Source organism: Salinimicrobium gaetbulicola (genome assembly GCF_042676025.1).
GTDB classification, from domain to species: Bacteria; Bacteroidota; Bacteroidia; order Flavobacteriales; family Flavobacteriaceae; genus Salinimicrobium; species Salinimicrobium gaetbulicola.
Window position 1 is genome coordinate 460,369 of record NZ_JBHTJP010000032.1, and the last position, 115,343, is coordinate 575,711.

The 115,343-nt window shown below is 40.2% G+C and carries 103 protein-coding genes, 2 tRNA genes and 1 other RNA gene (2 of these 106 only partly in view); 50 read left to right on the forward strand and 56 right to left on the reverse strand.

The window, feature by feature from the left end:
• The 4 genes in view from ACFQ1G_RS03505 to ribB are tightly spaced (at most 31 nt apart) and all read left to right on the forward strand, a layout consistent with a single transcriptional unit that may run on beyond the window.
• Positions 1-2,245, forward strand: partial view of an FtsK/SpoIIIE family DNA translocase gene (locus ACFQ1G_RS03505; RefSeq protein WP_380736887.1) — the 3' portion only. 137 nt of this gene lie to the left of the window's left edge; the window shows 2,245 of its 2,382 coding nt (coding positions 138-2,382); the start codon falls outside the window, past its left edge; the stop codon is at positions 2,243-2,245.
• An 18-nt stretch (positions 2,246-2,263) separates the two neighbouring features.
• Positions 2,264-2,908 (forward strand): LolA family protein, encoded by a 645-nt coding sequence (locus ACFQ1G_RS03510; RefSeq protein ID WP_380736888.1) that lies wholly within the window; start codon positions 2,264-2,266, stop codon positions 2,906-2,908.
• Positions 2,909-4,357: an LptF/LptG family permease gene (locus ACFQ1G_RS03515; protein WP_380736889.1), complete on the forward strand. Its 1,449-nt coding sequence runs from the start codon at positions 2,909-2,911 to the stop codon at positions 4,355-4,357. It begins immediately after the preceding gene.
• Positions 4,358-4,388: 31 nt separating this feature from the next.
• A complete protein-coding gene (gene ribB, locus ACFQ1G_RS03520; protein WP_380736890.1) occupies positions 4,389-5,525 on the forward strand; it encodes a 3,4-dihydroxy-2-butanone-4-phosphate synthase in 1,137 nt (378 codons plus the stop codon).
• Here ribB and ACFQ1G_RS03525 read toward each other — a convergent pair.
• Positions 5,522-6,151 (reverse strand): NAD(P)H-dependent oxidoreductase, encoded by a 630-nt coding sequence (locus ACFQ1G_RS03525; protein ID WP_380736891.1) that lies wholly within the window; start codon positions 6,149-6,151, stop codon positions 5,522-5,524. The two genes, ribB and ACFQ1G_RS03525, sit on opposite strands and share 4 nt — an antisense overlap.
• 495 nt (positions 6,152-6,646) lie before the next feature.
• Here ACFQ1G_RS03525 and ACFQ1G_RS03530 point away from each other — a divergent pair, with 495 nt between their 5' ends.
• Entirely contained in the window at positions 6,647-7,666 is a 1,020-nt protein-coding gene (locus ACFQ1G_RS03530) for a helix-turn-helix domain-containing protein (protein ID WP_380736892.1), read from the forward strand.
• 11 nt (positions 7,667-7,677) lie between these two features.
• On the opposite strand, the gene ACFQ1G_RS03535 is transcribed toward ACFQ1G_RS03530, so the two are convergent.
• The 3 genes from ACFQ1G_RS03535 to ku form a co-directional block, all read right to left on the reverse strand.
• Complete coding sequence (locus ACFQ1G_RS03535; RefSeq protein WP_380736893.1) at positions 7,678-8,877, reverse strand: GAF domain-containing sensor histidine kinase; 1,200 nt, start codon at positions 8,875-8,877, stop codon at positions 7,678-7,680.
• A gap of 108 nt (positions 8,878-8,985) precedes the next feature.
• Entirely contained in the window at positions 8,986-11,409 is a 2,424-nt protein-coding gene (gene ligD / locus ACFQ1G_RS03540) for a DNA ligase D (RefSeq protein ID WP_380736894.1), read from the reverse strand.
• A complete protein-coding gene (ku, locus tag ACFQ1G_RS03545; RefSeq protein ID WP_380736895.1) occupies positions 11,410-12,189 on the reverse strand; it encodes a non-homologous end joining protein Ku in 780 nt (259 codons plus the stop codon).
• A 234-nt stretch (positions 12,190-12,423) separates the two neighbouring features.
• On the opposite strand from ku, the gene ACFQ1G_RS03550 reads away from it, so the two are divergent.
• Together ACFQ1G_RS03550 and ACFQ1G_RS03555 are read left to right on the forward strand one after the other, a co-directional pair.
• A complete protein-coding gene (locus ACFQ1G_RS03550) occupies positions 12,424-13,083 on the forward strand; it encodes a flavodoxin family protein (protein WP_380736896.1) in 660 nt (219 codons plus the stop codon).
• Between the two features lie 18 nt (positions 13,084-13,101).
• Positions 13,102-13,458, forward strand: a complete 357-nt coding sequence (locus ACFQ1G_RS03555) for a phage holin family protein (RefSeq protein WP_380736897.1) — start codon at positions 13,102-13,104, stop codon at positions 13,456-13,458.
• Between the two features lie 8 nt (positions 13,459-13,466).
• On the opposite strand, the gene namA is transcribed toward ACFQ1G_RS03555, so the two are convergent.
• A complete protein-coding gene (gene namA, locus ACFQ1G_RS03560; RefSeq protein ID WP_380736898.1) occupies positions 13,467-14,534 on the reverse strand; it encodes an NADPH dehydrogenase NamA in 1,068 nt (355 codons plus the stop codon).
• A 114-nt stretch (positions 14,535-14,648) separates the two neighbouring features.
• Between namA and ACFQ1G_RS03565 the strand changes: the two genes are divergently transcribed.
• The gene (locus ACFQ1G_RS03565) at positions 14,649-16,019 is read left to right on the forward strand and encodes a short-chain fatty acid transporter (protein WP_380736899.1); all 1,371 of its coding nucleotides are present in this window, start codon (positions 14,649-14,651) and stop codon (positions 16,017-16,019) included.
• Between the two features lie 131 nt (positions 16,020-16,150).
• Positions 16,151-16,417 (forward strand): hypothetical protein, encoded by a 267-nt coding sequence (locus ACFQ1G_RS03570; protein WP_380736900.1) that lies wholly within the window; start codon positions 16,151-16,153, stop codon positions 16,415-16,417.
• A gap of 9 nt (positions 16,418-16,426) precedes the next feature.
• On the opposite strand, the gene ACFQ1G_RS03575 is transcribed toward ACFQ1G_RS03570, so the two are convergent.
• The 5 genes from ACFQ1G_RS03575 to ACFQ1G_RS03595 all read right to left on the reverse strand — a co-directional run bounded on the left by ACFQ1G_RS03575 (position 16,427) and on the right by ACFQ1G_RS03595 (position 20,773).
• Positions 16,427-17,530 carry a sensor histidine kinase gene (locus ACFQ1G_RS03575; protein ID WP_380736901.1) on the reverse strand — a complete coding sequence of 368 codons (1,104 nt, stop codon included), beginning with the start codon at positions 17,528-17,530 and terminating at the stop codon, positions 16,427-16,429.
• A gap of 3 nt (positions 17,531-17,533) precedes the next feature.
• Positions 17,534-18,298: a LytR/AlgR family response regulator transcription factor gene (locus ACFQ1G_RS03580; RefSeq protein WP_380736902.1), complete on the reverse strand. Its 765-nt coding sequence runs from the start codon at positions 18,296-18,298 to the stop codon at positions 17,534-17,536.
• 166 nt (positions 18,299-18,464) lie between these two features.
• A complete protein-coding gene (locus ACFQ1G_RS03585; RefSeq protein ID WP_380736903.1) occupies positions 18,465-19,019 on the reverse strand; it encodes a hypothetical protein in 555 nt (184 codons plus the stop codon).
• 351 nt (positions 19,020-19,370) lie between these two features.
• Positions 19,371-20,036 (reverse strand): DNA-binding response regulator, encoded by a 666-nt coding sequence (locus ACFQ1G_RS03590; RefSeq protein ID WP_380736904.1) that lies wholly within the window; start codon positions 20,034-20,036, stop codon positions 19,371-19,373.
• A gap of 107 nt (positions 20,037-20,143) precedes the next feature.
• Positions 20,144-20,773, reverse strand: coding sequence for a CatA-like O-acetyltransferase (locus tag ACFQ1G_RS03595; protein ID WP_380736905.1), 630 nt, complete (start codon positions 20,771-20,773; stop codon positions 20,144-20,146).
• Positions 20,774-21,005: 232 nt separating this feature from the next.
• Between ACFQ1G_RS03595 and ACFQ1G_RS03600 the strand changes: the two genes are divergently transcribed.
• Both ACFQ1G_RS03600 and ACFQ1G_RS03605 read left to right on the forward strand, forming a co-directional pair.
• Complete coding sequence (locus ACFQ1G_RS03600) at positions 21,006-21,758, forward strand: LytR/AlgR family response regulator transcription factor (RefSeq protein ID WP_380736906.1); 753 nt, start codon at positions 21,006-21,008, stop codon at positions 21,756-21,758.
• On the forward strand, positions 21,736-24,720 hold the full coding sequence (locus ACFQ1G_RS03605; protein ID WP_380736907.1) for a sensor histidine kinase: 2,985 nt from the start codon (positions 21,736-21,738) through the stop codon (positions 24,718-24,720). Before ACFQ1G_RS03600 ends, ACFQ1G_RS03605 begins: the two co-directional genes overlap by 23 nt.
• A gap of 363 nt (positions 24,721-25,083) precedes the next feature.
• Here the strand turns inward: ACFQ1G_RS03605 and ACFQ1G_RS03610 are convergent.
• Positions 25,084-25,168, reverse strand: a tRNA-Ser gene (locus ACFQ1G_RS03610).
• A 397-nt stretch (positions 25,169-25,565) separates the two neighbouring features.
• On the reverse strand, positions 25,566-25,982 hold the full coding sequence (locus ACFQ1G_RS03615; protein ID WP_380736908.1) for a CBS domain-containing protein: 417 nt from the start codon (positions 25,980-25,982) through the stop codon (positions 25,566-25,568).
• A 163-nt stretch (positions 25,983-26,145) separates the two neighbouring features.
• On the opposite strand from ACFQ1G_RS03615, the gene ACFQ1G_RS03620 reads away from it, so the two are divergent.
• Complete coding sequence (locus tag ACFQ1G_RS03620; protein WP_380736909.1) at positions 26,146-27,177, forward strand: M28 family metallopeptidase; 1,032 nt, start codon at positions 26,146-26,148, stop codon at positions 27,175-27,177.
• Between the two features lie 126 nt (positions 27,178-27,303).
• Here ACFQ1G_RS03620 and ACFQ1G_RS03625 read toward each other — a convergent pair.
• From ACFQ1G_RS03625 to ACFQ1G_RS03635, 3 genes are all read right to left on the reverse strand, one after another.
• Positions 27,304-27,379 (reverse strand) — tRNA-His (locus ACFQ1G_RS03625).
• A 63-nt stretch (positions 27,380-27,442) separates the two neighbouring features.
• Complete coding sequence (gene bshB1 / locus ACFQ1G_RS03630) at positions 27,443-28,159, reverse strand: bacillithiol biosynthesis deacetylase BshB1 (protein ID WP_380736910.1); 717 nt, start codon at positions 28,157-28,159, stop codon at positions 27,443-27,445.
• A gap of 34 nt (positions 28,160-28,193) precedes the next feature.
• Entirely contained in the window at positions 28,194-29,366 is a 1,173-nt protein-coding gene (locus ACFQ1G_RS03635; protein WP_380736911.1) for a trans-sulfuration enzyme family protein, read from the reverse strand.
• A 152-nt stretch (positions 29,367-29,518) separates the two neighbouring features.
• Here ACFQ1G_RS03635 and hutI point away from each other — a divergent pair, with 152 nt between their 5' ends.
• From hutI to ACFQ1G_RS03665, 6 genes are all read left to right on the forward strand, one after another.
• Positions 29,519-30,754: an imidazolonepropionase gene (hutI, locus tag ACFQ1G_RS03640; RefSeq protein WP_380736912.1), complete on the forward strand. Its 1,236-nt coding sequence runs from the start codon at positions 29,519-29,521 to the stop codon at positions 30,752-30,754.
• Positions 30,755-31,750: a formimidoylglutamase gene (locus ACFQ1G_RS03645; RefSeq protein ID WP_380736913.1), complete on the forward strand. Its 996-nt coding sequence runs from the start codon at positions 30,755-30,757 to the stop codon at positions 31,748-31,750. It abuts the gene before it with no gap.
• The gene (locus ACFQ1G_RS03650; protein WP_380736914.1) at positions 31,743-32,093 is read left to right on the forward strand and encodes a DUF1622 domain-containing protein; all 351 of its coding nucleotides are present in this window, start codon (positions 31,743-31,745) and stop codon (positions 32,091-32,093) included. Before ACFQ1G_RS03645 ends, ACFQ1G_RS03650 begins: the two co-directional genes overlap by 8 nt.
• A 1-nt stretch (position 32,094) precedes the next feature.
• Positions 32,095-32,553 (forward strand): GNAT family N-acetyltransferase, encoded by a 459-nt coding sequence (locus ACFQ1G_RS03655; protein WP_380736915.1) that lies wholly within the window; start codon positions 32,095-32,097, stop codon positions 32,551-32,553.
• A gap of 64 nt (positions 32,554-32,617) precedes the next feature.
• Entirely contained in the window at positions 32,618-33,421 is an 804-nt protein-coding gene (locus ACFQ1G_RS03660) for an MBL fold metallo-hydrolase (RefSeq protein ID WP_380736916.1), read from the forward strand.
• Positions 33,422-33,562: 141 nt separating this feature from the next.
• Entirely contained in the window at positions 33,563-34,849 is a 1,287-nt protein-coding gene (locus tag ACFQ1G_RS03665) for a DUF2254 domain-containing protein (RefSeq protein ID WP_380736917.1), read from the forward strand.
• A 252-nt stretch (positions 34,850-35,101) separates the two neighbouring features.
• Here the strand turns inward: ACFQ1G_RS03665 and ettA are convergent, their stop codons facing one another.
• The 3 genes from ettA to ACFQ1G_RS03680 form a co-directional block, all read right to left on the reverse strand.
• A complete protein-coding gene (ettA, locus tag ACFQ1G_RS03670; RefSeq protein ID WP_380736918.1) occupies positions 35,102-36,793 on the reverse strand; it encodes an energy-dependent translational throttle protein EttA in 1,692 nt (563 codons plus the stop codon).
• 124 nt (positions 36,794-36,917) lie between these two features.
• Complete coding sequence (locus tag ACFQ1G_RS03675; RefSeq protein ID WP_380736919.1) at positions 36,918-37,397, reverse strand: DinB family protein; 480 nt, start codon at positions 37,395-37,397, stop codon at positions 36,918-36,920.
• Positions 37,398-37,542: 145 nt separating this feature from the next.
• Positions 37,543-37,716, reverse strand: coding sequence for a CAL67264 family membrane protein (locus ACFQ1G_RS03680; protein WP_380736920.1), 174 nt, complete (start codon positions 37,714-37,716; stop codon positions 37,543-37,545).
• 252 nt (positions 37,717-37,968) lie between these two features.
• Between ACFQ1G_RS03680 and ACFQ1G_RS03685 the strand changes: the two genes are divergently transcribed.
• From ACFQ1G_RS03685 to ACFQ1G_RS03695, 3 genes are all read left to right on the forward strand, one after another.
• Positions 37,969-39,597, forward strand: a complete 1,629-nt coding sequence (locus ACFQ1G_RS03685) for an acyl-CoA carboxylase subunit beta (protein WP_380736921.1) — start codon at positions 37,969-37,971, stop codon at positions 39,595-39,597.
• Between the two features lie 37 nt (positions 39,598-39,634).
• Positions 39,635-41,266: a M1 family metallopeptidase gene (locus tag ACFQ1G_RS03690; RefSeq protein WP_380736922.1), complete on the forward strand. Its 1,632-nt coding sequence runs from the start codon at positions 39,635-39,637 to the stop codon at positions 41,264-41,266.
• A gap of 95 nt (positions 41,267-41,361) precedes the next feature.
• Positions 41,362-41,784: a DoxX family protein gene (locus ACFQ1G_RS03695; protein WP_380736923.1), complete on the forward strand. Its 423-nt coding sequence runs from the start codon at positions 41,362-41,364 to the stop codon at positions 41,782-41,784.
• Between the two features lie 8 nt (positions 41,785-41,792).
• Here ACFQ1G_RS03695 and ACFQ1G_RS03700 read toward each other — a convergent pair whose 3' ends face one another.
• Genes ACFQ1G_RS03700 through holA form a run of 6 tightly spaced genes read right to left on the reverse strand, consistent with a single transcriptional unit; the run spans position 41,793 to position 47,595 of the window.
• Positions 41,793-42,890 carry an AMP-binding protein gene (locus ACFQ1G_RS03700; protein WP_380736924.1) on the reverse strand — a complete coding sequence of 366 codons (1,098 nt, stop codon included), beginning with the start codon at positions 42,888-42,890 and terminating at the stop codon, positions 41,793-41,795.
• Positions 42,891-42,946: 56 nt separating this feature from the next.
• The gene (locus tag ACFQ1G_RS03705; RefSeq protein ID WP_380736925.1) at positions 42,947-43,927 is read right to left on the reverse strand and encodes a CPBP family intramembrane glutamic endopeptidase; all 981 of its coding nucleotides are present in this window, start codon (positions 43,925-43,927) and stop codon (positions 42,947-42,949) included.
• Complete coding sequence (locus ACFQ1G_RS03710) at positions 43,893-44,927, reverse strand: o-succinylbenzoate synthase (RefSeq protein ID WP_380738447.1); 1,035 nt, start codon at positions 44,925-44,927, stop codon at positions 43,893-43,895. The genes ACFQ1G_RS03705 and ACFQ1G_RS03710 overlap by 35 nt, the downstream gene beginning before the upstream one ends.
• 27 nt (positions 44,928-44,954) lie before the next feature.
• Positions 44,955-45,635, reverse strand: coding sequence for a metal-dependent hydrolase (locus ACFQ1G_RS03715; protein WP_380736926.1), 681 nt, complete (start codon positions 45,633-45,635; stop codon positions 44,955-44,957).
• A 50-nt stretch (positions 45,636-45,685) separates the two neighbouring features.
• A complete protein-coding gene (locus tag ACFQ1G_RS03720) occupies positions 45,686-46,588 on the reverse strand; it encodes a 1,4-dihydroxy-2-naphthoate polyprenyltransferase (protein WP_380736927.1) in 903 nt (300 codons plus the stop codon).
• Positions 46,589-46,590: 2 nt separating this feature from the next.
• Positions 46,591-47,595 carry a DNA polymerase III subunit delta gene (gene holA / locus ACFQ1G_RS03725; RefSeq protein ID WP_380736928.1) on the reverse strand — a complete coding sequence of 335 codons (1,005 nt, stop codon included), beginning with the start codon at positions 47,593-47,595 and terminating at the stop codon, positions 46,591-46,593.
• Between the two features lie 69 nt (positions 47,596-47,664).
• Here holA and ACFQ1G_RS03730 point away from each other — a divergent pair, with 69 nt between their 5' ends.
• The 4 genes from ACFQ1G_RS03730 (at position 47,665) to ACFQ1G_RS03745 (ending at position 51,397) form a co-directional block, all read left to right on the forward strand.
• Positions 47,665-48,108 carry a type I restriction enzyme HsdR N-terminal domain-containing protein gene (locus tag ACFQ1G_RS03730; protein ID WP_380736929.1) on the forward strand — a complete coding sequence of 148 codons (444 nt, stop codon included), beginning with the start codon at positions 47,665-47,667 and terminating at the stop codon, positions 48,106-48,108.
• 71 nt (positions 48,109-48,179) lie between these two features.
• On the forward strand, positions 48,180-49,172 hold the full coding sequence (locus ACFQ1G_RS03735) for a glycosyltransferase family 2 protein (RefSeq protein WP_380736930.1): 993 nt from the start codon (positions 48,180-48,182) through the stop codon (positions 49,170-49,172).
• 93 nt (positions 49,173-49,265) lie between these two features.
• Positions 49,266-50,099: an OmpA/MotB family protein gene (locus ACFQ1G_RS03740; RefSeq protein ID WP_380736931.1), complete on the forward strand. Its 834-nt coding sequence runs from the start codon at positions 49,266-49,268 to the stop codon at positions 50,097-50,099.
• Positions 50,100-50,245: 146 nt separating this feature from the next.
• Complete coding sequence (locus ACFQ1G_RS03745) at positions 50,246-51,397, forward strand: hypothetical protein (RefSeq protein WP_380736932.1); 1,152 nt, start codon at positions 50,246-50,248, stop codon at positions 51,395-51,397.
• Here the strand turns inward: ACFQ1G_RS03745 and ACFQ1G_RS03750 are convergent.
• The 3 genes from ACFQ1G_RS03750 to ACFQ1G_RS03760 form a co-directional block, all read right to left on the reverse strand.
• Complete coding sequence (locus tag ACFQ1G_RS03750) at positions 51,392-52,012, reverse strand: L-threonylcarbamoyladenylate synthase (protein ID WP_380736933.1); 621 nt, start codon at positions 52,010-52,012, stop codon at positions 51,392-51,394. The genes ACFQ1G_RS03745 and ACFQ1G_RS03750 overlap by 6 nt on opposite strands.
• A 66-nt stretch (positions 52,013-52,078) precedes the next feature.
• Positions 52,079-52,291 (reverse strand): hypervirulence associated TUDOR domain-containing protein, encoded by a 213-nt coding sequence (locus ACFQ1G_RS03755; protein WP_380736934.1) that lies wholly within the window; start codon positions 52,289-52,291, stop codon positions 52,079-52,081.
• An 80-nt stretch (positions 52,292-52,371) separates the two neighbouring features.
• Complete coding sequence (locus ACFQ1G_RS03760) at positions 52,372-54,696, reverse strand: ATP-dependent helicase (protein WP_380736935.1); 2,325 nt, start codon at positions 54,694-54,696, stop codon at positions 52,372-52,374.
• A gap of 165 nt (positions 54,697-54,861) precedes the next feature.
• On the opposite strand from ACFQ1G_RS03760, the gene ACFQ1G_RS03765 reads away from it, so the two are divergent.
• Positions 54,862-56,484, forward strand: coding sequence for an FMN-binding glutamate synthase family protein (locus tag ACFQ1G_RS03765; protein WP_380736936.1), 1,623 nt, complete (start codon positions 54,862-54,864; stop codon positions 56,482-56,484).
• Between the two features lie 7 nt (positions 56,485-56,491).
• On the forward strand, positions 56,492-57,013 hold the full coding sequence (locus ACFQ1G_RS03770; protein ID WP_380736937.1) for a DUF7935 family protein: 522 nt from the start codon (positions 56,492-56,494) through the stop codon (positions 57,011-57,013).
• A 1-nt stretch (position 57,014) separates the two neighbouring features.
• Here the strand turns inward: ACFQ1G_RS03770 and ACFQ1G_RS03775 are convergent, their stop codons facing one another.
• A complete protein-coding gene (locus ACFQ1G_RS03775; RefSeq protein WP_380736938.1) occupies positions 57,015-59,087 on the reverse strand; it encodes a M1 family metallopeptidase in 2,073 nt (690 codons plus the stop codon).
• A 106-nt stretch (positions 59,088-59,193) separates the two neighbouring features.
• Here ACFQ1G_RS03775 and recG point away from each other — a divergent pair, with 106 nt between their 5' ends.
• From recG to pheT, 3 genes are all read left to right on the forward strand, one after another.
• Positions 59,194-61,299, forward strand: coding sequence for an ATP-dependent DNA helicase RecG (gene recG, locus ACFQ1G_RS03780; protein ID WP_380736939.1), 2,106 nt, complete (start codon positions 59,194-59,196; stop codon positions 61,297-61,299).
• 189 nt (positions 61,300-61,488) lie between these two features.
• Complete coding sequence (locus tag ACFQ1G_RS03785; protein ID WP_380736940.1) at positions 61,489-62,406, forward strand: tetratricopeptide repeat protein; 918 nt, start codon at positions 61,489-61,491, stop codon at positions 62,404-62,406.
• A 134-nt stretch (positions 62,407-62,540) separates the two neighbouring features.
• Positions 62,541-64,967, forward strand: coding sequence for a phenylalanine--tRNA ligase subunit beta (pheT, locus tag ACFQ1G_RS03790; protein ID WP_380736941.1), 2,427 nt, complete (start codon positions 62,541-62,543; stop codon positions 64,965-64,967).
• A 74-nt stretch (positions 64,968-65,041) separates the two neighbouring features.
• Here pheT and ACFQ1G_RS03795 read toward each other — a convergent pair whose 3' ends face one another.
• Positions 65,042-65,632: a DUF4136 domain-containing protein gene (locus tag ACFQ1G_RS03795; RefSeq protein WP_380736942.1), complete on the reverse strand. Its 591-nt coding sequence runs from the start codon at positions 65,630-65,632 to the stop codon at positions 65,042-65,044.
• Positions 65,633-65,846: 214 nt separating this feature from the next.
• Here ACFQ1G_RS03795 and ACFQ1G_RS03800 point away from each other — a divergent pair, with 214 nt between their 5' ends.
• The 3 genes from ACFQ1G_RS03800 to ACFQ1G_RS03810 all read left to right on the forward strand — a co-directional run bounded on the left by ACFQ1G_RS03800 (position 65,847) and on the right by ACFQ1G_RS03810 (position 67,083).
• Positions 65,847-66,572: a hypothetical protein gene (locus ACFQ1G_RS03800; protein WP_380736943.1), complete on the forward strand. Its 726-nt coding sequence runs from the start codon at positions 65,847-65,849 to the stop codon at positions 66,570-66,572.
• A gap of 69 nt (positions 66,573-66,641) precedes the next feature.
• On the forward strand, positions 66,642-66,878 hold the full coding sequence (locus ACFQ1G_RS03805) for a putative signal transducing protein (protein WP_380736944.1): 237 nt from the start codon (positions 66,642-66,644) through the stop codon (positions 66,876-66,878).
• Between the two features lies 1 nt (position 66,879).
• The gene (locus ACFQ1G_RS03810) at positions 66,880-67,083 is read left to right on the forward strand and encodes a hypothetical protein (protein ID WP_380736945.1); all 204 of its coding nucleotides are present in this window, start codon (positions 66,880-66,882) and stop codon (positions 67,081-67,083) included.
• 40 nt (positions 67,084-67,123) lie between these two features.
• Here ACFQ1G_RS03810 and ACFQ1G_RS03815 read toward each other — a convergent pair whose 3' ends face one another.
• Complete coding sequence (locus ACFQ1G_RS03815; RefSeq protein WP_380736946.1) at positions 67,124-68,755, reverse strand: ABC-F family ATP-binding cassette domain-containing protein; 1,632 nt, start codon at positions 68,753-68,755, stop codon at positions 67,124-67,126.
• Between the two features lie 150 nt (positions 68,756-68,905).
• Here ACFQ1G_RS03815 and ACFQ1G_RS03820 point away from each other — a divergent pair, with 150 nt between their 5' ends.
• Entirely contained in the window at positions 68,906-70,357 is a 1,452-nt protein-coding gene (locus tag ACFQ1G_RS03820; protein ID WP_380736947.1) for a TlpA family protein disulfide reductase, read from the forward strand.
• 75 nt (positions 70,358-70,432) lie between these two features.
• Here the strand turns inward: ACFQ1G_RS03820 and fsa are convergent, their stop codons facing one another.
• The 3 genes from fsa to ffs all read right to left on the reverse strand — a co-directional run bounded on the left by fsa (position 70,433) and on the right by ffs (position 72,100).
• Positions 70,433-71,086, reverse strand: a complete 654-nt coding sequence (fsa, locus tag ACFQ1G_RS03825) for a fructose-6-phosphate aldolase (protein ID WP_380736948.1) — start codon at positions 71,084-71,086, stop codon at positions 70,433-70,435.
• 60 nt (positions 71,087-71,146) lie between these two features.
• Positions 71,147-71,962 (reverse strand): SDR family oxidoreductase, encoded by an 816-nt coding sequence (locus ACFQ1G_RS03830; RefSeq protein ID WP_380736949.1) that lies wholly within the window; start codon positions 71,960-71,962, stop codon positions 71,147-71,149.
• 39 nt (positions 71,963-72,001) lie between these two features.
• Positions 72,002-72,100: signal recognition particle sRNA small type (ffs, locus tag ACFQ1G_RS03835), an RNA gene on the reverse strand.
• Between the two features lie 87 nt (positions 72,101-72,187).
• Between ffs and ACFQ1G_RS03840 the strand changes: the two genes are divergently transcribed.
• The 3 genes from ACFQ1G_RS03840 to ACFQ1G_RS03850 are packed head-to-tail and all read left to right on the forward strand — an operon-like array spanning position 72,188 to position 75,198.
• Positions 72,188-73,255, forward strand: coding sequence for a glutaminyl-peptide cyclotransferase (locus tag ACFQ1G_RS03840; RefSeq protein WP_380736950.1), 1,068 nt, complete (start codon positions 72,188-72,190; stop codon positions 73,253-73,255).
• A complete protein-coding gene (locus tag ACFQ1G_RS03845) occupies positions 73,256-73,663 on the forward strand; it encodes an acyl-CoA thioesterase (RefSeq protein WP_380736951.1) in 408 nt (135 codons plus the stop codon). It abuts the gene before it with no gap.
• Positions 73,660-75,198, forward strand: a complete 1,539-nt coding sequence (locus ACFQ1G_RS03850; RefSeq protein ID WP_380736952.1) for a hypothetical protein — start codon at positions 73,660-73,662, stop codon at positions 75,196-75,198. Before ACFQ1G_RS03845 ends, ACFQ1G_RS03850 begins: the two co-directional genes overlap by 4 nt.
• A gap of 58 nt (positions 75,199-75,256) precedes the next feature.
• On the opposite strand, the gene glyA is transcribed toward ACFQ1G_RS03850, so the two are convergent.
• Positions 75,257-76,531 carry a serine hydroxymethyltransferase gene (gene glyA, locus ACFQ1G_RS03855; protein WP_380736953.1) on the reverse strand — a complete coding sequence of 425 codons (1,275 nt, stop codon included), beginning with the start codon at positions 76,529-76,531 and terminating at the stop codon, positions 75,257-75,259.
• 110 nt (positions 76,532-76,641) lie between these two features.
• On the opposite strand from glyA, the gene fahA reads away from it, so the two are divergent.
• Positions 76,642-77,931 (forward strand): fumarylacetoacetase, encoded by a 1,290-nt coding sequence (fahA, locus tag ACFQ1G_RS03860; protein WP_380736954.1) that lies wholly within the window; start codon positions 76,642-76,644, stop codon positions 77,929-77,931.
• Between the two features lie 56 nt (positions 77,932-77,987).
• Here fahA and ACFQ1G_RS03865 read toward each other — a convergent pair whose 3' ends face one another.
• The gene (locus ACFQ1G_RS03865; protein WP_380736955.1) at positions 77,988-78,161 is read right to left on the reverse strand and encodes a hypothetical protein; all 174 of its coding nucleotides are present in this window, start codon (positions 78,159-78,161) and stop codon (positions 77,988-77,990) included.
• A gap of 118 nt (positions 78,162-78,279) precedes the next feature.
• A complete protein-coding gene (gene ytxJ, locus ACFQ1G_RS03870) occupies positions 78,280-78,678 on the reverse strand; it encodes a bacillithiol system redox-active protein YtxJ (RefSeq protein ID WP_380736956.1) in 399 nt (132 codons plus the stop codon).
• Between the two features lie 205 nt (positions 78,679-78,883).
• Between ytxJ and clpB the strand changes: the two genes are divergently transcribed.
• Positions 78,884-81,487, forward strand: a complete 2,604-nt coding sequence (clpB, locus tag ACFQ1G_RS03875) for an ATP-dependent chaperone ClpB (protein WP_380736957.1) — start codon at positions 78,884-78,886, stop codon at positions 81,485-81,487.
• Positions 81,488-81,560: 73 nt separating this feature from the next.
• Here the strand turns inward: clpB and ACFQ1G_RS03880 are convergent, their stop codons facing one another.
• Positions 81,561-81,746: a CsbD family protein gene (locus tag ACFQ1G_RS03880; RefSeq protein ID WP_380736958.1), complete on the reverse strand. Its 186-nt coding sequence runs from the start codon at positions 81,744-81,746 to the stop codon at positions 81,561-81,563.
• Between the two features lie 104 nt (positions 81,747-81,850).
• Here ACFQ1G_RS03880 and ACFQ1G_RS03885 point away from each other — a divergent pair, with 104 nt between their 5' ends.
• Both ACFQ1G_RS03885 and ACFQ1G_RS03890 read left to right on the forward strand, forming a co-directional pair.
• Entirely contained in the window at positions 81,851-82,951 is a 1,101-nt protein-coding gene (locus ACFQ1G_RS03885; protein ID WP_380736959.1) for an esterase-like activity of phytase family protein, read from the forward strand.
• Between the two features lie 4 nt (positions 82,952-82,955).
• Positions 82,956-83,471 (forward strand): SixA phosphatase family protein, encoded by a 516-nt coding sequence (locus ACFQ1G_RS03890; protein ID WP_380736960.1) that lies wholly within the window; start codon positions 82,956-82,958, stop codon positions 83,469-83,471.
• Here ACFQ1G_RS03890 and ACFQ1G_RS03895 read toward each other — a convergent pair.
• Positions 83,468-84,211, reverse strand: coding sequence for a DUF6503 family protein (locus ACFQ1G_RS03895; protein ID WP_380736961.1), 744 nt, complete (start codon positions 84,209-84,211; stop codon positions 83,468-83,470). The genes ACFQ1G_RS03890 and ACFQ1G_RS03895 overlap by 4 nt on opposite strands.
• Before the next feature lie 116 nt (positions 84,212-84,327).
• On the opposite strand from ACFQ1G_RS03895, the gene smpB reads away from it, so the two are divergent.
• Positions 84,328-84,783 carry an SsrA-binding protein SmpB gene (smpB, locus tag ACFQ1G_RS03900; protein WP_380736962.1) on the forward strand — a complete coding sequence of 152 codons (456 nt, stop codon included), beginning with the start codon at positions 84,328-84,330 and terminating at the stop codon, positions 84,781-84,783.
• 7 nt (positions 84,784-84,790) lie between these two features.
• Here smpB and ACFQ1G_RS03905 read toward each other — a convergent pair whose 3' ends face one another.
• Positions 84,791-85,435 carry a protein-L-isoaspartate(D-aspartate) O-methyltransferase gene (locus ACFQ1G_RS03905; RefSeq protein ID WP_380736963.1) on the reverse strand — a complete coding sequence of 215 codons (645 nt, stop codon included), beginning with the start codon at positions 85,433-85,435 and terminating at the stop codon, positions 84,791-84,793.
• A gap of 138 nt (positions 85,436-85,573) precedes the next feature.
• Between ACFQ1G_RS03905 and ACFQ1G_RS03910 the strand changes: the two genes are divergently transcribed.
• The 7 genes from ACFQ1G_RS03910 to miaA all read left to right on the forward strand — a co-directional run bounded on the left by ACFQ1G_RS03910 (position 85,574) and on the right by miaA (position 92,577).
• Positions 85,574-86,536, forward strand: coding sequence for a Gfo/Idh/MocA family protein (locus tag ACFQ1G_RS03910; RefSeq protein ID WP_380736964.1), 963 nt, complete (start codon positions 85,574-85,576; stop codon positions 86,534-86,536).
• 9 nt (positions 86,537-86,545) lie between these two features.
• Complete coding sequence (locus ACFQ1G_RS03915; RefSeq protein ID WP_380736965.1) at positions 86,546-87,436, forward strand: 3-hydroxyacyl-CoA dehydrogenase family protein; 891 nt, start codon at positions 86,546-86,548, stop codon at positions 87,434-87,436.
• A gap of 21 nt (positions 87,437-87,457) precedes the next feature.
• Positions 87,458-88,693, forward strand: a complete 1,236-nt coding sequence (locus tag ACFQ1G_RS03920; protein WP_380736966.1) for a DUF1015 domain-containing protein — start codon at positions 87,458-87,460, stop codon at positions 88,691-88,693.
• Between the two features lie 30 nt (positions 88,694-88,723).
• Positions 88,724-89,383 (forward strand): YggS family pyridoxal phosphate-dependent enzyme, encoded by a 660-nt coding sequence (locus ACFQ1G_RS03925; RefSeq protein WP_380736967.1) that lies wholly within the window; start codon positions 88,724-88,726, stop codon positions 89,381-89,383.
• Positions 89,384-89,399: 16 nt separating this feature from the next.
• Entirely contained in the window at positions 89,400-90,773 is a 1,374-nt protein-coding gene (locus ACFQ1G_RS03930) for an exonuclease domain-containing protein (protein ID WP_380736968.1), read from the forward strand.
• A gap of 63 nt (positions 90,774-90,836) precedes the next feature.
• Positions 90,837-91,673, forward strand: coding sequence for an ion transporter (locus tag ACFQ1G_RS03935; protein ID WP_380736969.1), 837 nt, complete (start codon positions 90,837-90,839; stop codon positions 91,671-91,673).
• Positions 91,627-92,577 carry a tRNA (adenosine(37)-N6)-dimethylallyltransferase MiaA gene (miaA, locus tag ACFQ1G_RS03940; RefSeq protein ID WP_380736970.1) on the forward strand — a complete coding sequence of 317 codons (951 nt, stop codon included), beginning with the start codon at positions 91,627-91,629 and terminating at the stop codon, positions 92,575-92,577. The genes ACFQ1G_RS03935 and miaA overlap by 47 nt, the downstream gene beginning before the upstream one ends.
• Here the strand turns inward: miaA and ACFQ1G_RS03945 are convergent.
• The 16 genes from ACFQ1G_RS03945 to ACFQ1G_RS04020 form a co-directional block, all read right to left on the reverse strand.
• Entirely contained in the window at positions 92,574-98,819 is a 6,246-nt protein-coding gene (locus ACFQ1G_RS03945) for an HYR domain-containing protein (protein WP_380736971.1), read from the reverse strand. The genes miaA and ACFQ1G_RS03945 overlap by 4 nt on opposite strands.
• Before the next feature lie 136 nt (positions 98,820-98,955).
• Positions 98,956-99,678 (reverse strand): response regulator transcription factor, encoded by a 723-nt coding sequence (locus ACFQ1G_RS03950; RefSeq protein WP_380736972.1) that lies wholly within the window; start codon positions 99,676-99,678, stop codon positions 98,956-98,958.
• A 3-nt stretch (positions 99,679-99,681) separates the two neighbouring features.
• A complete protein-coding gene (locus ACFQ1G_RS03955) occupies positions 99,682-101,253 on the reverse strand; it encodes a sensor histidine kinase (protein ID WP_380736973.1) in 1,572 nt (523 codons plus the stop codon).
• Between the two features lie 71 nt (positions 101,254-101,324).
• A complete protein-coding gene (gene coaE / locus ACFQ1G_RS03960; protein WP_380736974.1) occupies positions 101,325-101,909 on the reverse strand; it encodes a dephospho-CoA kinase in 585 nt (194 codons plus the stop codon).
• A complete protein-coding gene (locus ACFQ1G_RS03965) occupies positions 101,906-102,865 on the reverse strand; it encodes a YbbR-like domain-containing protein (RefSeq protein ID WP_380736975.1) in 960 nt (319 codons plus the stop codon). Before ACFQ1G_RS03965 ends, coaE begins: the two co-directional genes overlap by 4 nt.
• The gene (locus ACFQ1G_RS03970) at positions 102,825-103,865 is read right to left on the reverse strand and encodes a glycosyltransferase (RefSeq protein ID WP_380736976.1); all 1,041 of its coding nucleotides are present in this window, start codon (positions 103,863-103,865) and stop codon (positions 102,825-102,827) included. The genes ACFQ1G_RS03965 and ACFQ1G_RS03970 overlap by 41 nt, the downstream gene beginning before the upstream one ends.
• 101 nt (positions 103,866-103,966) lie before the next feature.
• Positions 103,967-104,791 (reverse strand): enoyl-ACP reductase FabI, encoded by an 825-nt coding sequence (locus ACFQ1G_RS03975; RefSeq protein WP_380736977.1) that lies wholly within the window; start codon positions 104,789-104,791, stop codon positions 103,967-103,969.
• Between the two features lie 49 nt (positions 104,792-104,840).
• A complete protein-coding gene (gene recN / locus ACFQ1G_RS03980) occupies positions 104,841-106,493 on the reverse strand; it encodes a DNA repair protein RecN (RefSeq protein ID WP_380736978.1) in 1,653 nt (550 codons plus the stop codon).
• A gap of 58 nt (positions 106,494-106,551) precedes the next feature.
• Positions 106,552-107,442 carry a type IX secretion system protein PorD gene (porD, locus tag ACFQ1G_RS03985; protein ID WP_380736979.1) on the reverse strand — a complete coding sequence of 297 codons (891 nt, stop codon included), beginning with the start codon at positions 107,440-107,442 and terminating at the stop codon, positions 106,552-106,554.
• Entirely contained in the window at positions 107,435-108,646 is a 1,212-nt protein-coding gene (coaBC, locus tag ACFQ1G_RS03990) for a bifunctional phosphopantothenoylcysteine decarboxylase/phosphopantothenate--cysteine ligase CoaBC (protein WP_380736980.1), read from the reverse strand. The genes porD and coaBC overlap by 8 nt, the downstream gene beginning before the upstream one ends.
• A gap of 3 nt (positions 108,647-108,649) precedes the next feature.
• Complete coding sequence (locus tag ACFQ1G_RS03995; protein WP_380736981.1) at positions 108,650-108,976, reverse strand: DNA-directed RNA polymerase subunit omega; 327 nt, start codon at positions 108,974-108,976, stop codon at positions 108,650-108,652.
• A 15-nt stretch (positions 108,977-108,991) separates the two neighbouring features.
• Positions 108,992-109,807, reverse strand: a complete 816-nt coding sequence (locus ACFQ1G_RS04000; RefSeq protein ID WP_380736982.1) for an outer membrane protein assembly factor BamD — start codon at positions 109,805-109,807, stop codon at positions 108,992-108,994.
• Positions 109,808-109,925: 118 nt separating this feature from the next.
• Positions 109,926-110,801 (reverse strand): 4-hydroxy-tetrahydrodipicolinate synthase, encoded by an 876-nt coding sequence (gene dapA / locus ACFQ1G_RS04005; protein WP_380736983.1) that lies wholly within the window; start codon positions 110,799-110,801, stop codon positions 109,926-109,928.
• On the reverse strand, positions 110,794-111,282 hold the full coding sequence (locus tag ACFQ1G_RS04010; protein ID WP_380736984.1) for a DUF6913 domain-containing protein: 489 nt from the start codon (positions 111,280-111,282) through the stop codon (positions 110,794-110,796). Before ACFQ1G_RS04010 ends, dapA begins: the two co-directional genes overlap by 8 nt.
• A 97-nt stretch (positions 111,283-111,379) precedes the next feature.
• Entirely contained in the window at positions 111,380-112,078 is a 699-nt protein-coding gene (locus ACFQ1G_RS04015) for a hypothetical protein (protein ID WP_380736985.1), read from the reverse strand.
• A gap of 100 nt (positions 112,079-112,178) precedes the next feature.
• Positions 112,179-112,865: a hypothetical protein gene (locus ACFQ1G_RS04020; RefSeq protein ID WP_380736986.1), complete on the reverse strand. Its 687-nt coding sequence runs from the start codon at positions 112,863-112,865 to the stop codon at positions 112,179-112,181.
• Positions 112,866-113,236: 371 nt separating this feature from the next.
• Between ACFQ1G_RS04020 and ACFQ1G_RS04025 the strand changes: the two genes are divergently transcribed.
• Positions 113,237-115,225 carry a hybrid sensor histidine kinase/response regulator gene (locus ACFQ1G_RS04025; protein WP_380736987.1) on the forward strand — a complete coding sequence of 663 codons (1,989 nt, stop codon included), beginning with the start codon at positions 113,237-113,239 and terminating at the stop codon, positions 115,223-115,225.
• 21 nt (positions 115,226-115,246) lie between these two features.
• Here the strand turns inward: ACFQ1G_RS04025 and ACFQ1G_RS04030 are convergent, their stop codons facing one another.
• Positions 115,247-115,343, reverse strand: the end of a protein-coding gene (locus ACFQ1G_RS04030) for a response regulator (protein ID WP_380736988.1). 284 nt of this gene lie beyond the right edge of the window; only the last 97 of its 381 coding nucleotides appear in the window; its start codon lies off the right edge, out of view — the gene reads right to left on this strand; it ends in the stop codon at positions 115,247-115,249.

Below are 115,343 nucleotides of genomic sequence, written 5' to 3' on the forward strand. Positions count from 1 at the left end.
ATCATTTCTTTTTAACTGGCAGGCAGATCAAAGTGTCCTTGGACAATTAGGAGATCGTGAGGTAAAAACTCAAAATCTGCTGAGCAAATTTGGAGCCGGCATCAGTAACTTTTTCATCTACGAAGGCTTTGGGATCGCAGCCTTCGCACTTGCCATTTTAACCATCACCTCGGGCATTTATTTCTTCTTTAACTTAAATAAACAAGCTCTGAAAAACTTTTGGTTCTGGGGAGTTCTGGTGATGATATGGCTTTCTGTTTTCTTCGGATTTTTTGCCCCTTCCAACTCGTTGCTGGGCGGAACCGTAGGATATGAAATGAACGATTATTTACAGGATTATCTTGGGTTTACCGGGACGGTCCTACTCCTCACCTTTCTCCTCGTGGTCTATATGGTTGCCAGGCTGAAGCTCACTCCTGAAAAGATCCTGATATATTTCAGGAATACTAAAAAAGATATTAAAGAAGACTTTAAAAACTATTCCGATACTACAGAAAGTACTTCAGGAGAAACCGCATACACAGAGCCACTAGAGGAAGATCTGGATCATGCTTCAGCAGAGCCATCCGAAGAAATTTCAGAAGAACCTGAAGACGAATCTCAACCGCAACCGCAACCGGCACCAGAGAAGATCGTGATCAAATCTCAGGAAAACCCTGACGATGTGGAAATGGAAGTAGAAACGGCGGTCGAAGAAGCCGTTGAAGACAAACTGAGCAAAAAACTTGTTGAAGATTACGGCGAATTTGACCCGACCTTAGAACTTAAGAACTACCAGTTCCCAACGGTAGAACTTTTAAAAGACTACAATGCCAATGGTGGCGGGATCACCATCAATCAAGAGGAGCTCGAGGAAAATAAGAACCGCATTGTTGATACGCTTAAGAATTATAAGATCGATATCGCCCAAATCAAGGCGACAGTAGGCCCAACCGTTACTTTATATGAAATAATTCCAGAGGCCGGAATTCGTATTTCAAAGATCAAAAGCCTGGAAGATGATATCGCACTTTCACTTTCTGCACTTGGAATTCGAATTATCGCTCCTATTCCCGGCAAGGGAACAATTGGTATCGAGGTGCCTAACAAGAACGCGACCATGGTTTCCATGCGCAGTGTGATCGCATCACCTAAATTCCAGCATGCCGAGATGGAATTGCCTATGGCACTTGGAAAGACCATTTCAAATGAGACTTTCGTGGTAGACCTTGCAAAAATGCCCCACTTGCTTATGGCAGGTGCTACAGGTCAGGGAAAATCAGTTGGATTGAACGCCATTTTAACTTCACTGCTCTACAGCAAGCATCCCGCAGAAGTGAAGTTCATTTTAGTGGATCCTAAGAAAGTGGAATTAACGCTTTTCAACAAGATAGAACGTCATTACCTGGCGAAACTTCCAGATACTGAAGAAGCCATTATTACCGATAATACGAAAGTGATCAATACCCTTAATTCACTTTGTATTGAAATGGACGACCGCTATGAGCTTCTGAAAGATGCTATGGTAAGGAACATTAAGGAATACAACACCAAGTTCAAGGCCCGTAAATTAAATCCTGAGAACGGTCACCGCTTTCTGCCATATATTGTATTGGTTGTTGATGAGTTTGCCGATCTTATCATGACAGCAGGGAAAGAAGTGGAAGCGCCTATCGCAAGACTTGCCCAGTTGGCAAGGGCCATTGGAATCCACCTTATCATTGCTACTCAAAGACCATCGGTTAACGTTATTACCGGTATCATCAAAGCCAACTTTCCGGCACGTATAGCCTTCAGGGTAACTTCTAAAATTGACTCAAGAACCATTTTAGACAGCCAGGGAGCCGATCAATTAATTGGGAAAGGAGATATGCTTTTCACCCAGGGTAACACCTTATTACGTCTACAATGTGCATTTGTAGACACTCCGGAAGTGGAAAAGATAACCGAATACATTGGATCTCAAAAAGCCTATGCAGACGCATACCAGCTTCCTGAGTATAGCGGAGAGGAAAGTGGCACAGGTCTTGATATTGATGTAAGCGAACGAGATAAACTCTTTCGCGAAGCCGCTGAAGTCATAGTATTAGCCCAACAAGGTTCGGCCTCATTACTTCAGAGAAAATTGAAATTAGGATATAATCGCGCAGGGAGAATCATCGATCAGCTGGAAGCTGCCGGAATCGTAGGACCATTTGAAGGCAGTAAGGCCAGACAAGTTATGGTACAGGATTTGGAAAGCCTCAACCGGTTGCTAGATGAGTAAAAAACTTAAAAAAATAAAATGAAAAAGTTAGGATTATTAGTATTAGCGTTTGTGGTTACCTTTTTTGCCCATGCACAATCTCCAAACAACACCGATGCATTATTGAATGAGGTTTCTTCTAAAGTTAAAGGATATGACAACATCGTAATTAACTTTAAATATTCTCTTGAAAATACTGCGGAAAATGTAAAGCATGAAACCCGAGGAGACGTGAGTCTTGAAGGTGAAAAGTACTTACTGAATATTATGGGTACGACCCGTATTTTTGATGGTAAGAAATTATACACTATTATACCTGAAGATGAAGAGATCAATATCTCCTCTCACAATCCTGAGGAAGAACAGAATATCACTCCTTCAAAAATGCTGACTTTCTATAACGACGGTTATAAGTCTCAAATTGATAAAACAGTGGACCTTAAAGGAAGAAAGATACAGTATGTAAGGCTTACCCCTATTGATACGAATGCAGAGATCAAGAATATCCTGCTTGGTATCGATAAACAAACCAAGCATATATACAATCTTATTCAAACTCAGTCAAACGGAACTAAGATCACGATAACTGTGACCAGTTTCAAGACGAATCAGCCTATTCCGGAATCATTGTTCCAGTTCAAGGAAGATAGATATAAAGATTACTACATTAACAGGCTTGACTAATTGAAGACCCTAGACAGGTACATACTTACCAGTTACCTTAAAACGTTTTTTTCGGTTTTTGTAATACTCATGTTCATCTTTGTATTGCAAACCATCTGGCTATACATCGGGGAACTTGCCGGCAAGGACCTCGATTTTGTCATTATACTAAAATTCCTTTTATATTTTAGCCCTAAGCTGGTACCCCTGGTCTTACCGCTTACCATCCTGCTTACTTCAATTATGACCTTCGGAAATTTCGCCGAAAATTATGAATTTGCAGCCATGAAATCTGCAGGGATCTCTTTACAGAGAGCCATGAGATCGCTTACGGTCTTTATCCTGTTTGTGAGTTTGACTGCATTCTTTTTCGCCAATAATGTCATCCCGGCTGCCGAATATAAATCAATCAACCTCCGGAAGAACATCGCCCAGTTAAAACCGGCCATGGTGATTTCTGAAGGGGTATTCAATGACCTGGGAGAGATCAATATTAAAGTTGACGAAAAGAGTGGTAATAATGATCAATATCTGGAAAATGTCATCATTCATAAGAAATCCCCTCGCCGATCGGGAAATTTCACAGTGATAAAAGCTTCCGAAGGAGAATTGGTGGGAAGTACAGATTCCAATATCCTTAGCTTAATTCTCAAGGATGGGAACTATTATGATGAAATTCAGGCCAGCTCCCCGAAAGACCGGTCTAAAAAACCATTTGCGAAAAGCTATTTTAAAGAGTATGTGATCAACATGGATCTATCGGGGTTCAATGAAGTTGATCTCAATGAAGAACGCTACAGCAATTCGCATAATATGCTTAAGATCTCTGAATTAACTCAGACGATAGATTCATTTTCCACAGCATACAATTCCGGAGTTGAGAGCTTATCAAACAACCTTTATCTTCGAACGGGCCTTAAAAATATACCGGAAAAGTCGAAACCTGCTGACTCTGTTCCTGACATTGAAAAAGGCATCCTTCCTCTTTACGAACCATATAAGGCTTCACAAATAATTAACCTGGCCCTGGGCAACATAAATGGTGCACTGACTACGGTTGAGGCCAAAGCGAGTGAACTCACAATGGCTTCCAAACGTCTTAACAAATTCGAGATCGCCTTGCATGAAAAATATGTTTTAGGTTTTGCCTGTATCGTATTATTCTTTGTAGGTGCGCCTTTGGGAGCGATCATTAGGAAAGGTGGAATGGGATTACCAATGGTTATAGCCATACTCCTTTTCCTCACCTATCACTTTATAGGAATATTTGCCAAGAACAGCGCCGAAGAAGGAACTATAAGTCCGTTTTTAGCCACCTGGCTATCTACTTTGATCATGTTACCACTAGGGATCATTCTTACTTACAGAGCTACAACAGACCAGGGATTATTCGGCTTCAGCGCCCTTTTTGAACCTATTAAAAAATTGCTGAAAAAAGCACATATCATGGGCCGAAACGAAAAGGTTTAAATATCTTTGCCCACACACAGAAAACACGGTTATGGCTAAGGAAACTTCCTTTAAATTAGACAGTATTAAAGAAGCTATTGACGACATCAGGGCCGGAAAGGTCATTATTGTCGTCGATGATGAAGATCGCGAAAATGAAGGTGATTTTCTTGCAGCGGCCGAAAAGGTTACTCCAGAAATGATCAACTTTATGGCCACCCATGGCCGGGGATTGATCTGCGCGCCGCTTACTGAAAATAGGTGTAAGGACCTAAACCTGGAAATGATGGTTGGCAATAACACTGACCCGATGGAAACTGCCTTTACCATTTCAGTAGACCTTAAAGGTAATGGTGTCACCACAGGAATTTCAGCAGTCGACAGGGCAAAAACAGTGAAATCACTGATTGACCCTGAAACCAAACCACAAGACCTGGGACGACCAGGACACATATTTCCGTTAAAGGCAAAAGCAGGAGGTGTACTTAGAAGAACCGGTCATACCGAAGCTGCAATTGATTTTGCTCGATTAGCAGGATTTCAACCGGCCGGCGTGATCGTTGAGATAATGAACGAAGACGGTACTATGGCACGCCTACCACAATTGGTAGAAGTAGCTAAACGTTTTGATCTTAAACTCGTTTCTATCGAAGATCTTGTTGCATACAGAATGCAGCATGACTCCCTTATTCATAAAAAAGAGGACTTTGATATCCAGACCCGTTTTGGAACATTTAGATTAAGGGCATATGAGCAAACTACCAATAAGCAAATACATATAGCTCTTACAAAAGGTTCCTGGAAATCTGATGAGCCCGTTTTGGTAAGGGTGAATTCTACCCTTGTCAATAATGACATTTTGGGAACCCTCACCAATAATGCAGAAAAGAAACTGGATTATATGTTCAAGGCCGTTAATGAAGAAGGCAGAGGAGCCATTGTTTTCATTAACCAGGAAAGCCAAAGCCTAAACCTGCTAAACAGGTTGAAAGAACTAAAGGAAATTCAGAAAAAAGGAGAAATGAAAGCCCCTCCCATTGTCATGGATACTAAAGATTTTGGTATCGGGGCACAGATCCTTCACGACCTTGAGATCCATAAATTAAGATTGCTGTCTAATTCCCAACAAACCAAACGTGTGGGAATGATAGGTTACGGACTGGAAATAACCGAATACGTGAGATATTAGATCTCAATAACGGTTTCTTCGAGCGGTCTTCTCACCTTTTTCAGGTCGGCAAAAAAGTCATCTTCGGCTCTGTATCCCACTGGCAATGCCAGCACCGACTGCAGGTTGAATTTGTCTAATCCAAGGATTTCGTCATATTTTTCAGGTTCAAATCCTTCCATAGGACAGGAGTCAATCTCTTCCACCGCACAAACCGTCAGTAATGTTCCAAGAACCAGATATGCCTGGTGCGTGGCCCAGGTCCTGATCTCTTCTATGGGTTTTTTCTGAAAATCTCCGATAAGATAATCACGAAAAGGATTTAAAATATCGTCCGGAGTATTGCGTATATCCTTTACATACTTAAAGTATTTTTCTATAAAGGATTTTCCAATTTCTTTTTCTATTCCAATTACAAGGACATGGGAAGCCGTTCCTACTTGCTTCTGATTGTAAGAAGCCTCCATTAACTTTTGTTGTAATTCTTTATTTTGAACCAAAAGCAATTTTAAAGGTTGTAGGCCATATGAAGTAGCGGTGAGATTGAATGCCCTTTTCAGAACTTCGATCTTTTCTGCAGTTAACAATTTCTCTGAATCGAATTTTTTAGTGGCATAACGCCATCTTAAAGCTTTTACACTCTCCATCAACAATAATTTTCACAAAGATAAGGATTCCTGAACTTTGAACTTATGAACCGAGTATCCATAAAAAAAGGCCCCTAAAGGCCTTTGTTAAACTTTTTGTCCCTGAAGGGATCTTTTTTATTCTTTTTATAATAATTAGAATAGACTCTCCTCATTAGAAATCCGGTGATCAGGATAACTATTAAGATTTCTAAACCCATTAATAAATAGACTACATCCATTTCTAAAAAATTGAAAATCAGAATGATTCGGATTAGAAATCAGAAAGATTTTATTATTAAATACAAATGTAGAGCGAAGTAATGCAGTCGGTTAATGTTATCCCCACAACTATTGTTGTTTATAACATTATTTTAAATAAGTATTTGCCCTAATTAAGGTAAATTTAAATAATAGCTATTTCTAAGAAGATTAAGAAAAACATTAGAGAACTTATAAACCCTACCAAAAGCAAAACTTACAGTTTGCTCTTTCCGGTAAAAAAGCCGTCACCCGATGGAAATTTATGTAAAGGCCTTGCCTGTAGAAGAGATTTTAATAGATCTGTCTGAAAAATTAGACCTACCAATCGAAAGGGATGCAGGAGAACTTTGTTTAAACCTACCCAGAGAGATTGGTTACGGTTTCATCCGCGGTTCAAGTTTTCCTTCGGGGTTGGGAATCATTGAATATTACTGCACCTTTTTTAAAGATCTGAGAATTCATTTTTCAGCGAACAAAATCCATCCTCTAAAATTCATTTTTTGCTCTAAAGGCAAGATCAACCATGCTTTTGAAAATGAGGAGAATCCTCACACCATTGACACCTATCAAAATGCCATTGTTTCAAGCGCAGGTCACAATGGACATGTAATGTACTTTAATGCGAATGAGACCGTCCATGTGTGTAGCCTCGAGATCATTCGGGATAAATTCAGCCTTCGGAATAATTATAATTTTGAGGGATTGGATTCCAATCTTAAAAACCTATTTGAGGAAAATGTTGCTAAAGATGTCTTTTTTTATCAAGGAAATTACAGCATTGAACTTGCCGATATTGTTGAAGAGATCAATAAAAAATCTCAAACGGGATTTCTAAGATCGATCTTTCTGGAAGCTAAAGTCTATGAAATGCTTACCAAACAGATCATCCAATACCAGACAGACCAAAACTCCGAATCTCTACCCTTCCTTACCAGGCAGTCTGATGTTGAAAAAGTGAAGCAGGCCGTTAAGATCATCAAAAAAGAAATGAACCGTAATTTTTCTGTCAATTACCTTGCGAAGGAAGTTGGTACCAATGTAAATAAGCTTCAGGAAGCTTTTAAACATATGTTTGGCCTAACAGTCAATAAATATATGCAACAGGTCAAACTGGAAGCCGCCAAAGAGCTCCTAATGACGACAGATCATAATATTTCTCAAATAGTAAGTATGATAGGGCTTAGTAACCGAAGTTATTTTTCAAAGGTCTTCAAAGAAAAATACGGAGTAAGTCCTAAATACTTCCTTAGAAACCATAATGACGGTGAATAAGAACCGCCTAACTAGATACGATCTTCTGCCAGGGTAAGCTCTAAGGTAAAACAGGACCCTTTTCCTTTGCCCTCACTTTCAACCGTTATTTTTCCATTATGGGCCTCCATGATCTCCTTGGTGATACAAAGCCCCAGGCCAGTTGAGGATTCACCTCCGGTTGGCTCTGCACTCAGGGAAACGAATCGTCTGAAAAGGTTTTTCTGATCATCTTTTGTTAATCCCGGGCCTTCATCCCGAACGCTCAAAATCGCTTTTTTCCTTTCCTTAATTAAAGAAATTTCTGTCTTCTTTTGAGAACCCGAAAATTTAATAGCATTATTGACCAGGTTATCAACCGCTTCAGTGATCCTTCTGTGATCTGCGTAGATAAAACATGGTCCGGTATTTTTAAAAATCAGTTTTTGACCTTTTTTCCTGGCCGGGGCTTTATTGGCATCCAGTATTCCCTTTACCAGTTTTGTAAGATCAAACGCTTCCAGTTTCAGGTGCATTTTATCAGACTTCTCCAGTGCATTTTCGATCAAACTGTTTATCGAGTTTGCCATACGCCTTCCTGCATCCTTGATCTGCTTTGAAATATCGTCAATCGCCGCAGGATTGTCTTTATTAGACATAATCAGGTCAGCAAGTAAAGGCATTATAGAAACAGGGTTTTTGAGATCATGTGCGGTAGTACTCAAGATCTCATACTGAAGTCGTATCGCTTTCCTCGCCTCCAACTGAATTTCTATCTGGTTCATTACAAGATCAGCTAGCCTATAAAGAGTTTCCTTCTCCGAATTTTTCAATTTCCGGGGCTTTTTATCCATCACACATAAGGTCCCCAAGTTAAATCCTTCTTTCGTTCTAAGAGGAACGGCAGAATAAAACCGAAGCCCGGTTTCTCCCGTTACCAATGGATTGCTTTTGGTCCTGGCATCTTCCAGGGCATTCTCTACAATGTAAATATTTTCTTCTTCAATGGCTGAAGAACACAATCCGTCATATCTGGGAACTTCCGGGATATCGAGGCCGTACTTACTTTTGAACCATACCCTGTCATAATCTACCAAAGAAACCACTGAAATAGGTACTTTAAGGAGCTGAGCCACCAGTTTGGTGATGCTGTCAAAACTTCCATCTGGTGGGGTGTTCAGGATCTCATATTTCTGCAACATTTCGATCCTTTCCTTTTCCCCGGCCTTAAGCTCAGGTTTAGTCAAGCTCATAATTTCAGTACGATTAGATATTACCAGATAAAGATACATAAACCTTAAAGAAATCCTAATTTTTACTTTTAGACCTCTTATTTTCAGTAATGTAAAAATGAATCCGGTTTAGGACGAAAGTGCCTCCAGGGCCTTTTCTATATCAATTCCTTTCTTTAAGACCGGCAGAAAAAGATTTGGTTTACTTTTAATTCTTGCAGGCATTGTTTTGATCGTGAAGTCTCTCATATCCAGTTTAGAATTGACCTCTTCCCATTCCAAAGGAGCCGAAACCGTAGCCCCCTGTTTTGGTCTGGCGCAGTAGGGTGCCGCAAGGGTCTGCCCTTTCCGGTTCTGTAAAAAATCCAGGTAGATCTTCCCTTTTCTCTTTTTAATATTACGCTCCATAGTGGTAAGATCTGGTAACATTTCCTGAATAAAATAACACAGGATCTTGGTAAAGTCCCTTGCCTCGTCGTAATTATATTTCGCCCCTAATGGAATATAGATATGAAGCCCGCTTGAACCGGAGGTTTTTACATATCCCTCGATCTTCGCTTTTTCTAGAACTTCTTTCGCGGCCAGGGCTACCTCTACTACCTGTTGAAAGGTGGCTTTTGCTGAAGGGTCAATATCGATGACCGTATAATCTGGGTTAAGCAAATTCCCTTTTCTAGAACTCCACGGATTTAATTCTATACAGCCGAGGTTGGCCAGGTAAATTAAACTGGCCTGGTTTTGACAAAGTATATATTCTATATCCTTTTGACTGGATTTTGAATGAATCTTTAAGGTTTCCAGCCAATGCGGAAAAATTCCCGAAATATCCTTTTGATAAAACCCCGGTTGTTTGATCCCGTTAGGATGCCGGTGTAAATTCTCCGGCCGGTCTTTCAAAAAAGGTAATATGTACTCTGATATTTCTAAATAATACTGAATGAGATCAAACTTTCTCAAACCCGAATCAGGCCAGTATATCTTTTCCAGGTTACTGATAGGCACAGAGATACCATCAATTTCAAGGAACTCACCCGCTTTATGCGAAGATGGCTTTTGTTTTGGGACTTTTGCGACTTTCTCCTTGTCAATTTCTGAAGGAAGCTTGTCAAACCTCAATCCTTTAAAAGAGGGATGCCGCATCTGGCCTGACTTGGTCCACTCCGCAAAGTTCACCTCGCATATAAGCTCGGGAGTCATCCAGGTTGGTTTTCTTCCTTTTAAATTAATCTTCTTTTCAAACGGACTTTCCTCTGTGACGAGAGGCCTGAACCTTGCCATGAGTTCTTTTCGGTCCTTTGCACTGAATCCGGTTCCACAGTTCCCAATATAAACAAGTTCGTCATCACGGTGCATACCGAGGATCAGGGATCCGAAAGGGGCTGAACTCTCAGAATCAGTGAATCCGCAGATAAGGGCTTCCTGGCTTTCAATCGCTTTAATCTTCAACCAATTATCACTTCGGCTTCCCGGAATATATTCCGAATCGGCCTTTTTAGCGATCACCCCTTCCAGGCCGGCCCCAATGGCCTGCTCAAAAAAGCTTTTTCCCATGCTTTCTATATGATCGCAATAATATACCTGCGGAATATCTTCAATCACTTCGGGAATCAGGCTTTTACGCTCGGTAAGCGGAAGCGACATGATATTATGACCGTTTAAAAATAGAAGATCAAATACATAATAACGCAGTTCCCCCGTAGTATCCTGCCCGTAATTCTGGAGTTCCTGAAATTGAGGCTTACCTTTCTTATCAAGTACCACGATCTCCCCGTCAAGTATTACATCGTGGGGAATGGCTTTCAGGTTTTGATAAATCGACTTAAACTTTCGTTTGAAGGAAATTCCGTTTCGGGAATACAGGTCTACTTTCCCATCGTGGATATTTGCAAGGGCCCGGTAACCGTCCCACTTTAATTCATAGATCCAGTCGGCCTTATTGAATATTTCCGAAGCTTTCGTCGCCAACATGGGTTTTATAAGCTTGGTATGTTTTAATTTCTTTACTTTTTCAGAAGAAGCCTGCTCACTAAAATTTTCAGCATCATAAACAAGATCAGTAGAAAATTCATCCTTTTTCTTGATCAACAACCATTGGTTATCCTTCTCTCCTCCCCTTTTGGTGTGAACCAGGGCGAAACTGCCTTTTATTTTATTTCCGAAAAAATGAATTTTGAGATCACCTTTTATAAGCTGCTCCAAAAGTTCCTTTTCTCCTCCTTTTTCGATAGGCTGATAAGTGCCTTCATCCCAGACGCTCATTTCCCCAGCACCATAATTCCCCTTAGGAATAGTACCGTGAAAGGTGAGGTATCTTACAGGGTGATCTTCGGTCATGATGGCCAGACGTTTATCTACAGGATTCATTGAGGGGCCCTTGGGAATCGCCCAGCTCTTTAACACGCCTTCCATTTCCAGTCTAAGGTCATAATGGAGCCGTGATGCCTGATGCCGCTGGATCACAAATCTTAATTTTTTCGGCGGTTTTTGATAGGCGGCTTCGGGTTCGGGAGTATTGGAAAAGTCCCTTTTTCGAATGTATTCGTCCAGTCCCATTTATGAAGCTTTGCTTTTCTTTTTCTTTTTTTCCAGACTAGCCTTCAACTGTGCCATAAGATCTTTGGCCGGAGTAGGCTTGGAATCGAACTTTTCCACTTTGGGCTTTTTACCTGATGTTTTGGACTCTATGATCTTTATAAGCTGTTCGTTATAGATATCCTTATACTTTTCAAAATCGAATTTTTCGGTGTATTGCTCGATGAGAGATTTTGCCATATCAACCTCCTTCTTGGATACTTTCGCATCTGGAAGCTTAAGTTCTGCGGGATCACGCATTTCATCTGCAAACCTGATTACATGTAAAACAAGGGCATCTTTATAAACCCCTACCAGGCTCAGGTTCTCCTTAGCTCTCATCACGAAAGTGGCAACTCCCAGTTTATCGGTTTCCAGAAGGGCCTTTTTCAGAAGGTTATACGATTTCTCCCCTCCTTTTTGAGGTTCCAGAAAATAAGGTTTTTTGAAAAGTACATCGGGAACATCCTCCTCCTTAATAAATTCTTCTATATCGATGGTTTTGGATTTCTTCATGTTCGCTTTTTCAAAATCCTCATCTTCCAGTACAATGTAGGCATCATCCTTAAGATATCCCTTCACAATGTCCTTCCACTCGACTTCTTCCCCTGTAATTTCGTTGACCCTTTTATACCTTATCCTGCCATGGTCTTTACGGTCTAACATATCAAGGTCTAGTTTTCGCTCTTCACTACCGGAATACATCTTTATAGGGATACTCACCAAACCAAAACTTATGGAGCCATTCCAGATTGATCTCATTATCGTTCATTTTTTGTTGCCTTTCTACAAGATACCAGTTTTAAACCTGCGTTTTTACCTGATTAGCAAACTGTTAACTAACTGAAGAAACTTTCCTGCTGAAAGAGTTAATTTTTAAAAAAACCAACTTAATACTTTCTTAATCGTTTTTGAAAGAGTCCCAAATCCAAGTAACTTGAAATGAAATGGAGGATGTAATTCCGAAGTATACTAACCAAAAACCAATTCTCACACATGTCATTAAAAGCCATATTCCTGAACTGTACCCTCAAAAAATCTCCTGAAACATCCAATACTGAAGCCTTTATAAAGAACGCCGAAAAAATTTTTCACGACCTCGATGTGGAAACAGAATCTGTGCGAGTAGTAGATCACAATGTGAAATTCGGAAATTCCTCAGATGAAGGAGAAGGTGATGACTGGCCAAAGATCCTGAAAAAGGTGAAAGCCAGCGATATTTTGATCATCGCAACCCCCATCTGGCGGGGAGACCGAAGTGCCGTCGCTAAACTGGTAAACGAACGATTTGACGGAGTATGGGAAGAGGCAAATGATGAGAATGGCCAGTACCCAACTTACAATAAAGTTGCCGGGGTTATGGTTGACGGTAATGAGGACGGAGCCAAAAAGGCTATTTCCAGCATTTGTTTTGACCTCGCAGAACAAGGGTTTACCATTCCCGTAAATGCGTTTAGTTATTACGTGGGGAAAGCCGGTCCCGGGCCCGCTTATATCGAAGCTAAAGGCGATAAACACCTTTTCACCAACCGAACCTTACACTACATGGTCTATAACCTGGTACATGTTGCCAAGCTCCTAAAAGAAAAACCCTACCCAACCAATATTCTTGAATTAAACGAGAAGGCTAAGGAAATTAGTAATACCGAAGAATAACTCTAAACACATAATTAAATGTTCGTCTGGCTACTTCACATTCTTATCGACTCAGCGGTACTGCTGGCAGCTGCCAGCGTATTTCCAAAAGTGGAATTAAAAGGTTACAAAACGGCAATTTTTATCGCATTCTTAATCGGGGTATTAAGCTTTCTGCTAAGCTGGATCCTAACGGTCATTTTGAATGTGGCGACCCTCGGAATTTTCTATTTCCTGGGATTGGGTTTCATTACCAGGATCATTGCTTATGCTCTCATTATCGAACTTGCCGATAAACTTAGTAAGGATTTTAAGACCCGTGGTTTTATGCCTTCATTATGGCTGGCAATAATTCTGGCGACTGTTGGCGCGATAGTAGACGCGATTTTATTGTAACTTGAAAATTATCTTTTGGCTCTCTCATATTGAGGGGGCCATTTTATATCTTCTCCTAATTCTTTCGCAGCTTCCATCGGAAAATAAGGGCTTCTAAGAAATTCCCTGGCCAAAAGAACAAGATCAGCCCTGCCATTTTTAAGTATCTCCTCAGCTTCCTCGGCTCCTGTTATCAATCCAACCGCTCCGGTAAGAATATTCGCTTCTCTCCTGATGCTTTCAGAGAACTGTATTTGGTAGCCTTTTTCCGCGGGGATCTTAGCATTGGGAACATTTCCTCCTGATGAACAATCTATCAGATCCACACCAAGATCTTTGAGTTTACCAGCCAATTTAATGGAACTCTCTTCATCCCATCCTCCCTCTACCCAATCGGTTGCTGAAATACGTACGAACAAAGGCAGCCTGTCAGACCAAACTTTTCGCACCTCTTCCACCACTTCCAGCAATAGCCTGCATCTATTCTCAAGTTTTCCACCGTATTCATCATTCCGCTTGTTAGTTAGCGGGGAAAGAAATTCGTGAAACAGGTATCCATGGGCGGCATGAATTTCAACTACTTCAAATCCGGCCGTGAGCGCTCTTTCGGCAGCTTTCCGAAAATCGGTTTTCACCTTTTGGATTCCCTCCTTATCCAGAGCTAAGGGCTTAGAATTGCCTTCATAAAAAGGAATGGCGCTAGGAGCAACAGTTTCCCATCCGCCCTCTTCAGGAGAAAGCAATTTCCCTCCTTTCCAGGGGCTGGTGGTTGAGGCTTTTCTCCCTGCATGAGCCAATTGAATTCCGGGAACACTCCCTTGAGCTTTTAAAAAATCAACAATTCCTTTCAAACATTCTATGTGAGCATCTTTCCAAAGTCCCAGATCATCCGGACTGATCCGAGCTTCGGGAGAAACTGCTGTTGCTTCAGTAATGATCAAGCCAGCTCCTCCAACCGCTCTGCTTCCAAGATGCACCAGATGCCAGTTATTGGCAAAACCGTCTTTACTGCTGTACATGCACATGGGGGAAACAACGATCCTGTTTTTGATGGTAATATTTCTGATCTTTAAAGGTTTGAACAAATAAGCCTCCATAAGTTAAATTTGATGAGCCTCTAAATTAAGAAACTACCGGCGTTTGGAAAGCGAATATTCGCAGGTTTTTAGAAGTATATCAACACTTTTAAATTAATTCTGCATATTTGAAGTATGAACGCGGCTCAATTCATTGAAAACACCTTTAAAAAACTAATTCCGGCGCCATTTACATTGGCGGTACTCCTCACTCTTATTACCATGCTGCTTGCATTCTTTTTTACAGGAAGCAGCAGTATTGAAAACGCCAACCATATTCTAATTTCCTGGCAGGCGGGAATGTGGGATCCTGCTTTGCTGGTGTTCGCGGTCCAAATGATGCTCATACTGGTATTGGGACATGTTCTGGTATTAAGTAAACCTATGGCCATCCTTACTGCCAAACTCACATCTATAGTTAATAGCAACACCAGCGCTGTTGTAATTGTGAGTGTCTCTACCATGATCGTGGCATTTTTCAATTGGGGATTGGGTCTTATTTTTGGAGCGATCATGGCCCGAAAGGTAGCCGAAGCCGCTCAGAAAAGAGGTTTCAAGATCAACTATCCCTTAATAGGTGCAGCCGGTTATGTAGGCTTAATGGTATGGCATGGAGGGATGAGCGGGAGTGCCCCTTTAAAAGCTGCGGAAAACGGTCATCTTGCCAGCCTTTTTCAAGGTGCACAAAATACCGAATTTGTATCTTTTCTGCCTTCCTTTATTTCTACGGAAGAAACCATTTTCGCTTCCTGGAATCTTCTGCTCTTCGGAATTTTGATCCTGATCGTACCTTCGGTACTCTACTTTGTATCTAAAGCCACGCCTTTATCCACAGTGCGGCTTCCGGAAGAAAGGAAAACTGTCTCGACCTCTTTGATCAAAGGCGCAGAACGCCTGGATCATTCCCGATGGCTCAACCTGCTATTTGCAGGTCTGCTTCTCATTGCTTTTGTCCTGAGTTACTGGCAGAATATCACAGAAATGAACCTCACTCCTAACATGTTGAATTTCCTGATGTTGGGACTCTGTATCCTGTTGCACGGCTCCTTTGCATCATTTTTGGCTGCCCTGGAAGAAGCCATAGTAGGTGCCGCTGCTATCCTTGTCCAGTTTCCGCTTTACTTCGGAATAATGGGTATTATGAAAGAAACTGGCATGGTCAATGAAATTGCCTTATTCTTTTCAAGTATTGCCTCTGACTGGAGTCTGCCGGTCTATACATTTTTCAGCGCCGGCCTGGTCAATATTTTCGTTCCCAGCGGTGGTGGACAATGGGCAATACAGGGCCCTATCGTTCTTGAAAGTGCCCTGAAACTGAACGTTCCGTTAAACAAAGCCATCATGGCCTTTGCTTATGGGGACCAGATCACTAACATGCTGCAGCCTTTTTGGGCCCTACCCCTGCTGGCAATCACAAAACTAAAGGCCCGCGAAATACTGCCGTACACCCTTATCCTTCTTCTCACCGGAATGGTAGTTTTCCTTACTGGATTACTATTTATTTAAAAATCAGCCACATACAGAATAAATTCAAGGAATATTTAGCTCAATTTTCAAATAAAAAAGCTAAATTTAAGATTAATCCCTCCTATGAAATCCCCCATTTTCTTGAATATTCATATTTAAAACATATTATTATGCCAACAGTAATCATATCTCACAAAGTAGAGAATTACAAAAAGTGGAAAGAGATCTATGACCGGGATATAGAAAGACGATCTCAAGCCGGGTTAAGGGAAATCAGCGCAGGACAAAAAGCAGATGAACCTAATATGGTGTATATGGTTTTTGAAGCCAGCGATTCAAACAAAGTAAAAGAAATGATGCAGGACCAGAGTCTTAAAGACCTTATGGATGAAGCCGGTGTGATTTCAAAACCCGAATTGATCGTTATTGAGGAATAAGAGTTTTATTCAAATCGTGGGTACTTTGATAATGGTTTTCACACCTTTGGCATCGGCTTTATTGCTGATCTCAAAGAAATAATCACTCCCGTAGAGATTTTTGAGTCGGGCATCGATATTGGCAAGACCCAAACCGTTATGCAGTAATTCCCCGTGGCGTGATGAGATCGCTTCCCCGTTATTATCAATTTTAATTACCAGGTATTTGCCTTCCTCCTTTATGGTAATATTGATCTCAAGATCTGTATGATCGTAAGAATATCCGTGTTTAATTGAGTTTTCAATGATGGGCTGCAATAGTAAAGCCGGCACTTTTTTATGAAGAATGTTTTTATCTATGTGCTTGGTGATCTTTAAGTGGTCTGAAAAGCGCACATTCAGAATGTTTAAATAATATTCCAGGGTTCGCAGTTCCTGCTCGAGAGTGATTTCGTTTTCATCCCCTTTATATAAGATCTCCCTGAGGAAATCACTTAGATCGGCGATAGTATCTTTTGCTTTTTCCTTATCTAGATCGGCCAGCACGGCTATACTGTTCAAAGTATTGAATAAAAAATGCGGTTGCAACTGCGACGAAAGCATTTTCATCCTGGCACTCACTAACTGTGTTTCCAGAAGGCTCCGCTGTTTTTCAGCTTCCTTCACCTGCTTCACATAATAGTAAGTGTAAATGATGAAAACCATGGCAAAATAAATAAGGAAGTTAAGATCCATTACATAAATAAACCTGTAAAAACTTTCTTCCAATTGGTATTCACTCAGACCGATCTTTCCTGTTACGATGGCAAAAAGGTCAAAAATAAGCCTTATGAAAAACCCTATAAGAATAGAAAAGACGGTATGTATTATAATGATCTTAACCCACGAGTAATTCTTATAGAGGAATCGTTTGGTGCTTATGGCGATCAAGGTCATATAAGTGACCACAATTATCCAGTCTATTAATAGATTATAAATAAGGAAGTCGGCCCATGGTTCAAAATGCCTTTCGGGATGATAGGATTGCATATAGGCTGTTTTGGCTATAAAAACCAGGTCAAATAGGGCATAAAACCCAGCCAGTAGAAATACCAGCTTCAGGTCTATATATTTTTTTATGGCCGAAAGTTTCATTTTTTAGATACCTAGTTTGTCTAAAAATTCTTTTTTATGTGATTTGCTGATATGCAGTAATTTTCCGTCGGTCATTCGCGCATCTATTTCAGAATATTCGGAGTGTACGATCTCTTTCACCTTGCTCATATTAACTATGGTGGATCTGTGGATTCGGAAAAATTTGTTATCATCAAGCATTTCATCGAGATTATTCAGAGATTCCCTAAGAACATATTTCTTTTCCGACGTATAGATCTCAGCATAATATCCAGAAGCTATGATATACAACACATCATCTGGGTTTATCAAAATGGTCTTGTTTCCCTGTTTTACCGGAATACGTACCGGTGGATTGTAACCATCAGATTCCCTGGAATAGATCTTAAAGAGATCATGAATTCGTTGTTCGAAGTTCCTGTCTGATTCTTCCCGGGAGGTGTTCAATACTTTATTAATGGTCTTGAAGAAGCGCTGATCTTTAAAAGGCTTCAGCAGAAAATCGAAAGCATCAACATCAAATGCGCGGCTGGCATAATTGTCATAAGCGGTGACGAAAATGACCATGGGCTTGGGAGAGATCTCTATCTTTTGCAAAACCTCAAAACCGTTCAGGTCTTTCATGTTGATGTCCAGGAAAACAAGATCGGGTTTCTTTTCATTGATCTTCCTTATTGCCTCTTTGCCATTGGAGCATTCACCAATGACTTCTATCTGCGGCACATCTTCCAGGAGATTCACCACCCGTTTTCTTGCCAGTTCTTCATCATCTATTACTAGAGATCTCATTTTCTAAAAGTTAAAGCTTGTACAATTTAACACAATTAAAGCTCTTTTCCTTCAGAAAAATTGGGTCTGTCAGTAATCAGATCAAACAAGTCAATGAACACATTGGTTTTCAAAACCAAAACAGACCATCAGACTTTTGAAATCTGACGGTCTTATTAGGAGGGCATTATCTGCTGGCCACTTCTCTTCGGTCGGGCTCAAGAGCATCTATCTTCACGATCTTAGAGCTATTACCGTTCTTAAGTTTGATACGGTACATATCTTTCTCTACCAGACCGTTCTTACCATGGCTGAGACGAACATTTTTAACCATGGTCCAACCCGCATGATCTCTATAGAGTTCTTCCCTAAGTTCTGCTGGAAGTACAATGTTTTTAAATCTCTGGGAGGTTTTTTTCAAATTACCTTCCTGGTCAAAATCGGCTACCAGTTGACCTTTTCGGCTAACAAAGCTTACCTGATAGGCCATATAGTTTTTATCTTCGACAAAGGCGATAAAATTATCTATATCAAAATAGGCGTTCATAAATCCTATTGCATCATTTTCGAACTCTCCTGTATATGCTTCATTCACTTTAAAGGAATAGCTGTCCCCGTCCTGTGTTACTTCCCAGGAAAGCGGTCCAAATCCTACTTTTGCTTCTTTAAGTTCTGTAATTTCCTGAGCTTGCATCACACCTGCCCAAACTATCAATACCAAATAAATAAATAGCGTTCTCATAATATTTCATTTTAAAGGGTTATCATTCTTTTATCAGATCCACTGATCTGCCATAAAACGTTTTACAGGAATAAAACTAACACAAGAATCCCCTGTTTGAAGGTAGAATGATCCAAACGGGTGGTATTATGGTAACCAACAGCAAATAATTGATTTAAACGTAGATATTCTTTGAAATGGGAGGATAAGGAAGTTCACAGCAGGAATGTAGCGGTTCACCGTAAAAATTAGATCACTGATAAATATTTAAACAGGAAAAGCTGAAAAAGAAGAAAAAATAACCGCCCCAACTCTCACCCTTCCGTTACCCTACATTCCGGAATTGCGATTAAATGCCGAAGCGGTTTTCTTTTAAATAAGATTTAGGTCTTTGACTATACCTATCAAATGCGGGGTAGTCCTTGCATTGAACTCCTCACGTAATTCTTTTAATCGTTTTTCAATAGTACTTTTACTATTGGGAAAGATCTTTTTCTCCCTGAATTTACTCTGGATTTCTTCCTGAGTAAGCCCATTGGCGATATAAGAGAGCAAATTGATCTCAAAATCTTCTAAAACCAGCATATTAGACTGTTTCAGAGCATTTTCGATATCCAAAGAGTTAAAGCTATCTCCCCTGTCAACCGCAAAAATGGCTTCCTTAAGATCTTTCATCCCATTGCGGCCTTTACATACATAGCCATTGATATTGCCAGATTCCCAAAGGGTTTTCACTGTTTGGGGATGATCTTCAACACTATTTACCAGGACGGTAAGATTAGGATCTTCTTTTTTAAGAGCCGCGATAAGGTCTTTTCCAGACTTTAAATTTTCATTCCTGTGATCATTTTTAAAGGAAAGGTCACAGATAAGCAGATCAAAAGGCTCATTTTCAAGGATCGCCTTTTTGGCAAGCAAATATGCAGAATCACAATATTGGGCATGATCAACCTTTTCAATATCCAATTCCTGCATCACACTTCTTACTGCGAAGTTGATGCTGTCATTATCCTCTGCTATTAATACTTTCTTGAACATAAGATCCTTAGTGATTGATACTTTTATACATCAAATTTAAGGCATCCTGTTCAACAATAATTACGGTTTTCCACAATTTAGGAAAATATCAAGGTCACAGTTCAAATTTAACCATCCATCCGGGTCTTGAACCTTTCAATATATTCACCTACATGTTTCCCATCCATCAAGGCATGATGTACGTGAACAGATGTGGACATAAAGTACTCCTCCCCTTCCTTCACAAGCTTTCCGAAGCTGATCTTTGGGCAACTGTCTTTATAGTAATAGCTCCTGGCATGTGATAAAGATTGAAAATCGATCCACGGAATGGCTGAATAATGAACCACATCTTTATCATCTTTTCCGGAAGGATTCAAGCCGGACATGTTTTGAACCTTTTCGATTTCCGGCTTTACTGAAGTACAGAAATCTTCAAAGTCCTCCCTGTATTTCATATAACAGAATCCGAAAGTATCATCTGGTCTTGATATTGTTGCTGAAGGATGAATAACATCATACAAATAAACCTCATTATTTTCCCCTATACGATACCGGAAGGCTTCAGTTTGGTTTACGGCAGATATGGAAGCGTGCAGGTAATACAGGAAAAATGAATAATTCTTCTCTTTTGCGGTCTTGTAGGCTTTTGTGCAATTGATGCGTACGCATACTCCAAAGAAAGGTTCTTCAAAGGAATTAAAAAATTCAAAATGTTCTCTTCTTGACCAGTCTTCTTTGTTTATTTTAGTTCTCATGGGAGGTCGTCAGTTTCTAAGTGATCTCTTTACAACAGCAAAACTAAGAGTATCTTTAATTCCAATGGCTGGTAAAGGGAATATTTTATCAAAAAGCTATGTAGAATATATGCGTTTTTCAGCTATAAGAAAACATTTCAAAATACAAAGAAGATCACCCATGGCTGAGGTTGTGGATTTTTATTTGCAGAGAAGATGTTAAAAATTCCCCTTTTAATTGTAGTTTTATTTTATGATAAAAGTGGTTATAATCGACGACGAAATAAATGCTCAAAGTTTATTAGAGAAAACCCTGGATAGATATTTCCCTAATAAATTCAATATTGTTGAGAAATGCAATTCGGTGGATGCCGGGGTGCTTGCAATCAAGAAACACGAACCCGAATTGGTCTTTTTAGACATCCAGATGCCTGAAAAAAATGGTTTTGAATTATTCAGTTATTTTGATGTTGTAAAGTTTGAGGTAATATTTACCACCGCCTACAATCAATTTGCCATAAAGGCCATCAAGCGCAGTGCTCTCGATTATCTATTAAAACCGATCAGTCATCTGGATCTATCCGACGCCATAAAAAGATTTGAAACTAAAACTGAAGGTAGCTTCGCCCAGAAGAAACTGTCACTATTGTTGGAAAACCTGAATGTAAATGATCAGAATGTAAGTAAAATTGCTTTTCCTACCCTCGAAGGTTTTGAACTTATTCATTCAAACCAAATTTTATACTGTAAAGCTGAAAGCAATTATTGCAGCATTAAAAGGATTGACGGGATCACTAAAATGGCTACGAAAACTTTAAAATATGTGGAAGAAATACTTCCAGCCAACCCTTTTCAAAGAATTCATAAAAGCTACGTCATTAATTTAAATTATGTAGTTAGATACCACAAAGCCAATAAAGAAGTTGAATTAACCAACGGAGAAAAACTTCCGGTTTCTTTCCGAAAAGAAGAAGAATTTATAAATGCCATTCTACAAAATCATTAAATTTTTCCTCTTCTTATTTTTATGGTTTAATGTGGCCTATTCCCAAAATTTTCCGGGAAAAAACTATTCTGCAGTAAACGACCTGCCAAACAATACTGTTAGATCATTGTTTGTTGACAGTAGTAATATCCTATGGATTGGTACTGATAATGGTGTGGTTAAAAAGGAAAATGATGTCTTTAAAAGCTTTTTTGAAGAGGATGGGCTCGCCTTAAATAGTTGCTGGGCCATAACGGAAGATAAGAATGAAAAGCTGTGGTTTGGCAGCTACGGCGCAGGTATCAGCATTTATGATGGAATAAATTTTAAAGTGATTTCAGAAAAAGATGGTTTGGTTCATAATGAAATAACCAAACTGTTTTCACATGGAAATCATATGTACGTGGGAACGAGTAATGGGGTTTCTATCATTGACATGGATACCTTTAAAATAATTTCCTTAGAGACCCCACCGGGTGATGAACTTTTCAGGGTTACTGGTTTTTTTGAATACGGTAAGGAAATTTATGTGGTGACATATAGGACAGGAATCTATAAAATTTCCCGTAATGACGGCTCTACAGACCTGGATAAAGTAAGTGACAGTAAATACATCTACTCCATTTTTATGGATAAAGACAGTATTTACAGTAGTAACAAAGGTTATTTTTCAAAGATTTCCCTGGCCGATTATTTGAATGAAAAAGATTCTATTCCTTCAGAAAAATTGGGGTTTTCCATTTTATGGGATCATGTAAAAACCAAAAGTGATAAAATTTTTGCGGCGGCCTGGGGCATTTACGATACCAATGGAGGTATCTATGAAGTGAAAAATGATCGGTTAATTTCCAGGGCTTCAGATTTTAATATTTCAAGTAAAAAAGTTATTTCTTTGGCTTATGATGCCACGTTCGAAAAATTATACGTTGGCACAATGGATGCTGGTTTATTTGAGGTCAATTTAAATCCTCAAATTAAGTTCAATAAGATTCATGGAAAAAATATCTACGGATTTGCCAGCACAAGAAATACTTCCGCAGTGTTATTAGATGACGCGATCGTTATAACAAATACTGAGAAAGAACATGCGATATCCTTATCTCAGCTTAAAAAATGGCAGGAGGATTATGTCTCAAACACCAAACTACCTTTGCCAAAGCACGAGGATTCTTTCTACGAATTAGATTATTCTACCAAAGCAGGGGATATTAATTTTTATGACATCAAAGTATTCGGAGATCTTTACTGGGTTAATACCAACATTGGGATATTTGCTGTAAAGGCTTCGGGGAAATTGCACCGTTATTTACCCTTGCATTCAGAAGAGATCAATTTTACTGAAAACGGCAGACTTATAGAAACAAATCCCTATGGTGGCGTAAGAATCTATAAGGATTTGGATGCTTTCACATATACTCATTTTAAACAGGAAGATCCTAAAACACCCACCATGGTGGTAAACAGTTTACAACAGGATGATAAAACCTATTTCCTATCTGTTTTTTCAGGGCTTTATGTGTGGGAGAACAATGAGTTCAAATCCTATTTGAATAAAGGAATTTGGAAAGAACAAAAATTAAGGCACATTACGACCTTAGGGGAAGATATTGCACTTTCAAATGAGTTCGGTGATGTTTTCATCGTAAATGATGATAAAGCATTTAAGCTCTTAAAAAAAATACCACGGGCTAAAATTCATGGCAATACCATTTCTTTTTTGAAGGAATACAACGGAACCTTATTGATTGGAACAGAAAAAGGCCTGACTCTTTTTAAAGATTACCGTTATATTTTTTTAGACGAAGAACAAGGGCTGAAACAACCTTTATTAAGCGCCTATGTTAGTCAAAACAGGTTGACTATAGGTAGTAAGGATGGTGTTTACACAATAGATCTTGATGCGGTCATTGATTCAAAAGCACTGGTGAAGAAATTAAACATTAAAGAAATTTTCATTAACAACAATAAATTTCCTTCCCAACAATTTTTAAATACGGAAGAAATCAAGTTGCGGCACAATGAAAACACCGTATTGCTTAAATTTAGTACGAACGCCCATCCATACCCGCATAAATTAAAATATCAATACCGATTAAATGCTAGTGAAAATTGGAGTCTTCCCTCCTCTAAACCTGAAATATTCCTGCCTTTTTTACCCGCCGACAACTATAATATAGCAGTAAGAGTGATAGATGAAAGCACTGGTTCTGGCTTCACCCAATCGTTGCTAAGTTTGGCAATACTTCCGCCATTTTGGAAAACCTGGTGGTTCGTCTTGTCGATCATTACTATGACATTACTAGTAATTTATAGTATTTATCAATTTCAAATCAGGCAAAGCCGGAAATTTGAAGCACAGAAAAGGATGATCCAAAAACGTTTTGAAGAAACAAAAATGGAGGCTCTACTGGCGCAGATGAATCCGCACTTTATTTTTAATGCCATGAATTCCATTCAAAACTATATTATGGATAGTGATGTTGACAATGCCAGCATTTTTTTGGGTGATTTCGCCAAATTGATCAGGTTAAACCTCGATCACTGTACCAGACCATCTATTACATTAATTGAAGAAATTGAATATTTACAATCCTATATCAGGGTTGAGAACACGCGGTTTAATAATACGGTCAATGTGATTTTTGAAACCGATCCTTTGATCGATGTGTATGATGTTGAGATCCCGACCATGTTATTACAGACCTTTGTGGAAAATGTTTTTGTTCACGCTTTTCCGACAAGTATCACCAACCCCACATTAAAGATTTCATTTAACTTGTTACCTGAAAATGTTTTACAGTGTGAAATTGAAGATAACGGAATAGGTTTTTCCCCGGGAGCTAGCAATAAATTGCACCAATCAAAAGGCGTATCTTTAGTAAAAGAACGCTTGTCCTTACTTGGTTATGAAATGGAAAAAGCAATACATATAGCCTCCGCTGAAAACAAAGGCACTTCTATTATTTTAAGATTAAAGATCTAACGCTTACTTTCAAATTCCACACGTTAACTAAACGCCTAGCCTTCGAATAAACATAAATTTTAAGTTTGGGAGAAATTATAGAAAGTGAGTTACAGAAAACCCCTAGGTAATATTTTATATGTAGGGTATTAAAATTTTTCAGGGGACATTTGTAACCGTTATTTCTGTAATTGTAATAAACAAAACCACTAGCAACGCAGTTAGTGGTTTTTTTATTTAAATAGTTTTTGCTCTATGTTCTTCCTCGGTACATTAAAGTCTTACCCACGTCATTTAAGCATGGTCAAAATTGTTCCTGATACCGCGCTTACATGATTCCTTAAAAGCAAAAAACCCGCAACTTTCGTTGCGGGTTTTCATTTGCGGAGAAAGAGGGATTCGAACCCCCGGAGGTGTGACCCTCAACAGTTTTCAAGACTGCCGCATTCGACCACTCTGCCATTTCTCCTTAGCGGTTGCAAATATAAAAACCTTTTTTGAATTTTAAAGCAGAAATTCACCCTTTTTTAAAGCCTAAATTTTTACTTCCTGATTTTGAAGCTATTCGAAATCGAAAAAAAATAAAATCTATTTTTAGAAACCATAAAAACGGCTATCAATCTCGAAATTTCTTACAAGGCTTGTTAAAGCACGGTTAAATGATAACTCCTCTTTAGAGTTATCAACAATTTGTAACTATCTTACCTCCATAAGGAATTAGCCTTGAAATAAGGCACATCAAGTGAGAAGCGTGACCCCCTACAGAACTCTTCTCACTTTTTTTATTTACAATTACGAGGGTGAGTGCCATAACTTCTAGGTCTGAAGAAAATTATCCTCATGAAGTTTCAGTGGTATTCTAAAACTTAATCCTTCAAAAAACACCTGATCATATCTGTAGTAGTAACAATCCCCACCAGGGCATCATCATCTACCACGGGCAAGGCATGAAACTCATGGGTCAGAAAAATATTTCCCACTTCCTCAAGTGTTGTTTTAGAGTTTACAGAGACCACCTTTTTGGTCATCACCTGTTCTATAGTGAACATGTCATAAACAGTAGTTTCCACCCCTTCCCCGTCTTCATCTACGGCGTCAGCGAATGATATACGAAGAAGATCGGTGTAGCTCAGCATGCCGACTATATGCCCTTTATCAACAACGGGAAGATGCCGGATGTGGTTTTTCTTGAAAAGAGATTCAGCGGTGGTGAGTTCATCTGAAAGCTTCAGTTTCACAATATTTTTGGTCATGATCTCAGAAATAGGAACATTCTTTTTCATATCGATTGTTTTTTTGGAGCTTCTAATTTGGTATATAAGATACGACATAAAAAAATAGGTTGTTCAGATAATTCCGAAGAAATTAGCGCCTTAACAGCAACCTTTTTCTGGGATTCAGGGAAAACTATTACCTTGTGAACTTTATTAAAAAGTAAAATTATCTATGAAAAGAGTTTTGTTATTTTCTTTGGCGCTGAGCATGATCACTTGTAGAGCCCAGCATCCAAAGAGCGAGGAACATGCAAGTCCTGAAGACTATGCAGAAACCATTACTGCACAAGAGCTGAAGGAGCACTTGTATACCTTCGCGAGTGATGAATTCCAGGGAAGAGAGACCGGCGAGCCCGGACAAAAAATGGCAGCAGAATACCTCAAAAATGAATATAAAAGGTTGAACATTGCCTCCCCTTTCGGGAATGACGATTATTACCAGGAAGTGCCTTCAAGCGTTTTTACCCGCGGAAAGATCAAGGATACTGAAAATGTACTGGCTTTTATAGAAGGAAGTACCATGCCCGAAGAAGTACTGGTGATCTCTTCTCATTATGACCATGTGGGAATGGATGACGAAGGAAACATTTATAATGGAGCCGATGATGACGGATCTGGTACAGTAGCGATCCTGGAAATAGCCGAGGCTTTTAAAAGAGCGGTTGATGAAGGCTTTGCTCCAAAACGTTCTATCTTATTCTTGAATGTTACCGGAGAGGAAAAAGGCCTGGTAGGATCTAAATTTTATACAGATAACCCTGTATTTCCTTTAGAGCAAACCGTAACCAACCTCAACATTGATATGATCGGACGCGTTGGAGAAGGAAAAGAAGAATCTGCTGATTACGTTTATTTGATCGGAAGTGACAAGCTGAGTACCGAACTTCATGAACTAAGCGAAGAGATCAATAGTAGGTATACCAATCTGGAACTGGATTATAAGTACAATGATGAAAATGATCCAAACCGATTCTATTACCGAAGTGATCACTATAACTTCGCCAAAAATGATATCCCGATCATCTTTTATTTTAACGGGGTGCATGAGGATTACCATAGACCCACCGATACTCCTGATAAGATCAACTATGAGTTATTGGCTAAAAGAGCAAAACTGGTGTTCCATACTGCTTGGGAAATTGCGAACAGAGCAGAAAGACCGGTAGTTGACAAGCCTACTACTGAAGCGGCGGTAGCCAAATAGATAAAAAGATCAAAGATGTTAAGCAGCCTCACAGGTTCTTCCTGTGGGGCTTTTTTTATAACCTCATCTGTAAAAGGATATAAAGTATAGAAACAAAAAAAGCTCCTCATTTCTGAGAAGCTTTTTGGGTGGAAGACCGGGTTCGAACCGGCGACCTCTGGAACCACAATCCAGCGCTCTAACCAGCTGAGCTACAACCACCATTTTAATCGGATGCAAATGTAGTATAATTCCTTTCTTCTACAAAAGAAAAAAAGCTGTTTTTTTATTTTAAATCAAACAATGAATCTACCGCCACATAACGGCTCACAGTGAATCCCTCTCCGTATTCCGCACCTATTAATCGGCCTAAGTCTTTGGCCCTGTAGGTGATACTTTCCAAAAAGTTACTGCTGGAGATAGGTGTTTCCGGCTCATCACTGTTCTCATCAAAAAATTGTGACCTATACGCCTTTACAGAGTCTAACTTCCTGTCCATAAACCCCGTAACATCCACCACTATATCTGGAGTAAGATTTTTCCATTGGATGTAGTGAAAAACGTTTTTTGGCCGCCAGGCATCCTGCGAATTCCCGTCTAAAATGGTTTCTATCTTTCTTAATCCGCTTAAAAAACAAGCATCGGCCACAAGTTGAGCTCCTTTGCCGTGATCAATATGTCGATCATCTACCGCATTACACAATACAATTTCTGGCCGGTATTTTCTTAGAACCTTTATGATCTCAAGTTGGTGGGCTACATTATTTACAAAAAATCCATCACTGAATTCCAGATTTTCACGTACGTCTACACCCAATATTTTCGCAGCATCGGCCGCTTCTTTATCTCTAATTTCGGCAGTACCACGGGTACCAAGTTCACCTCTGGTTAGGTCCAGAATTCCTACTGTTTTACCTCTTTCAATTTCTTTAGCAATGGTGGCAGAACAACTTAGTTCTACATCATCGGGGTGTGCCCCGATAGCCAGTATATCTAATTTCATTATTTATTTTCTAATTATAAAAATCGTCAGGATTTTAGATCCTGACGTCTAACATGTCTTTCCTGGTTTCTTCGAGCGCTTGTTGAATATCTTCTATCAGATCTTCGGTTTCCTCGATCCCTACTGAAAAACGCAACAATCCATCCTTTATTCCCACTTCTTTTCTCTCTTCTGGACTTAACAAAGCATGAGAGGTTTTCGCCGGTGACAAAATGGTAGACTCCACCCCTGCCAGGCTCATGGAAGGCTTGATGAGTTTTAGATATTTCATAAAAACACCTGAGTCAAGGTCATTCAATTCAAATGACAGCATTCCTCCGAACCCTTTCATTTGTTTCTTCGCTAGTTCATGGTCAGGGTGCGACTTTAATCCCGGATAATACACCTTTTCCACTAACTCGTGTTGTTCCAGGAATTCAGCCATTTTTCCGGCATTTTCATTTTGCGCTTTTACCCTTAGTCCCATGGTTTTGATACTTCTTTCCAGTAACCAAACTGTATAATCGCTCAGACTTCCGCCGAAATTCTTAGCAAGATGAAAGATCTTGTCAATGTTTTCTTCTGAAGAGATCACCGTCCCAGCGAGTATATCACTATGACCGCCCATATATTTAGTGGCCGAATGAATGACTACGTCAATTCCAAAATCAATAGGATTCTGATTCACCGGTGAAGCAAAAGTATTGTCTATCATGCTCACCAGCGCGTATTTTTTGGCCAAATGAGCCACAGCTTCAATATCGGTGATGGTCAACAGCGGATTTGAAGGGGTCTCAATATAGATCACCTTGGTGTTCTTCCTGATCTCCTTTTCAAAAGCTTTGGGAGTAAGATCCTTCGTAAAAGTGAATTCGATCCCGAATTTTTTAAATTCCTCAACAACTAAGTTACTGGTACCTCCATATAAGGTCTTTTGCAACACCACATGATCACCTTTATGTAGAAAGGCGAGCAAAGAATTGCTTACCGCGGCCATTCCGCTTCCAAAGATCAGTGCTGCTTCTCCATGTTCGAGGGCAGCCATTTTCTGAGCCAGTGCAACCTGGTTTGGAGTATTAAAATACCTGGGATAGCGCTTTACTTCAACATCTTCAAAGGCGTAAGAGGTTGACATGTATAATGGCGACACCGCGCCTTTGAACTCCTTATCTGCCAGTTCTCCGGCATGAGCACATAAAGTGTTGATTCCCTGCTGTTTTTTGTTCATAATGAAGAAAAATAAAGGGTTTTTAAATTTTCACTAAGTTAAAAAGAATTATCGAAAGCCCTGCGCCCGGATTCTTTCGAAAAACGCGATATCTTCAAAGCTTTCCTCCCTTCGAATCAGTTAAATTCTACCCACTTTTTTATCTTTACGTTATGAAATTACTTTTTACGAATATCCGTCAATTGCTGCAGGTTCGCGAAACAAATGTTACAAGACTGAACGGCAGCGAGATGAAAGAATTACCAACCCTCGAAAATGCCTGGCTTCTGTGTGAAGATGGAAGGATCGCAGACTTCGGAAGCATGGAGAATATTCCCTCTTTTGAAGATGTGGAACAGGTAGATGCCTCCGGAAAGATCCTGATGCCCGGATGGATCGATTCACACACCCACCTTGTGTATGCCGGCAACAGGGAACAGGAATTTGTTGACCGAATTAATGGATTGACCTATGAGGAGATCGCCAATAAAGGAGGAGGAATCCTGAATTCGGCGAAGAAATTACAGGAAACTTCGGCTGAAGATCTGTATGTTCAGTCTGCTCGTCGTCTGGAAGAAGTAATGAAAATGGGAACCACGGCGATTGAGATCAAATCTGGATACGGACTTACTACCGAAGCAGAGCTTAAAATGCTTAAGGTGATCAAAAGACTAAAAGAGAACTATCCTATAGAGATAAAAGCTACTTTTTTGGGTGCACACGCGGTCCCAAAAGAATATAAGGACAACAAGGACGCCTATCTGGATCTGCTGATAGATGAAATGATGCCGAAGATAGCCCAAGAAGGCCTTGCTGATTATGTGGACATCTTCTGTGAAAAAGGATATTTCACTGTAGAGGACACCCATAAAGTTCTGGCTGCCGGAGAAAAATACAACCTAACCCCAAAGATCCATGTGAATCAATTTAATTCTATTGGCGGGATAAAAGCAGGTGTCGAGCACAAAGCACTATCTGTAGACCACTTGGAAGTGATGGAACCTGAAGATTTTGAGGTTTTAAAAGGCAGTGATACCATGCCGGTGGCTCTTCCCTCCTGTTCGCTCTTTTTAACTATTCCTTACACCCCTGCCCGGGAGATTATTGACTCAGGGCTGCCATTGGCGCTGGCTACAGATTACAACCCCGGAAGTACTCCTAGCGGGAATATGAACCTGGTGGTTTCCCTGGCCTGTATCAAAATGAAGATGAATCCTGAAGAGGCTATCAATGCGGCGACCATCAACGCGGCCTATGCAATGGGAATTAGTGATACTCATGGAAGTATCACCAAAGGAAAAGCGGCCAATTTCATACTTACTGAAAAGGTGCCTTCCTACGGATTTTTACCTTACTCATTCGGAGCCAACCATATTGACTCGGTTTACATCAACGGTAAAAAGATCTAAATGAATAGCCTAAAAATATATTCTGAAAAGCACATTTCCGGATACCTGTCTGTAAGACCGGGAGAATCCAAGCTTGGCGAAAAAGTAAATTTCATATCAGATCTTAAATTGCTTCGGAAAAATCCTGCTCAATTTGTCATTTTCGGGATACCTGAAGATATTGGAGTACGTGCCAATTATGGAAAGCAGGGCACTTCCAATGCCTGGGAAGCATTTTTAGGTTCTTTTTTGAATGTGCAGCATAACAGGTTCTTTAATTCGGAAAAAGTATTGCTTCTGGGAGAGATCAATACTTACGAAGAGATGAAAAAAGCCGCCAATATCGATGTTTCTGACCCTAATTATCATCAAAAACTGGGAGATCTCACTGAACTTATAGATGAAAAAGTGAGCGCGGTGGTGAAACAAATCATTTCCGCAGGAAAGATCCCGATTATTATTGGAGGTGGTCATAATAACGCCTACGGAAATTTAAAAGGAGCTTCAGAAGCTTTTCAAAATCCGGTGAACGCGCTGAACATTGACGCGCATACAGATCTTCGCTCCACAGAATATCGCCACAGCGGAAACGGCTTCAGCTATGCCCTTAAAAATGGCTTTTTGAAGAAGTATTCTGTACATGGACTTCATGAAAATTACACTCCTGAATATATTTTCAGAGAAATGGATAGTTCAGAAGATCTTCAATACCATCTTTTTGAAACCCTTCCGCAGCAGGATAAAGTTTCAGCATTTGGCAGAAGTATCGACTTCGTGAAACAGGAAAAATTCGGACTGGAACTGGATTGTGACGCCATCTCAAATTTCCCCAGTAGCGCGGTATCGCCTACCGGCTTCAGTTTAAATGAGGTTCGGGAACTGGTAAAAAGGGCCGGAAAAGAAAAAAAATGTTGTTATCTTCATGTATGTGAAGCCATCGCGAAAGATGATTTCCCGACCGGTAAGGCAATCAGCTTTATTGTCACCGACTTCCTAAAATCCCGAATACATGAGTGATATTATAAAAATTTATATTGAGTATGTCGCCTTTGGAATTGAGATCGCCGGTATTCTTACCATGATCTTTGGTACTTTTTTGGCGCTGTTCAGGTATTTCACCAACCGCCACGAAGAGGGCAGTTCTTACCGAACTTTTAGACACGATCTGGGAAAGGCCATCCTACTGGGGCTCGAATTTTTGGTAGCCGGAGATATTATTGCCACAGTGACCATTGACCCAACCATGAACCAGGTATTAATACTTGGGGTGATCGTAGTGATTAGAACATTCCTGAGTCTTTCCTTACAGGTAGAACTGGAGGGGAAATGGCCATGGCAGAAAAAGGAAATCAGTTCTTAGAATGAAGACAATCACTTATGACCCCAAATACGCCAAGCAATTCAAGGAGTTGAACCTGGAGTGGCTCGAACATTTCTTTGTAGTGGAGCCTCATGATGAAGAGGTCCTTGGAAATCCGGAGAAATACATCATTAATCCAGGTGGCAATATCTTCTTCGTAAAAGATGGAGACAGAATATTGGCGACGGTGGCACTGATGAAAATGGAAGAAGGAATTTTCGAACTGACTAAAATGGCGGTTTCCCCTGAAGCACGCGGAAAGAATATTGGTCAAAAATTAATGCGCTTCGCTTTGGATTATGCCAAACAGCAAGGTTGGAAAAAACTGATCATCTATTCCAACCGGAAACTGGAAAATGCCATCCACATTTATAAAAAGTTCGGCTTTGAGGAAATTCCTATTGAAAAGAACAATCCTTACGGGCGTGGAGACATAAAAATGAAGCTCGAACTTTCCTAAAATTCTATTAATTCACGGGCTAAAAGGGGCTTTTTTGCTTAGTTTTAAGGTAAAACGAAGCAATATGAGATCATTTTTGAGCATTTTTATTTTTAGCCTGATATTCATTTCCTGTAAATCTGAACCTAAAGAAGAAGTTCAGGTAATTGAAACAGATACCGAGGAGGCGCAACAAATAGAAGAATCTGAAGAGCAAAATGGGCCTGAGATCACTCCCATCTCTCACGCCACAGCAGTGATCACCTGGGATGATACAACTATCTACCTGGATCCTGTAGGAGGAGCTGAAGCCTTTGAAGGGCAGAAACCTGCTGACCTTGTTCTCATCACAGATATTCACGGCGACCACATGGATGCCAAAACCCTGCAGGCTCTTAATTTAGGAGATACGAAGATCATCGCTCCTGAAGCAGTCAAAAAAGAACTACCCGATACCTTTTCAGAAAATGTAGTGGTCATGAATAACGGGGAAACAAAAGAACACCTGGGAATTTCCATTAAAGCGATCCCCATGTATAACCTGAGAGAAGAAGCTAAACAATACCACTCGAAAGGAAGAGGAAATGGGTATGTACTGGAGAAAAACGGAAAAAGACTTTACATTGCCGGGGACACAGAAGATGTTCCGGAAATGAGAAATCTTGAAAATATTGATATCGCCCTGGTTCCTATGAACCTTCCTTACACCATGACCGAAGATAAAGCAGCCGATGCCGTACTTGAATTTCAGCCTAAAGTGGTTTATCCGTATCACTACCGCGGAAAGGATGGGAAATCTGATGTAGAGAAATTCAAGAAGTTAGTGAACGAAGGAAACCGGGACATTGAAGTGGTGCTTACAGAATGGTATCCTAATGAAGACAAATAAACAGATTTAATATAAAAAAGTAAATGAGGCTGCCTTGAAAAACACTTTTAAGTCAGCCTTTTTTTTGAGATTCCAGGATTCAGTTATCATTTGTTCTATCCTACTAAAACTTTCCTTAACTTTAATGAGAAGCCTGCATTCATGAAATTTTTATATATCAGATTCTTCACCTTTTACCAGAACATCAAAAGCAAGATCGCCTTTTACCCCTCACTTTTTGCCATGTCGGGTGTTTTGTTCGCCTTTATAATGATGTACATGGAGAACAGGGGGGTCTCGAGATATTTGATCGATAACATACCCATCCTGGTGGTTAACAATGGTGATACCGCTCTTACTATTTTAAGCGCCTGTATAACGGGACTTATTTCTATGATGGTTTTTAGTTTTTCCATGGTGATGGTGTTGCTAAATCAGGCGTCAACAAATTATTCCCCCAGGCTTTTACCTGGTTTGATTTCAGACAGAAAACATCAGTTCATACTTGGAATTTATCTATCCAGTATTCTATACTGCATTTTTATTCTCTTTTCAATTCAGCCTACAGGTGACAAATACCAGGTGCCGGGGTTTTCCGTCTTATTGGGTATCCTGTTTACAGTAGTATGTATATATGCCTTCATATATTTTATACATACTATCTCCCAAAGTATACAGATCACCTATATTCTCGAAAAGATCTTCAACTCTGCACGAAATACCCTCGAAAGGCTTTTAGAATCAGAAAAAGAGAACTCCAAGTTTTCATTTCCCGACAGTAAAGACTGGCATAAATACGAGACTGAAAAAAATGGTTACTTCCAAAATTTCTCTCAGGAAAATTTGCTTGAGTTCTGTAAGCAAAATGATACGCTCATCGAGATAATTCCGGTTAAAGGAATTTTTGTTCTTCAGGGGATCCCAATTTTTAAATCTGAAAAAGAACTGGATGAAGAATCTTTGAAACAGATTCATAAATATATTCACTTTTCACGGGCCGAACTGGTTTCAGATAACTACGTTCTGGCGTTCAAACAAATCACAGAGGTAATTGCAAAAGCCATGTCACCAGGGATCAATGATCCCGGCACCGCTCTTAATGCGATTGATTACCTCACGGAACTCTTTCAACTGAGAATGCTAAAATCTGATGAAAGCTATATTTCCGAAGAAAATAAGGCATACATCAAAGTTAGAACCGTGAATTTTGAGGAACTGCTTTACAACGTGATGGCATCTATACGCACATATTGCAAACACGATATAGTAGTAGTTCAAAAACTGTGTATTATGTTCTATTATCTGCAGTCACAAAAAGCTGTGAAAGAAGACTATCACAAATGTCTGAAAGAAGAAGCTGAGCGACTGATCGAGGATGCTGAAAGTATGCTGGAAAACCGCAAAGATCTGTCTATTCTGGAACACCTGAAAAAAAAGCTTGAGCTGTAAAAAAAAACAAAACTTCCACTTCTAATTTGCTCATTAACACTGACCTGTTACAATACTTTATTATTCGCAATCAGCTTTTCAGTTTTGCTTAAATTTTTTCTCATCTAGTTCAAAAACAAAATCTTTCACAGCTAAACATTCTTGTCTTTGATTTTGATAAAAATGGTACTTACTACCTGAAACAAAATATCCCTTAGTAACTGAATCTGGTTCAGCTACTAAGGGATTATTATTTAGTTGAAGTAAAAAGGTTTACCTCACCAACTTCTTGTATTTAATACGTTTTGGAGTCACATCTCCACCAAGTCTCTTTTTCTTATTCTCTTCATATTCAGAGAAACTTCCTTCAAAGAAATACACTTCAGAGTTACCTTCAAAAGCCAAGATATGTGTACAAACACGATCAAGGAACCAACGGTCGTGAGAAATGATCACTCCACATCCGGCAAAATTTTCAAGTCCTTCTTCCAAAGCCCGAAGGGTATTCACATCAAGGTCGTTGGTAGGCTCATCCAGAAGCAGTACGTTCCCTTCTTCCTTAAGGGTCATTGCTAAATGCAGACGGTTCCTTTCTCCTCCCGAAAGCATACTTACCTTTTTGTTTTGCTCACTTCCGCTGAAGTTGAATCGGCTTAAATAGGCTCTGGAATTTACCTGGCGCCCTCCCATCATGATAAGTTCCTGCTCATCACTAAAGTTCTGCCAAATGGTTTTTTCCGGATCTATGTTAGAGTGACTTTGATCAACATATGCGATCTTGGCGGTATCTCCCACCTCAAAAGTTCCTTTATCTGGTGTCTCTTCTCCCATAATCATTTTGAAGATCGTGGTCTTACCGGCTCCGTTGGGTCCAATGATCCCTACGATCCCGGCCTGTGGTAATTTGAAGTTGAGATCGTCATAAAGTAACTTATCTCCGTATGCTTTTGCCACCCCTTTAGCCTCGATCACATTTGTTCCCAAACGTGGACCATTAGGAATATAAATCTCCAGTTTCTCGTCCATTTGCTTTTGATCCTGGCTCATCAACTTATCGTAGTTATTCAAACGGGCCTTTTGTTTAGCCTGTCTCCCTTTCGGTGCCATACGAGACCACTCCAATTCACGTTCAAGCGTTTTTTGACGCTTACTGGCTTGTTTTTGCTCCTGGGCTAGACGCTTAGATTTCTGATCTAACCAGGAAGAGTAGTTTCCTTTCCATGGAATACCTTCACCTCTGTCAAGTTCCAGGATCCATCCTGCAACATTATCCAGGAAGTAACGGTCGTGAGTTACAGCGATCACTGTTCCTTTATACTGCTGTAAATGATGCTCAAGCCACAATACCGATTCGGCATCGAGGTGGTTGGTAGGCTCATCCAGCAATAATACATCAGGTTCCTGAAGTAATAATCTACATAGGGCTACACGTCTGCGCTCTCCCCCGGAAAGCACTCCGATCTTCTTGTCTGGTTCCGGCGTACGCAAGGCATCCATTGCGATCTCAAGTTTGGTATCGAGTTCCCACGCATTGCTGGCATCGATCTTATCCTGAAGCTCAGCCTGCTTATCCATAAGCTTCTGCATCTTATCTGGATCTTCATAGACTTCCGGCAACCCGAACATGTCATTTATCTTGTTATATTCATCAAGAATGGCAACAGTTTCCGCAGCACCTTCTTTCACTACCTCCAAAACGGTTTTATCTTCATCCAGTTTTGGTTCCTGCTCAAGGTAACCAACAGAATATCCCGGTGCGAACACCACGTCTCCCTGGTAATTCTTTTCCTCCCCAGCAATAATACGTAGAAGCGTAGATTTTCCTGATCCGTTCAAACCAAGAATCCCGATCTTCGCGCCGTAGAAAAAACTAAGATAAATGTTCTTTAAAACCGGAGTGTTAGCTCCTTGATAGGTCTTGGTAAGACCAGACATGGAAAAGATCACTTTTTTATCATCTGCCATAAAAATGTTTTTTAAAATTGGTTTCAGTCTGAATTTTAAAACATTACGTTCTAAATCCTGAAAAAATTAATATTCGCAAATATCATAATTTTAGAAATGATATTCACTTCAGATGCTTGAAAATTTAAGAAGAATGAAGTCCCAAAAGCCTTAATATGATCAGTAATTGACCTGTGTGATAAGCTGTGTGTTCTATAACCAGCATTATCTCCCTGAAGATCGAATGTTTTTCGTTTGAAGGAACAGGATCGGAAAGGTCATTTTCAGGATCTAAAACATGCGCTGCCAGTGCCTCTCTTTCCTTAAAGAAATCAGATTTCAAATGTTCCCACTCTTTCTCATTACTGGGAGCTTGATGATCTGGCCAGTAATCTTCAGGCCAGGAATGCTCCTCATAATCTTTATTCCGGCAATAATTCAGAATGTCTTGCTGGGTAAACTTTAAATGGTAGAATTGTTCATAAAAGGAATAAGGCAAACCTTTGGGCCGCTTGCCAACATCCTTAAAACTTATTTTTTTGAGCAGTTCTTCTACCGGCATAAAAGCGTGGCCACCGCTAAGATGAGAAACCAGTTGCTCTTTTGTACTTCCAGAAGTTCCCATAGTAAAAGTAATTTAATCACCTTAAAAATACTCATTTGTGGGTAATGGACCATATTATCTGCAATGCTAGATTTGATAAACAAAAAAAGGATAAAGACACTGGTTCTTTATCCCTTTTTTAATGAAGTATTTCAAATGTTATACTTTAAACTCTCCCTTTTAAAGCATTGAATGCCCAGGACATTACAAAGAATCCTATTCCCACTGTTGAAAAGCCAATAGCGTATTCTCTATATTTTAAAACGCCCAGCAGTACCAGGGCGATCCCTATTAATAGCATACAAAAGGAGGCCCAGCCGCATATTCCGTTCTTATTCATTCCCATTTTGGTAGGTGTTATGTTATTTAATATAAGTTACGGAAAATCTTTTGAAGCAGGTTAGCGATTTTCCGGGGGCAAAAATAAAGAAGTGTGACAAACACAACTATGACAAAGGTCGCATTTTTTAATAATTAATTAGAGAATTTTAGTTCGCGGGTTTTTGTATTTTAGCGACCACCCTATAAATTCAGTGATTTTAATGGGTATTTGAGATACTTCGAAGAACCAAAAGATATATTGACCAAACCAATGGATATTCAATTTAATAAAAACGAAGACCACAATAAATTGTTAGTTTCAGATCTAAAATCCCGGCTTAAAAAAGTCAAACTTGGAGGCGGTGAAAAAAGGATCGAAAAACATCATGCTAAAGGCAAGATGACAGCCCGGGAGCGAATCGATTATTTGCTTGACGATGCTTCCGAAGCTATAGAAATTGGCGCATTTGCCGGGGACGGAATGTACGAAGAACATGGCGGTTGCCCAAGTGGCGGTGTGGTAGTGAAGATTGGAAAGGTCGCTGAAAAGCAATGTATCATTGTTGCTAATGACGCGACCGTAAAGGCCGGCGCCTGGTTTCCTATCACCGCTAAAAAGAACCTAAGAGCCCAGGAGATCGCCATTGAAAACAGGTTGCCGATCATTTACCTGGTAGATTCCGCAGGGGTTTACCTTCCTATGCAAGACGAGATCTTCCCTGATAAAGAACACTTCGGAAGAATATTCAGAAATAACGCCGTTATGAGCAGCATGGGAATCACCCAGATCTCTGCCGTGATGGGAAGTTGCGTTGCCGGGGGTGCTTATTTACCTATTATGAGTGACGAAGCCCTTATTGTAGATAAGACCGGAAGTATTTTCCTTGCAGGAAGTTACCTGGTAAAAGCGGCCATTGGCGAATCTATTGACAATGAAACTTTAGGTGGAGCTACCACCCACAGTGAGATAAGCGGGGTTACCGATTATAAAGCGAAAGATGACAAGGACGCGCTGGATACCATTCGCGGACTTATGGATAAGATCGGGGATTATGACAAGGCCGGGTACAATCGTAAAGCTCCTAAAAAACCTAAAAAAGATCCTCAGGACATCTACGGAATTCTTCCAAAACTCCGTAATGAACAGTATGATATGCGCGATATCATTGCTCGTCTGGTAGATGATTCAGAATTTCAGGAATACAAGGAAGGTTACGGTCAGACCATTATTACCGCTTACGCCCGAATTGACGGCTGGGCAGTGGGAATTGTAGCCAACCAGCGAAAGATCGTTAAAAATGCCAAAAAAGAGATGCAGTTTGGAGGGGTGATCTACTCAGATTCTGCAGATAAGGCCACGAGATTTATTGCTAACTGTAACCAGAAAAAGATCCCGTTGGTATTTCTTCAGGATGTAACCGGGTTTATGGTAGGCAGTAAAAGTGAGCATGGAGGCATTATTAAAGACGGTGCGAAAATGGTAAATGCCGTAAGTAATTCGGTTGTTCCCAAGTTTACCGTGGTAATCGGAAACTCTTACGGAGCAGGGAATTATGCCATGTGCGGAAAAGCTTACGACCCTCGATTGATCTTTGCATGGCCAAGCGCAGAGCTGGCTGTAATGGGCGGAACCCAGGCGGCAAAGGTACTCGCTCAAATTGAGACCGCTTCCATGGAAAAGAAAGGTCAGAAAGTAGATGCCGAGAAGGAAAAAGAAGTATTTGATACTATCAAGGCCAGGTATGATAAACAAACATCAGCCTACTATGCGGCCGCTCATCTTTGGACCGATGCCGTGATCGACCCGCTGGACACCCGAAAGTGGATCTCTTCGGGAATCGAAGCAGCCAACCACGCTCCTATTGAAAAAGATTTTAATTTGGGAGTGATCCAAACCTGATCAGAATTTAGGTTCAGTAAAATTTTAAGTCGCTAAAATGAGATTTTTCGCCTCCTTTCTTTTATTCATAGTTCTATCAATTCCTGTATCTGCACAGGTCTTAAGCCACAAAAAGACCTTTACGGAAGCAGACACATTACGGGGATCATTGCGACCTGAAAGAAATTATGATGTGCTCAAATATCATTTGGACGTAAAGGTGGAACCGGACACTAAATTTATATCAGGCTCGAACACCATTACTTTTAAAACGGAAGCTGAATTACCGGTCATGCAGATCGACCTGTTCGAAAACATGCAGGTAGATTCGATTATTTATAAAGGGGAAAATCTTGATTATACCCGACGATTTAACGCGGTCTTCGTTAAAATGCAACCTGAGCTTAAACAAGATCAGGTTGACTCCTTGCAGTTCTACTACTCGGGAAATCCAATAGTTGCTAGAAATGCCCCCTGGGACGGTGGTTTCGTCTTTAGCGAAGATGAGGAAGGAAATCCATGGATAGCTGTGGCTGTCCAGGGAACAGGCGCCAGCCTATGGTACCCGAACAAGGATCACCAAAGTGACGAACCTGAAGAAGCTCTAATTGAAATTTCAGTTCCAAACGGACTCATGAATGTTTCTAACGGAAGATTTGAAGGTAGAGAAAATTTACAGAATGGGTTTACAAAATGGTCCTGGAAGGTGGAAAACCCGATCAACAACTATAACATAGTGGTTAATATTGGTAATTATACCCATTTCAGCGACCGTTACAAAGACCTGGATCTCGATTATTACGTTTTGCCATACAACCTCGAAAAAGCAAAAAAACAATTCGAAGAGGTAAAGATCATGATGGATTGCTTTTATGAAAAGTTCGGGGCTTACCCATTCGAGGAAGACGGTTTCAAACTGGTTGAAACTCCATACCTGGGAATGGAACACCAAAGCGCTGTGGCCTACGGCAATAAATATCGAAAAGGTTATCTGGGAACCGATCTTAGCGGTACAGGAATAGGTTTAAGATGGGATTTTATAATCATTCATGAAACAGGACATGAATGGTTTGGAAACAGCATTACCGCAGCAGACATCGCAGATATGTGGATCCATGAAGCTTTCACAACTTATTCCGAAGCGGTTTATATTGAATGCCGCTGGGGAAAAGAAGATGCCCTGGAGTACCTGAAGGGAATTCGCAAAAATATCGGAAACTACGCCCCTCTTATCGGGACCTACGGTGTGAACAGTGAAGGATCGTCTGACATGTATTATAAGGGAGCCAACCTATTGAACACCATCCGAAGCATCTATAATGATGACAAATTATGGTGGAAAACTCTAAAAGATTATACTGAAACATATCGTCACAGGATCATTACTTCGCAGACAACCGAAGAATTCTTTGATGCAGCTACCACGGTAGATCTTAAACCGGTTTTTGAACAATATTTAAGACATCCTGATCTTCCTGAATTACAGGTCCGGAAAAAAGGTAATCAACTGGAATATCGCTGGAAAGCAGATGTATCAAATTTCGAAATGCCCGTAGATGTGATCATAGACGGAAAAGAGAAACGCCTCTTCCCAACCGAGGACTGGAAAATACTACCTCAAAAGATTTCCGAAAAAACAGACTTCAAAGTTAATGAAGCTGAATTCTACTTAGGTTTTACTGGATTTTAACCGGTATTCCAAGATGCTCCAGAAAGGATTTATTGTCCTGAAAATTATTTATTTATTTAATTTTCAGTAACTTATAGTTTCTAAAACTAAAAGCTATGGCAACTATTAAATCAATGAATAAGTGGGCCAATGCGCATACTTATTACTGGCTGGACCTTGTAAGGATAGCCCTGGGAGTTTTCTTCTTCATTAAAGGATTACAATTCATTTCCCAAACCCATATGTTGACAGAATTGATCTCACCGCTGTCGGGTTTTGGAGGCACCATGCTCATCGTTCATTATATTGCACCAGTGCACCTGGTGGGAGGACTGTTGATCGCATTCGGGTTATTGACCCGCTGGGCTTTGATCGCTCAGCTTCCCATTTTAATTGGAGCGATCGTCATTAATTTTGCAGGAACCATGTTCGTGGGGAACTTTCTACTCGCATTGGCAGCATTATTATTGACCGCATTTTTCATTTACTACGGTTCAGGTAAACACTCGCTGGATTACTATTTTAAGATGCAAACCTAAAATATAGTTCAGGCCATTCTGCTTTTCAAGGTATTACCTCTATGGATCTTACCATTTGGGGTTTCCTCAAATTTTTCTACGAAATAGATCTTTTTGGGGATCTCGAATTTTCCTAATTTCCGACTTGTCTTGATCTCATTTTCAAGGGAAAGTAAAGCCTCTTCAGAAAAGTCACTTTCCACCATCAATACCAGTTTTTCCCCAAGCGATGGATCTGGAAGAGAGGTGACAAAAAATCTGCTGGGAATAATTGGTTCGAGCTTTGTCTCAATTTGTTCAGGATGTAATTTTACGCCGCCGGAATTGATCACATTGTCATAGCGTCCTTTCCAAATGAATGTCTTGCTGGTCAACAACTCCACCACATCATTGGTCACAATCTCTATTTCTGAAAGCTGAGGCGCCTTTATCACCAAACAATCCCTGTCATCTGTAGAAATTGAAACATTGGGCAACACGGTAAAAGGAATAGGATCTGATTTCATCTTTTTTGGGTTAACCCTTCTGGCAGCAATATGAGTGACCGTTTCCGTCATTCCGTAAGTTTCATACACTTCCGTAGCAAGCCCCTGCACCAGATTCTTTTGAGTAGATGAAATAGCTCCTCCTCCAACAATAAGTTTCCTGATCAAATGCAGCCGGCTTAATGAATTGTCCAGCTGAAATGGAGTCATGGCACAAAAATCATATATCTTAAAAACCTGGTCCAAAGGATTGGCTTTAGGCAATCTAAGATCGATCTCCCAGCCAAGTAGAATGGCTCTTACCAGCATCATCTTGCCGGCGATGAAATCGACCGGCAAACAATGTAAGGCAGTTGTACCCGCAGGAAGATCAAAGAACCGACCTGTAGCCTTTGCGCTGTTGATCATGAATTGCTTTTTGATCCTGATCGTTTTTGGCGCGCCCGTAGAACCCGAAGTTTTTACCTCTACATAATCCTTGTCGTTGAGCCAGTCCAATAAAAAATTTCCGGCCTGCGCCTCATACGGCTCTCCTTCCTTTATCAGGCTGTAAGCCACCGCAGCCAATTCTTCATTGGTGTAGTAAAGCTTATTAAGCCTGAAAGCGGGATGCGTTTCGGGTAGACGGAAATTTTTTTGCATAACTTTAATCCAACTTTAACTTCTGAGACTTAAAGTTAGCATTTTGGTCAAGAAATCTAAATTTCTTCTGAAACATTTAAGGTTTCGGGTGGATGTACCCTTCCAAAAAGGCGTTCTTTCCAGTTTGTCCAATTATACTTTTTAGCCATCAGGAACAAGAAGATGGGATAAACAATGATAATAGGAAGAACAATATCCATTCCTCCGGATGGCTCAGAGATATCCTTTAAAATAGAATGAGTTTGAAAAGCGGTCCAGTCGGCGGTCACTAAAAGGGCGCCTATCAGGTTATTTCCGGCATGAAAGCCCAATGCCAGCTCCATCCCCTCGTCCATCAAGGTCATGATCCCCAACAACAATCCCGTACCTATATAATAGATCATTATAATATAACCCATTTGCTTAACTTCGGGATTAGCCAGGTGCAGACTTCCAAAGATCACAGAGGTCATAAGTAAAGGAAACCACCTGTTTCTGGCGAGAATTCCCAGGCCTTGCATCAAATACCCACGGAACATATATTCTTCAAAACTGGTCTGTAAAGGTACCATGACAATGGCGATTACTGCGAGGATCAGGAACGGCACAGGTTTGAAATTCCAGACAAATTCTTCCGGCCTAAGGTTATAGTCGATAACCGTTGCGACTAATAAAAAGATCCCAATAATGCTGAATCCAAAAAAGAATCTTCCCCAATCCATTTTTTTGCGGGTTGTGGTGGCTTCTATAATTGGTTGCTCGTGTAAATATCTTATGACCAGTAATATTCCTCCCAGGCCGGCGGCATAGGTAAGCAATAGCAGGAAAAACGAAAGGTTTGGCTCGAGAACAGACAGCATTTGAGATTCATCCATACCCATCACGTCAAAACCAAGCTCCATGAAGAGCGCTACACCAAATGGTATTTGTCCAACGATCACGGCAAAAAATACCAGTAAAATTCCAATTAAATACCTCCACCAATCTGTTTTTGCCTTGTATGCCTGTTGTATAAACATCTTCTTATAGGTTAAATTTCCATTCTTTATTAATATCATACCACAATTTACCTTGCCTGACCTCTAAAGGAGCTTCAAAATTATTGGTGTACAATCCTCCTGTTCCAAGTCCCTGTGGCATATCATTGTCCTGCGCATAAGTAAATTGTGAGATCCCATTGAGTCCCACATTACTTTCCAGCGCACTGGTGATCCACCAACCGGTATTAGATTCTTCTGCCAGGTCAATCCACTCACTTGCACCTCTAAATCCGCCAATAAGGCTGGGCTTAAAAATGAGATATTGTGGTTGTATCATTTGTATAAGATCACGTTTATTTGTTACATGAGTAACTCCAATCAATTCTTCATCAAGCGCAATAGCTAAGGGGGATTGCTCACATAATTGAGCCATAGCTTCCGGTTGGCCTTGCTTTATGGGCTGTTCAATACTGTGCAATTCCAGCTCGCTAAGCCTATTTAATTTCGTCAATGCTTCGGAAGGTGTAAACGCGCCATTGGCATCAACCCTTATCTCCATTTCTTCGGAAGTGAATTCCTTTCGAATAAAACGTAGCAGACTCAATTCAGTTTCAAAATCTATCGCGCCTATTTTAAGTTTTATACAGCGGAAGCCCTGGTCGATCTTTTGAAGGATCTGCTCCTTCATGAATGCTTCCTCTCCCATCCACACTAATCCGTTTATGGGAATAGAATCTTTTCCGGAAGTAAATTCCGAAGGGTATAACATAAAAGGATCATCTGATTCCAATGACCTGAAAGCCATCTCCACTCCAAATTGTATGCTGGGAAAATCACGAAGCTCTTCCCAAAGGCGATCTTTTCCTAATTTGATATTAGCACAAACCCATTTAAGTTTTTCCTCATAATCTGGCCGGTCATCAAAACTCAAGGTTCTCAGGATGCCGCACTCTCCTATTCCTCTTTTTCCCTGGTACTCCAAAATGAGAAACCAGGTCTCTTTTTCGGTAAGTATTCCGCGGGATGTTCCGCTGGGACGTTTGAAATTGAGAATGTATCGCTTGTAGGAGGCTTTGATCATAAATAAAATTAAAGTGGACAGGGATTACAGTTCGATGCTTTCTCCAGGCTCTAAAAGCATAAGGTCTTTTCCTTTTTCGTAGAATTTTCGTTTTGCTTCTTCATGATCGATCTCAATGAAGCCAAAGGTATCATAATGACATCCCAGGATCTTATCGCATTCTACAAAATCACTGGCAATGATCGCGTCTTCAATTCCCATCGTAAAGTTATCCCCAATTGGAAGGATTGCCAGATCCAGTTTTGTTTGCATGGGAATAAGTTTCATATCCATAGTCAGCGCGGTATCACCTGCAATATAGATATTCTTGTGTTCACCTTCTATTACAAATCCCCCCGGTTGACCGCCAAAGCTGCCATCAGGGAAAGAACTGCTATGGATCGCGTTCACATATTTAAGATTTCCGAATTCAAAGCTCCAGGTACCACCATGGTTCATAGGATGTACTTCCAGACCCTTGTTTTCGTAATGGGTGGTGATCTCAAAATTACTTACTATTACTGCACCGGTATTCTTTGCGACCGCTTCAGCATCCAGGGTATGGTCCTGATGCGCATGTGTCAAAAGAATATAATCTGCCTTAAGCTCATTAATATCGAATTTCGATTCCAGTTTTTCATTTCCGGTAATAAAAGGGTCTACCAATAAATGAATTCCCTGAACTTCGATGCCAAAAGTACTGTGTCCGTAATGTGTAATTTTCATGATTTTCTGGTTTTAAAGACAAATTACAAAAAGTTCCCGAAGCAACTGCTCTAAAATATCTGCCCTATTCCGAAGAGAACTGCTAACAGAAAAGTTGAAAGCGCGAGTTTTTTAAGTTCCGGATCAAGGTTTCCGGGAGTAGTGTTCTCCATCACTCTGTTCAAATGTCTTAAAATTGGAATAAAAGCCACAAAATACAGGAGATCCTCAATTCCTGTAAAGGTAAATGCCGAAAAGAGTACCATTGAAAATACAGCGGCAATAATTAAGATATAGTGATATTTTTTCGCCTTTTGCGGTCCTATTTTTACAACGAGGGTATTCTTACCGGCCTTTTCATCAGATTCCCGGTCTCGCATATTATTCAGGTTAAGAACTCCTGCGCTTAGCAGACCAATTGTGAAGGAAGGAAACAGCACTTTCCAGTCCCATTCCAAAGCGTACAGGAAGTAACATCCATAAACACCCACAATTCCGAAGAAAAGAAACACAAATAGATCTCCCAGGCCTTTATATCCGTATGCAGAATTTCCCACCGTATACTTTACCGCTGCCATGATCGCCGCCAATCCCAGGATAAAAAAGATCAGGGCGTAAAAAATGCTTTTATGCCCAAAGGCTATATAAATTAAGGCAAGTGCAAACAAAAAGGTAATCACACCGGTGAGTATCATTCCCAGCCACATATCCTTTTTTGTGATTAGGCCGCTTTGAAGTGCCCTTTTTGGCCCAATGCGATCCTCATTATCGGTGCCTTTTACAAAATCTCCATAATCATTGGCGAAATTAGAAAGTACCTGAAGGCCTAAGGTGGTAGCCAGGGCCAGGCTGAAAATGACAGCATGAAATTCCCCCTGGGCGACAGCTATCGAGCTACCAACCAGGATTCCTGAAATAGAAAGAGGAAGGGTCCTGATCCTCGCTGCACTTATCCAACTTTGAAATTTATTCATCTTTATCGCATTACTTTTACCAACAATTCTTTTAAAAGATCACCCTGCGGAACGTTTGCAGCTCCCACTCCTTTACTTTTTACATCGGCATCCCGCAAATAAGAGATCGCCCGACTTACTTTTTTCATGGAGTAATTTGCGGCCGCTGTAGAATAATCGCTCACAAAATACGGATTCACTTTCAGAACCTTTGCCACATTTGACTTGGACTTATCACTCAAAGCGTGATACTGTTGAATTTGTGAAAAGAAACTGAACAATAATGATACCGTCACAACCATAGGATTGTCCTTTGGGTTTTGAGAAAAATAATTAATGATTCGATGAGCTTTAAGATCATCTTTCATTCCCACTGCCTTTCGCAGCTCAAAATTATTGAAATCCTTACTTATCCCAATATTTTCTTCAATGATCTCTGGGGTGATATTAGTTCCCTGCGGGCAGATTAATTGCAGCTTTTGAAGTTCGTTGTCGATCTTACCAAGGTCAGTTCCTAAGAACTCCACCAACATTTGCGAAGCCTTTGGCGCTATTTGATAGCCTTTCCCCTGCAGGCTTTTATTGATCCATGCTGCTACCTTATTTTCGTACAAGGGCTTACTTTCAAAAATAACCCCGGTCTTTGCAACAGCTTTATGAAGTTTCTTTCTCTTATCTAGCTTCTTGTATTTATAACAAACCACCAGCACGGTAGATGGCTGTGGATTCTCAACATAGGCGGTTAACTGTTCAATTGTCCTTGAAAGATCCTGGGCCTCTTTGACGATCACGACCTGTTTTTCGGCCATCATGGGAAACCGTTTCGCGTTCCCAACGATCTCATCAATACTCACATCACGCCCATACAACACCATTTGATTAAAGCCTTTTTCGTCTTCCTGCAACACGTTTGCTTCAATATAATCGGCAATTTGATCTATAAAATAAGGCTCCTCTCCCATCAAAAAATAAACAGGTTTAATGTCTCTCTTTTGAATGGCAGATATAATACTATTTACTTCATCCATTAAAATCAGGTTTTTGATGCAGAGTTGAAACGGCGGCAGGAATTTATTGAAAAAATCCTATTTTTGGCCATGCATTCACTGAATTTCCCCAACTATACATTCAGGCTCAAAAATAGCGAAAATAAAGTAGCTGTTTTTGATGAGCTTCGGAAAAAATTTGTCCTTCTCACTCCCGAAGAGTGGGTACGCCAGCATACCGTACAGTTTCTACTGCAGGAAAAAAAATTACCTAAAAGCCTGCTGAATGTTGAAAAGCAGCTGAAGGTGCATGATCTCATTAAGAGATATGATATCCTTGCCTATAATCCCGATGGCAGCATCCATTTGATAGTGGAATGCAAGGCGGCATCGGTTCCCATTACTCAGGACACTTTTGACCAGATAGCTCGTTACAACCTGGCTTTAAAGGCAACCTATCTTATGGTTACCAATGGTCTGCAACACTACTTTTGCCAACTGGATTATGAAGCTGAAAAATATCATTTCCTGGCAGACCTTCCGGAATGGACTTAAAAAACCAATACCTCCTATTATACTCTTCGGAAATCTCCTTTTTTCCTACATTTTTGTTTTAATTTGCAACTGTGAAAATCGCCGTAGTCATACTTAACTGGAATGGAAAAGCACTGCTGAAGCAGTTTCTTCCCTCTGTAGTCCAAAATTCCCCCGAAGCCACCATTTATATAGCCGATAATGCCTCTGAAGATAATTCGGTAGACTATGTGAGATCTCATTTTCCCGAAGTAAAGATCATTCAGAATAAGGTGAACGGAGGCTACGCAAAAGGTTATAATGATGCCCTGGCCGAGCTTGAGGAAGATATCTACATATTATTGAACAGTGATGTAGAAGTTACCCAAAACTGGTTGCCACCCATGATTGCCGAATTTGAAAGTGATCCCCGGGTCGCTGCCTTGCAACCGAAGATCCTGGATTATAAAAGAAAGGATCACTTTGAATACGCGGGTGCCGCAGGTGGTTTTATCGATAAACTGGGTTATCCTTATTGCCGCGGAAGAATTTTTGATACGCTTGAAAAAGATGAAGATCAGTATGATGACACAGTAGAGATCTTTTGGGCCAGCGGTGCCTGCTTGGCCATTAGAAAGACTTGCTTTATTGAGGCCGGAAGATTTGATGAAGATTTTTTCGCACACCAGGAAGAGATCGATCTTTGCTGGCGACTTTTTAACCTGGGATATAAAGTAAAAGCTGTTGGGACTTCTTCGGTTTTTCACCTTGGTGGTGGCACTTTAGATGCCATGAACCCCAAGAAGACCTACTATAATTTCAGGAACAGTTTATATACTGTTCTAAAAAATGCTCCAAAACCGGATTTTTTAAAAATAATTTTCTTCCGACTCATTTTAGACGGACTTGCCGGACTAAAATTTATTTTTGAGCTAAAACCCTCACATACAGTCGCTATTTTACAAGGACACTTCAGTTTTTATTCAAATTTCAGTCGGATTTTGAGAAAAAGAAAAAATAATTCTCAAAAAAAGAAATATTTCCACCGTGCCACCGTTGTATTGGCGTATTATTTGATACATAAAACCAAGTTTAGTCAGCTCTGAAAGTTTTTATTTAAAGTATCAGTATAATTTCGCAGAGCCCTAACTTTTTGTATTTTTGAAACGTTTAACAATTAATCACAACAATTAAGAATTATGAAGAAAATCATGCTTTTATCGGCCACCGCAGCCCTCCTACTTTCTTCTTGTGTTTCACAAAAGAAATATGCCGAGCTTGAAGCCCAACAAAAAGAGACTCAGGATCAGTTAAACACCGCTACGGTTAAACTGAATTCTTGTCTTGACGAAAAAGAAAGACTTAACCAGCAAATTGGCCAGTTAAGCAACCAAAACTCAGCGTTATTGAACAACGTAGGTGATTTGGCGACTCTTTCTAAAAAAGAAGCAGAAAACTTGGAGCGTTCTTTAGAAAGCATCAAAGAAAAAGACATGAAGATCCAGCGTATGCAGGATGCTATCACTAAGAAAGATTCAGTAACTCTAGCATTAGTAACCAGCCTTAAAGGTGCTCTTGGAAACTTAAGCGATGAGGATATCCAGATAAATGTTGAGAAAGGTGTAGTTTATGTATCTATCTCTGACAAACTTCTTTTCGAAAGTGGAAAATACAATGTATCTGACCGTGCGAAAGAAGTGTTAGGAAAAGTTGCTACTGTTGTTAAGAACAAACCAGATATCGAATTTATGGTTGAAGGTCACACTGATGACAAGCCAATTAGAAACGCAGTGCTTCAGGACAACTGGGATCTATCTGTAAAACGTGCTACTTCAGTTGTACGTGTACTACAGGAAGAATTCGGTGTTCAGCCACAAAGAATGACTGCCGCAGGACGTAGCTACTATGTACCGGTTGCAACAAACGAAACTGCTGATGGCAGAGCTAAGAACAGAAGAACACGTATCGTGATCCTTCCAAAATTAGATCAATTCTACAACCTTATTGACCAAGGAATGAAAGAAGCTAAATAAGCTTTCCTTTCTTTTAGAAAACTAAGCCTCGCAATTTGCGGGGCTTTTTTTTTGACCCTCAATGTGTTAATTATCAAAATATTAGCGCTTCAAAATCCTGTTATAACTTAAATTTATAAGACCCTACTTCATCTAAATTTGAGCTTATGTGGCCTGCACTCAAAAAAATCCGCTGTATATGGCTACTTCTACCTTTCCTGCTGCTGGCCTGTGAAAAAGAAGATGAGTTCATAAATAATGAACCTGTTTCAAACACAGAATCATTTTCGAGGGAAATAAAGGAAAGTCTTAGCTCGTATAACATTAACAAAAGCCTCAGCAAAAAATCTTACCGTTCCACTAAGGATAGAGTAATACACGATTTTTCACCACCTCAAATCTCAAACAGGGCTGTTATCCCTTCGGAATGTGGTGCTACAGAATTTTCAAGGATCCAATTTGACCATTTTACAGCACTCGCCTCCGACCAGTTGGCAACAGACAATTTTAATTTTTACACTTATCTAAATCACAACGCAGCATTGCTGGGTATTGGAACCGACACTTTTGGGGAAGATGGGGAATATACTCAGTTGGTGAATAAGATAGAACGAGACCTGGAACGTTTCTGGGACATGCACGATGAGATCTCAATACGCGGACAACATACTTCTACGCTCAACGATCCCGAAATGCTCACTGAAATTCTATGGTACCTGATCGCTGACCTGGAATCAAAAGAACAACTGCAACCCGAGATCGAAAGACTATTACAATTAAACCTCGAATCTCGATTGTTACCGGAATCCCCTTTTTTCGCAGCCGAGGTGTTTGCCAGCTTCAACAATATGATCGTTTTAGGAGACGGCTTAATTGAGATGTTCGCAGAAACGGGAATATCAGGTGAAGTAACATGGACCGGGATCTTAACTCACGAATGGGCCCACCAGATCCAGTTTGACCATTTCTTCCGCTGGTATCCTTTTGGAAGTTTTGAGACCCATGCTGAAGAGACTCGACACATCGAATTGGAAGCCGATTTCTTTTCCGCTTATTATCTTACCCATAAACGTGGAGCTACCTACAACTGGAAAAAGGCCGAAGAATTTTTTGAACTTTTCTTCCAGGCAGGAGACTGTTCATTTGAGTTTGACTTACATCATGGAACACCACACCAAAGAATGCAGGCCGCGAAAGAAGGTTTTAAGCTCGCACAATCAGCTCAAAAAAAAGGTCATATTTTAACTCCCGAGGAAGTGCATCACTATTTCATCAATGTTGCCCTTCCGGAAATATTACCTAAAAACTACAGTCTATAGGATATCAACACTTCCTTTCCCCTCCCTGATCACTTCAGGTTCAGAACTAGTGAGATCAATAACGGTAGAAGGAATATTATCTCCGTACCCTCCATCGATCACAAAATCAACCAGTTTATCCCATTTTTCAAGAATAAGCTCAGGATCGGTAGTGTATTCGATAACCTCATCCTCATCTCTTATAGAAGTAGAAATGATCGGGTTACCGAGCCCGGCCACCAGGGCTTTTGAAATGTTATTATCGGGTACTCTTATACCAACCGTTTTTTTCTTTTTGAAAACCGAAGGCAGGTTATTGTTTCCCGGAAGAATGAAGGTATAAGGTCCCGGCAAACAACGTTTAAGGATCTTGAATGTTTGGGTATCTATCTGGCGAACATAATCTGAAAGATTACTCAGATCTTCACAAATGAATGAGAAATTAGCCTTTTCAAGCTTAACACCTCTTAAATGCGCGATCTTTTCTAAAGCTGCCGTATTGGTAATATCACATCCCAAACCGTAAACGGTATCTGTAGGATAAATGATGACCGCTCCGTCTCTTAAAGCGTCGACTATGCGCTGGATTTGTTTTGGATTAGGGTTCTCTTCGTAAATTCTGATTAGTTCGGCCATGTTTTCAGTTTTTAAAATACAAAAGGTACATAATATCTAAGCCACGGTAAAATTCTCAGGAATGGGTCAGTCAGTTTTTTCTACTTCGCTTTCCAGCTTAAGAACCTCAGCTCCATTCTCCTGTTGGATCAGCAAAGCTTTATTCCCGGGCTTTCCTTTCCGGGTCACATTAGTTCCTTTAATGGTCGTGTTCACTTCATGGTCAAAGGTAGCCTTGACCTTGCCGGTCGCTGTACCTCTTCCCCATTTCCACGTAACAGTGGATCCTTCCCGAATCATTTTCGTTGCTTTCAAATAAAATTAAAGACAACATGATATATGTCCTAAAGAATAACAGAAACTTAACGGTTACTCTGGTCTCAGGAAAGAACCTTCAGTTTTGCGAACTTCAATAAGAGTTTTTTAATACCTCCGTTCTCGAAATTGATCTCTGCCTTTTTATCCTGTCCCACTCCTTCAATACTTAAGACCTTACCTTTTCCGAAGCGCATGTGCTCTACCTCGTTCCCCGCCTCTAATTGAACAGCAGGTTCATTGCTTGTGCTGGATTCAGGAGAAGTGGCCGGTCTCAGCTTACGAAGTTTTCGCAGTTGTTCATCTGTAGGTTTGTGAGATGGCGGCGGCGTCCCATTACTAGGTTTCTTCTGTCTGAATTTACTCTTATCTACCTCTCCAAAAATATCGGTATCAATAAGCGGTTTGTATTTGTAATCATCCTGCGGAACCATTAGATCTAGGAACTTGTCATCGATCTCTTCAATGAAGCGACTGGGTTCAGCATCTACCAGTTTTCCCCATCTATATCGGGATTGGGTATAGGTGAGATAGGCTTTTTTTTCAGCTCTTGTCAGAGCCACATAGAAAAGACGACGCTCCTCCTCCAGTTCAGACCTGGTATTCATACTCATGGCTGAAGGAAAAAGATCTTCCTCCATTCCCACTATATAAACGAACGGAAATTCCAGCCCTTTTGCCAGGTGAATTGTCATGAGGGCTACGCGGTCATCATCACCGGTATCCTTGTCCATATCTGTGGCTAGGGCAACATCTTCAAGGAATTCTGTAAGTGATCCGGTAGCGTCTGCAAGTTCTCTCTGGCCTTCGACAAAGTCACGGATCCCGTTCAATAATTCTTCAATATTCTCAATTCTTGCAATTCCTTCAGGGGTAGCGTCTTTTTTAAGCTCCTGCAGAAGTCCGGTTTTTTTAGCTACCGTTTCTGCCACCGTAAAAGCATCCGAAGTTTCATTCATGATCTGGAAACTTTTGAGCATATTGACAAAATTCTCCAGTTTGGCCATAGTACCGCGATTGATCTTAAGATCGATGCGGTCCAGGTTTTCTATCACTTCATAAATAGAACGCTTATAATGGTTAGCGGCTATTGTAAGCTTATCAATGGTAGTCTGACCAATTCCGCGAGCAGGGTAATTTATTACTCTTTTTAGCGCTTCCTCGTCTTTCGGGTTGATAATAAGGCGCAAATAAGAAAGTACATCCTTGATCTCCTTACGTTGATAGAATGACAGCCCTCCATAAATACGGTAAGGAATATCCTTTTTACGAAGAGCATCTTCCATAGCCCTACTCTGGGCGTTAGTTCTATAAAGAATGGCAAAATCCCCATTCTTCATTTGATGCTCCATTTTATTCTCGAAGATGGAACCGGCAACAAATCGGCCTTCCTCCCCATCGGTAAGCAGCCTGTTCACAACGATCTTAGGACCGTCATCATTAGCCGTCCACACTACTTTGTCCAATTTGGTTTTGTTCTTCTCGATAACAGAGTTGGCCGCCTCTACTATATTTTTGGTCGAGCGGTAATTCTGCTCCAGGCGATACATTTGCACGTTATCATAATCCTTCTGGAAATTCAGAATGTTATTGATGTTCGCTCCACGGAAGGCATAGATACTCTGAGCATCATCCCCCACCACACAAATGTTCTGAAATTTATCTGAAAGTGCCTTTACGATCAAATATTGAGAATGGTTGGTATCCTGGTACTCATCAACCAGAATATACCTAAAGCGGTTCTGATATTTCTGAAGTACCTCGGGAAACCTGTTCAATAATTCGTTGGTCTTCAAAAGAAGGTCATCAAAATCCATTGCCCCGGCCTTGAAACATCTGTCTACATATTGTTGATAGATATCACCCAGCCTGGGTTTTTTTGACATGGCATCGGCCTCCTGCAATTCAGCATTTTGGAAATAAGCTTTAACCGTGATCAAACTGTTCTTATAGGAGGAAATCCGGGAATAAACCTGTTTATATTTATAAACATCCTTATCCAGCCCCATCTCCTTTATGATCGAAGAAATAAGTCGTTGAGAATCCTGGGTATCGTATATGGTAAAATTGGAAGGGTAACCTAATTTGTCTGCCTCGAACCTCAGCATTTTGGCGAAGATAGAGTGAAAAGTCCCCATCCAAAGGTTTTTAGCTTCGCTGTTCCCTACGATCTTAGCGATACGGGTCTTCATCTCCCGAGCCGCTTTATTCGTAAAGGTGAGGGAAAGTATATTAAAGGCATCCACCCCCTGGCTCATCAGGTAAGCGATTCGGTAAGTTAACACCCGGGTTTTTCCAGATCCCGCGCCGGCAATCACTATCATCGCCCCGTCCTTTTGCAGTACGGGAGCTCTTTGCGCATCATTTAATTCGGCTAAGTACGATTCCAATATTCCTGTTTTTTAAAGGCGTGAAATTAACCCAAAAAGCGCTTAAAACAAAACGCTCTGTCGGGTACTTTACAAATCATCTTCGGAAGAATTATGCCAAAGCTGATATTTTAAATATATTAGGAATACAATTAATCGTCTGTAAGGATTATCAAAAAATGAAGCATGATTAATGATTTGATGGATTTTATAAAAGACTTACCGTGGTGGGTTTGGGCAATTGGATTTTTTGTCCTGATCGCTATTTATGATATTTTCTTCAACCGAAAACATACGTTGCTCCATAATTTCCCGGTTTTTGGTCGGGCACGGTATTTTCTGGAGAGTTTCGGTCCACCTTTGAGGCAATATATTGTTGCCAATAACCGGGAAGAACTTCCCTTCAATCGAAGAGAACGAGGCTGGGTCTATGCTTCGGCCAAAAATGTCAATAATTATGAGGGTTTTGGAACCGACCAGGACATCTACCATGAAAATTACATCTTCATCAAAAATGCGATGATTCCTTTTAAAGTTCCCGAAAAGCATCAAAATAAAAGAGATCCTTATTTCCTGGCTTCTGCAAAAGTGATAGGAGAATATAATAAGAGAAAAAGACCATACAGGCCTGCTTCGGTGATCAATGTTTCAGCAATGAGTTACGGCTCACTTTCAGCAAGAGCTATAGAATCCCTCAACAGAGGTTGTAAAAAAGCTGAAGCTTACCATAATACCGGTGAGGGCGGATTATCCCCTTACCACCAGACCGGCGCCGATGTTGTCTTTCAAATTGGAACAGGCTACTTCGGGGTAAGGAATGAAGGCGGCTCTTTTTCTATGGAAAAAATGGTAAAGCTAACCGAAACCAATCCGCAGGTTAGAGCCATTGAGATCAAACTTTCCCAGGGAGCTAAACCCGGTAAAGGCGGGGTACTTCCGGCCTCCAAGATCACTCCCGAGATCGCCAAGATAAGACACGTTCCCTTAGGCAAAGATGTGCTCTCCCCTCCCAACCACAGCACTTTTTCCAACATGGCCGAAATGGTGAACTTTATTGAAAGCATCGCCGAGCATACCGGTCTTCCGGTGGGGATCAAAGCCGCCATAGGAAAGCTGGAGGAGTGGAAAGAGCTGGCAAAGATCATGAAAGACACCAACAGAGGTCCTGATTTTATTACTATTGACGGTGGTGAAGGCGGAACGGGAGCAGCCCCGCCAAGTTTTGCTGACCATGTTGCGGTTCCTTTTATTTACGGGTTTACAGATGTATATAAGATCTTCCTGGAGGCAGAACTTACCGACAGGATCACATTTGTCGCTTCGGGGAAACTTGGTTTTCCTGCCAAAGCAGCTATGGCTTTCGCAATGGGAGCTGATGTTATAAATGTTGCCAGGGAAGCCATGTTCAGCGTAGGTTGCATTCAGGCGCAGGAGTGTCATACAAATCGATGTCCAACAGGGGTCGCCACCCAGAACCGATGGTTACAGGCAGGAATAAACGTTACCAATAAAGCTGATCGGGTTAATTATTATTTTTCTAATTTTAAGAAGGAATTATTGGAAATGACCCATGCTGCAGGATATGAACATCCTTGCCAATTTAACATGGGTGATGTGGAGATAAATCTGGGTGACCGGTTCATTGCTAAATCCCTTGGAGAGACTTTTCACTATGAAAAAGCAAAAGTTCCGTTTGATTCTGTTGAAACTTTAATTGGATGTCCTAACTTAGGCGGCTCATACAGAAAAGGAGAAAAAACCGAAGTGAAAGAGGTAGAAACCAAAGACACTTCAGTATCTGACCAATAAATATCATATGACCGAAGAAAGTATTTTACAACTGTTGTTCTACTTGCTCCCAGCAGTAGTTGTTGGCGTGGTTGCCTTCTATTTTTTCAGCCTTCACGTTCGAAATGACGACAAACGCAGGCGCTATTTATTACATCGCGAAAATCAAAAACAAGCACTCCCCTTGCGTTTACAAGCGTATGAACGCATGGCATTGTTCCTGGAAAGGGTTGCCCCTGGTAATCTTTTAGTGCGGGTAAGACCATACAGTGATGATAAGATCGCGTATGCCAACCTACTGGTCAAGACGATAGAACAGGAGTTTGAGCACAATCTGGCTCAGCAAATTTATGTTTCCGAAGAATGCTGGAATGTGATCAAAGCTTCCAAGAATGCCACTATAAACAACATTCGTAAAACAGCGGCTAAAGATGAAATTGAAGATGCTGACCAATTGAGACAACAAATATTGAATGCATTGTTAGATCAACAACCGCCTAGTGAAACCGGACTTTCCTTCATCAAAAAAGAAGTAAAAGTACTTTGGTAGTCTAATTTTTAGCTTCTGATTCTTTAATCCCCAGTTCCTGCTCGAGAAGGTCTTTATCTTCAGGCAACAGCTTATCATTTGCGATAACCTGCTTTAAGAGACTTTTCGCGAACTCACGGAATCTATAATTATGATGCCTGCTTGCATCTAAAAGATCATAAATATTTTGACTTTGCAGCGCATTTAACTGCATAAGGAAACCAAATGCATTTTGCCTCACCTGGAAACGATTATGAGACGCTGTATAGGATGATAATTCTTCCAGATATTGCCCCCTGTTAACAATTCCTGTTTGAGGTGTCGCTATGCGCAATGCCAGCCATAAATTACGAATATTCTTATCTAGAAAGCCCTGTCTGCCCTCCATTTGTTGAAGGTATCGCACCCGCTCCTTCGGAAAGTTGATCCAAAGATTGAATAATGCCGCCTCTTGAGTGACATAGGATTCATCATCCAGTAAACTCTCATAGGCTGATTTTAATTCCTGCGGAATTTCCTGAAGACTTAGGGCGATCGCCTGCCTCACATAAAGATTGTTTGTTGCGAATGCCTTTTTATAAAGATCCAGAACCTCTGAAGTCTCCTCGAGTGCCAATTGGTGAACCACCTCCTGACCTATGTAATCATTTACCGGAAAATTCAAGGCTCTTTCAAGGAGTTCTTTCTTACTCTTCAATGGCAATTGCTTCAAAGCAGCAATTTCAAGATAGTTTCTTATAAATTCCGATTTTTTAAGGGACTCCAATGCTTCGGTTCCCTGAAATGCCGATTGTTCCAGCCAGTTCTTCCTATAATCGGTGAGATCTATCCCTGAGACTAATTCTACTTCCCGAAGGAAATCATCAGTAGTAACACTTCCAAAAGCATATTTTTGAAGGTATTGAGTGATCGCCTTGTCAAAAGACGCTTTGCCTACCAAACCTTTTAAAATATGAAGTGCCCAGGCCCCTCTTTGATAATAGGTCAATGAACTTCCTTTTTTACTTAGTAAGGCCTCCCCTTTTCCAAGATCACTCATTTTCTTTAGCTCTTCGGCACTCTGGAACAATTTCCAGTAGAAATAATCTTCCCCGAAAATCTCTTTTTCGAGCAACAGCGAATAGTAAGTAGAGAATCCTTCCTGCAGCCAGTGATGTTCCCCACTGGTGGCAGTTACTAAATTTCCGAACCATTGATGTGCCAGCTCGTGTGAATTGACCATCACATAGTTTCGGTCATTATAGCCTATCGAATCTACCAGGAAAATGTCAGAAAAAATGGTGGTACCCGTATTTTCCATCCCGGCGTATAAGAAATCCTGAACCGGAACCTGCTTATAATTCTGCCATGGATAAGCTACTCCCGTTTCCTTTTCCATGAAAGACATCATCATTTCTGAATGACGGTAAGTAGGTTCTACCTTTTCCTTAAAACCTTCCGGATAAAAGAATTGCATGGGAACACCACTTTCAGATACTGATTCCTTTAGTTTAAAATCTCCTGCGGCCAGGGCAACCAGGTAACTGCTCATAGGTTTATCCATATCGAATTCCCATCTGGTCCTGCCATCATGTATTTCTTCGGAATTTACCAATTGTCCGTTCGCAATAACCCGTTTTCCGGATTCATAGATTACACTGAGATCAAATTCCAGTTTTTCCCTTGTATCATCAAAGCTGGGTAACCAGTGAGATGTGTACTTGCCCTGCCCCTGGGTCCAAACCTGTATATCCTGTTTATCTGGGGAAGTTTGAATAAAATACATAGCCTTGATGGGCTCTGCTGAATATTTAAATTGAAGTGTATTATTCTTTGATTCTGAAAAGGCGTTTTTGATCCAGAACTTATTTTCATCTTTTTGGAAAGCTACTTTTTCGCCATTTAAAAATACCTGCTCAAATTCCATTTTTCGGGCATCAATCCCTACCGAATCTGTAGGTTCCAAAACATCAAAAGTATAAGTGATCTCACCGGTGATTTTGCCTTGTGAAGGGTCAATACTCAACAAAGCCTGTAAATGAGTGAAATCAACCTGTTGGGCGAACGTTACCTGGCCTGTCGTTAGCAATGACAGAAATAAGAAAAGCCATTTCATAATTCAAATATACATTACTCTTTATAAATCATGTAAATGTTATAAACGAATCGTCGGAATATTTCTTTTAGCGAGGTCCTTTAACCTTTTTTTTTATCTTCGTTTCATGAATCCGAATCTCTTGCAAACCCCCATTGATTACCTAAAAGGTATAGGCCCGAACAGGGCAGATATTCTAAGAAAAGAGATCGGGATTCACACATATGGAGACCTGTTGAACTTCTTTCCCAATAGATACCTAGATAAGACCCGTTTTTATAAGATCAATCAGTTGCAACGCAACAATGCTGAAGTTCAGGTTGTGGGGAAAATTGTTCACCTGAAAATGGTGGAGCAAAAAAGAGGAAAACGCCTGGTAGCAGATTTTATTGATGAAACTGGAAAAATGGAACTGGTATGGTTTCGGGGACATAAATGGATCCGGGAAAACCTGAAATTAAATACTCCTTATGTCATTTTCGGAAAGACCAACTGGTATAATGGGATCTTCAGCATGGCCCACCCGGAAATGGAACTGGTTGAGGATTACAAGAAAAACCTTAGAACCGCCATGCAGCCGGTCTATCCTTCCACTGAAAAACTGGGAAAATCAGGTATCACAAACCGGGTTTTCAGCCGATGTATTCAGCAGTTGTTTTTAGAAAGCGGCAACAAATTTTATGATCCGTTACCTATAGAGCTTCGGGAGGAACTTCATCTTTTACCAAAGGCAGAAGCCCTTTTCAACGCGCATTTTCCGAAGAGCCAGGAATTGTTGTCAAAAGCCCAGTTCAGGCTGAAGTTTGAAGAACTGTTCTATATACAGCTCCAGCTGTTAATGAAGAACCTCATTCGAAAGAAAAAGATAAAAGGCTACCGTTTTGAAGCGGTGGGAGATAATTTCAGTGAATTTTACGAAAATCATTTACCCTTTGACCTCACCAATGCCCAAAAACGAGTGATCAAGGAGATCCGACAGGATCTGGGCAGTGGCGCTCAAATGAACCGATTGCTCCAGGGTGATGTTGGATCAGGAAAAACCATTGTCGCTCTAATGAGTGTGCTGCTTGCTTTGGATAATGACTTCCAGGCTTGTTTAATGGCACCAACCGAGATCCTCGCGACACAACATTATCAGGGAATTTGTGAACTGGTAGAGAATCTTGGTATCAATGTGCGACTATTGACCGGTTCTACAAAAACTGCAGATCGCAGGGAGATCCATGAAGCCCTTGAAAACGGAAGTCTTCACCTACTAATTGGGACCCACGCGTTATTAGAGGAAAAAGTTCAATTCAAGAATCTTGGGCTAGCAATTATAGATGAACAGCATAGGTTTGGAGTGGCCCAGCGTGCGAGGCTCTGGAAAAAGAACGAACTACCACCACATGTTCTGGTCATGACTGCCACGCCCATTCCACGTACCTTGGCTATGAGCCTTTATGGAGATCTGGATGTTTCGGTAATTGATGAGCTCCCACCGGGAAGAAAAAGCATTAAAACGGTACACCGTTATGACAGCAATCGGTTAAAGGTTTTCAGGTTTATTAAGGATGAGATCAAAAAAGGCAGACAGATCTATGTAGTTTATCCCTTGATCCAGGAATCTGAAAAAATGGATTACAAAGATCTGATGGATGGTTATGAAAGTATCGCCAGGGAATTTCCAATGCCAGACTACCAGATATCGATCGTGCATGGTCAAATGAAACCGGCTGACAAAGATTATGAAATGGACAGGTTCGTTAGAGGCGAAACACAGATCATGGTCGCTACCACTGTTATTGAAGTAGGTGTGAATGTTCCTAATGCCAGTGTAATGATCATAGAAAGTGCTGAAAGATTTGGTCTTTCCCAACTGCACCAATTACGTGGTCGGGTTGGTCGGGGTGCCGAACAAAGTTATTGCATCCTAATGACCGGCCACAAACTTTCAGCAGACAGTAAGACCAGGCTTGAAACCATGGTCAGTACCGGGGATGGTTTTGAGATCGCCGAAGTGGATCTGAAATTACGTGGGCCCGGAGACCTTATGGGGACACAACAAAGCGGAGTTCTTAATTTGAAGATCGCCGATATCGTCAAGGATAATGATATTTTAAAGACCGCTCGTTACCATGCGCTTCAGGTTTTAAAAGAAGACCCAAATCTGGAATTGGAAAAGAACAAGATAGTCAGGTTTACTTATTCCCAGTTGGTAAAAAATAAAAATATCTGGAATTATATCAGTTAATTCCTTCAAATCCGTCTTTTTAGTAGTACCAAATCCATAAGGGATTTCCCCCGATTTTTGTCATATCGATCTTTTTTAAAGAATTATTTGGAGTACAATTCTTTCAATTCCACTTTACCGCAAAGATTCTCCTACAAAACTCCTTATTTTTTCTTTAAATTTAAATCTAACCATTTAAAAATCAGAATTATGAAGTCAAAAATCAACCTTCCCTGGTACCTGAGTTTAATTTTCATTGTATTCTTTATTTCTACCAATGCACAGGAAACAGACAAGGCATCTATTGGAGATGTGGTGTATGAGGAGTATCAGAAAAATGGCATCGACAAAGCCCTTGCCAAGTATCAAAAATTGAAAACTAATAAGGCTGATCAATATACCTGGACGGAATGGGAACTGAACCGGATTGGTTACAGGCTAATGCTGGATGATAAGGACATGGATGCCGCACAAAAGGTCTTTAAATTCAATATCGAAGAGTACCCGAATGCTGCCAACCCATATGACTCCTATGCCGATTATCTATTGGAAAAAGGGAATAAAGACGAGGCCAAAGAATACTTCAAAAAGTCTATAGCAATAGCTGAAAAATCAGAGAAAGAGGATGAACAAACCCGTATTATGGCGGGCTCAAAAAGCAAGCTAGCCAAACTTGAAAAGAAAGACAGGACTTTCGATTTTCTGGTGGGAGACTGGAACATAGACTCTCAAGGTTTCAATGAAGGCAAGGAAGGGCCTCAAATGAAAGGTAAAGATAAAGTTACCTATGATGAGAATGCAAATGCCTTCATCATCCATCACTTTGGAGAGGATGGTAATTCTGAAGGAATTCGGGTTATTGCTTACGATGCAATTGACGACGAATATGATGTAGCCTATATTAATCCTAACAATTTGCAGGGCATCCAGGTATCAAGTATGAAGATGAAAAAATTGGGTGACAAGAAATATGAATTCATGGATCACTTTACTGAAAGGACCGGTGAGGAAGTAGTATTAAAACATGAAATTGAAAGAATTTCCGATAATCAAATGAAATGGGTGATCTTCGAAAAAACTGATAATGACGACTGGCAAAAAGTATATGCCATGAATATGAGTAAATAGATTTTTGGGAATCTAATTAAAACAGGGAGGAAAGCCATGGCTTTCCTCCCTGTTTTTTGTTTTTTAGAGTGTCTTATTAAAATTATGTCAATACCGTTGGTAATACTATCTTTGCTGCTGGAAAAATTGACTCAATGAAAATTTCATATAACTGGCTTAAACAATTTATCAAGATCAACCAGGATCCGGAAAAAACCGGAGAACTTCTTACTGACCTGGGATTGGAAGTTGAAGGAATACATTCATTCCAAAGTGTTAAAGGTGGTTTAAAAGGAGTGGTCATAGGCGAAGTACTTACCTGTGAACAACACCCTAATGCAGACCGATTAAAAGTAACCACCGTAAATGTGGGCGAAGTAGATCCTGTCCAAATAGTTTGTGGAGCTCCTAACGTGGCTGCAGGCCAAAAAGTTCCTGTCGCTACAGTAGGAACCACTCTTTATGACGAACAGGGAACTCCCTGGGAGATCAAGAAAAGTAAGATCCGTGGAGAGAGCAGTCATGGAATGATCTGCGCTGAAGATGAGTTAGGCCTTGGAAAAAGCCATGACGGCATAATGGTACTGGATAATGAATTGGTACCCGGAACTCCCGTTGCCGAATTATTTGAGATCGAAGATGATCATGTATATGAAATAGGATTGACTCCTAACCGTGCTGACGCTATGAGTCACTGGGGCGTTGCCCGTGACCTCAAGGCGGGATTTCAGCAACAGGGAGAGATCCATGAACTGATCACTCCTTCTGTTAGCAGCTTTCATGTAGACAGCCGAAACTTAAGGATTCCCGTAAAGATCGACAACTATGACATGGCACCTCGTTATTGCGGAGTTACCCTTTCAGATATAAAGATCACCGATTCTCCAAAATGGCTTCAAAACAGGTTGAAAGCTATAGGGATCACTCCAAAAAACAATGTGGTAGACGTAACGAATTACGTTATGCATGAACTGGGACAACCTCTTCACGCTTTTGATGCCGATAAAATCGTTGGTAACGAAATACACGTCAAAACACTTCCTGCAGGAACTAAATTCACTACGCTTGATGAAGTAGAGAGAGAGTTGCATGAGGAAGATCTAATGATCTGTGATACTGAAAAACCACTTGCTATCGCGGGAGTTTTTGGAGGACTTGAAAGCGGGGTTACCCGAAGCACTACAAAGATCTTTATTGAAAGTGCATATTTCAACCCGGTATCTGTGCGAAAGACCGCAAAACGTCATGGCTTGAATACAGATGCCTCGTTCAGATATGAAAGAGGTATCGATCCAAATATCGCAGATTATGCTATAAAACGCGCAGTTTTACTTATCCAGGAATTGGCAGGCGGTAATGTAACCAGTGATGTGGACGATCATTATCCGAATAAAATTGAAGATTTTCCGGTTTTCCTTACCTATGACAAGATCAATACGCTAATTGGGCAGAATCTTGAGAAGGAAACCATTAAATCAATTTTGACCTCTCTTGAAATCAGGGTAAACAACGTTACTGAGACCGGGATGGGACTTACCATTCCTCCTTATCGTGTTGATGTAAAGAGAGAAGCAGATGTTATTGAAGAGATCCTAAGGGTCTATGGATACAACAATATAAAGTTTGGTGAAAAGATCAATGCTTCGGTTGCGAACTCTACACGTTTTGAAGATTATAAACTTCAGAATTTGATCGCAGGACAATTGGTTGGTCAGGGCTTCTACGAAACCATGGCTAACTCGCTTACTTCCCCGGCCCACAACAAATTAAGTGAGCAGCTTAAAGAAGAATATTCAGTTAAGATGCTGAATCCTTTAAGCCAGGATCTGTCTGTTATGCGTCAATCCCTGCTTTTTTCAGGGCTTGAAGCGGTTAGCTATAACCTCAACAGAAAACGCGGAGACCTTAAATTCTTTGAATTCGGAAAGACCTATCATCAGTACGAAAGCGGAAGAATGGAGAATAAGCATCTTTCTGTTTTTGTTTCCGGAAACAGAATGGCCGAAACCTGGAGCAGTCCTCTAAAAAAAGGTGATTTCTTTTACTTGAAGGGAGTAGTACAAGCAGTTCTTGAAAGGCTTGGCATTACCAACCTGAAATCTTCACCTGTTAAGAATGATGTTTTTTCCGAAGGAATGATCCTAAGTTTTGGAAAGACCAAAATGGTTGAATTTGGGGTAGTTAAAAAGAAGATCCTTAAGAGCTTTGATATTAACCAGGAAGTACTTTATGCAGATTTTAATTGGGATGAGGTGATCGAGGTCTCAAAAAATCAAATGAACAAGTTCAAGGATATTTCCAAGTTCCAACCGGTGCGCAGAGATTTCGCGTTATTACTTGACAAGACAGTTAGCTTTGAAGATATTTACAACCTGTCCTACAAAACTGAACAGAAGCTTTTGAAAAATGTTAATCTGTTCGATGTTTATGAAGGAGAAAACCTTCCGGAAGGAAAGAAAAGTTATGCGGTAAGTTTCATTCTGCAAGATGATTTTAAAACACTTACAGATAAACAGATCGATAAGATCATGTCTAAGCTTCAGCAGAACTTTGAAAAACAACTGGGAGCTGAATTAAGATAACAGCCATTGACCTTATAAAAACAAAAAGCCATTCAGAAACTGAATGGCTTTTTTAATTTAGATAACTGAATTACTTATTTCGGAAATTTTTCAAAAATGGCATTTACATAAGATCTAATTTCAGCGTCCAGGTCACCCGGACTAATTACATCATTTGCCGTACCACGCCAGATTATCTCCTTGGTTCTCCTGTCAATAAGATCTATAACCAGAGTTCCTTCCTTATAGGAAACCTGTTTTATATGCTCCCCTGAAAGCCGGGGAATAGTATAATAGTTATTGTAGGCGAAATCCCTGTAATACGGCCCTACGTAATAACCGGGCCTGTAATAGCTATAATTAGTGTATACCGGCACAGAATTTACGGCAGTTGCTTCATCCATCATAAGATGGTAATAAACCAGGAGATCAGGTTGCTCCCTATCCAGCCGGTAATCTTGATCTGTCATTTCATCATTGATATAGCCGATCACCATTTCATTTACTAGTTTATTATCATAGTTAGACGTTTTAATAGTATCCTGATTAGGCAAGAAAGCGTAACTGGAAAACGAGTCCATATCCACTGCAACCCTTTTATCTGTATTAACTTTAGGACCACAACTGGCAATCATAATCGCAATAGATAATGTAAAAAGGAACTTTGCATTCTTTAAAAAATCCATGATTCTCATAATTTTTATTGGTTTATTAATAAGTTACTAATTAAGCTATACACAAAGCACCGTTTTTTGACGCTTTAATCTTTTTTTAACCCCACAAGCTTTAATAAAAATTTATAATTCATTCACAATCAACTTTTTGCAACTTGAAGTGTTATTCCTTATTTTAGGAAGTTTAAAGAACGAAGGACTATGATGCTTGAAAGAACGAAGGACTATGATGCTTGAAAGAACGAATCTACACGAACGTTTAAAATCGCTGCGGAAAAAAGAAATTTCAGAAGAGGAATTACTCCAGGGAATAAAAGATTTTATAAATGCGGAAGCGGAAACAGAACAACAGATCCTTGACCGAATCCAACAAGGAGACGCTTTAGATATTGATAGAAATGATTTTAATATCGATCTCCTGGAGCCCGACCGAATTTTCCATATTTCCCAAATAAAGAAAATATGTATTCAATACCGACTTCGTTTTTTGAATACAAAATATTTTAAAGGAGAATTACCTCCAGGAGCTATTTTTGCAATTAAAGAGCTGGAGAAAAAACACAGCACTACCCTTCGGGGATTCTCCATCATTGCACCTGCAGAATACTTCAGATTGGAGAATGCAGATGATCCAATGCTCTTTAGCCCAATAGGCAACAATTACTACTATCTTATTCACAAATGGGGACAAGACATTCATCCGTTAAGAAAAGTGCTTATGTGGCCCCTCAAAAACCTGGAAACTCTGATCATTTTCAGCTTTTTCGCCAGCATATTGTTAACCTTCGGAATAAGGGAGATATTTTTTTCACGGTATCAGGCTACTTCAGAATTCCTCATTTTGTTCCTGTATACTTTTAAATCGACAATAGCTTTAATCTTCTTTTACGGGATTAGCCTTGGAAAGAACTTTAGTTCAGGTAACTGGAACAGCAAATTTTACAACGCATAGTGTTAAACTCTGACTAAAACCCATATCTTGGTTGCCAGCTATTATTAAATTAGCATAAAACTATCCAATATGAGTTCAGAAGATCAATATAAAAGAGTCTATACCGGTTCTGAGGTAAATGTGCAATATCTCCAGGAGCTAATGGAAAAAGCCGGCATCCATACAAGGGTTCGCAACGATTTTGATTCCGGATTGAGAGCCGGTTTTGGAGGTGGACTGCCCGGACAAGTACAGTTATTTGCCATTTCCTCACACTATGATGAAGCCTTAAAAATTGCAGAAACTACATTCCCAGGAAACGAATAATATGAAGGAAAGCCGCCCGGCGAAAGGATATTTTAGCCTGATCATTGGGATTGCCTTCCTGATCTATGGTGGATACAGGCTTTACACCTTTTATATGGGTGAGCCTTATAATACCTTTAGAATAATTGTTGCCATAATCTTTGTTCTATTGGGAACCTGGGATATTTACCGGTTTTTTAGAACAAGGCGTATAAAAAAAGGGTGATCAAATAGATCACCCTTCTTATTTTATTTTAAACAAGGTATTACTTCCCGGCCGCATACATTTTTTCGCGCTGCTCTTTGATCTTTTTGTCGCTCATATATTCATCAAAGCTTAAGTAACGATCAATAGCTCCTCCCGGAGTAAGTTCGATAACTCTGTTCGCCACGGTTTGAGCAAATTCATGGTCATGAGTTGTGAAAAGTACGGTTCCTTTAAAGTTCTTAAGGGAATTATTGAAGGCCGTGATCGATTCAAGATCCAGGTGGTTGGTAGGCTCATCAAGCATAAGAACGTTTGCTCTCATCATCATCATACGACTCAGCATACAACGAACTTTTTCACCTCCAGACAGTACCCGGGAAGTTTTCAAAGCCTCCTCCCCGCTAAAGATCATTTTTCCAAGGAATCCCCTAATGTGAACTTCTTCTCTCTCTTCTTCGGTCTTGGCCCATTGTCTTAACCAGTCAACAAGGGTTAGGTCGTTCTCAAAATATTCTGAGTTATCTAACGGAAGGTATGACTGGTTGGTGGTAATTCCCCAACTGTATTTACCGTTCAAAGCTTCCTGCTTCCCATTTAGGATCTCGTAAAAGGCAGTAGTCGCTCTGGAATCTTTAGAGTAAACCACAACTTTATCGCCCTTTGCAAGGTTTATATTCACATCTTTAAAAAGAGTTTCCCCTTCGATGGAGGCAGCAAGATTCTCAACATTGAGGATCTGGTCTCCCGCTTCACGCTCTCTCTCAAAAATGATGGCAGGATACCTTCTACTGGAAGGCTTAATATCCTCAATATTCAATTTCTCGATCATCTTTTTACGGGAAGTCGCCTGTTTAGACTTTGCTACGTTGGCGCTAAAACGCTGAATGAACTCCTGAAGCTCCTTCTTCTTTTCTTCAGCCTTTTTGTTCTGCTGAGCTCTCTGGCGTGCTGCCAGTTGAGAAGACTCATACCAGAAGGTATAGTTACCACTATAGTGGTTGATCTTTCCAAAGTCAATATCTGAAATATGCGTACAAACGGAATCCAGGAAGTGACGGTCGTGAGATACAACAATTACCGTGTTTTCATAGTTAGCCAGGAAGTTCTCCAACCAGCTGATCGTCTCATAATCCAGGTCGTTGGTAGGCTCATCCATGATCAAAACATCAGGATTCCCAAATAAAGCTTGTGCTAATAACACCCGTACCTTTAACTTGTTATCCAGGTCACCCATTAGCGTATAATGGTTATCTGCTTTGATCCCAAGGTTTGAAAGTAAAGTAGCTGCTTCACTGTCGGCATTCCACCCATTCATTTCCTCGAACTCAACCTGCAGTACTCCTACTCTTTCACCATCAGTATCACTGAAGTCTTCCTTTGCATAAATGGCATCCATTTCTTTTTTGATCTGGAAGAGCGGCTTGTTCCCCATGATCACGGTTTCCAGAACCGGATATTCATCATAAAGGTTATGGTTTTGCTCAAGTACAGACATCCTTTTTCCCGGTTCAAGATGAACATGCCCGGATGTGGGTTCAGACTTACCACTAAGGATCTTTAAAAAGGTAGATTTCCCGGCACCGTTCGCCCCGATAACTCCATAGCAGTTACCTTGAGTAAAGGTTGTGTTTACTTCATCAAACAAAACTCTTTTACCAAATTGAACAGATAGATTTGAAACTGATAACATATATTATTTTCTAAATTTTTGCAAAAGTAGCCATTTAAGACCATTCCCTAAAAGATTAACTTTTTTAATTATGCTTTTAACGTTCAATTAACAGCCCAGACAGGGTTCTAGGTCTATTTTTGCTTTCCGATAAAATTCAGCCCCCAGCTTTTGAAGACACTTTTTAAAAATATATCTGCACTTAAATGGTTAGCAGCCTATCTCTTAGGCTTTATTTTCATTTCATTTTATTCCTGCGATAATTCACCATCAAACCAAACCAATTCAGCTTATTTAGGGGGTGAAATCGTCAATCCTACTTCGGAATATATTGTTCTTCAGAAAAATGGGAAAATCCTGGACAGTATTCGTCTTGATGACCGGAATAGATTCAGCTACCGGATAGACAGCGTTCAGCAGGGCATTTATAGTTTCGGGCACAGGCCCGAAATACAGCATTTTTATATTTCCCCGGGTGACAGCCTCTTAATAAGAGCAAACACGCTTGCCTTTGATGAATCCTTACATTTTAGTGGAACGGGGGAGGCAGAGAATAATTTCATTACCGAAATGTTCTTACTTGATGAGGCCAATGCAGACCTTTTGTTATCTTTTTATAAAACCTCTCCCTCTGAATTTTTAAAGCAAACCGATTCTATCAAGAGAAACAGACTGGAACACCTGGAAAGACTTAAAGTAAAAAAGAAATTTTCTCCGGAATTCGTAACTCTTGCAGAGAAGATCATTAATTATGAATCTTATGATCTTAAAGAACGTTACATCTACCTCATTAGCAAGTATTATACAGAATATCAACAGAAATTGCCTGACAATTTCTATGAGTACCGAAAAAATGTAGTTTTTAATGACACCAGCCTTCAGGAAACTGCGGCCTATAAAAGATTTATTGAAAATTATCTTACTAATAAATCCCTGGAACTTTGCAAGAGAACTCACAAGGATCACGAAGAATGCTTTGATCGCGCAAATACCAAGAATATATTAAACAGGATTAAAATGGTGGGGGATCTAATTAAAATTCCTTCACTTAAAAATCATTTCTTATTAAAACTTGGCGCTAAAGGAATTGTACTGGCTAGAAGCAGGGAAGACATCAAGGTCATTTTAGAAGCGCTGCGAAAAAACGGTTTTCCTGAAGATCAGGTAAAGGATATGGAGCAGTTAGGTACGATCCAGCTTGCATACCTTCCAGGAACAGAAATTAAAGATGTTCCTTTAATAAATACCAAGGAAGAGTTTGTACCGTTTTTAAATATAGTTGACAAACCAACGATCATTTTTCTCTGGTCAATTTATAAGGATGGCCACCAGGAGGACCATAAACTCATTCAAGAACTTAGAAGAAAATATCCCGAGATCAATTTTGTAGGCATTAACCTTGACATTGATGAAACAACGGCATGGAAAATAGCGGTTCAAAAATATAATTACAATAAGGATTTTGAATATCAGCTGGGACAAACCCAAATTAACAAAAGGTTTTTTCAGTACTATCTCAACAAATTACTTTTCCTGGATGATGCTGGAAAAGTAGTAATAGGGGATGCTTTTATAAATTCTCCTGAATTTGAAAGCAGAATCCTGGAGTTCCTGAATAGGTAGAACAAAAATATTGCAAACAAAAAAGCTTTTATTCCGAGAATAAAAGCTTTTTCACTTTATAAGTAATAGGTTAACCTAGTTTCCCTTTTTGTAATCTGCAAGGAATTTTTCAAGTCCAATATCTGTCAATGGATGATTTAATAGTCCAGTAATAGAAGATAAAGGTCCTGTCATCACATCAGCACCAATCTTCGCGCAATCAATTACGTGCATGGTGTGACGCACAGAGGCAGCCAGAATCTCAGTTTCAAATCCGTAATTATCATAGATCAACCTAATTTCAGAAATAAGATTTAATCCGTCTGTAGAAATATCATCTAATCTTCCAATAAAAGGAGAAACATAAGTAGCACCGGCTTTAGCGGCTAAAAGAGCCTGTCCTGCTGAAAATACAAGTGTACAGTTAGTTTTGATCCCTTTATCGCTGAAGTATTTGATCGCTTTCACACCTTCTTTGATCATTGGCACTTTTACAATGATCTGCTCGTGCAATTCAGCAAGCTCCTCACCTTCTCTAATGATCCCTTCAAGATCTGTAGCGATTACTTCTGCACTAACATCTCCATCTACTATCTCGCAGATCTTTTTGTAGTGCTTAAAAATATTGTCTTTCCCCGTGATCCCTTCTTTAGCCATCAAGGAAGGATTGGTAGTCACTCCGTCAAGAACTCCCAGTTCCTGAGCTTCCTTAATTTGATCAAGGTTTGCAGTATCAATAAAAAATTTCATAGTGTGTTGTGTAAAAAATGAATAATAGACTGAAAATTTTGTTTTCAGATTGATGCAAAACTACAATTTATAATGTTTTAGCAGCAACCTCTCATAAAGTTTATCGGGCAGAATGCGTTTTAAAGCAACTGAAAATTTCTGAAGTGGCTCCCCTACCCTATAATGTACTTTGGGGTTCTTTGCCTGAATGATCTTATAAACAGCATCTGCCATAACTCCGGGGTCCTGACCTTCATCCACATGCTGATTCATAAGTTCCAGGGTTTTCCCATATTGGGATTCATACGGAGATCCTTCAAGAAGTGGCGCATGGTACCTTCCGGCAGCGATATTGGTCGCAAAATCTCCCGGGGCTACATTGGTCATCTTGATATTAAAAGCCTTAAGTTCCATTCTGAAAGCTTCTGTAGTAATCTCCAATGCACCTTTTGAAGCTGAATAGATTCCGCGGTAAGGCAATCCCATATACCCGGCAATAGAAGTTACATTTATGATAAGACCACCCCTGTTTTTTCGCATTTCAGGCAGTACTGCCTTAATGACATTGATAGGACCGAAATAATTGGTATTAAAAGCATATTTGATCTCTTCATCCGGAGTTTCCTCTATTGGTCCGGTGATACCTACACCTGCATTATTGACAAGTACGTCGATCTTTCCGGCTTTAGAGATAACTTCGGCAACGGCAGCTTTAATGGTCTCAGTTTTGGTCACATCAAGAGCGACCATAGGAAATGCGGAAGGTTTATTCCCCGGATTTCTACTAGTTCCAAAAACGATAAAATCTTTAGTTAGAAGGTATTCTGCAATGGCTTTTCCAATCCCGGAAGAAGCGCCGGTTATGAGAACAACTTTAGAAGTTTTGTTTTCTTTCATGCTGCAAAGATGCAACAAAATTTCACTAGCGAAAACAAAAAATGGCAAGCTACCCACATCACACCGCTACGACCGCTTACCCTTGCTGCGTTCCCGCCCTGGGGGATTCAGCAGGAGCTGGTTGTGTGGGACTTGCCGGGGCAAATATACAACCTTTCATACTTTTTGCAAGCATTTTCTAAACTGAATTAATTAATTTAACTTGCTTAAAAATCTACATTCTTGATGAAAATATTTAACTCCCTGTTCCTGTTATTTTTAGGGACTGCAATAGTTGCCTGCGGAAACGACCACGAAGATGAAAGTTCTGAATATTCCCTTGAAATTACGGGGGAGAAAACCGAATTTCAGTTAGGAGAAAGTATCCAGGCACGGGTAAATTCTTCCGATAACAACAAGATCGATTCGGTAGTTTATTTCTTACATGACCAACGATTGAAAAAAACTTCTGCTTCAGAATCCCTTAATCATACCTTCGAAAATGAAAAACTTGGAAAATGGGATCTTACAGCTAAATTATATTCCGAAGGAACAGTTAAAGAAGTGGCCAAGCAATTGACTCTTTTTAATAATGTAGCTCCAAAATCTTACACCTATGAAGTGATCAACTCCTACCCTCACGCAACAGACGCCTACACCCAGGGGCTGGAATTTTATAAAGATGAACTTTATGAAAGTACCGGTCATTATGGAAAATCTTCATTAAGAAAGGTAGATCTGGAAACCGGTGAGGTTCAGCGTTCAATTTCTATACCCGCGAGTTTTTTTGCTGAAGGGATCACCATATTAAACGACAAGATCTATCAGCTTACATGGAAGGAAGGTGAAGGATTTATTTATGATGTAGATACTTTCGAGAAGATTGATAGTTTCGCTTACAACGAAAGTCAGGAAGGCTGGGGTCTTACCAATAATGGTGAAAAACTATTCAAAAGTGACGGCAGCGAAAAGATCTGGATCCTGAATTCTGAAACTTTGGCCGAAGAATCTTTCATACAAACTGTTACCCACCGAACAATTTCAACCAAGTTAAACGAGCTAGAATGGGTGGAGGGAAAAATTTACGCGAACACCTATCAAAAAGACGGAGTCGCTATTATCAATCCGGAAAATGGGGCCATTGAAGGGGTCATTAATTTCCAGGGATTGCGAGACCTTCTAGGGAATAAAGACGTCCTGGATCCTGATAATGATGTACTCAACGGGATCGCCTACAACCCGAACACCAAAAAACTTTATGTAACCGGAAAAGACTGGGACACCTTGTTTGAGGTAGTGATCAAGGAGAACTAGATGGTAGTACCTGCAGAAATATATACCCATCACCGCAAGGTGACAAAAGAGGATTTAGACGATCTGGATCACGTCAATAACGTGGTGTATGTGCAGTGGATCCAGGATATCGCTAAGGAACACTGGGAAGTACGCGCTACAGAACAACTGAAAAGGGATTTTATCTGGGTGGTCATCAGGCATGAGATAGATTATAAGAAACAAGCTTTTCTGGGAGATGAGATCCTGATCGAGACCTACGTTGGAGAAACCACTTTTGTAACTTCCGAACGCTTTGTAAATATTAAAAATGCAAAATCAGGGGAGGTTTTGGTAGCCGCAAAATCTATGTGGTGTCTTCTTGACGCGCATACCAAGCGACCAACTAAGATCACCGAAGACCTTCGTACTGTCTTCCATAAAAGATGAGATATCTTTCCACATTCGGTTTATTGATTCTCTTGATCTTTTGGAGTTCATGCAGATCTGATTTTGAAACCGTGGAAAGCACCGGAAACCTCAAATTTTCTACCGACACTGTTTTCCTGGATACGGTCTTCACTACTATAAGTTCGGCAACTTACGCTCTCAAAGTTTACAACCGCACCAATGAAGATCTTAATATTCCGTCTATAAGTTTAAAAAAAGGAGAAGCTTCTGCTTACCGTCTGAACGTAGACGGGGTGCCTGGGAAATCTTTTATGGATATGGAAGTGCTGGCAAATGACAGCATCTACATCTTTATTGAAACCACAGTAAACCTTCAGCAAAGAGACCAACCGGAATTTATTTATGAAGACCACCTTCAATTTCGTTCCGAAAACCATTTACAGGAAATCCCTATTCTCACCCTGGTAAAAGATGCAATTTTCCTGTACCCGAAAAAAGACGGGAATGGAATAATTGAAACCATTCCTACCGGAACAAATGAACTGGGGGAAGAAGTACGGGTACAAGGATTCTACCTAAACGATGAACAACTGAATTTTTCGAACGAAAAACCATACGTGATCTATGGTTATGCCGCTGTACCTTCAGGAAAAACCTTAAACATCGCCCCAGGTGCAAGGGTCCATTTTCATTCGGAAAGCGGAATCATAGTTTCCGAAAATGCTTCTCTTCATGTGAACGGCACTTTCAGCATAGATCGTGAAAAACTTGAGAATGAAGTAATCTTTCAAAGTGACCGGCTGGAATCACAATTTCAGGAAATACCCGGCCAATGGGGAGCGATCTGGATACAGGAAGGCAGCGTGGAAAACATGATCAATTACACTACCATTAAAAATGCAAGTATTGGCCTTTTGGTAAATGGAGATACCACGAAAGCGGCTCCCAGCCTTCAGCTGAAAAATTCCCAAATCTACAACTCTTCCGTAAATGGAATTCGTGCGACCAATGCAAAGCTCTTTGCAGAAAACCTGGTGGTCAATAACAGCGGTCAGGCTTCGGTACAAATTCTAGGTGGAAATTACATTTTCAAGCACGCTACCCTGGCAAATTACTGGCAGCAAGGTTATCGTGAATACCCTGCTGTCTATCTGCAAAATTTCCGGGAAACAAAAAATGGACTGGAAATCTTTGACCTGGATCTGGCTAAATTCTCCAATTGTATCATCTTCGGAAATGAAAATAATGAACTTTTTTATTACAGAACCGAAGAAGCCGATTTCAACCTTCATCTGGAAAACTGCCTGATAAAATTTGACGATCCTTCCGCAATAGATGATCCTCTCTATGATTTCAATAATCCCGATTACTATCAAAATATCATTCTGAACGAAAATCCTTATTTCTGGAATCCGCTTGACAATAATTTCAGTTTACAGAAAAGCTCCCCTGCCATAGATGTTGGAAACCTTTCAACCGCGATGGAAGTTCCGAAGGATCTGTTACAAAATGATCGTACCGATAATCCAGACCTGGGAGCCTATGAGTGGATAACGTCTCAAAATGAAGAATAAAAAAACTGCCGAAAAAATCAGGTTTTCCGGCAGTTACATTTTTAAAATTTATAAGGTCTTAACTCTTAAAAAGAGGTTTTCCCTTCATCATTTCTGAAACTTCATTTCCAATAGCTTCAAGTTTTTCTTCATTTTCATGGTTCATGATGACACGGTCTATAAGATCTACAATGGTTTTCATGTCCTTTTCAACAAGTCCACGTGTTGTTACAGCAGGTGTACCAATACGAATTCCTGAAGTCACAAAAGGAGACTTATCGTCAAACGGCACCATGTTCTTATTGACAGTTATATCAGCTTTCCCTAATGCTTCCTCTGCCTCTTTTCCTGAGATATTCTTGTTGCGTAGATCGATCAACATCATATGGTTATCTGTACCACCAGAAATTACCTGGTAATCTTTCTCCACGAATGCAGCCGCCATAGCCTTGGCATTCTTCTTTACCTGCACCATATAGTGAAGGAATTCATCTGTCAACGCTTCTCCAAAGGCTACCGCTTTTGCAGCAATGATATGCTCCAAAGGACCTCCCTGATTTCCGGGAAAAACAGCACTGTTTAGAAGAGTGGACATTTTCTTTAAGTTTCCGTTCTTTAATTTCTCTCCGAAAGGATTATCAAAATCTTTCCCCATCATAATGATCCCTCCACGAGGACCTCTAAGAGTTTTATGGGTCGTAGATGAAACCACATGACAGTGAGGTAGTGGATCACTTAGCAGACCTTTAGCAATAAGTCCTGCCGGATGGGCGATATCTGCAAACAAAATTGCCCCTACACTATCGGCTATTTCACGGAATCTTTTATAATCGATCTCTCTTGAATAAGCTGATGCACCGGCGATGATCAACTTTGGTTGCTCTTTTTCAGCGATTCGAGCGACTTCGTCATAATCGATCAAACCGGTCTTTTCATCCACCCCGTAAAATACAGGTTGATATAATTTTCCAGAGAAGTTCACGGGAGAACCGTGAGTAAGGTGTCCTCCATGAGAAAGGTCAAATCCAAGAAATTTATCTCCGGGTTTTAAACATGCATGGAACACAGCAGTGTTTGCCTGCGATCCAGAATGCGGCTGCACGTTGGCATATTCAGCGTTAAAAAGTTCTTTCAGGCGTTCTATTGCAAGATTTTCAACTTCATCAACCACTTCACAACCGCCATAATATCTTTTGCCCGGGTATCCTTCAGCATATTTATTAGTTAACACAGACCCTGCCGCTTCAAGCACTTGATCGCTCACAAAATTCTCACTAGCGATCAACTCCAGGCCGTTGAGCTGTCTTTCCTTTTCTTCAGCAATTAAATCAAATAATTCCGTATCCCTTTGCATATGATTTTTTTACGTTAAATAATCCTCAAAAATAGCAAATACATTCGGTTCTTTCCTAGAAAATAATATATTTGGTTCGAATTGATTTTAACAAAATACCAACATTTATTATGCCTATTACCGCTAACGATCCAAATAGAAAAACCTGGTTAGAAGTCCCTGAGGATTCTGATTTTCCTATTCAGAATATCCCTTTCGGAGTCTTTTTGACCAGAGAAGATGTGATCACTATTGGTACCCGCATTGGAGATACAGCCATTGACCTGGGAGCGCTTCATCAATTAGGTTATTTTGATGGCATCCCGTTAACCGATGATATATTTTTACAAGATACTCTAAACGATTTCATCTCTGATGGGAAAAAGACCTGGAGACTGGTGAGAAACCGTATCGCGGAGATCTTTGATGCTGAAAATTCACAACTAAGAGACAACGACGAACACCGCAAAGTGGTGCTTTTTGGTCTTGATGAGATTGAAATGCAGCTTCCGGTGCAGGTTGGAGATTATACCGATTTTTACTCCAGTAAAGAACACGCTACCAACGTGGGAACGATGTTCCGTGATCCTGATAACGCTTTGTTACCCAATTGGCTGCACATTCCTGTAGGATACCACGGAAGAAGTTCGTCAATTATTCCTAGCGGAATCCCGGTACACAGACCTCAGGGACAGACCAAACCAAAAGACGCAGATGAGCCTGTTTTTGGACCATCCCAAAGAGTGGATTTTGAACTCGAAATGGCGTTTATAACTACCGATGCGAACCATTTAGGAGAACCTATTCCAATTGAAGAAGCTGAAGATTATATTTTCGGACTAGTTTTATTCAATGACTGGAGTGCCCGCGATATTCAAACCTGGGAGTATGTGCCACTAGGGCCGTTCCTTGCAAAGAACTTCGCCTCCTCTATTTCTCCATGGATCGTAACACTTGATGCTTTGGAGCCTTTTAGAACCGAAAGTCCAAAACCCGAAAAGGAGCTTTTACCATATTTAAAATATAAAGGAAAGAAAAGTTTTGACATTGATCTGGAAGTCTTCATTAAACCTGAAAATGGTGAAGAAACAAGAGTTTCAAAATCAAATTTCAAGTACCTATACTGGAATATGAGTCAGCAATTAGCTCACCACACGGTGAACGGTTGCCCTGTGATCTCAGGAGACATGATGGGATCTGGAACAATTTCGGGTCCAACCCCAGATTCTTATGGATCTATGCTAGAATTAGCCTGGAAAGGTGAAAAGCCTATCAAGCTAAATGATGGTAGCGAACGAAAATTCATTGAAGATAATGACACAGTAATTATGCGCGGTCATTGTCAAAAGGGAAAACACAGGCTTGGATTTGGAGAGGTAAGCACCAAGCTACTTCCCGTTTTTCAACCTAAGAAAAAGTAACCAGTTCTATATGTATATAAAGAGCCGCATTTAGCGGCTCTTTTTTTTACTTGATTCTAATGACGGTCTTCTTTTCTATGTTCCCGATTAGGTTCACGCTCCATGTCTCTTTCTCTCTCGGCGTCCTCTTTGCGTTGCTTATCGCGATCACCTGCAGCCTGTTGGGAATGACGTTCTTTCCTTTCCCCTTCATGGCGTCTTTTCTCCTCTTCTTCTCTTTTCTTTTCCATAATAAAAGTTTTTAAAAATTAGTTATTAAGGCTAATATACCTCCAAAACAAAATTTTAAAAACTTGATTGTGAATAAATTAAACAACTTTTAGCGATTTAACTTAAAGCACAATTTGGCTATAAATACTCTTCAATATCGGTTGCCGAAATTGAATGATGAGAAGCATGATGGACTACCTTTTCTTCCTTAATGATCAACATTTGCGGACTTTCATGACGTACATCGAAATGATCAGCAATTTCATTTGAAACCCCACGATTAGCAATAAGATCTAAAAAGTACAATTTGAACTCCTCACCTGTTTTCACATCTACCTCTTTTTCAAAAGTATTAAGAACCATACGACTGATTCCACATCGTGTAGAATGCTTAAAAACCACAACCGTCCTTTCTTTTGACTCTTCCTTAATGACTTCGATCTGGTTTTGATCTGTCAATGGATGCCACGGCACTTCTGTGATCTCTTCTTTAGATATATCTCGCTGACTTTTAAATACTTTATCAAATAATCCCATGATTTTTATTTTCGATAAAATTACTATTTCTCGTTGGCATTTTTAAGTTCTGGAGCACTAATTTTTAACTAATGTCTGTCCAAAAAGGTGATTTTTAGCTACCTTTATATGAGACAAAAAGTCAGTAAAAATGTACAATAACAGGTCATTTTGTCCGCCTCCTTCTACTGGTATATGAATTGCTAATTCTAAAAAAACAAAGACTATGAACCTGAACAATTTTACCATAAAATCACAGGAGGCCATTCAACAGGCCCAACAACTCGCCCAGGAATTCGGGCACCAGCAAATAGAGAACGAACATATTTTCAAAGCCATCAGCCTGGTTGATGAAAATGTTACTCCGTTTCTGCTGAAGAAATTAAATATCAATATTTCGCTTTTTCAGCAAATATTAGATAAGACCCTGCAAAGCTTTCCGAAGGTGAGCGGTGGCGACATCATGTTATCCAGAGATGCCTCCCGAACTTTAACGGAAGCTTCTTCTATCGCCAAAAAAATGGAAGACGAGTATGTATCTATAGAACACATCATTCTAGCCATTTTCAACTCTTCCAGTAAGGTAGCACAGATCCTTAAAGATCAGGGAGCTTCGGAAAAGGGATTAAAAGCAGCCATTCAGGAATTGCGAAAAGGTGAAAAGGTGACTTCTCAAAGTGCAGAAGAGACTTATAATTCCCTAAATAAATATGCCAACCATTTGAACAAGCTGGCCGAAGAAGGAAAACTAGATCCAGTGATCGGCCGGGATGAAGAGATACGCAGGGTACTTCAAATACTTTCCAGGAGAACCAAAAACAACCCAATGTTGGTCGGGGAACCGGGAGTTGGTAAAACTGCTATTGCCGAAGGCCTTGCACATAGGATCGTGGCCGGGGATATTCCTGAAAACCTGAAAGACAAGCAAATTTATTCTTTAGACATGGGGGCTCTCATTGCAGGTGCCAAGTACAAAGGAGAATTTGAAGAACGTCTGAAGGCTGTGATCAAGGAAGTTACTTCCAGCGAAGGAAATATAGTATTATTCATTGATGAGATCCACACCCTTGTAGGCGCAGGTGGCGGACAGGGAGCTATGGACGCCGCAAACATCCTTAAACCTGCGTTGGCCAGAGGTGAGTTAAGAGCCATTGGCGCAACCACTCTTGATGAATATCAAAAATATTTCGAGAAAGATAAAGCTCTGGAAAGACGTTTTCAAAAGGTGATGGTAGACGAGCCAGATACTGAAAGTGCAATTTCCATTCTTCGGGGAATTAAAGAAAAATATGAAACCCATCACAAGGTACGCATCAAGGATGAAGCTATTATAGCTGCCGTAGAACTTTCACAACGCTATATCACAAACAGGTTTTTACCCGATAAGGCAATTGACCTGATGGATGAAGCCGCAGCCCGACTTAGAATGGAGATCAATTCAAAGCCCGAAGAACTTGATGTTTTGGACCGCAGGATCATGCAGCTCGAAATTGAGATGGAAGCCATAAAACGGGAAAAAGATGAAGCTAAGTTGAAAACTTTGAGAGCAGATCTGGCAAACCTTAAAGATGAACGTAATGAGCTTCATGCGCAGTGGAAAAATGAAAAAGATGTAGTTGACAATATTCAGACTGCAAAATCAAATATTGAAGAATACAAGCTTGAAGCTGAACGTGCTGAGAGGGAAGGAAATTATGGGAAAGTGGCCGAGTTGCGCTACGGAAAGATAAAAGAAGAACAAGAGCGTCTTACCAAATTACAGGAGCAGCTGGAAGAAAACCAGAAAGGAAAGTCACTTATAAAGGAAGAGGTCACCAATGAAGATATCGCTGAAGTTGTAGCCAAATGGACCGGAATTCCGGTGAAGAAAATGCTTCAAAGTGAACGCGAGAAATTATTACACCTTGAAGAAGAATTACACCGGAGAGTTGTCGGTCAGGAAGAGGCTATCCAGGCAGTAAGTGACGCGGTGAGAAGAAGCCGGGCCGGATTACAGGATCAGAAAAAACCGATTGGCTCCTTCCTGTTCCTGGGTACCACCGGGGTAGGAAAAACTGAATTAGCCAAAGCCCTTGCCGAATATCTTTTTGATGACGAAGGTGCTATGACCAGGATAGATATGAGCGAATACCAGGAACGTCATGCCGTGAGCCGACTTGTAGGAGCTCCTCCGGGATACGTTGGCTATGAAGAAGGCGGTCAGCTTACCGAAGCCGTGAGAAGAAAACCATATTCGGTCGTACTTTTGGATGAGATAGAAAAAGCACATCCTGACACCTTCAACATTCTTTTACAGGTTCTGGATGAAGGAAGATTGACTGACAATAAAGGGAGACTTGCAGATTTCAGGAACTCCATAATCATAATGACCTCCAACATTGGATCCCACATTATTCAGGAGAAATTTGACACCGTGAAGGATGTTGATACCGCGATGGAGGCTTCTAAAGTCGAAGTGCTGGCTTTACTGAAACAAACGGTAAGACCAGAATTCATCAACCGTATCGATGATATAGTGATGTTCACACCGCTTACTCAAAATGACATTAAAAAGATCGTTGGTCTTCAATTGAAGGGAGTTAAAAAAATGCTGGACAAACAGGGAATCACTTTGGATGCTACAGATGAAGCAATTGAAAATCTGGCCGGAAAAGGATTTGATCCTCAATATGGAGCCAGGCCCGTTAAGAGAACTATTCAGAAGGAAGTTTTAAACAAACTTTCTAAGGAGATCTTGAGCGGTAAGATCACCACAGAAAGCATCATCCTTTTAGATGCCTTTGACAATAATCTGGTGTTCAGAAACCAGGAAGAGATCGCGGGACATTAAAACTGCGAATTGAATCATCAATAAAAGAAACGGCCGGGAAAACCCGGCCGCTCTTTTACTTGAAAATCAGCGTCTACCACCTTTCAATTTCTCTTTTTAATTCTTCTTTATCTCGTCCGGTTTTTTCCTGAAGCCGACCTAACATCTCCTCAAAACGGCCTTCAGCATACGTGGTATCATCATCAGTAAGATCACCATACTTTTGCTTAAACTGACCTTTAATTTGTTTCCATTTTCCTTCTAATTGATCATCATTCATAATAATGGTTTTTTATGGTTAAAGTATGAAATTACCTAAATTTCAATGGCGGTGTTGTCAAGAATTTCCCATATTGCTCTTAAGAATTTGTTATTTTTGCTCCCATGAAAAAGATACTTCTAACCACATTTTTAGCCCTTTCCCTGATAGGCTGTAAAAGTTCCAGAATTGGGGAAACAAGAAACCTCCAGTTGAGATACCTGGATAATTACACGATTGAAAAAGACCTTGAGATCAATGAAACCCTCGTGGGTGGCCTTTCGGGCATCGATTATCATGATGGAACTTTTTACATGGTGAGTGACCAGGCTTCCAACCCCAGGTTTTACAAGGCGGATATTAAACTGAAAGATGAGCAAATAGATACGGTCCTTATTAAGGAAGTGGTCAAACTGGAAACTTCTTCAAAAGGCTTGAAACACCAGCACCTTGACCTGGAAGGAATCCTTTTTGATCCGGAATCTGAAAATATGATCTTAAGTAGTGAAGGCTCGGTCAATAATGATATTAATCCCATGGTCTTCACCCTTTCTGAAGCCGGAACTTTCATAGACTCTTTTGCGGTTCCCGATAATTTTCTTGCTAAAAGCAAGAAAAAACCGAGAGACAATGGAACTTTTGAAGGCTTAGCTCACTCCTTTGATAAAAAGGGCGTCTGGGTTGCCATGGAACTACCTTTGAAAACCGACGGCCCAAAACCCAAGTTATTCAACACCAAATCTCCGGTAAGGATCACTTATTTCAACAAGGAAACCAAAAAGGCTGAAAAGCAGTTCCCTTATTTACTTGATCGCATCTCGAAAATTCCGTGGCTGTATTTCGCTGTTAACGGCGTAACCGATCTTTTAGAGTATGCCCCGGATAGGTTTCTGGTTGTAGAAAGAGGTTTTGCCAGTGGTCACGGTAGTAATGGAAATACGGTTAGAATATACGATGTGGATGCCCGTCTGGGAACCAACACCCTGGACAGAAATAACCTTAAAGTAACATTTTATAATCCTGCGAAAAAGGAATTGGTATTTGACTTAAAAAAGATCAGGAAACATTTAGACCAGGAGATAATCGACAACATCGAAGGGATTACCTTCGGTCCGCAACTCCCTAATGGGAACCAAAGTATTATCCTGGTATCAGATAATAATTTCAACACCTTAGGGCCTCAATTGAACCAGATCATCCTGTTGGAATTCAAACCAAAAAAGTAAAATTATGACAGCTTTCCTTATTTTTATCCTGGCCTTTTTTCCGGTTGAAAATCCTTCCGAAGAAAATATTCAAAAACAGGAAGCTATGACTAGCTATTATTTTATTAGACACGCAGAAAAAGAGGTAAGTGACCCTGCGAACAAGGATCCCGATCTTACGGATGAGGGCAGATCTAGAGCCCAAAAATGGGCGGAGATCCTTAAAGAGGTAGAGTTCGACCTTATTTTCACGACTGACTTTATTCGAACCAGGAAAACTGCGGAAGCTGTTGCGAACAGCCAGGAAAAGGAAGTTCAGCAGTACGACCCAAAACAATTGTACAGTGAGGAATTTCAGAAGAAAACAAAAGGCAAGACTGTGCTGGTGGTAGGTCACAGTAACAGCAATCCCAGGTTTGTAAATGTCATTCTGGGAGAAAAAGCATATGAAGACCTGCCGGAAAGTGAATACGGCAGTTTATATATAGTAAATATTTCACCTGACGGAACCAAGAGCCATCAGGTTCATTATATTAACTAATTGACTTCCACCTTCAAGATCTTATTCCTGATCTCAGAAACTTTTTTCAGCTTACCGGCTTCATACAAATCATCAAGCTCTGTTAAGGGCGTGTCAAGGTCATTGGTCTTGTAGTTTATATAATCTACAAACCTGGTCCCTTTTTTAGTACGTGGATCAACTGCTGCCCTAAACCGAATTCCGCCATCATTAACATAGAACCTGTAGGCCAGGTAGTCCACATTAAAATCCTCTTTATTGACCCAGTACATATAAATATCTTCATGGTCAGCTCCGCCACCTTCCTGCTTGAAAGTCACCTGCACCTGATAATAACTTTTATCTTTGATGGTATCCACACCTTTAAGCTGTCTGATCACAGCCGGGTCGTTAAGTCCATAAGGTAACTGCACGAAATAATGAACAGAATTGACACTTTCAGAATAAGCGGTGACCAGCGAATCTGGTAGGGTCTGCTCCTGTCCATTCTTATATCTTTTAAAACCGTCATTATTAAGAACATCTTTCACCTCTGCTCCTGAAGAATCGATTTGTGTTCGGGTAAATTCATATAAACCATCCTTTCGGCTGCTGGAATAAGTTTTATTTCTGAATTCAAATTTCACGGAAGCTTTCTCGTATTTTTCACCACCGGCAGCCTCAATAGCTTTGTCAATGACCTGGTCGGCAGTTAATTGATCGTTATTATTCTGGCAGGAAAGGAACAGCACAGAAACGGAGAGTAAAATAAGTTTTTTCATCTTGGGGGATTTACCAGACAAAAATAAGCATTCTAATTTTTCTTAAAATCAGAACCTAGATTAAGAATTCCTTAAAACCCCTTTAAATTGAAGAAAGCTTTATATTTTTGCTACCTATGAAGAACAGTATTAATATTAAGAACCGCAAGGCGAAATTTGAATACGAGATCCTGGACACATATGTGGCAGGTATAAAACTGGCCGGAACCGAAATTAAATCAATTCGTGAAGGGAAGGCCTCAATTGCTGAGAGTTTTTGTGAGTTTTCAAATAATGAACTGTTCGTCATTAATATGACCGTGCAGGAGTATTCTCATGCAACCTACTTCAATCACGATCCCAAACACGCGCGTAAACTGCTGTTGAACCGTAGAGAGCTTCGCAAACTGGAAAAGGAAGTGAAAAACTCCGGTCTTACAATTGTTCCGCTTCGATTGTTCATCAATGACCGCGGACTTGCAAAGATGCAGATAGCCCTTGCTAAGGGTAAAAAACTGTATGACAAACGGGAAACCATCAAAGACCGTGAAAGTAAACGTCGCCTGGACAGGATCAAAAAAGATTATAAATAAGCTCTGATTAATTTTTGTCTTCTAACAGCGGAACAAATCTAAACTCTCCAAATTCGGTTTTCTGAAATTCGGTCTTAGACTTTCTTTCAAACAAGGTCATTACCTGCGTGTCAACCCCTACCGGTATTACCATGCGACCTCCCACTTTCAGCTGGCTCAATAAAGGCTTTGGGACATATGGCGCACCGGCTGTTACAATGATGCGGTCAAAAGGAGCATAGTCAGGAAGTCCTTTATAACCATCTCCAAACCCTAAATATCTTGGTCGGTATCCTAATTTTGAAAGAAACAGTTTTGTCCTTTTAAAAAGTTCCAGTTGTCTTTCAATACTATAGACTTTGGCACCCAATTCGCAAAGAACGGCCGTTTGGTAACCACTCCCCGTTCCAATTTCCAGAACCAGATCTCCTTTTGAAACCTGAAGAACTTCAGTTTGAAAGGCTACTGTATAAGGCTGAGAAATAGTTTGGTCTGCAGCGATGGGAAAGGCTTTATCCTGATAGGCGTGATCCTCGAAACTACTATCCATGAACAAATGCCGGGGTATTTTCCTGATGGTATCCAGAACGTTCTCGTCTGTTATCCCTTTTTCAGCAACGATCCTGGCCAATTGTCTTCTTTTACCTTGGTGTTTTGTAGTATCCTTTCGCACTGTCTTTCAAAATTAGGCTCAAAATTACATAAAGATTACCGCTTGCTAAAGAAAAAAACAATCCTGTATAGGTATTAGAATTAAAATGGCATTGGCTTTAGGTCAATTAATATTATTTTTGTTCAAAACGTAAAAATTATGCTTAAAGCTGGCGTATTAGGCGCAGGACATTTAGGGAAGATTCACCTTCGTCTGCTACAGGAATCAAAGAAATATGAACTAGTAGGATTTTATGATGTTGATGAGAGTAGCGGAAAGAAAGTAGAAGCTGAATTCGGATATAAGTTTTTTAAAAATCTTGATGATCTAATTGCGGCAGTAGATGTTGTAGATGTGGTCACCCCTACTCTTTCCCATTTTGAAACAGGCAAAAAGGCCATCCTTGCAGGAAAACATTTATTTATAGAAAAGCCCATCACCAACACTGTTGAAGAAGCAGAGACATTGGTGGAACTGGCAAAAGAACATAAAGTAAAAGGCCAGGTTGGCCATGTAGAAAGATTTAATCCTGCCTTCATGGCCGTGGCGCCCAAGATCGAGAACCCAATGTTCATCGAGACCCATCGCCTGGCGGAATTTAATCCCAGAGGAACAGATGTCCCGGTGGTCCTTGATCTCATGATACATGACATAGACGCCATTTTAAGTGTGGTTAAATCTGAAGTAAAGAACATCAGTGCGAGCGGAGTTTCGGTCATAAGTGAAACCCCTGATATTGCCAACGCCCGTATAGAGTTTGAAAACGGTTGTGTTGCCAACTTAACCGCAAGCAGGATCTCCCTGAAGAATATGCGTAAATCCCGATTTTTTCAAAGGGACGCATACATTTCAGTAGATTTTCTCGACAAAAAATGCGAGGTAGTAAAAATGAAGGATGCACCCGAGAAACCGGGAGACTTTGATATGATCCTTCAGAATGCGGAAGGGATCAAAAAACAGATCTATTTTGACAATCCAGAAGTTAGCCTGAATAATGCTATTTTAGACGAGCTTGAGTCTTTCGCCGATGCCATTGAAAATGACACCGTACCGGTAGTAAGTCTGGAACAGGGAACCAAGGCCTTACGCGTAGCCAAACAAATTATAAATTCATTTAACTAAACAACACACATGAAAAATATTGCAGTTATTGGAGCAGGTACTATGGGAAACGGAATTGCCCATACTTTTGCACAATTCGGATATAAAACACATCTAATTGACATTTCAGAGAAGTCCCTGGAAAAAGGGATGGGAACCATTTCCAAGAACCTGGACAGAATGGTGGCCAAAGAAAAGATCTCTGAAGAGGATAAAAAGGATACTCTAAATAACATCACTACTTACACCCAACTTTCAGAAGGTGTGAAAGGTGTGGATCTTGTGGTAGAAGCTGCTACAGAAAATGTAGAACTTAAACTTTCTATCTTCAAGCAACTGGACGAGATGTGTTCAAAAGACACCGTTCTTGCTTCCAACACCTCTTCTATCTCGATCACAAAGATCGCTTCTGTAGTTTCAAATCCTGAAAGGGTAATTGGAATGCACTTTATGAATCCGGTACCGGTTATGAAACTGGTAGAGATCATTCGCGGTTATAATACCAGTGACGAGATCACCAATGCTATTATGGAGCTTTCCAGAAAGTTGAAAAAAGAACCGGTTGAAGTGAATGACTATCCTGGATTTGTTGCCAATCGTATCCTTATGCCAATGATCAACGAATCGATCGAGACTTTGTATAACGGAGTTGCAGGTGTGCAGGAGATCGACACGGTTATGAAACTGGGAATGGCTCACCCAATGGGACCTCTTCAATTAGCCGATTTTATTGGACTTGATGTTTGCCTTTCTATCCTGGAAGTAATGTACAATGGGTTTAAAAATCCAAAATACGCGCCTTGTCCGTTATTGGTGAATATGGTACAGGCCGGGAAATTAGGTGTTAAATCGGGTGAAGGTTTCTACGATTATTCTGAAAGCCGTAAGGCAGAAAAAGTTTCAGGACAATTCAGTTCCTAATCGAAATCAAAAGTCACACGATTGGCACATGTAATTCCATTCAAGGCGGTAAGACCGTCTCGCGATAAAGTAGGACTGGTAGCCTCGAGATCGTACCAGGATTATTCCGTAGAAGAATTAAGGTTTCAGCTTGAGCATAACCCTTTCTCATTTTTACATATCATCAATCCGGGATATAAATTTCAAAAGGAGATAGCCGGGAATAAACGGTTCCAACTCGTAAAAAACCGGTACCTCGAGTTCAAGGAAGAAGGGGTCTTCATCCAGGATCCGGAAGCCGCTTACTATATCTATGAAACCGTTTCCCGCAACCAGACCTACTGCGGAATTATTGCGGCCACCAGTGTGGAAGACTACGAAAAGGATATTGTAAAACGGCACGAAGACACCATTTCTCACAGGGAGAATCTTTTTAAGGATTACCTGCAAACGGTAGGCTTTAATACTGAGCCTGTATTGCTTACTTACCCTGACAGTGCTGTGATCAACAGCATTTCAGCAGAAATAAAGGCTGAAAGGCCAGAATATGAGTTTTCTTCACTTAACAGGGACACACATTATTTATGGGTGGTTAATGATCCCGACAAAACTGCGAAGATCAAAGCTGAATTTGATAAAATGCCGGCTGTCTATATCGCCGATGGGCATCACCGCTGTGCCTCTTCCTGGTTGCTGGCAAAAGAAAGCGAAGAGAACAATCCAGAGCATACCGGAAAGGAGCCTTATAACTACTTCATGAGTTATTTGATCGCCGAAAGCAATCTTAAACTCTATGAATTCAATCGCCTGGTGACCGACCTGAATGGAATGAGCAAAAAGGAGTTTCTCATGCAGCTTGACGAATGGTTTAGAATTGAGAACCGGGGAACGGAATTCTATAAGCCTTCCAAGAAACATCATTTTTCGATGTATTTGGACGGAGAGTTCTACTCCTTGTATTTGCGAAAAACCAGTTATGAGTTCACAGATTCCCTGAGCGCATTAGATCCTTATATTCTATTTGTCAAAGTCCTGAAGCCTTTGTTAGGAATTGACGACCCCAGGAATGATCTGAGAATTTCGTATCTTCCAGGTAGAAATGAGTCTTTCGAGGTCAAAAAGGCAGTTGACGAAGGTGCATTTGCCGTAGGCTTCGGAATGTTGCCTCTCACCATTGAGGAAGTAAAACAAATAGCGGATGAAGGTCTCACCATGCCGCCAAAAAGCACCTACATTGAACCCAAACTCAGAAGCGGACTTACCGTATATGAGTTTTAGAATACTTCCGAAGAAAACAATTTTAGAATAATGAGCATTGCAGATAAAATAAAAGAATTTCATGCAGAACTTCCTGCTGACGTGACTTTGGTTGCTATCTCCAAGACCAAACCTAACGAAGATCTAATGGAAGCTTACAAAGCCGGACAAAGAGTTTTTGGCGAGAATAAGATCCAGGAAATGGAACAGAAGCATGAAGATCTTCCGAAGGATATAAAATGGCATATGGTTGGGCATGTACAACGCAATAAAGTGAAATACATGGCTGGTTTCGTAGACCTCATTCATGCTGTTGATAGCCTGAAGTTGCTTAAAGAGATCGAAAAACAAGCCAAAAAACATGATCGAACTGTTGAATGCTTGCTTCAGATCAAAATTGCCGAAGAAGATACCAAATATGGAATAACTGTTGATGAAGCTAAAACTATCCTGAACTCTGAAACCTACGGCAAAATGTCTCATGTTAAGATAGTTGGGTTGATGGGAATGGCAACTTTAACAGAAAATGATGCCAAAATTAGACAGGAATTTAGCTTTTTAAAGACTACTTTTGACGACCTTAAAAAAGACCGTGAATCTTTTGAAATATTGTCCATGGGTATGAGCGGCGATTACAAGATCGCCCTGGAATGTGGAAGCAATATGATAAGAGTTGGAAGTTCGATCTTTGGTGAGCGTAATTATAATTAGAAACAGATATTAGCATTTGTACTCAATTTTAGACATAGAAACTACAGGAGGAAAGTATAATGAAGAGGGAATTACTGAAATTGCTGTCTACAAATTTGATGGTACAAAAGTAATTGACCAGTTTATTAGCCTGGTGAATCCTGAGATTCCTATTCAACCTTTCGTAATTGGCTTGACAGGTATCAATAATGAGATGTTACGGCATGCTCCCAAGTTCTATGAAGTTGCAAAACGCATAGTGGAGATCACAGAGGGTACCATCATTGTTGCCCATAATGCGAAATTTGACTACCGTATCCTCCGCACCGAGTTTAAAAGACTTGGTTTTGAATTTGAGAGGGAAAGTTTGTGTACGGTAGAACTCTCTAAAAAATTAATTCCGGGACAAGCTTCTTACAGCCTTGGAAAACTGGTACGTGCACTGGGAATTCCTTTAAGCGATCGTCACCGGGCCAGCGGAGATGCTCAGGCTACCGTGAAACTTTTTAAAATGTTGCTCGCAAAGGACACCGATAAGGAGATCCTGAAGAATTCGGTTAGAAATACTCCAAAAAATCAAATGGATACCAAACTGATCTATTTGTTGGAGGAGCTTCCATCCATTACCGGCGTATATTATTTCCACGATTCTGAAGGGGAAATCATCTATATTGGAAAAAGCAAGAACATCAAGAAAAGGGTGAATCAGCATTTTACAAGCGAGAACAGGAAATCCCGTGAAATTCAGAAGCACGTGGCATCCATAAGTTATGAAGCTACCGGAAATGAGCTGAATGCTCTCCTGAAGGAAAACGAAGAGATCAAGAAAAACAAACCTAAGTACAATAAAGCCTTAACAAAAACAATCTTTTCTTACGCCTTATATCAATCGAAAGATTCTGAAGGATATACCCAATTAAAGATCGCAAAGGCTGATGGTCGCAAGAAAAATATCACCACCTTCACAAATTTTCAACAGGCTAAAGCAGTTTTGAATAACATTGTTGAAGAATACAATCTGTGTCAACGCCTTACCGGTATTCATACCGGCAACGGCAGTTGTTTCAATTACAGTATCAAGGAGTGTAATGGCGCATGCATTGGGGAAGAAACTCCCGAAGAATATAATGAGCGAGTGGAAAGAGTCTTACTCAAATACAGTTATGAAAACCAGAATATGATCGTTATTGATCGTGGGCGTGATATAGATGAGAAAAGTGCCTTACTGGTTGAAAATGGTCAGTTCAAAGGAATCGGTTATTTTAATCTCAACTATCAGCTCAATAACCTGGATATCATCAAGTCCATCATCACTCCGATGCGAAGTGACAGGGATTCACAACATATCATTCAAAGCTATTTGAGAAAGAATAACCGTCTCAAAGTAATTAAACTGGATACTGTAGAGTAAAATTTTCACTTCTGTTAAGGGGGTTCCTACAAAAAATGTATTTTTACTCTATATAACTAACGTTTGCCAGAAGAACACAGATCATCCTGGAGAAGCAAACTTCATGAAATTATTTATGAAGCGGATACTCGTGCAGGAAAATTATTTGATTTAGTCTTGCTTTTTGTGATAATCCTCTCCATTGTCCTGGTGATGCTGGAAAGTGTAAAGTCACTGAATGCACAGTATTTTGAATGGTTTTACAAAGCAGAATGGATTATTACTATTGCATTCACAATTGAGTACGTTCTTCGAATCATAACGGTCAAACGCCCCAAACACTACATATTTAGTTTCTACGGAATTGTAGACCTTCTATCCACAATCCCAACATATCTCACTTTGCTAGTTGGAGGACAGAATTTATTCTTAGCTGTTAGAGCTTTACGTTTATTAAGGGTCTTTAGGATTCTGAAGATCACCCGTTATATAGGTGAGTCCAACAAACTTGTACGTGCTTTAAAAGATAGCCGACCAAAGATCATGGTGTTTCTGTTTACCGTTTTGGTTTTGTGCATCATTATGGGAACGGTCATGCACCTTGTGGAAGGAGAACAAGGTGGCTTTGACAATATCCCCATCAGTATTTATTGGTGTATTGTAACCCTTACTACCGTTGGGTTTGGAGATATTCACCCCGTCACCCCTGCCGGTCAGGCTATTGCTTCGGTTATTATGATCTTAGGATATGGAATCATCGCTGTTCCAACCGGGATCGTAAGCGCAGAGTACACACGGGATATGAAAAATAACACTATTCCGGTACCTATTAATTCACAGGTGTGCCGAGTGTGTAACGAGTCAAAACATATGGATGACGCCAAGTATTGCCATAACTGCGGAAGTAAACTCAATGAATAAACCCAATTTAATTGTTATTGTAGGACCTACGGCGATCGGAAAAACCTCTTTAAGCCTGGATCTTGCCAGTCATTTTCAAACAGAGATCCTTTCTGCCGACTCAAGGCAATTCTTTAAAGAAATGAGCATTGGTACCGCAGCACCTACTCCAACAGAACTCTCTAAAGCGCCTCATCATTTCATTCACCATATTTCGATAGAAGATGATTATTCGGTAGGTGATTTTGAAAAAGAAGCTCTTACCAAATTGGAAGAACTTTTTCAAACTCACGATACTGTCATTATGGTTGGTGGTAGCGGGTTGTATGTGGATGCTGTCACCAAAGGACTTGATAAATTTCCGAAGGTGGACGAGTCTATCAGGGTAAATCTTAACCAGGAATTACATACAAAGGGTATAGAAAACCTTCAGCAGCAACTAAAAGAATTAGATCCTCAGTATTTTTCAGAAGCAGATATTCAAAATCCACACAGGCTGATTAGAGCGCTGGAAATTTGTATCGGCACAGGGAAACCTTACTCTTCCTTTAGAAAAAATGAAGCCGCAAAAAGGCCTTTTAACAATATTTTCATCGGTCTTGATGCTGAAAGACAGACAGTATATGACCGTATAAATCAAAGGGTGGATATAATGGCCCAGGAAGGCTTAATTGAAGAAGCCAGAAAGTTGTATGATAAACGTGGCCTCAATGCGCTGAATACGGTTGGTTATAAGGAATTATTCAAATATTTTGACGGGGAATGGAGCCAGGAACATGCCATTGAAGAGATCAAGAAGAACACACGCAGGTTTGCAAAGAGACAATTCACATGGTTCAGAAAGAACGAGCAGATAAACTGGTTCAATTATACAACCCCCAGCAAAGAAATAATCTCCTTTCTGGAAAGTAAAACGCAGAGCTAATCATTACGCACGATCGCTCGTCTCACATACTCTTTGTCTTCCCCGCTTAGTTTTATGGTGTACACCCCAGATTCATACATACTAAGATTCAGATCATAAAATCTCGTGACATCCTCAGGAAAATCCCTGGCAAATAAGAACCTGCCTCGAATATCAAAGACTTCAGCCCTGTTCAAAATGATTTCAGGAGAAGTAGTGATCTTAACATTACCACTTCCAGGATTAGGGTAAATGATCACGTACGGTAACGGATCTGCAGGTTCCTCTCCAATAAGCTCACAGAAACCTTTCGGGTCTTCTACCTTCACCCTGATCTCACATGCGCCCTCTTCATTTGGAGTTACATAATTGAAAATAATCGTTTGTTCGCCAATATCCTCACATCTAAATTCCTCCTTGCTCACCGAATATTGAATGGTTCCCGTGCCGCCGGTGAAAAGTGATCTTGCATCTAACCTAACATTCCTTCCTTCCTCCATCTGAAGGCTAATAGCATCAACACACTGTATACTTTCCCCAGGTTCTTCCGGAACTCTGACATTCAACAAAACCTCGCAACTGGATTCATTCCCGGAATCATCAAAAATCGTGAGGGTAATTATTTGTTCTCCTTCATCCTCTCTTGTGAAAGTTGATTTTGAAAGAGTCCTTGAAACAATTCCGCAATTATCTGTGGATCCTACATCAATCTCATCTACTGAAATACTTACTGACTCGTTATTCTCCAGATCGATCTCTAATGAACTAACACAGGCTACTTCCGGAGGAATATTATCTGCTACGGAAAGATTAAAATTACAGGAAGTTCTTTTTTCACCTTTTTGGACAGTCAAAGTAATTTGGGTAGTTGAAGTAATGATCTCTCCTGATGGTGGCTCCTGAGTTATCACAGCATCTTCCACAGACACCTGGGCCAAATCCCTGAAATCGGGCACTACATAAGAGCAATTGTCGTTCAATTCTCCAATTTGATCATCTGGACAAGTAATATTCAGAACTTCTTCTTCGGTCAACCGCAATATAAAAGAACAGGAAGCCGAATTCCCGGCATCATCAACCGCGGTGAGAAGGATTTCTGATGTTTCAGAAGTAATTATAGTATTAGGAGTCGGTTGCTGAGTTATGGTATAATTTCCGCAGTTTTCAAATACTTCGGTATTTGCTGAGAAATCGGGTAAAACAAATCCATTTTCAGGTTCCCAGGCAAATATGAGATCTCCTTTACAAGTGATTTCAGGTGCAGCCTGATCTTCAATTTTGAGGTGTACCACACATACATCGACATTGCCATACTCATCGGTCGCCCTGATCTCTACGGAAGAATTTTCAAATATCACAGTTCCCGCTGCAGGAGTTTGTTCAATGTCGGCTGAAATATTGGTGCTTACCCCAACTGTGAGATCAGGAATCTGCACAGAACAATTTTCATTCAGAGCTAAAATTTGTTCAGCAGCACATGATGTAATTTCTACCATAGGAACTTCTTCAGCTATTAAAACAATCTCAAACTGACAAGTATTGGTATTTCCCGAGGCATCGATTACAGTAAGAATTATTTCCCTGCTTTCAAAAATGACACTTCCGGGTGCCGGTTCCTGGATTACTTCAAAATCACAATTCTCTTCGACCATGGCAGAAGATCTGAAATCAGGAATTACAAATCCATCCCCTCCATTAAATGTAAATTCCTGATCACCGGGACAACTTATTGTAGGTGCAGTGGTGTCGTTCAGGATTATTTCAAAAGAACAGGTTGCCGTACTCCCATTTTCATCTTCCGCGAGATATTCGATCAGTGTCGATTCATAAATTTCGGTTCCCGGTGCCGGAATCTGGACAATGTCAGCTGAATGATTGGTCGTGATCTCAGAAGTATAGTCTACCAGAATATAACTGCAGTTATCATTTAATTCTACTATTCTGGAAGCGGGACATTCAGTTATTTCCAATGCATCTTCTTGAAAAGTAAGCCTAAAAGCACATTCCTGAGACCTGTTCCCGGATGCATCTTCGGCTATAAAACTAATTTCAGAAGATTCAGTAATACTAGTTCCCGGCGCAGGCTCCTGAATAATTGAAATATCTGAAGAACAATCGTTCACGGAAACCGTACTTCTATAATCAGGTAACACGAAAACTTCTCCAAAACTGAGGGTTTCAAAAATGTCATTTCCGCAACTGATCTCCGGAGGAGTATTATCTTCTATTGAAATAGTCATATTACAGCTTGCGGAATTTCCTGCGGCGTCAACTGCTTTGATCTCGACTGAGGACTGTGAATCAATAAGAGTTCCGGCTGGTGGAGTTTGGGTTATGTCAGCCTCAATATTGGTCGAAATTTGTTCGCTGAGATCAGGGATCTCCACCACGCAGTCGGTATTTAAGTATAAGACAATTTCTGAAGGGCATGAGGTGATTTCTACAGTTGGTTCCACCACCTCTGTCAGGTTGACTAAGAATTCACAGTCACTTCTGTTCCCACGGCTATCGATGGCGGAGATCACTAAATTTTGACTTTCAAAAATGACACTTCCGGGTGCCGGTTCCTGGATTACTTCAAAACCACAATTATCTGAAATCTCTGTCAATGGTCGGAAATCAGGAATAACAAACCCGTCATTCCCATTAAATGTAAATTCCTGATCACCGGGACAACTTATGAAAGGCACGGTAGTGTCTTCAAGGGTCAGTTCAACAGAACAGGTTGCTGTATTCCCATTTTCATCTTCCGCGCGAAATTCGATAATTGTCGATTCGTAAATTTCAGTTCCCGGTGCCGGAACCTGAAGAATTTCAGCTGGATGATTGGTTGTGACCTCAGAAGTATAGTCTACCAGAATATAACTGCAATTATCATTTACTTCAGCTATTTTGGAAGCTGGACATTCAGTTATTTCCAATGCATCTTCCTGAAAAGTAAGCCTAAAAGCACATTCCTGAGACCTGTTCCCGGATGCATCTTCGGCTATAAAACTAATTTCAGAAGATTCAGTAATACTCGTTCCCGGCGCAGGCTCCTGAATAATTGAAATATCTGAAGAACAATCGTTCACGGAAACCGTACTTCTATAATCAGGCAAAACGAAATCTTCTCCAAAAATAAGGGTTTCAAAAATGTCATTTCCGCAACTGATCTCCGGAGGAGTATTATCTTCTATTATGATGGTCACATTACAACTCGCGGAATTGCCTGCGGCGTCAACTGCAGTGATCTCGACGGAGGACTGTGAATCAATAAAAGTTCCGGCTGGCGGAGTTTGGGTTATAACAGCCTCAATATTGGTCGAAATTTGTTCGCTGAGATCAGGGATCTCTGCCAAACAGTCGGTATTTGAGTATAAGACAATTTCCGAAGAGCATGAAGTGATTTCTACAGTTGGTTCAATTACTTCTGTCAGGTTCAGCAAGAATTCACAGTCACTTCTGTTCCCCCAGCTATCGATCGCGGAGATCATTACATTTTGGCTCACGAATAGAACAGTTCCCGCAACGGGTTCCTGTATCACCTCATAGCTACAGTTATCTGTTATTGAAATTTCTGATGTATAATCTGGTACCACAAATCCTGTTTCCGAATCAAATGAATATTGTTTTTCACCAGGGCAGGTAAGCTGTGGAACAGTCGAATCGAAAAGATCAAGCTTAAAGCTACATTCTACAATATTCCCTAAATCATCCTCAGCAGTAATTATAATCTGCGTATCCTCTGTAATTTGAGTTCCGGGAGCTGGCATTTGTGAGATCGTTGCACTGTGATTGGTTGAAACTTCAGAAGTATAGTCCATAATCGTAAACCCGCAACTCTCATCGACCTCAAAACTTTTATTGGCAGGACAATCAGTGATCAATAAATCTTCCTTTTCAAGGATCAGGTTGAAAGTACATGCTTCGGAAACATTTCCTGCTTCATCCTCTGCCAGGATCTGGATAGTTGAAGTCTCAGTGACAACAGTTCCTTCAGGTGGATCCTGGGTAATGACAATTTCTTCAGAACAATCTGAAAGGGAAACCAGCGAACGATAATCAGCCAGAACAAATTCGGTAGTAGAGATGACTTCCACCTGGTCTGTGGGACATTCGATTATTTCCGGCGGACTTTTATCTAGTAGGCTAACCAAAAAACTACACTGGGCAGTATTTCCAGCCCCGTCTATTGCATTATACCTAACAGAGGTGGTTCCCAAAGTGAAAAAATCGCCCGGTGCAGGACCCTCAGATAATTCAATAGTTACTTCACCGGAATTGTCTGAAACCTCAGGCAAAGTATAATTGACTATTTGCCCACAATCCCCGTTTTCAACATCTATAATGATCTGATCAGGGCAAGTAATTATAGGAGGTTCAATATCTGCACTTTCTGTAATTATAATTTTAAAATCACAGGTGATACTATTTTCAGAGCCATCTGTAACTTTATAAGTGTTTATAGTTAAGCCGATTGGAAATTCACTTCCAGAAGGCAGACCTGCGATTTGTTCCAAAGTAATTCCGGAGCAGTTATCTGAAATCACGGGAAGATCATAGTTTACAACTTTGCCCGAAACCCCAAAATCAACGGTAAATTCCAGGTCTTGAGGACATTCAATAACCGGTAATTCTACATCTTTTACAATGACACTAAAACTACATGAGGTCTTGTTTCCCTGATCATCAATTGCCTCAAAAACCATTGAATGCTCTCCGGCCCTAAAATATGAGCCTGAAGAAAGACCTTCGGTCTGCGAAACTTCAACACTCCCGGATTCATCAAACGCTGAAGGCACCGTAAAGGACACCACTGTACCACATTCTCCTTGATCTGTATTAAATTCCAATGATGAAGGACAGTCTGTGAATTGGGGCGGCAGATCCTCCCCTCCATTGACAATGATCTTAAAACTGCAGACCGAGGTATTTCCGGCCCCATCGGTAGCTGTAAATTCAATTAGGTGTTCCCTGGCTTCAAACTCACTTCCGGAAGGCAAACCCTTGGTTTGAGTAAGGGTTACAAAGCATTTATCTGAAGCTACAGCACTGGGAAAGTTTACAATGGTAGAGATCTCCCCCGAAGCTAAATCTATTTCAATGTCTTCATTACAGGTGATCTCAGGAGCTTCAGCTGCGTCAAAAGTGGGAATTCTTTTATAGATCTCAAGATCGAATTCTATTCTGGACGGGGTATAACCAAAGAACGGCGCGTAACTTCCGAAGATATCGGCATTATCCACGTAGAAGTTTTCACAAGAATCAAAGGCAAGATCAACAGGAAAATCAATTCGGTCGACAAGACTGGTGACTTGATCTCCTGCCACATTAAATACTTTCACATAGAAATCTTCATTCTGGATACCGAACATCATTTGCTCTGAGATAGCCAGAAGATCTCCAAAGGCCAGGGTTTCAAAATTTATAAAATCACTGAATTCCAAACGGTTCCCGTATTCCAGAACATGCACAAAATCATACCCATCAACTACCACGCTACCAGGAGAGACAATCCCGGGCAACTGGCCTGTTTTATTAAGGTTCGCATCAAGAAGAATTACAGAAGCCGAAGCAGTACCTGCCTGGCTCACGTAAACCGTTCCTGAAGAATTCACAGCGATCCTGATAGGTAATTCAACATTTTCATTTTCTTTCAATACGGCATGAGATTCCTTGTCATAAATTCGGATCCTGCTGAAGGTGCTTCCTTTTTCAGGACCTTGTAAACCATCGTAATATTCCGCAACGTAGACCTTATTATCTTTAACATCTAACCCCAAGGGCCTGTAAAATGAGCTGTAAATGGTCCTTTCCGGAAGGTAAGTACCCGAGGGATCAAATACCCTTATCTTTCCGTTATCGGTAAAGGTTTCACCTGCAGCCAAATAATCGGCTATATAAAAATAACCCTCCCCATCTATAGCAATATCCCGAGGACTGTCCAGCTGAGAAGCCGGTATAACACCTGCTTGTATTAAATTACCCTGAGAATCTCTTTTATCTACCCCTTTTCCGAAGGTAAGAGTATATACATGACCATCTGGACCAGTTGCAATTGCAATGGTAAGATCCTGGTAATTTAAATCCCCGGCAGTAACAGTTGGCAGATCGACCTTTGATAAGAATTGAAAGCCTGGGGTGGTATTGTAGAAATCCTGGGCAAATAGAATCGTGGAATTAATCAGGAAGAAAACCCAAAAAAAGGAAATTCGTGCTACCCCAGATGAGGGTAGACAACAAAATTTCAAGTGTAGATTATTTTTGGGGACCTCACTCATTCTGTGGTGGTTATACACTAAATATAACCTAATGCAGAGTAAGGGAGGGTGAAGAAAATGTTAACACACAAAACATTATCACGACAGGCAGCTGCCGTGATAAGGTTTTGTTAGAAACTGAAAAGTGATTTATAAGTTAGCTTTGAGCTTCCTCTTTATTTCTAATCACCAATCTAAATCCTTCCCCATGAATGTTAAGGATTTCTACATTCTCATCCTTTTTAAGGTACTTTCTTAGTTTGGCAATGTAAACATCCATACTACGAGAGGTAAAATAGTTATCATCTCTCCAGATCTTTGTAAGCGCCAATTCTCTTGGCATAAGATCATTTTCATGAAGTGCCAGTAAACGCAATAGTTCGTTTTCTTTAGGTGACAGCTTGGAAGGTTCCTCATCTTTAAAAGTAAGGAATCTTAGTTTTGAATTCAGATGGAAATCTCCAATCTGGAACTCAAATTGTTTACTGTCCGCGACACTATCAGTGGCTTTACGCTGCATGATTGCTTTGATCTTCATTAATAGAACCTCACTATCGAAAGGTTTATTAAGGTAATCATCTGCCCCTACTTTGTACCCCTTTAAAACATCTTCTTTCATAGCCTTGGCAGTAAGGAAGATGATAGGAATTTCTTCATTTTTTTCTCTGATCTCTTTTGCAAGAGTGAAACCATCTTTATAAGGCATCATCACGTCAAGAATACAAAGATCGAAATCATCTTTTTTGAATTTTTCGAATCCTTCCATTCCATTTTTGGCATGAGTGACCTCATAGTCATTCATTGCCAGGTAATCTTTTAGTACCGTTCCAAAATTTGGATCGTCTTCAACTAGTAGAATCTTCTTATTTTCAGTTTCCATAAATTAAGATATTAGTGGTAGTTTAATTATAAATGTACTTCCTTTTCCTTTCTCGCTTTCCACGCTAATAGTTCCCTGGTGGTCATCGAGAATTCTTTTAACGTAAGCCAGGCCAAGGCCATGACCTTTAACGTTATGGATGTCTCCGGTGTGTTCGCGATAAAACTTTTCAAAAACCTTTTTCTGAACAGGTCGCGTCATTCCGCTTCCCTGATCTCTTATTTTCATCACGATATAGTTCTTCACATTCTCTGTGTAGATGTCCACTTTGGGATCTTCGGGAGAATATTTTACGGCATTATCCAGTATGTTGACAATAACGTTTGTAAAATGTGTAGAGTTTGCCAGGATAGAAGATTTCAACGCTCCAAAGTGGGTCTTAATATAACCACCCCTGTCTTCAACAATCAATTCGACATGTGTGATAGCCTCCTCAATCAATTCATGCATATCAAGACGCTCTTTCTTGAGATCTAACTCGTTCTTTTCAAGTCTTGATATTCGAAGAACATTTTCTACCTGGGCGTGCATTCTTTTATTCTCGTCCCTTATCATTCGGTGATAATGAGAGACCTTGGCTGGATCATTCATGACCTTCGGATTTTTTATCGCATCCAAAGCCAGGTTAATGGTGGCTATAGGTGTTTTAAATTCGTGGGTCATATTATTTATAAAATCGGTTTTTATTTCTGATATCTGTCGCTGTCTTATCAATTGTGATAATGCACTTGAATAAGCTATCACGATGATGAGGGTAAAAATGATCGATAAGGTCGCCATTAATGTTATGGACGACAGTACTACCTGTTTCTTTTCGGTGAAATTGACAAACAATTGATAGTCATTTTCCCCATTATCTGTTGAGAACAACGGTACTCTATATGTTGTTTTCGAATTCAATTTGAAATCTTCTGAACGAACTTTAGTGGCGAGCCCGTTTCCGTAAATACCATATTCAAAAGAGGTGTTCATTCCCCTGTTTTTGAGTTCCCGGTTTATAAGGCTTTCAAGGTATTGCTTGGAAACCCGTTTATGAACCGGCATTTTGCTGGTATATTCGCTCACGGTGGAACGTATAAACTCCTTTTCCACATCTTTCATCCGAAAAATGCGGTTAATCCTGTTGGGGGTGGAGAGCGAATTATCGTTCAGACTATCGTTTTTTACCAACTTTGAAACTTTCGTGTTGATCAGCTTTTTAAAGTGGATAGTATCAATAGATGCATCCAAAAAAGCTGTTGAAAGTTTGTAATCTTCTTCAATAATACCATGCGAATAAACATAGATCTCGTTTGAGAATTCATCTCGCTGTACTTGAAAAATCTCACTCATAATGGAACTGTCAGGTTGAACACCTAAACTGTCCACTACGTCCTGCATTGCAAAATAGTAGTTCTCAAGTTCATTGTTTTCGACTTCACTTGCTACTCTGCGCAGTATTTGTTTGGCGTTGAAAGAAAATTGTTCTTCTTTACTTTCAACGGTGTTTTTTATCCAATAACCCTGAACAAATATAATTCCTATTAGAGAGAGGCTCATGAGAACCACCAAAAGAAAAAATACCTTTTTGTTCATAACTCAAAAGTATGATTTTAACATTTAGCGAATTAACCATTTAACCAAAAGTTAACAAAAGAATGCCCTATTTATGCGCTCTTCCGCATTAAATCATGGATTTTCCGTACATTCTCACGGGTTTCAGAGAGGTCTTTATTCTCTATAATGAAGTCTGCAAACTGAGCTTTTTTTTCGTCTGACCATTGGTTGTTCATTCTAGCCTGAATTTCTTCGGCAGATGCTTTATCACGCTTTTGCAAACGCATTAATTTCACCTCTAAAGGAGCGGTAATCAGCAGGTTATAATCACATTTCTTATATCCGCCTTTTTCGAAAAGAATGGCTGCCTCATACACCACATAGTCTGAATCTTGCTGATCTTTCCACGTTAAGAAGTGTTTTCCTACGGCAGGATGAACGATCGAATTTAATTTTTCCAGAAGATCACGATCATTAAAAACCCTGGAAGCTAAGAATTGTCGATCTAAAACACCATTCTTATATGCAACATCCCCAAAGATCTCTTTAATTTGAAGTTGAATTTCAGGATCAGAGTTCATGAGTTTTTTAGCTTCATCATCAGCAATATAGACCGGTATTCCCAATTCCCTAAAAAAACCGGCAACCGTGGTTTTACCACTTCCAATCCCTCCTGTTAGTCCCAGTACTTTCATTTTTTAATTATAAACTGGATCCTTTTTTCGTTAAGACGATGATTAGTTGTAAAAGCGGGCTTTTTGGAAATTTCCGGAATCAGGAAATCCTGGTTTCCCTGCAATTTGGAAAAATCAGCCACTACTCTAAAATCTGAAGCATTTACTTTACTGTAATCATTCAAGACCACCTGAAAGAATAACAAGGTCTGCTTCGGAAAAATGACTACGTTTAGCCCTTCCGGAACATTTATTAATTCAATCGGTACATCCACGCTACCTTCTGTGAATTTTTCAACATCAAGCATATATTCAACTTCCGGAGTATAAATGGTAAGATCTTTTAAGCCAGAGGTATCAATCTCTATACTTCCATCCAGGTCATCGTTTACTTTTTGAAGCTTAAGATCACGTGTGGTCAACCGGGTGAGGGTATCCAAAAGCTTGCGGGGCCCGCTTACAGTTACCGAATCGGGCTGAATACTGAGTGTCTCTATGGATGAATAACCAGCTGCAAAATTCACCTCGATGTTAGAAATTACAGGAAGTATCTTTTCTTCCTTTTGTTGAAACTGTATGGATAACACATCTTTCACGAACTGACTGTCCTCAAAATCAATATTTAATTGAGAAAGGATCTCATTTCGGTTTTCATCAATAAAATAAAGCAATTTACCGTCCTGTTCCACAGATTTAGAAACGTCTATATACAAAGTGGGTGGAAACAATGAAAACCATGCGATCTTAAACCCGTTCTCTTCCATGCGTAATTTTAGCACCGAAGGATTATCAGGACTCAAAAGTTTATCGGGAGGAATATTGACATAACTCACGGGAATGTCAATGATCTCATTGTATTGCTTGGAAAACTGAACAAAGATCCAGATCACCACCGCAAAAAATAGAAAAAAGAAAAACGAGTTGAAATTGGTCTTTTTAAACCGGGTTTTGGTTAAGGCCTTCAGTCTTTTTAGCATCTTTAAAAAATAACTTCGGAAACCTCTTTTCTGGGGCTTCATTGAGAATTCTAAGATAGTAGGAAGAACGGCAGAAACCAAACCCATATCCTAAAAATTGCACCAGAGTCGCCCAAACCGAATAGGCTGCGATCTCTAAACTCAAGTTCTGCAACAGGGAATGGAAAAAAATGATCACAAAATAAATTCCGTAGAAAAACAATAACTGGGGAAAACCAAACAAGGCAAGCAGCAAACTTAAGACCAATCCTGCCATAAAAACACTTGGAAACCAAAAGGTAAGCTTTTTAGAATCTGGGTGCCATTTATTCAGCACCGGCCGCACCAAACCGAATTTATATACCTGCTGATAGAACTTAGTCCAATCAATTCTTCTTTTATGATAAACATATGCTCCCGGAAAAAGACAGGTTTCATACCCATTTTCTAAAAGTCGCAGAGCAAGATCGGGATCCTCTCCCGGGTGAATTCGCCCAAAACCTTCAGAAGCTTCAAAGGCTTCCCGAGACAATCCCATATTAAAACTTCTGGGTTGAAACTTCCCAATGCTTCGCTTCCCCCCTCTCAATCCGCCGGTCGTTAAGAAAGAGGTCATGGAATAATTGATCGCCTTTTGGATGGGTGAAAAATCCCCGTGCGCCGCATCTGGCCCTCCAAAACAATGAACAAAATGCTGTTTTAAAGATTTGTCGACTTCTGACAGGTAATAAGGAGGCAGGATCACATCTGAGTCTAAAATGAGAAAATAATTACCTTTTGCCCTTTTCATTCCATAATTCCTGGAGTCACCCGGCCCGGAATTGGGTTTCATGAAATAACTAATGGTCAAATCCTCAGCAAAACCATCCACAATATCCTTGGCAGGAACTGTAGATCCATCCTCTACGATCACCACTTCGAAGGGCCGGTCGAATTTCAACTGCCGCATGCTTTCCAAAAGTTCCTTGATCTCAATGGGCCTGTTAAAAACCGGAATTATGAATGAGTAGGTTATTTCCATATCACAAATGTATTAAAGAAATCATTCGCTTAAGCCCTAAAAAAACAAAGGGTCGCAAAAATTAAATTTTACGACCCTTCAAATATGTAGTTTGAATTAGCTTATTTTTCCTGTCCTTTTACAAAGGCTTCCATTACCTGCTGGCTAACTCCCATGTTTGAGAATCCTCCATCATTATACAGGTTTTGTAGAGTTACTCTTTTAGTAAGGTCTGAGAAAAGAGTCACGATATAATTGGCACAATCCATTCCAGTAGCGTTTCCTAGCGGCGACATCTCATCTGCATACGCGATGAATCCGTCGAAACCTTTCACTCCCTGTCCGGCAGTAGTTGGAGTTGGAGATTGTGAAATGGTGTTTACACGTACTTTCTTTTCTTTTCCGAAGAAATACCCGAAACTACGGGCAATAGACTCCAAATAGGCTTTATTGTCTGCCATATCGTTGTAATCAGGGAAAACCTTTTGAGCAGCGATATAAGAAAGAGCCATAATGCTCCCCCACTCGTTCATAGCGTCCTTCTTGTAAAGGCTTTGCATGGTCTTATGAAAAGAAACCGCCGAAACATCCCACCCTTTAGTGGTATAATCGTAGTTCATTTCAGTATAATGATTCCCTTTTCTTACGTTCACAGACATCCCAATAGAATGCAATACGAAATCAAGTTTTCCACCAAGGATCTCCATGGCCTTTTCCACCAGGTTATCAAGATCTTCTACACTCGTCGCATCAGCAGGAATGATCTCAGCACCAGTCTTTTCAGCAAGTTCTTTGATATTTCCCATTCTCATGGCAATAGGCGCGTTCGTTAAAACAAATTCTCCGCCTTCTTCGTGGATACGCTCAGCAGTTTTCCAGGCAATCGAGTTTTCATCCAAGGCACCAAAGATGATCCCTTTTTTTCCTTTCAGTAGATTATATGACATGGTATATTTTTTTGGTTTCTGTTAAGCGGGTAAATATAATAAACATCTTTTAATTAAGAAGCGCTTTTGCATGTGCCACGGCCGAATCGCTAATGTTCTTTCCGCCAAGCATCATGGCAAGTTCTTCAACCCGCTCTTCTCCTTTTAATTCCTTAATATTGGTTATGGTGCTATGAGCAGCGTCTTCCTTATAGATCTTGAAATGAGACCCTCCTTTTCCGGCGATCTGCGGAAGGTGAGTAATGGCAATAACCTGCATGACATTCCCCATTTTTTGAAGGATACCAGCCATTTTTTGCGCGATATCTCCCGAAACTCCCGTGTCTATCTCATCAAAAATGATGGTAGGCAGTTTACTGTATGTCGCTAAAATGCTTTTTACGGCCAGCATGATCCTGGATAACTCCCCTCCTGAAGCCGCTTTTTTAATATCGTTATAACTACCTCCTTTATTCGCGGAAAGCAGCCAGTTCAATTTATCATGACCATTCGGGAAAAATTCCTCCTGTGGCTCCAGCTCTATCTTTAAGGTGGCATTCGGCATTCCAAGATCTGCCAAAATGGTCTCGATCTCTTTTATGAACTTCGGAATGACGGCCTTTCGCGAAGCGTGGATTTTGTTCGCCTGCACCCGTAATTTTTCCTTTTGAAGGGAAATGGCTTTTTCAGCTTTTTCGATCTCCGCATCGGCATTTTCTGAAACCGAAACCTTTTGAGCCAGCTCATCCTGGATTTGTTTCAGCTCTTCAACAGTAGAAACCATATGCTTCTTCTGAAGATTATATAACACCTGTAGCTTATCATTAACCTGCGCAAGCTCTTCAGGGTTGGCTTCAACTTTATCAAGAGAAGTTTCGAGTTCCACCGCGATATCATCCAGCTCAATATTCACACTTTGTAAACGCTCGTATAATTGCTGGTAGGTCGTAGAAATTCCCGCGATACGCTGCAGGTTATTACGCGCTTCTTTCAATGCCGCTGCAGCACCAATTTCTTCCTGCTGTATATAATTCACCGCGCTGCCTAGCTGTTCGGTCAACTGCTCCACATTGCTTAGCTCTTCATATCGTTCTTCCAGCTCTTCCTGCATTCCAGCTGCAAGCTTGGCTTGTTGCAGCTCTGTCAAAAGGAATAAATTATAATCGTATTCTTTGGTAGCCTGTGCCTGCTCCTCTTTTAGATCATGTAATTGCTTCTGAAGCTTTTTTAATTCCTTCAGAGATTCCCTGTAAGCTTTAATTTCCTCGGAATTTTTCGCAAGCGAATCGATCACCAAAAATTGATAATCATTATCACCCAGGCTCAATGTCTCATGCTGACTGTGAATATCCAGTAAACGTTCCCCCAACACCTGAAGTGAAGAAAGGTTTGCAGGCGTGTCATTGATAAAGGCCCTTGACTTTCCCGAAGGAAGGATCTCTCTCCTTATAATAGTCTGGGATTCATAATCAAGATCTTCCGCAGCAAAAAGCGATTGTAACTCATAAGGAGCTATATTGAATGTCCCTTCGATCACACATTTCTTATCCTGATCACGAATGGCACTAAAATCGGCTCTTTTCCCCAATAACAGGGAAAGTGCTCCCAGCATAATGGATTTTCCCGCCCCGGTTTCCCCGGTAATAATGGTAAAGCCACTCTGAAGATTCATTTGAATATCCTCAATAAGGGCGTAGTTTTTTATTGAAAGCGTTGTTAGCAAGAGAATTGAAATTTGAGGTAAAGATACGGGAGAAATTATTCCGAATCAAAGTAGTTTTTTAATACCTGATGTTGCTCCACTTTTCAGAAAAAGTAGGCGCCAAAGTATTGAGAGCATCCACCACTTCTTTTACCGATACAGAAGGCCCGCCGCTAAAAACCTGCGAAACTTCATCGGCTTTTGCATCGAAAAAAGTTCGGACAACCAAAGAATTAGGCCTGCGGTCATTCATACGGTCGAGGTCTAAAATGGCTTTTGCAATGGCTTTTTTTCCCTCTGCAGGAGACATATGCATTCTGTCCAAACCATTACGGTGATAACCGTACATCGCCGACCTGTAGCCGGTATATGAATTAGACAACAGATCTGTAATTAAACGATATCTGGAAGAGTTTCCATCCATAGCTTTCCAGCCTGCACGACCACTTTGCTGGGCAGTGTTCACAATCTGGTTGGCAGTTTCAAAATACGGAGTTCCACCTTGCTCCTGGAAAGTATCTGCATCAAGACCTAGAATGGTGTATACATAAAATGTGACCACTGAGGTTAGATTTGAATTGAATTCACTTGCATTGAAACTGAACGGAGCATATTCTGAATACGTAAACCCGAACTGCTCATCTTTAAAATTGAATACCGGGCTGATCATGGTGGAACCAAATACCGGTCTGGATGATTGCACCTGGATAGTACCTGTAAAAGAATCGGCTTCGTAACTGGATATGTTGATGAACATGCTGCAATTAATGCGCTCATGCGGCAAAAACTGACGATTAGTCCATTTGGTCTGGTTAATGAATTCTGTAAGGGAGTTTTGAAGGGTTTTGAAAACCGTGACGTTAGTCCTACCTGTTTGCTCAGCGTTTACAACCACCTGGCAGTTCAACTCCTGTCCAAAACTTATACTTGTAATAAAAAGAAGACCCAGAAAAAAGAACAGCTTATTCATTCATCAATTCGATTAGTTCGTTTAAGATATCCCCGGCAACCTCCTTTTTGGATTTCAATCCAAAATCAGATCTTTTGCCATTCCTGTACAAGATACTAATCTTATTTGTTTCTGACTTAAAGCCTGCGCCTTTATCATTCAGGGAATTAAGCACGATAAAATCCAGGTTTTTACGATCCAGTTTCCCTAAAGCGTTCTCATGTTCATTTTCTGTCTCTAATGCAAAACCGACAAGCACCTGGTGTTTTTTTCTTTTTCCGAGGGAAGCCAGAACATCTGGAGTTCTTTCTAACTCCATATTTAGGTTCTCATCTGCCTTTTTGATCTTTTGACTGGCCAAGTGTTTCGGTCTATAGTCTGAAACAGCCGCAGCAGCTATGGCAGCATCCATCGAGTCAAAATGTTCGATCGCGGCCTCATACATCTCCTGGGCACTGTGAACCCGAATAAGCTGAATCCCTTCAATCGGATTCTGCAAATGAGTTGGCCCTGAGATAAGGGTCACCTCTGCTCCTGCCCTATATGCGGCAGCAGCCAGTTCATATCCCATTTTTCCGCTGGAATGATTCCCGATAAATCGCACGGGGTCAATTGCTTCATAAGTAGGACCTGCGGTAATTAATACCTTTTTACCTCTTAACGGAAGATTCGATAAAATATCGTTCTCAATAAACTCAACGATATCATCAGGTTCAGCCATTCTTCCTTCCCCGTATAATCCACTCGCAAGTTCTCCCGAAGTTGCCGGGATCATAATATTTCCGAAGGAAACAAGGGTCTCAAAACTCTTTTTTGTAGAAGGATGCCTGAACATATCCAGGTCCATGGCCGGTGCAAAATAAACCGGACATTTAGCGGAAAGATAGGTTGCTAAAAGAAAATTATCGCTGTTGCCGGTCGCCATCTTTGAAAGAGTATTGGCGGTGGCAGGAGCGATCAACATGAGATCTGCCCAAAGTCCAAGATCAACATGGTTGTTCCATAAACCGTTGTCATCTTCTTCCTGAGTAAAAGAAGAAATGACAGGATTTTTAGATAATGTGGAAAGTGTTAGCGGAGTTACAAACTCCCTGGCAGCAGGTGTTAGGATCACTTTTACCTCTGCCCCGGCCTTCACAAACAGCCGAACTAAAAAAGCTGTTTTATAAGCGGCAATACCAGCGGTAACACCAAGTAGTATTTTCTTGCCGCTTAATACAGACATATTTTATTCTTCGCTTTTAGTGTTGCGAGAGTAGATCTTATCTTCCAACCATTCCTGAACGGCTAAAGCGTGTGGCTTTGGCAATTTCTCATAGAACTTGGAAACTTCGATCTGTTCTTTGTTTTCAAAGATCTCATCAAGGCTGTCATTGTAAGTAGCAAATTCATCTAACTTCTCCAACAACTCCTTTTTAATTTCAGAGTTGATCTGAGTAGCCCTTTTTGAAATAATTGAGATCGCTTCGTAAATGTTGTTCGTAGGCGCATCAATTGAATTTTTATCCAAAGTAATGGTATTCACAGGCGCATCAGTCTTCTTTAAATCTATCATTGTTACTTCTCTTGATTATAAATTTTGTTCTGTTTCATTGATGTCGGCAAAGGAGGTTTGTGCTTCCTCCAAAAATTCACCTTCAGGATAATATCTTACATAATCCTGGTAAAAGTTACGAGCCGTCTTTAGACGTTCAGGCATTGCATAAGCATAACTGTTGATTGCATACTGGTATGCGGAATCAAACTTGTAATAAAATGCCTTTTCCCTAAATGGGGAGCCCGGATATTCTGAAATAAAATTATTGAAAGCGGTTATAGCCGATATATAGTTACGGGTATGGTGATATTGCTTCGCAATTTCATAAGCTTTCTTTTCCAACTTCACACGAAGCTCTGTAACCAATTCGTTAGCCTCATCCAGTTTTTCACTTTCAGGAAAACGGTTAATGAAACCTTGCAATTTTGCAATTGCTTTATGAGTTTCAGTCTGGTCAAGGTCATATCTCGGAGAAAGGAAGTAATAAGCTTTCGCACCTTTAAATGCTGCTTCTTCTAATTTCTCACTTTGCGGATAGGTTTCTACAAATCTCTCGAACTGGTAACCTGCCAGGTAATAATCCCCTAGTTCATAATATGTATCAGCATACAGGAAAACCAGTTTCTGACCCTGGGGTTTCCCCCTGTACTCAGGAACTATTTGTTCAAATAAACGAAGGGCTTTCTTGAATTTGCTCTTTTCATTTCCTTCTCCAGCCTTAGCTTCATTGTACAATTTCTCTGCGGTACTGTATTTCAAACCGGAGTCCTCACTTTTGAGAACCTTTTGATACTGGCCACAGGAAGATGCAACTATTACTACGCTTAATAAGAGGATAAATTTTTTCATTCTTTGTATTAACATCTGGCAAAAATACTCTTTTCTACCTTATTATAAAAACTTTAGTTCTCACAGGTTCCATAAGCAGTTTCAGCGCTTTTCCAGGAACCTTTATGTCTAAAAACACTTAGAAATTATCTACGAAAGAATTGATCTTTTCGGTCAATTCAGGGCTTGATTTCACTAATGGCAATCTTAGCGTATTTTCACAGATTCCTCGTTTAGCTAACATCGCTTTAATTCCAACCGGGTTACCTTCAGCAAAAATAAGATCTATAGAAGGAGCGATCTCATAATGAAGTTTATAAGCCTCATTGACCTCCCTATCCAAACCTAAATTCACCATTTTAGAGAACTCGGCAGGGAATCCTTGAGCGATCACCGAAATAACACCGTGACCACCAGCCAGGACCATAGGTAAAGTGATCATGTCATCTCCAGAGATCACTAAAAATCCTTCAGGCACCATATTGATCAGGTTCATTGCCTGCACCATGTCTCCTGCCGCTTCTTTGATCCCAATAATGTTCTTAAAGTCTTCAGCTAATCTTTTCACAGTTGACGGAAGCACATTTGAAGCAGTTCTCCCCGGCACATTATATAAGATCACCGGCTTTGAAGAAGCTTCCGCTACAGCTTTATAATGTTGATAGATTCCTTCCTGGGAAGGTTTGTTGTAATATGGAGATACTGACAAAACGGCTTCAAAATCTGATAGGTCCATACTTTTCAACTCTTCAACTACCTTGTTCGTACAATTTCCTCCTACTCCTAACACAAGTGGCAATCTTCCTTTATTTTCCTCGACCACGGTAGAAATCACCTGCTTCTTTTCTTCGGAAGTAAGGGTTGCACTTTCACCTGTAGTACCCAGAACTACCAGGTAATCAATTCCATTATCAATTTGAAAGCTAACCAACTTACGCAAAGCTTCAACATCTACTTTCAAATCGGCTGTAAAAGGAGTTACTAGCGCAACTCCGGTACCAACGAACTTATTCATTATGTGTATTTTTTATTATTCGTAAATATTTTTTCAATTCCATGAGAAATACCTCTACCTCATCAAAACCTGTATTAATGACAATATCAAATAAACCGGGATTCCCTTCATTATCAGCCCTCCCTACTTTTAGATCGGCATTTGTTGCCGACACCAAAAAAGTAGCCAGTTTATAATCGTTTTCGGTAAATGAGATCAGTACGTCCATGGGGCCCTTAGCAAAATTAACGACCTCTCCATTTTTTATCTTTCCCTTCCAGTTTAAATCCTTCCGAGAGAAGACCAGTCCCTGATACACGTCTTCTTTTTTTGTTTCCTCCCTACAGGTGAGAATTAAAAGATCTGTATCCCGTAAACCAAATTCATCTTTCAGCTGTAGAAAGCTCTCTTTTAAGTATTCGTCTTCAGAATCAAGAATTACACCAAATCGAGGAAACTTTTTCTCATCTCCTCCCAGGGAATTCTTTATAACGGATGCCATTCTTTGTTTGGCTACCCTAATTTTTAGGTTTGATAGCATATGGAGCAAAATTAGGTATTATAGGAATGCGAAAAGTAGCGATGTTCTAATAAATTTCCTACACTAAGTGGAGCAATCTGAGTTTTTTCTCTCGAGTTACGAAAAAGAGAAAAGCAAGCTTAAGTCCTGCAAATCGAATTAGAGACCCAACGATCTCCACACTAAGATCCGGAAAATAAAATACTTCCATATCCCTAAGCACATCAGAAAAGATAAAAGATATCGCCAGGCACATAAAGAAAACCGACTTACGTGAAAAGGAATTAAGATAATAGATCAAAGCGGTGATCGCCAGAATAAGAATATTTAAATAATACACTAAATAAAAAGAAAGCTCAAGACCGTCATTTAAGCTACGCTCTAATTCAAGTATGTGCAAAGACAACAAATAAGTGTACACAGCCACTACTATTACAAAGTAAAGCGTCATTAATTTACTGCCCCTTTCATATTCTGTGTGCCTTATGGCTTCTCTTACTAGAAATATATAGGCTGCAAGCCACAAACCAAGAATTATATAATTAAGAAACCACACGCCGTTGATTAATCCCAAGGTGTTAGCCGAAATTATACATACTAAAAAGGTGTAAAAATTAAGATTATTTAGAGGTAGTTCCTTGAAATAATATAAGATCAAAGGAACGATGAAAAATAACTCACTGCTGCTGGAAAGCCAGAAATTATCATTAAAAATACCAATGACATTTGCCAACATAGCAATTATAACCAGAAGGGCAAACAAGTATTTTTGTCTCATTTTCACCAAAAATTTTCGCAATATATAAATTTCAGCAGCAGAAAATTTAATTCCTTGCCCTCAAGTTATTAATGATTTAATAAACATTAGGTCCATAATTTTAAAAGTAGGGAGTTTGTAATGAGCGTCTTCTGTGTAGGGCATGTTGAATTAACGCATAATAAGCCATTACATGAAATAGAGGGTAAAAAATATTGACACTAATGTCTGACACCACATGCATTTTAAAAAAGAGTGAGATCTCAGAAACCAGTAAAGATGCAGAGGCCAGCATAAGCCATAATGAGGCATAGTGCGATTTTAGAAGATAACCGGTGAAGGTCACCCCTAATAACAGTATAAGCAAGAATTGATATAAGTAAGTAATGGTTTCATAATCGGGTAGGGCTTGTGGCACTAATCCTGAAACCGTAATGAACAGAAAAGCTAAAAACGTGTATAGAATAAGAAGAGAAATTCCTTCGACCACATGCATTTTTGATGTTTTGAAACCGGTTAATGCAAATACATAAATAATTAAAAGGCCAAGAAAAAATGATCCAATGATCAACCATGGAAAATGATCAAAACCGTAGATCAGAAAAATATCCCGAACATAAAAAAATACAAGTGCTGCAACCATAAATGGAAACCAGTTTCCTGATTTAAGGCGGTAATAGAAGATCAAAGTCGGGATCAGCAAATAGTTCGAAACTAAAGTTAGCCCGTCATAGCTGAAAATAGACCCTATAACGAACAGGATGGCAATGAGTAGAAAAATACCGTGAAGTTTCTTACTGTATTCCAATGGTTTTGATATATAAATAACTTAAAAACTTTGTGAAAAATATAACATTTTTTGGAATCATCCTCCTGAAAACCAAAAAATTAGGCTAATCCTGTTAAAATTCCACTTCCCGTAACCCCTAAAAATTAGCCAAAATACTTACATTACTTAGGTTTGATCTTTGGAAATCTTCATCGATTTAGAATTATTTAATAGCTTTATATAAGCCTGCCTCCCTTCAAAATTTGAGCTTAAAAAAATTTTGAAAACTAGCTAAACCGTTTTAAGAAGTACACAAACTTAAACTAACCAAGATGAGGCATTTATGTCTGATAGTGAATAATTACACTTTAGTCAGATTATATATACTTTTATTCCTTAAAATAACATTCTTGCCTATTTTGGGGTATTCCCAGGTCGACCATCCCGAACCTCAACTTAAAGTAGGTGTTTATCAAAATCCACCAAAGATCTTTATCAATGAAGTAGGAGAACCGGACGGAATTTTTATTGAAATCCTGGAATTAATCGCTCAAAAAGAAGACATTTCGATCACCTATCAGTCAGGGGAATGGGAAGAACTCATAGAAGCACTTAGCGGGGGCACTATTGATCTTCTCCCGGATGTTGCTTATTCGCAAGAACGAGATTCACTTTTCCAATTGAATTCTGTTCCTGTAATGAGCTCCTGGTTGGAAGCCTACGCCCTTAAGGACACGAATGTGCAATCTATATTTGACCTGGAAAACAAACGCCTGGGGGTGTTAAAAGGCTCTGTTCAGGAAGACTTTCTTCAACAATCCTTTAAAAACAATCTGAAGTTTAAATTTGACATCTTAACTTTTGAAGACTATCCAGAATCTGTAAAAGCGCTTGAAAACAAACAAATCGACCTTTTGATCGCTTCCAGGTTTTTCTTATTCTCTGAACACATTAACGGAAACATTATTTCCACAGGTATAATATTCAGGCCCTCAGAACTTCATTTTGCCTTTTCAAGATCTACCGACCCTGCTTTGGTAAGTAAATTTGACAGGCACCTTTCAAAACTAAAAAACAACACCGGATCCAAATATTATAAGATACTGCGTTACTGGTTCGATCCTCCTGGAAAATCTTTTGTTCCAAAATTCATCCTTTGGTCATTTGTTGTGCTTTTACTTGCCTTGCTCATAATCACGATATATTTCATTCTTCTGCGCTATCAGATTAAAATTAAGACGAAGGCCTTATGGAAGAAGAACCGACAGTTAACCCTGGCAAAAGAGAAAGCAGAGGAAAGCGAACGACTCAAAACCATTTTTCTTCAAAACATGTCACATGAGATCAGGACTCCCATGAATGGGATCATTGGCTTCCTTGAGCTTTTAAAGGAACCCGACCTGGATTCTGATGAGAGAAAAAAATATATAGAGATCGTAATAAAAAGCGGGCAACGACTATTGACTACCATCAACAATATTATCGAGATCTCAAAAATAGATTCTGACCAGATAAGCGTAAAATTGACCCCTATCAATGCGCCGGAAACCATGGATTTCTTTTATCAATTTTTCAAACCTAAGGCACGTGAGAAGGATATCGAATTGATCATGAACCATAATTTACCCACAGATAAGGCAATATTTATGGCTGATAAATTCATTTTTGACAATATTCTTACCAACCTATTAAATAATGCCATCAAATTCACTGATAATGGATATGTTGAATTCGGAAACTACTTTGAAAATGATAAACTTATTTTTTATGTAAAGGATTCGGGTGTTGGAGTCCCGGAAGAGCGGCAGCAAGCCATTTTTGAACGCTTCGTACAGGCAAACCTGAATATTACCAGGCCCCATGAAGGATCAGGGCTTGGTCTTTCAATTGTAAAGGCCTACGTAAAGGCTTTAAATGGGAAGATATGGCTGGAATCTGAATTAAATAAAGGCTCCACATTTTATTTTTCTATTCCTTACATAAAGCCGGTTCCCAATGAGGAGGAAGAGAAGCCCAAAAATAATTCCCGGGTCTTAAACAAAAAGTTATGCATAGTGGTGGCTGAAGATGACAACATCAGTTACCTGTTCATCAATCAAATCCTCAAAAGACCTGAAATACAGGTTATTAGAGCAAAAACAGGTCAGGAATGTGTTGACATCCTACAGAAAAAATCTGGAATTGATCTGGTCTTAATGGACATAAAAATGCCTGTAATGAACGGTATCGAAGCGACCAGTGCCATTCGGGAATTCAATAAAACGGTGCCTATCATCATTCAAACGGCCTATACTTCTTCACGAGATAAAGATGAAGCTATGGAAGCAGGAGGTACTGACTATATAACCAAACCAATCGATAAGAACCGACTTTTACAACTGATTCGGAAATATACCTAACGAACAGAGCATACTAAAGTCCTACCCTTTTTCAACAATATTTTCTAAATAAGTTGTTTGAAGTGGTTTTGATAAGAACCCTTTTAAAAACGGATAATCAAAATGCTTCATATCCCCA

Coding starts and splice junctions, on each gene's coding strand:
- ACFQ1G_RS03965 (WP_380736975.1), bottom strand. CDS start 102,865: ATGCTAAAAAGACTGAAGGCCTTAACCAAAACCCGGTTTAAAAAGACC.
- ACFQ1G_RS03755 (WP_380736934.1), bottom strand. CDS start 52,291: ATGATTCGGGAAGGATCCACTGTTACGTGGAAATGGGGAAGAGGTACA.
- ACFQ1G_RS03695 (WP_380736923.1), top strand. CDS start 41,362: ATGGCAACTATTAAATCAATGAATAAGTGGGCCAATGCGCATACTTAT.
- ACFQ1G_RS03535 (WP_380736893.1), bottom strand. CDS start 8,877: ATGAGCTTGACTAAACCTGAGCTTAAGGCCGGGGAAAAGGAAAGGATC.
- ACFQ1G_RS03595 (WP_380736905.1), bottom strand. CDS start 20,773: ATGAGAACTAAAATAAACAAAGAAGACTGGTCAAGAAGAGAACATTTT.
- ACFQ1G_RS03830 (WP_380736949.1), bottom strand. CDS start 71,962: ATGAAAGAAAACAAAACTTCTAAAGTTGTTCTCATAACCGGCGCTTCT.
- ribB (WP_380736890.1), top strand. CDS start 4,389: ATGGCTAAGGAAACTTCCTTTAAATTAGACAGTATTAAAGAAGCTATT.
- ACFQ1G_RS03530 (WP_380736892.1), top strand. CDS start 6,647: ATGGAAATTTATGTAAAGGCCTTGCCTGTAGAAGAGATTTTAATAGAT.
- ACFQ1G_RS03590 (WP_380736904.1), bottom strand. CDS start 20,036: ATGTTCAAGAAAGTATTAATAGCAGAGGATAATGACAGCATCAACTTC.
- ACFQ1G_RS03690 (WP_380736922.1), top strand. CDS start 39,635: ATGAGATTTTTCGCCTCCTTTCTTTTATTCATAGTTCTATCAATTCCT.
- ACFQ1G_RS03680 (WP_380736920.1), bottom strand. CDS start 37,716: ATGAATAAGAACGGAATATGCGGCTGGGCCTCCTTTTGTATGCTATTA.
- holA (WP_380736928.1), bottom strand. CDS start 47,595: ATGGATGAAGTAAATAGTATTATATCTGCCATTCAAAAGAGAGACATT.
- ACFQ1G_RS03605 (WP_380736907.1), top strand. CDS start 21,736: ATGCCATTCTACAAAATCATTAAATTTTTCCTCTTCTTATTTTTATGG.
- ACFQ1G_RS03880 (WP_380736958.1), bottom strand. CDS start 81,746: ATGAATGATGATCAATTAGAAGGAAAATGGAAACAAATTAAAGGTCAG.
- ACFQ1G_RS03895 (WP_380736961.1), bottom strand. CDS start 84,211: ATGAAAAAACTTATTTTACTCTCCGTTTCTGTGCTGTTCCTTTCCTGC.
- ACFQ1G_RS03795 (WP_380736942.1), bottom strand. CDS start 65,632: ATGGATTTTTTAAAGAATGCAAAGTTCCTTTTTACATTATCTATTGCG.
- ACFQ1G_RS03600 (WP_380736906.1), top strand. CDS start 21,006: ATGATAAAAGTGGTTATAATCGACGACGAAATAAATGCTCAAAGTTTA.
- ACFQ1G_RS03765 (WP_380736936.1), top strand. CDS start 54,862: ATGATTAATGATTTGATGGATTTTATAAAAGACTTACCGTGGTGGGTT.
- ACFQ1G_RS03915 (WP_380736965.1), top strand. CDS start 86,546: ATGAAAAATATTGCAGTTATTGGAGCAGGTACTATGGGAAACGGAATT.
- ACFQ1G_RS03970 (WP_380736976.1), bottom strand. CDS start 103,865: ATGGAAATAACCTACTCATTCATAATTCCGGTTTTTAACAGGCCCATT.
- ACFQ1G_RS03660 (WP_380736916.1), top strand. CDS start 32,618: ATGAGATCATTTTTGAGCATTTTTATTTTTAGCCTGATATTCATTTCC.
- ACFQ1G_RS03890 (WP_380736960.1), top strand. CDS start 82,956: ATGACAGCTTTCCTTATTTTTATCCTGGCCTTTTTTCCGGTTGAAAAT.
- ku (WP_380736895.1), bottom strand. CDS start 12,189: ATGAGATCAATCTGGAATGGCTCCATAAGTTTTGGTTTGGTGAGTATC.
- ACFQ1G_RS03740 (WP_380736931.1), top strand. CDS start 49,266: ATGAAGAAAATCATGCTTTTATCGGCCACCGCAGCCCTCCTACTTTCT.
- glyA (WP_380736953.1), bottom strand. CDS start 76,531: ATGCAAAGGGATACGGAATTATTTGATTTAATTGCTGAAGAAAAGGAA.
- ACFQ1G_RS03665 (WP_380736917.1), top strand. CDS start 33,563: ATGAAATTTTTATATATCAGATTCTTCACCTTTTACCAGAACATCAAA.
- ACFQ1G_RS03745 (WP_380736932.1), top strand. CDS start 50,246: ATGTGGCCTGCACTCAAAAAAATCCGCTGTATATGGCTACTTCTACCT.
- ACFQ1G_RS03840 (WP_380736950.1), top strand. CDS start 72,188: ATGAAAATATTTAACTCCCTGTTCCTGTTATTTTTAGGGACTGCAATA.
- ACFQ1G_RS03645 (WP_380736913.1), top strand. CDS start 30,755: ATGAATAGCCTAAAAATATATTCTGAAAAGCACATTTCCGGATACCTG.
- ytxJ (WP_380736956.1), bottom strand. CDS start 78,678: ATGGGATTATTTGATAAAGTATTTAAAAGTCAGCGAGATATATCTAAA.
- ACFQ1G_RS03580 (WP_380736902.1), bottom strand. CDS start 18,298: ATGAGATCTCTAGTAATAGATGATGAAGAACTGGCAAGAAAACGGGTG.
- fahA (WP_380736954.1), top strand. CDS start 76,642: ATGCCTATTACCGCTAACGATCCAAATAGAAAAACCTGGTTAGAAGTC.
- ACFQ1G_RS03715 (WP_380736926.1), bottom strand. CDS start 45,635: ATGAAAATTACACATTACGGACACAGTACTTTTGGCATCGAAGTTCAG.
- ACFQ1G_RS03800 (WP_380736943.1), top strand. CDS start 65,847: ATGATGCTTGAAAGAACGAATCTACACGAACGTTTAAAATCGCTGCGG.
- ACFQ1G_RS03995 (WP_380736981.1), bottom strand. CDS start 108,976: ATGATAGATTTAAAGAAGACTGATGCGCCTGTGAATACCATTACTTTG.
- ACFQ1G_RS03570 (WP_380736900.1), top strand. CDS start 16,151: ATGCCAACAGTAATCATATCTCACAAAGTAGAGAATTACAAAAAGTGG.
- ACFQ1G_RS03925 (WP_380736967.1), top strand. CDS start 88,724: ATGAGCATTGCAGATAAAATAAAAGAATTTCATGCAGAACTTCCTGCT.
- ACFQ1G_RS03565 (WP_380736899.1), top strand. CDS start 14,649: ATGAACGCGGCTCAATTCATTGAAAACACCTTTAAAAAACTAATTCCG.
- ACFQ1G_RS03865 (WP_380736955.1), bottom strand. CDS start 78,161: ATGGAAAAGAAAAGAGAAGAAGAGGAGAAAAGACGCCATGAAGGGGAA.
- ACFQ1G_RS03655 (WP_380736915.1), top strand. CDS start 32,095: ATGAAGACAATCACTTATGACCCCAAATACGCCAAGCAATTCAAGGAG.
- fsa (WP_380736948.1), bottom strand. CDS start 71,086: ATGAAATTTTTTATTGATACTGCAAACCTTGATCAAATTAAGGAAGCT.
- smpB (WP_380736962.1), top strand. CDS start 84,328: ATGAAGAACAGTATTAATATTAAGAACCGCAAGGCGAAATTTGAATAC.
- porD (WP_380736979.1), bottom strand. CDS start 107,442: ATGAATAAGCTGTTCTTTTTTCTGGGTCTTCTTTTTATTACAAGTATA.
- ACFQ1G_RS03950 (WP_380736972.1), bottom strand. CDS start 99,678: ATGGAAACTGAAAATAAGAAGATTCTACTAGTTGAAGACGATCCAAAT.
- ACFQ1G_RS03910 (WP_380736964.1), top strand. CDS start 85,574: ATGCTTAAAGCTGGCGTATTAGGCGCAGGACATTTAGGGAAGATTCAC.
- ACFQ1G_RS03675 (WP_380736919.1), bottom strand. CDS start 37,397: ATGGGAACTTCTGGAAGTACAAAAGAGCAACTGGTTTCTCATCTTAGC.
- ACFQ1G_RS03815 (WP_380736946.1), bottom strand. CDS start 68,755: ATGTTATCAGTTTCAAATCTATCTGTTCAATTTGGTAAAAGAGTTTTG.
- namA (WP_380736898.1), bottom strand. CDS start 14,534: ATGGAGGCTTATTTGTTCAAACCTTTAAAGATCAGAAATATTACCATC.
- hutI (WP_380736912.1), top strand. CDS start 29,519: ATGAAATTACTTTTTACGAATATCCGTCAATTGCTGCAGGTTCGCGAA.
- ACFQ1G_RS03550 (WP_380736896.1), top strand. CDS start 12,424: ATGTCATTAAAAGCCATATTCCTGAACTGTACCCTCAAAAAATCTCCT.
- ACFQ1G_RS03685 (WP_380736921.1), top strand. CDS start 37,969: ATGGATATTCAATTTAATAAAAACGAAGACCACAATAAATTGTTAGTT.
- ACFQ1G_RS03555 (WP_380736897.1), top strand. CDS start 13,102: ATGTTCGTCTGGCTACTTCACATTCTTATCGACTCAGCGGTACTGCTG.
- ACFQ1G_RS03810 (WP_380736945.1), top strand. CDS start 66,880: ATGAAGGAAAGCCGCCCGGCGAAAGGATATTTTAGCCTGATCATTGGG.
- ACFQ1G_RS03845 (WP_380736951.1), top strand. CDS start 73,256: ATGGTAGTACCTGCAGAAATATATACCCATCACCGCAAGGTGACAAAA.
- ACFQ1G_RS03585 (WP_380736903.1), bottom strand. CDS start 19,019: ATGAGAACGCTATTTATTTATTTGGTATTGATAGTTTGGGCAGGTGTG.
- ACFQ1G_RS03785 (WP_380736940.1), top strand. CDS start 61,489: ATGAAGTCAAAAATCAACCTTCCCTGGTACCTGAGTTTAATTTTCATT.
- ACFQ1G_RS03730 (WP_380736929.1), top strand. CDS start 47,665: ATGCATTCACTGAATTTCCCCAACTATACATTCAGGCTCAAAAATAGC.
- ACFQ1G_RS03805 (WP_380736944.1), top strand. CDS start 66,642: ATGAGTTCAGAAGATCAATATAAAAGAGTCTATACCGGTTCTGAGGTA.
- ACFQ1G_RS04015 (WP_380736985.1), bottom strand. CDS start 112,078: ATGAGACAAAAATACTTGTTTGCCCTTCTGGTTATAATTGCTATGTTG.
- miaA (WP_380736970.1), top strand. CDS start 91,627: ATGACGCCAAGTATTGCCATAACTGCGGAAGTAAACTCAATGAATAAA.
- ACFQ1G_RS03510 (WP_380736888.1), top strand. CDS start 2,264: ATGAAAAAGTTAGGATTATTAGTATTAGCGTTTGTGGTTACCTTTTTT.
- dapA (WP_380736983.1), bottom strand. CDS start 110,801: ATGAATAAGTTCGTTGGTACCGGAGTTGCGCTAGTAACTCCTTTTACA.
- ACFQ1G_RS03955 (WP_380736973.1), bottom strand. CDS start 101,253: ATGAACAAAAAGGTATTTTTTCTTTTGGTGGTTCTCATGAGCCTCTCT.
- recG (WP_380736939.1), top strand. CDS start 59,194: ATGAATCCGAATCTCTTGCAAACCCCCATTGATTACCTAAAAGGTATA.
- ACFQ1G_RS03770 (WP_380736937.1), top strand. CDS start 56,492: ATGACCGAAGAAAGTATTTTACAACTGTTGTTCTACTTGCTCCCAGCA.
- ligD (WP_380736894.1), bottom strand. CDS start 11,409: ATGGGACTGGACGAATACATTCGAAAAAGGGACTTTTCCAATACTCCC.
- ACFQ1G_RS03750 (WP_380736933.1), bottom strand. CDS start 52,012: ATGGCCGAACTAATCAGAATTTACGAAGAGAACCCTAATCCAAAACAA.
- ACFQ1G_RS04010 (WP_380736984.1), bottom strand. CDS start 111,282: ATGGCATCCGTTATAAAGAATTCCCTGGGAGGAGATGAGAAAAAGTTT.
- ACFQ1G_RS03635 (WP_380736911.1), bottom strand. CDS start 29,366: ATGAACAAAAAACAGCAGGGAATCAACACTTTATGTGCTCATGCCGGA.
- ACFQ1G_RS03975 (WP_380736977.1), bottom strand. CDS start 104,791: ATGTCATATAATCTACTGAAAGGAAAAAAAGGGATCATCTTTGGTGCC.
- clpB (WP_380736957.1), top strand. CDS start 78,884: ATGAACCTGAACAATTTTACCATAAAATCACAGGAGGCCATTCAACAG.
- ACFQ1G_RS04000 (WP_380736982.1), bottom strand. CDS start 109,807: ATGAAAAAATTTATCCTCTTATTAAGCGTAGTAATAGTTGCATCTTCC.
- bshB1 (WP_380736910.1), bottom strand. CDS start 28,159: ATGAAATTAGATATACTGGCTATCGGGGCACACCCCGATGATGTAGAA.
- pheT (WP_380736941.1), top strand. CDS start 62,541: ATGAAAATTTCATATAACTGGCTTAAACAATTTATCAAGATCAACCAG.
- ACFQ1G_RS03650 (WP_380736914.1), top strand. CDS start 31,743: ATGAGTGATATTATAAAAATTTATATTGAGTATGTCGCCTTTGGAATT.
- ettA (WP_380736918.1), bottom strand. CDS start 36,793: ATGGCAGATGATAAAAAAGTGATCTTTTCCATGTCTGGTCTTACCAAG.
- ACFQ1G_RS03945 (WP_380736971.1), bottom strand. CDS start 98,819: ATGAGTGAGGTCCCCAAAAATAATCTACACTTGAAATTTTGTTGTCTA.
- coaE (WP_380736974.1), bottom strand. CDS start 101,909: ATGAAAGTACTGGGACTAACAGGAGGGATTGGAAGTGGTAAAACCACG.
- ACFQ1G_RS03525 (WP_380736891.1), bottom strand. CDS start 6,151: ATGGAGAGTGTAAAAGCTTTAAGATGGCGTTATGCCACTAAAAAATTC.
- ACFQ1G_RS03850 (WP_380736952.1), top strand. CDS start 73,660: ATGAGATATCTTTCCACATTCGGTTTATTGATTCTCTTGATCTTTTGG.
- ACFQ1G_RS03620 (WP_380736909.1), top strand. CDS start 26,146: ATGAAAAGAGTTTTGTTATTTTCTTTGGCGCTGAGCATGATCACTTGT.
- ACFQ1G_RS03700 (WP_380736924.1), bottom strand. CDS start 42,890: ATGCAAAAAAATTTCCGTCTACCCGAAACGCATCCCGCTTTCAGGCTT.
- ACFQ1G_RS03575 (WP_380736901.1), bottom strand. CDS start 17,530: ATGAAACTTTCGGCCATAAAAAAATATATAGACCTGAAGCTGGTATTT.
- ACFQ1G_RS03885 (WP_380736959.1), top strand. CDS start 81,851: ATGAAAAAGATACTTCTAACCACATTTTTAGCCCTTTCCCTGATAGGC.
- ACFQ1G_RS03705 (WP_380736925.1), bottom strand. CDS start 43,927: ATGATATTAATAAAGAATGGAAATTTAACCTATAAGAAGATGTTTATA.
- ACFQ1G_RS03775 (WP_380736938.1), bottom strand. CDS start 59,087: ATGAAATGGCTTTTCTTATTTCTGTCATTGCTAACGACAGGCCAGGTA.
- coaBC (WP_380736980.1), bottom strand. CDS start 108,646: ATGTCTGTATTAAGCGGCAAGAAAATACTACTTGGTGTTACCGCTGGT.
- ACFQ1G_RS03615 (WP_380736908.1), bottom strand. CDS start 25,982: ATGAAAAAGAATGTTCCTATTTCTGAGATCATGACCAAAAATATTGTG.
- ACFQ1G_RS03720 (WP_380736927.1), bottom strand. CDS start 46,588: ATGAATAAATTTCAAAGTTGGATAAGTGCAGCGAGGATCAGGACCCTT.